The organism is Sulfitobacter aquimarinus (assembly GCF_040149565.1).
Lineage (GTDB): Bacteria > Pseudomonadota > Alphaproteobacteria > Rhodobacterales > Rhodobacteraceae > Sulfitobacter > Sulfitobacter aquimarinus.
This window is the reverse complement of record NZ_JBEFLO010000004.1, coordinates 56,954-171,739: the sequence shown is the minus strand read 5'-3', so window position 1 is coordinate 171,739 and position 114,786 is coordinate 56,954. Positions and strand designations below refer to the sequence as shown.

General features: G+C 58.5%; 104 protein-coding genes, 2 tRNA genes and 3 pseudogenes (2 of these 109 only partly in view). 51 read left to right on the top strand and 58 right to left on the bottom strand.

Going from position 1 to position 114,786, the window contains the following annotated elements; translation table 11 throughout:
• The 14 genes and pseudogenes from ABMC88_RS10245 to ABMC88_RS10180 all read right to left on the bottom strand — a co-directional run.
• Positions 1-534, bottom strand: partial view of an efflux RND transporter permease subunit gene (locus ABMC88_RS10245; RefSeq protein ID WP_349576783.1) — the beginning only. The gene continues 2,595 nt to the left of window position 1, outside the view; the window shows 534 of its 3,129 coding nt (coding positions 1-534); the start codon lies at positions 532-534; its stop codon lies beyond the left edge, outside the window.
• The gene (locus tag ABMC88_RS10240) at positions 531-1,727 is read right to left on the bottom strand and encodes an efflux RND transporter periplasmic adaptor subunit (protein ID WP_349576782.1); all 1,197 of its coding nucleotides are present in this window, start codon (positions 1,725-1,727) and stop codon (positions 531-533) included. The genes ABMC88_RS10245 and ABMC88_RS10240 overlap by 4 nt, the downstream gene beginning before the upstream one ends.
• A 355-nt stretch (positions 1,728-2,082) precedes the next feature.
• Entirely contained in the window at positions 2,083-2,280 is a 198-nt protein-coding gene (locus tag ABMC88_RS10235; RefSeq protein ID WP_349576781.1) for a hypothetical protein, read from the bottom strand.
• Positions 2,281-2,639: 359 nt separating this feature from the next.
• Positions 2,640-2,978 carry a MipA/OmpV family protein gene (locus ABMC88_RS18525; RefSeq protein ID WP_439655594.1) on the bottom strand — a complete coding sequence of 113 codons (339 nt, stop codon included), beginning with the start codon at positions 2,976-2,978 and terminating at the stop codon, positions 2,640-2,642.
• A 112-nt stretch (positions 2,979-3,090) separates the two neighbouring features.
• A pseudogene (locus tag ABMC88_RS10225) lies at positions 3,091-4,285 on the bottom strand (IS3 family transposase).
• Between the two features lie 247 nt (positions 4,286-4,532).
• Positions 4,533-4,667, bottom strand: coding sequence for a hypothetical protein (locus ABMC88_RS10220; protein WP_349576779.1), 135 nt, complete (start codon positions 4,665-4,667; stop codon positions 4,533-4,535).
• A 137-nt stretch (positions 4,668-4,804) separates the two neighbouring features.
• On the bottom strand, positions 4,805-5,533 hold the full coding sequence (locus ABMC88_RS10215) for a FadR/GntR family transcriptional regulator (RefSeq protein WP_349576778.1): 729 nt from the start codon (positions 5,531-5,533) through the stop codon (positions 4,805-4,807).
• Between the two features lie 2 nt (positions 5,534-5,535).
• Positions 5,536-6,279, bottom strand: coding sequence for a DUF1028 domain-containing protein (locus tag ABMC88_RS10210; protein ID WP_349576777.1), 744 nt, complete (start codon positions 6,277-6,279; stop codon positions 5,536-5,538).
• On the bottom strand, positions 6,276-8,057 hold the full coding sequence (locus tag ABMC88_RS10205; RefSeq protein WP_349576776.1) for a gamma-glutamyltransferase family protein: 1,782 nt from the start codon (positions 8,055-8,057) through the stop codon (positions 6,276-6,278). The genes ABMC88_RS10210 and ABMC88_RS10205 overlap by 4 nt, the downstream gene beginning before the upstream one ends.
• A gap of 14 nt (positions 8,058-8,071) precedes the next feature.
• Positions 8,072-8,941 carry an ABC transporter permease gene (locus ABMC88_RS10200; protein WP_349576775.1) on the bottom strand — a complete coding sequence of 290 codons (870 nt, stop codon included), beginning with the start codon at positions 8,939-8,941 and terminating at the stop codon, positions 8,072-8,074.
• 2 nt (positions 8,942-8,943) lie between these two features.
• Positions 8,944-9,888, bottom strand: coding sequence for an ABC transporter permease (locus tag ABMC88_RS10195; RefSeq protein ID WP_349576774.1), 945 nt, complete (start codon positions 9,886-9,888; stop codon positions 8,944-8,946).
• Positions 9,889-9,943: 55 nt separating this feature from the next.
• Positions 9,944-11,464: an ABC transporter substrate-binding protein gene (locus tag ABMC88_RS10190; RefSeq protein WP_349576773.1), complete on the bottom strand. Its 1,521-nt coding sequence runs from the start codon at positions 11,462-11,464 to the stop codon at positions 9,944-9,946.
• A gap of 28 nt (positions 11,465-11,492) precedes the next feature.
• Positions 11,493-12,578 (bottom strand): ABC transporter ATP-binding protein, encoded by a 1,086-nt coding sequence (locus tag ABMC88_RS10185; RefSeq protein WP_349576772.1) that lies wholly within the window; start codon positions 12,576-12,578, stop codon positions 11,493-11,495.
• Complete coding sequence (locus ABMC88_RS10180) at positions 12,575-13,588, bottom strand: ABC transporter ATP-binding protein (protein WP_349576771.1); 1,014 nt, start codon at positions 13,586-13,588, stop codon at positions 12,575-12,577. Before ABMC88_RS10180 ends, ABMC88_RS10185 begins: the two co-directional genes overlap by 4 nt.
• A gap of 219 nt (positions 13,589-13,807) precedes the next feature.
• Between ABMC88_RS10180 and ABMC88_RS10175 the strand changes: the two genes are divergently transcribed.
• Entirely contained in the window at positions 13,808-13,960 is a 153-nt protein-coding gene (locus ABMC88_RS10175) for a hypothetical protein (protein ID WP_349576770.1), read from the top strand.
• An 84-nt stretch (positions 13,961-14,044) separates the two neighbouring features.
• Here ABMC88_RS10175 and ABMC88_RS10170 read toward each other — a convergent pair whose 3' ends face one another.
• Together ABMC88_RS10170 and ABMC88_RS10165 are read right to left on the bottom strand one after the other, a co-directional pair.
• A complete protein-coding gene (locus ABMC88_RS10170; RefSeq protein WP_349576769.1) occupies positions 14,045-14,959 on the bottom strand; it encodes an alpha/beta hydrolase in 915 nt (304 codons plus the stop codon).
• On the bottom strand, positions 14,893-15,789 hold the full coding sequence (locus ABMC88_RS10165) for a LysR family transcriptional regulator (protein ID WP_349576768.1): 897 nt from the start codon (positions 15,787-15,789) through the stop codon (positions 14,893-14,895). Before ABMC88_RS10165 ends, ABMC88_RS10170 begins: the two co-directional genes overlap by 67 nt.
• Positions 15,790-15,960: 171 nt before the next feature.
• On the opposite strand from ABMC88_RS10165, the gene ABMC88_RS10160 reads away from it, so the two are divergent.
• The 4 genes from ABMC88_RS10160 (at position 15,961) to ABMC88_RS10145 (ending at position 20,476) form a co-directional block, all read left to right on the top strand.
• Positions 15,961-16,437 carry a TRAP transporter small permease subunit gene (locus ABMC88_RS10160; protein WP_349576767.1) on the top strand — a complete coding sequence of 159 codons (477 nt, stop codon included), beginning with the start codon at positions 15,961-15,963 and terminating at the stop codon, positions 16,435-16,437.
• Positions 16,434-17,744: a TRAP transporter large permease gene (locus ABMC88_RS10155; RefSeq protein ID WP_349576766.1), complete on the top strand. Its 1,311-nt coding sequence runs from the start codon at positions 16,434-16,436 to the stop codon at positions 17,742-17,744. The genes ABMC88_RS10160 and ABMC88_RS10155 overlap by 4 nt, the downstream gene beginning before the upstream one ends.
• A 29-nt stretch (positions 17,745-17,773) precedes the next feature.
• A complete protein-coding gene (locus ABMC88_RS10150) occupies positions 17,774-18,886 on the top strand; it encodes a C4-dicarboxylate TRAP transporter substrate-binding protein (RefSeq protein WP_349576765.1) in 1,113 nt (370 codons plus the stop codon).
• A 537-nt stretch (positions 18,887-19,423) separates the two neighbouring features.
• Positions 19,424-20,476 carry an FRG domain-containing protein gene (locus ABMC88_RS10145; RefSeq protein WP_349576764.1) on the top strand — a complete coding sequence of 351 codons (1,053 nt, stop codon included), beginning with the start codon at positions 19,424-19,426 and terminating at the stop codon, positions 20,474-20,476.
• Between the two features lie 55 nt (positions 20,477-20,531).
• Here ABMC88_RS10145 and ABMC88_RS10140 read toward each other — a convergent pair whose 3' ends face one another.
• On the bottom strand, positions 20,532-21,005 hold the full coding sequence (locus ABMC88_RS10140) for a hypothetical protein (RefSeq protein ID WP_349576763.1): 474 nt from the start codon (positions 21,003-21,005) through the stop codon (positions 20,532-20,534).
• Positions 21,006-21,211: 206 nt separating this feature from the next.
• Positions 21,212-21,302 (bottom strand) — tRNA-Ser (locus ABMC88_RS10135).
• Positions 21,303-21,457: 155 nt separating this feature from the next.
• Here ABMC88_RS10135 and ABMC88_RS10130 point away from each other — a divergent pair.
• The 9 genes from ABMC88_RS10130 to ABMC88_RS10090 all read left to right on the top strand — a co-directional run bounded on the left by ABMC88_RS10130 (position 21,458) and on the right by ABMC88_RS10090 (position 29,050).
• Entirely contained in the window at positions 21,458-22,300 is an 843-nt protein-coding gene (locus tag ABMC88_RS10130) for a DUF2059 domain-containing protein (protein WP_349576762.1), read from the top strand.
• Complete coding sequence (locus ABMC88_RS10125; RefSeq protein WP_349576761.1) at positions 22,300-23,109, top strand: DUF2059 domain-containing protein; 810 nt, start codon at positions 22,300-22,302, stop codon at positions 23,107-23,109. Before ABMC88_RS10130 ends, ABMC88_RS10125 begins: the two co-directional genes overlap by 1 nt.
• A gap of 210 nt (positions 23,110-23,319) precedes the next feature.
• Complete coding sequence (locus ABMC88_RS10120; protein WP_349576760.1) at positions 23,320-24,030, top strand: 50S ribosomal protein L21; 711 nt, start codon at positions 23,320-23,322, stop codon at positions 24,028-24,030.
• Positions 24,031-24,041: 11 nt separating this feature from the next.
• On the top strand, positions 24,042-24,311 hold the full coding sequence (gene rpmA, locus ABMC88_RS10115; protein WP_349576759.1) for a 50S ribosomal protein L27: 270 nt from the start codon (positions 24,042-24,044) through the stop codon (positions 24,309-24,311).
• Positions 24,312-24,485: 174 nt separating this feature from the next.
• Entirely contained in the window at positions 24,486-25,088 is a 603-nt protein-coding gene (locus ABMC88_RS10110) for a LysE family translocator (protein ID WP_349576758.1), read from the top strand.
• Positions 25,088-25,627: a GNAT family N-acetyltransferase gene (locus ABMC88_RS10105; protein WP_349576757.1), complete on the top strand. Its 540-nt coding sequence runs from the start codon at positions 25,088-25,090 to the stop codon at positions 25,625-25,627. Before ABMC88_RS10110 ends, ABMC88_RS10105 begins: the two co-directional genes overlap by 1 nt.
• A 16-nt stretch (positions 25,628-25,643) precedes the next feature.
• A complete protein-coding gene (gene obgE, locus ABMC88_RS10100) occupies positions 25,644-26,678 on the top strand; it encodes a GTPase ObgE (RefSeq protein WP_349576756.1) in 1,035 nt (344 codons plus the stop codon).
• Positions 26,666-27,772, top strand: a complete 1,107-nt coding sequence (gene proB, locus ABMC88_RS10095; RefSeq protein WP_349576755.1) for a glutamate 5-kinase — start codon at positions 26,666-26,668, stop codon at positions 27,770-27,772. The genes obgE and proB overlap by 13 nt, the downstream gene beginning before the upstream one ends.
• A gap of 12 nt (positions 27,773-27,784) precedes the next feature.
• Positions 27,785-29,050, top strand: a complete 1,266-nt coding sequence (locus tag ABMC88_RS10090) for a glutamate-5-semialdehyde dehydrogenase (RefSeq protein ID WP_349576754.1) — start codon at positions 27,785-27,787, stop codon at positions 29,048-29,050.
• Here ABMC88_RS10090 and ABMC88_RS10085 read toward each other — a convergent pair.
• Complete coding sequence (locus ABMC88_RS10085; RefSeq protein WP_349576753.1) at positions 29,047-29,643, bottom strand: histidine phosphotransferase family protein; 597 nt, start codon at positions 29,641-29,643, stop codon at positions 29,047-29,049. The two genes, ABMC88_RS10090 and ABMC88_RS10085, sit on opposite strands and share 4 nt — an antisense overlap.
• 30 nt (positions 29,644-29,673) lie before the next feature.
• On the opposite strand from ABMC88_RS10085, the gene ABMC88_RS10080 reads away from it, so the two are divergent.
• From ABMC88_RS10080 to tsf, 5 genes are all read left to right on the top strand, one after another.
• Entirely contained in the window at positions 29,674-29,859 is a 186-nt protein-coding gene (locus tag ABMC88_RS10080; RefSeq protein ID WP_349576752.1) for a DUF3553 domain-containing protein, read from the top strand.
• Positions 29,860-30,003: 144 nt separating this feature from the next.
• Positions 30,004-30,762: an L-ornithine N(alpha)-acyltransferase gene (olsB, locus tag ABMC88_RS10075; RefSeq protein WP_349576899.1), complete on the top strand. Its 759-nt coding sequence runs from the start codon at positions 30,004-30,006 to the stop codon at positions 30,760-30,762.
• Positions 30,759-31,595 (top strand): lyso-ornithine lipid O-acyltransferase, encoded by an 837-nt coding sequence (gene olsA, locus ABMC88_RS10070; protein ID WP_349576751.1) that lies wholly within the window; start codon positions 30,759-30,761, stop codon positions 31,593-31,595. Before olsB ends, olsA begins: the two co-directional genes overlap by 4 nt.
• A gap of 163 nt (positions 31,596-31,758) precedes the next feature.
• Positions 31,759-32,622, top strand: coding sequence for a 30S ribosomal protein S2 (gene rpsB / locus ABMC88_RS10065; protein ID WP_349576750.1), 864 nt, complete (start codon positions 31,759-31,761; stop codon positions 32,620-32,622).
• Between the two features lie 65 nt (positions 32,623-32,687).
• Complete coding sequence (tsf, locus tag ABMC88_RS10060) at positions 32,688-33,560, top strand: translation elongation factor Ts (protein WP_349576749.1); 873 nt, start codon at positions 32,688-32,690, stop codon at positions 33,558-33,560.
• Between the two features lie 377 nt (positions 33,561-33,937).
• On the opposite strand, the gene ABMC88_RS10055 is transcribed toward tsf, so the two are convergent.
• The 9 genes from ABMC88_RS10055 to ABMC88_RS10015 all read right to left on the bottom strand — a co-directional run bounded on the left by ABMC88_RS10055 (position 33,938) and on the right by ABMC88_RS10015 (position 42,841).
• A complete protein-coding gene (locus tag ABMC88_RS10055) occupies positions 33,938-34,693 on the bottom strand; it encodes a LuxR family transcriptional regulator (protein WP_349576748.1) in 756 nt (251 codons plus the stop codon).
• A complete protein-coding gene (gene aroQ, locus ABMC88_RS10050) occupies positions 34,690-35,130 on the bottom strand; it encodes a type II 3-dehydroquinate dehydratase (protein ID WP_349576747.1) in 441 nt (146 codons plus the stop codon). The genes ABMC88_RS10055 and aroQ overlap by 4 nt, the downstream gene beginning before the upstream one ends.
• Positions 35,131-35,233: 103 nt before the next feature.
• Complete coding sequence (locus ABMC88_RS10045) at positions 35,234-36,196, bottom strand: ABC transporter ATP-binding protein (protein WP_349576746.1); 963 nt, start codon at positions 36,194-36,196, stop codon at positions 35,234-35,236.
• The gene (locus tag ABMC88_RS10040) at positions 36,196-37,173 is read right to left on the bottom strand and encodes an ABC transporter ATP-binding protein (RefSeq protein ID WP_349576745.1); all 978 of its coding nucleotides are present in this window, start codon (positions 37,171-37,173) and stop codon (positions 36,196-36,198) included. Before ABMC88_RS10040 ends, ABMC88_RS10045 begins: the two co-directional genes overlap by 1 nt.
• Positions 37,170-37,583, bottom strand: coding sequence for a hypothetical protein (locus ABMC88_RS10035; RefSeq protein WP_349576744.1), 414 nt, complete (start codon positions 37,581-37,583; stop codon positions 37,170-37,172). Before ABMC88_RS10035 ends, ABMC88_RS10040 begins: the two co-directional genes overlap by 4 nt.
• Entirely contained in the window at positions 37,580-38,524 is a 945-nt protein-coding gene (locus ABMC88_RS10030; RefSeq protein ID WP_349576743.1) for an ABC transporter permease, read from the bottom strand. Before ABMC88_RS10030 ends, ABMC88_RS10035 begins: the two co-directional genes overlap by 4 nt.
• Before the next feature lies 1 nt (position 38,525).
• Positions 38,526-39,506: an ABC transporter permease gene (locus ABMC88_RS10025; RefSeq protein WP_349576898.1), complete on the bottom strand. Its 981-nt coding sequence runs from the start codon at positions 39,504-39,506 to the stop codon at positions 38,526-38,528.
• 124 nt (positions 39,507-39,630) lie between these two features.
• Positions 39,631-41,208 (bottom strand): ABC transporter substrate-binding protein, encoded by a 1,578-nt coding sequence (locus ABMC88_RS10020; RefSeq protein WP_349576742.1) that lies wholly within the window; start codon positions 41,206-41,208, stop codon positions 39,631-39,633.
• 304 nt (positions 41,209-41,512) lie between these two features.
• Complete coding sequence (locus tag ABMC88_RS10015) at positions 41,513-42,841, bottom strand: DUF8225 domain-containing protein (RefSeq protein WP_349576741.1); 1,329 nt, start codon at positions 42,839-42,841, stop codon at positions 41,513-41,515.
• Positions 42,842-43,563: 722 nt separating this feature from the next.
• Here ABMC88_RS10015 and ABMC88_RS10010 point away from each other — a divergent pair.
• The 3 genes from ABMC88_RS10010 (at position 43,564) to ABMC88_RS10000 (ending at position 52,637) form a co-directional block, all read left to right on the top strand.
• On the top strand, positions 43,564-45,279 hold the full coding sequence (locus ABMC88_RS10010) for a tetratricopeptide repeat protein (protein WP_349576739.1): 1,716 nt from the start codon (positions 43,564-43,566) through the stop codon (positions 45,277-45,279).
• Complete coding sequence (locus ABMC88_RS10005) at positions 45,276-50,372, top strand: cytochrome (RefSeq protein WP_349576738.1); 5,097 nt, start codon at positions 45,276-45,278, stop codon at positions 50,370-50,372. Before ABMC88_RS10010 ends, ABMC88_RS10005 begins: the two co-directional genes overlap by 4 nt.
• Positions 50,373-50,447: 75 nt before the next feature.
• Positions 50,448-52,637: a dehydrogenase E1 component subunit alpha/beta gene (locus ABMC88_RS10000; protein ID WP_349576737.1), complete on the top strand. Its 2,190-nt coding sequence runs from the start codon at positions 50,448-50,450 to the stop codon at positions 52,635-52,637.
• Positions 52,638-52,800: 163 nt separating this feature from the next.
• Here the strand turns inward: ABMC88_RS10000 and ABMC88_RS09995 are convergent, their stop codons facing one another.
• Genes ABMC88_RS09995 through ABMC88_RS09985 form a run of 3 tightly spaced genes read right to left on the bottom strand, consistent with a single transcriptional unit; the run spans position 52,801 to position 54,860 of the window.
• Positions 52,801-53,322: a gamma carbonic anhydrase family protein gene (locus ABMC88_RS09995; protein ID WP_349576736.1), complete on the bottom strand. Its 522-nt coding sequence runs from the start codon at positions 53,320-53,322 to the stop codon at positions 52,801-52,803.
• On the bottom strand, positions 53,322-53,963 hold the full coding sequence (gene gmk / locus ABMC88_RS09990) for a guanylate kinase (protein WP_349576735.1): 642 nt from the start codon (positions 53,961-53,963) through the stop codon (positions 53,322-53,324). The genes ABMC88_RS09995 and gmk overlap by 1 nt, the downstream gene beginning before the upstream one ends.
• 3 nt (positions 53,964-53,966) lie before the next feature.
• Positions 53,967-54,860, bottom strand: coding sequence for a YicC/YloC family endoribonuclease (locus ABMC88_RS09985; RefSeq protein ID WP_349576733.1), 894 nt, complete (start codon positions 54,858-54,860; stop codon positions 53,967-53,969).
• A gap of 308 nt (positions 54,861-55,168) precedes the next feature.
• Between ABMC88_RS09985 and ABMC88_RS09980 the strand changes: the two genes are divergently transcribed.
• On the top strand, positions 55,169-55,822 hold the full coding sequence (locus ABMC88_RS09980; protein ID WP_349576732.1) for a PAS domain-containing protein: 654 nt from the start codon (positions 55,169-55,171) through the stop codon (positions 55,820-55,822).
• 96 nt (positions 55,823-55,918) lie between these two features.
• Here the strand turns inward: ABMC88_RS09980 and ABMC88_RS09975 are convergent, their stop codons facing one another.
• Positions 55,919-57,289 (bottom strand): class II 3-deoxy-7-phosphoheptulonate synthase, encoded by a 1,371-nt coding sequence (locus tag ABMC88_RS09975; protein WP_349576731.1) that lies wholly within the window; start codon positions 57,287-57,289, stop codon positions 55,919-55,921.
• Positions 57,290-57,471: 182 nt separating this feature from the next.
• Here ABMC88_RS09975 and ABMC88_RS09970 point away from each other — a divergent pair, with 182 nt between their 5' ends.
• From ABMC88_RS09970 to ABMC88_RS09930, 9 genes are all read left to right on the top strand, one after another.
• Positions 57,472-58,476 carry a GlxA family transcriptional regulator gene (locus tag ABMC88_RS09970; RefSeq protein ID WP_349576730.1) on the top strand — a complete coding sequence of 335 codons (1,005 nt, stop codon included), beginning with the start codon at positions 57,472-57,474 and terminating at the stop codon, positions 58,474-58,476.
• Between the two features lie 11 nt (positions 58,477-58,487).
• Complete coding sequence (locus ABMC88_RS09965) at positions 58,488-59,576, top strand: hypothetical protein (protein WP_349576729.1); 1,089 nt, start codon at positions 58,488-58,490, stop codon at positions 59,574-59,576.
• 151 nt (positions 59,577-59,727) lie between these two features.
• Positions 59,728-60,918 (top strand): ABC transporter substrate-binding protein, encoded by a 1,191-nt coding sequence (locus ABMC88_RS09960; RefSeq protein WP_349576728.1) that lies wholly within the window; start codon positions 59,728-59,730, stop codon positions 60,916-60,918.
• 119 nt (positions 60,919-61,037) lie between these two features.
• A complete protein-coding gene (locus ABMC88_RS09955; protein ID WP_349576727.1) occupies positions 61,038-61,820 on the top strand; it encodes an ABC transporter ATP-binding protein in 783 nt (260 codons plus the stop codon).
• Complete coding sequence (locus ABMC88_RS09950) at positions 61,817-62,452, top strand: hypothetical protein (RefSeq protein WP_349576726.1); 636 nt, start codon at positions 61,817-61,819, stop codon at positions 62,450-62,452. Before ABMC88_RS09955 ends, ABMC88_RS09950 begins: the two co-directional genes overlap by 4 nt.
• Positions 62,449-63,267 (top strand): ABC transporter ATP-binding protein, encoded by an 819-nt coding sequence (locus ABMC88_RS09945; RefSeq protein WP_349576725.1) that lies wholly within the window; start codon positions 62,449-62,451, stop codon positions 63,265-63,267. Before ABMC88_RS09950 ends, ABMC88_RS09945 begins: the two co-directional genes overlap by 4 nt.
• Before the next feature lie 5 nt (positions 63,268-63,272).
• Complete coding sequence (locus tag ABMC88_RS09940; RefSeq protein WP_349576724.1) at positions 63,273-63,665, top strand: hypothetical protein; 393 nt, start codon at positions 63,273-63,275, stop codon at positions 63,663-63,665.
• Complete coding sequence (locus tag ABMC88_RS09935; protein WP_349576723.1) at positions 63,665-64,678, top strand: branched-chain amino acid ABC transporter permease; 1,014 nt, start codon at positions 63,665-63,667, stop codon at positions 64,676-64,678. Before ABMC88_RS09940 ends, ABMC88_RS09935 begins: the two co-directional genes overlap by 1 nt.
• On the top strand, positions 64,675-66,012 hold the full coding sequence (locus ABMC88_RS09930) for a branched-chain amino acid ABC transporter permease (RefSeq protein ID WP_349576722.1): 1,338 nt from the start codon (positions 64,675-64,677) through the stop codon (positions 66,010-66,012). The genes ABMC88_RS09935 and ABMC88_RS09930 overlap by 4 nt, the downstream gene beginning before the upstream one ends.
• Before the next feature lie 102 nt (positions 66,013-66,114).
• Here the strand turns inward: ABMC88_RS09930 and ABMC88_RS09925 are convergent, their stop codons facing one another.
• Positions 66,115-67,707, bottom strand: a complete 1,593-nt coding sequence (locus ABMC88_RS09925; RefSeq protein ID WP_349576721.1) for a helicase HerA-like domain-containing protein — start codon at positions 67,705-67,707, stop codon at positions 66,115-66,117.
• Between the two features lie 447 nt (positions 67,708-68,154).
• Between ABMC88_RS09925 and ABMC88_RS09920 the strand changes: the two genes are divergently transcribed.
• Complete coding sequence (locus ABMC88_RS09920; RefSeq protein WP_349576720.1) at positions 68,155-68,784, top strand: invasion associated locus B family protein; 630 nt, start codon at positions 68,155-68,157, stop codon at positions 68,782-68,784.
• An 81-nt stretch (positions 68,785-68,865) separates the two neighbouring features.
• On the opposite strand, the gene ABMC88_RS09915 is transcribed toward ABMC88_RS09920, so the two are convergent.
• The 4 genes from ABMC88_RS09915 to ABMC88_RS09900 are packed head-to-tail and all read right to left on the bottom strand — an operon-like array spanning position 68,866 to position 73,115.
• Positions 68,866-70,074: a beta-ketoacyl-[acyl-carrier-protein] synthase family protein gene (locus ABMC88_RS09915; RefSeq protein WP_349576719.1), complete on the bottom strand. Its 1,209-nt coding sequence runs from the start codon at positions 70,072-70,074 to the stop codon at positions 68,866-68,868.
• Entirely contained in the window at positions 70,071-70,334 is a 264-nt protein-coding gene (locus ABMC88_RS09910) for an acyl carrier protein (protein WP_349576718.1), read from the bottom strand. The genes ABMC88_RS09915 and ABMC88_RS09910 overlap by 4 nt, the downstream gene beginning before the upstream one ends.
• Positions 70,335-70,370: 36 nt before the next feature.
• Positions 70,371-71,462 carry a UDP-3-O-(3-hydroxymyristoyl)glucosamine N-acyltransferase gene (gene lpxD / locus ABMC88_RS09905; protein ID WP_349576717.1) on the bottom strand — a complete coding sequence of 364 codons (1,092 nt, stop codon included), beginning with the start codon at positions 71,460-71,462 and terminating at the stop codon, positions 70,371-70,373.
• A 36-nt stretch (positions 71,463-71,498) separates the two neighbouring features.
• Positions 71,499-73,115: a L,D-transpeptidase family protein gene (locus ABMC88_RS09900; protein WP_349576716.1), complete on the bottom strand. Its 1,617-nt coding sequence runs from the start codon at positions 73,113-73,115 to the stop codon at positions 71,499-71,501.
• A 335-nt stretch (positions 73,116-73,450) separates the two neighbouring features.
• On the opposite strand from ABMC88_RS09900, the gene mepK reads away from it, so the two are divergent.
• A complete protein-coding gene (mepK, locus tag ABMC88_RS09895) occupies positions 73,451-74,020 on the top strand; it encodes a peptidoglycan L,D-endopeptidase MepK (RefSeq protein WP_349576715.1) in 570 nt (189 codons plus the stop codon).
• A 139-nt stretch (positions 74,021-74,159) separates the two neighbouring features.
• Here the strand turns inward: mepK and ABMC88_RS09890 are convergent, their stop codons facing one another.
• Both ABMC88_RS09890 and ABMC88_RS09885 read right to left on the bottom strand, forming a co-directional pair.
• Positions 74,160-74,900, bottom strand: coding sequence for an RlmE family RNA methyltransferase (locus ABMC88_RS09890; protein ID WP_349576714.1), 741 nt, complete (start codon positions 74,898-74,900; stop codon positions 74,160-74,162).
• Positions 74,900-76,033: a Ppx/GppA phosphatase family protein gene (locus ABMC88_RS09885; protein WP_349576713.1), complete on the bottom strand. Its 1,134-nt coding sequence runs from the start codon at positions 76,031-76,033 to the stop codon at positions 74,900-74,902. The genes ABMC88_RS09890 and ABMC88_RS09885 overlap by 1 nt, the downstream gene beginning before the upstream one ends.
• Positions 76,034-76,297: 264 nt before the next feature.
• Between ABMC88_RS09885 and ABMC88_RS09880 the strand changes: the two genes are divergently transcribed.
• The 3 genes from ABMC88_RS09880 to ABMC88_RS09870 are packed head-to-tail and all read left to right on the top strand — an operon-like array spanning position 76,298 to position 78,649.
• The gene (locus tag ABMC88_RS09880) at positions 76,298-76,594 is read left to right on the top strand and encodes a virulence factor (RefSeq protein WP_349576712.1); all 297 of its coding nucleotides are present in this window, start codon (positions 76,298-76,300) and stop codon (positions 76,592-76,594) included.
• Between the two features lie 44 nt (positions 76,595-76,638).
• Positions 76,639-77,559 (top strand): methylenetetrahydrofolate reductase, encoded by a 921-nt coding sequence (locus tag ABMC88_RS09875; protein WP_349576711.1) that lies wholly within the window; start codon positions 76,639-76,641, stop codon positions 77,557-77,559.
• A 10-nt stretch (positions 77,560-77,569) separates the two neighbouring features.
• Positions 77,570-78,649 carry a methyltetrahydrofolate cobalamin methyltransferase gene (locus ABMC88_RS09870; RefSeq protein ID WP_349576710.1) on the top strand — a complete coding sequence of 360 codons (1,080 nt, stop codon included), beginning with the start codon at positions 77,570-77,572 and terminating at the stop codon, positions 78,647-78,649.
• Positions 78,650-79,880: 1,231 nt separating this feature from the next.
• On the opposite strand, the gene ABMC88_RS09865 is transcribed toward ABMC88_RS09870, so the two are convergent.
• Positions 79,881-80,279: a hypothetical protein gene (locus tag ABMC88_RS09865; protein WP_349576709.1), complete on the bottom strand. Its 399-nt coding sequence runs from the start codon at positions 80,277-80,279 to the stop codon at positions 79,881-79,883.
• Between the two features lie 566 nt (positions 80,280-80,845).
• Between ABMC88_RS09865 and ABMC88_RS09860 the strand changes: the two genes are divergently transcribed.
• From ABMC88_RS09860 to ABMC88_RS09800, 13 genes and pseudogenes are all read left to right on the top strand, one after another.
• A complete protein-coding gene (locus ABMC88_RS09860) occupies positions 80,846-81,907 on the top strand; it encodes a LacI family DNA-binding transcriptional regulator (protein ID WP_349576708.1) in 1,062 nt (353 codons plus the stop codon).
• Positions 81,904-83,199: a xylose isomerase gene (xylA, locus tag ABMC88_RS09855; RefSeq protein ID WP_349576707.1), complete on the top strand. Its 1,296-nt coding sequence runs from the start codon at positions 81,904-81,906 to the stop codon at positions 83,197-83,199. The genes ABMC88_RS09860 and xylA overlap by 4 nt, the downstream gene beginning before the upstream one ends.
• Positions 83,200-83,218: 19 nt before the next feature.
• Positions 83,219-84,274 carry a sugar phosphate isomerase/epimerase family protein gene (locus ABMC88_RS09850; RefSeq protein ID WP_349576706.1) on the top strand — a complete coding sequence of 352 codons (1,056 nt, stop codon included), beginning with the start codon at positions 83,219-83,221 and terminating at the stop codon, positions 84,272-84,274.
• A 280-nt stretch (positions 84,275-84,554) separates the two neighbouring features.
• Positions 84,555-85,691 (top strand): Gfo/Idh/MocA family protein, encoded by a 1,137-nt coding sequence (locus ABMC88_RS09845; RefSeq protein WP_349576705.1) that lies wholly within the window; start codon positions 84,555-84,557, stop codon positions 85,689-85,691.
• On the top strand, positions 85,688-87,205 hold the full coding sequence (locus ABMC88_RS09840; protein ID WP_349576704.1) for a sugar ABC transporter ATP-binding protein: 1,518 nt from the start codon (positions 85,688-85,690) through the stop codon (positions 87,203-87,205). The genes ABMC88_RS09845 and ABMC88_RS09840 overlap by 4 nt, the downstream gene beginning before the upstream one ends.
• An 11-nt stretch (positions 87,206-87,216) precedes the next feature.
• A complete protein-coding gene (locus ABMC88_RS09835; protein ID WP_349576703.1) occupies positions 87,217-88,215 on the top strand; it encodes an ABC transporter permease in 999 nt (332 codons plus the stop codon).
• Between the two features lie 31 nt (positions 88,216-88,246).
• Positions 88,247-89,200 (top strand): ABC transporter substrate-binding protein, encoded by a 954-nt coding sequence (locus ABMC88_RS09830; protein ID WP_349576702.1) that lies wholly within the window; start codon positions 88,247-88,249, stop codon positions 89,198-89,200.
• 69 nt (positions 89,201-89,269) lie between these two features.
• A pseudogene (locus ABMC88_RS09825) lies at positions 89,270-89,980 on the top strand (FGGY family carbohydrate kinase); the annotation flags it as partial.
• 15 nt (positions 89,981-89,995) lie between these two features.
• Positions 89,996-90,709, top strand: a complete 714-nt coding sequence (locus ABMC88_RS09820) for a xylulokinase (protein ID WP_349576897.1) — start codon at positions 89,996-89,998, stop codon at positions 90,707-90,709.
• A 385-nt stretch (positions 90,710-91,094) separates the two neighbouring features.
• Positions 91,095-91,728, top strand: a pseudogene (locus tag ABMC88_RS09815) (tyrosine-type recombinase/integrase).
• A gap of 243 nt (positions 91,729-91,971) precedes the next feature.
• Entirely contained in the window at positions 91,972-92,439 is a 468-nt protein-coding gene (locus ABMC88_RS09810) for a MarR family winged helix-turn-helix transcriptional regulator (RefSeq protein WP_349576701.1), read from the top strand.
• The gene (locus tag ABMC88_RS09805; RefSeq protein WP_349576700.1) at positions 92,390-93,319 is read left to right on the top strand and encodes an alpha/beta hydrolase family protein; all 930 of its coding nucleotides are present in this window, start codon (positions 92,390-92,392) and stop codon (positions 93,317-93,319) included. Before ABMC88_RS09810 ends, ABMC88_RS09805 begins: the two co-directional genes overlap by 50 nt.
• 33 nt (positions 93,320-93,352) lie before the next feature.
• Positions 93,353-94,111: an enoyl-CoA hydratase gene (locus ABMC88_RS09800; RefSeq protein ID WP_349576699.1), complete on the top strand. Its 759-nt coding sequence runs from the start codon at positions 93,353-93,355 to the stop codon at positions 94,109-94,111.
• A 444-nt stretch (positions 94,112-94,555) separates the two neighbouring features.
• Here ABMC88_RS09800 and ABMC88_RS09795 read toward each other — a convergent pair whose 3' ends face one another.
• Together ABMC88_RS09795 and ABMC88_RS09790 are read right to left on the bottom strand one after the other, a co-directional pair.
• Complete coding sequence (locus tag ABMC88_RS09795; RefSeq protein WP_349576698.1) at positions 94,556-95,776, bottom strand: AAA family ATPase; 1,221 nt, start codon at positions 95,774-95,776, stop codon at positions 94,556-94,558.
• Between the two features lie 204 nt (positions 95,777-95,980).
• Positions 95,981-97,324: a plasmid recombination protein gene (locus ABMC88_RS09790; RefSeq protein ID WP_349576697.1), complete on the bottom strand. Its 1,344-nt coding sequence runs from the start codon at positions 97,322-97,324 to the stop codon at positions 95,981-95,983.
• Positions 97,325-97,774: 450 nt separating this feature from the next.
• Between ABMC88_RS09790 and ABMC88_RS09785 the strand changes: the two genes are divergently transcribed.
• A complete protein-coding gene (locus ABMC88_RS09785) occupies positions 97,775-97,957 on the top strand; it encodes a hypothetical protein (RefSeq protein WP_349576696.1) in 183 nt (60 codons plus the stop codon).
• Here the strand turns inward: ABMC88_RS09785 and ABMC88_RS09780 are convergent.
• From ABMC88_RS09780 to ABMC88_RS09705, 16 genes are all read right to left on the bottom strand, one after another.
• Positions 97,939-99,036, bottom strand: a complete 1,098-nt coding sequence (locus ABMC88_RS09780) for a site-specific integrase (RefSeq protein ID WP_349576695.1) — start codon at positions 99,034-99,036, stop codon at positions 97,939-97,941. The genes ABMC88_RS09785 and ABMC88_RS09780 overlap by 19 nt on opposite strands.
• A 322-nt stretch (positions 99,037-99,358) precedes the next feature.
• Positions 99,359-99,448, bottom strand: a tRNA-Ser gene (locus ABMC88_RS09775).
• A gap of 69 nt (positions 99,449-99,517) precedes the next feature.
• Positions 99,518-100,237 carry an alanyl-tRNA editing protein gene (locus ABMC88_RS09770; protein ID WP_349576694.1) on the bottom strand — a complete coding sequence of 240 codons (720 nt, stop codon included), beginning with the start codon at positions 100,235-100,237 and terminating at the stop codon, positions 99,518-99,520.
• A gap of 6 nt (positions 100,238-100,243) precedes the next feature.
• Positions 100,244-102,580, bottom strand: a complete 2,337-nt coding sequence (locus ABMC88_RS09765) for a DUF3772 domain-containing protein (protein WP_349576693.1) — start codon at positions 102,578-102,580, stop codon at positions 100,244-100,246.
• Positions 102,577-103,605, bottom strand: a complete 1,029-nt coding sequence (locus ABMC88_RS09760; protein WP_349576692.1) for a cysteine synthase A — start codon at positions 103,603-103,605, stop codon at positions 102,577-102,579. The genes ABMC88_RS09765 and ABMC88_RS09760 overlap by 4 nt, the downstream gene beginning before the upstream one ends.
• 26 nt (positions 103,606-103,631) lie before the next feature.
• The gene (locus tag ABMC88_RS09755) at positions 103,632-104,759 is read right to left on the bottom strand and encodes an NUDIX domain-containing protein (protein ID WP_349576691.1); all 1,128 of its coding nucleotides are present in this window, start codon (positions 104,757-104,759) and stop codon (positions 103,632-103,634) included.
• Between the two features lie 4 nt (positions 104,760-104,763).
• On the bottom strand, positions 104,764-105,204 hold the full coding sequence (locus tag ABMC88_RS09750; protein WP_349576690.1) for a TrgA family protein: 441 nt from the start codon (positions 105,202-105,204) through the stop codon (positions 104,764-104,766).
• Positions 105,205-105,238: 34 nt separating this feature from the next.
• The gene (locus ABMC88_RS09745) at positions 105,239-106,447 is read right to left on the bottom strand and encodes a class I SAM-dependent methyltransferase (RefSeq protein WP_349576689.1); all 1,209 of its coding nucleotides are present in this window, start codon (positions 106,445-106,447) and stop codon (positions 105,239-105,241) included.
• Between the two features lie 62 nt (positions 106,448-106,509).
• Entirely contained in the window at positions 106,510-107,934 is a 1,425-nt protein-coding gene (locus ABMC88_RS09740; RefSeq protein WP_349576688.1) for a cryptochrome/photolyase family protein, read from the bottom strand.
• A gap of 70 nt (positions 107,935-108,004) precedes the next feature.
• Positions 108,005-109,228, bottom strand: a complete 1,224-nt coding sequence (locus ABMC88_RS09735) for an aminotransferase class V-fold PLP-dependent enzyme (protein ID WP_349576687.1) — start codon at positions 109,226-109,228, stop codon at positions 108,005-108,007.
• A gap of 91 nt (positions 109,229-109,319) precedes the next feature.
• Positions 109,320-110,999 (bottom strand): BCCT family transporter, encoded by a 1,680-nt coding sequence (locus ABMC88_RS09730; RefSeq protein WP_349576686.1) that lies wholly within the window; start codon positions 110,997-110,999, stop codon positions 109,320-109,322.
• A 376-nt stretch (positions 111,000-111,375) separates the two neighbouring features.
• Complete coding sequence (acuI, locus tag ABMC88_RS09725; RefSeq protein WP_349576685.1) at positions 111,376-112,362, bottom strand: acryloyl-CoA reductase; 987 nt, start codon at positions 112,360-112,362, stop codon at positions 111,376-111,378.
• 103 nt (positions 112,363-112,465) lie between these two features.
• On the bottom strand, positions 112,466-113,569 hold the full coding sequence (locus ABMC88_RS09720) for a dimethylsulfoniopropionate demethylase (protein WP_349576684.1): 1,104 nt from the start codon (positions 113,567-113,569) through the stop codon (positions 112,466-112,468).
• Positions 113,569-114,078 carry a DinB family protein gene (locus ABMC88_RS09715; protein ID WP_349576683.1) on the bottom strand — a complete coding sequence of 170 codons (510 nt, stop codon included), beginning with the start codon at positions 114,076-114,078 and terminating at the stop codon, positions 113,569-113,571. The genes ABMC88_RS09720 and ABMC88_RS09715 overlap by 1 nt, the downstream gene beginning before the upstream one ends.
• Entirely contained in the window at positions 114,075-114,707 is a 633-nt protein-coding gene (locus ABMC88_RS09710; RefSeq protein ID WP_349576682.1) for a DUF1326 domain-containing protein, read from the bottom strand. The genes ABMC88_RS09715 and ABMC88_RS09710 overlap by 4 nt, the downstream gene beginning before the upstream one ends.
• 19 nt (positions 114,708-114,726) lie before the next feature.
• A protein-coding gene (locus ABMC88_RS09705; protein ID WP_349576681.1) for a DUF2182 domain-containing protein crosses the window boundary here: on the bottom strand, positions 114,727-114,786 show its 3' portion. It continues 723 nt past the right edge of the window; only the last 60 of its 783 coding nucleotides appear in the window; its start codon lies beyond the right edge, outside the window; it ends in the stop codon at positions 114,727-114,729.

The window sequence follows — 114,786 nt, the reverse complement described above, 5'->3', positions numbered from 1 at the left end:
CTGCCCGCCGATGTCGACCTCCAACACACCGCTTAGGCCCTCGATCTCTTCCTGCATTTCGTTGGCAAGATCGTTCAAGGTCCGCTCCGGCACGGGGCCGGACAGGATTGCGGTGATGATCGGGAAAAGGGCTGTGTTGATTTCAGTGATGGTGATGTCGTTGGCGTCATCGGGCAGATCACTTTGCGCACGATCGGCGGCGTCGCGCACCTTGTCCAGCGCCTCTTGATTGTCACCGCCCGGGGTAAATTCAAGCTGGATGGACGCAAAGCCTTCGGTCGCATCAGAGTTCATCGACTCCAAGCCGGCGATGGACCCGAACTCGGTCTCCATCGGCTCCAACAACAGACGCTCCGCATCTGTCGGGCTGATCCCGTCAAGGCCCGTGGAGACGTAGAACAGCGGCAGCGGAATTTCCGGGTTCGCCTCTTTCGGGATCGAGACATAGGCATAGGCCCCCACGGACAGGATCATGACCAAAGCCATGACAACAACGCGCGACCGCGAGAATGCGAAATCAATGATGGCGTTCACTGGTTCTGCTCCTCCGTCATCGGCGCGACTGTCTCTGCTTCATTCACAAAGCCTTGGCCAACGGTGATGATGTCGACGCTTTCTGGCAGGCCCGTGACCCAAATCCCGTCGATCTGCGCTTTGACGACCTCGATTTCGTAGAACTCGACCACGTTGTCCGCGTTGACGGTCTTGATACCCAATGCCCCTTGGGCATCCAGCGAAACGATAGAGGGGGACACGAAATGGGCGGTAACTTCGCCCGTGGGAATGATCACTTCGGCAGAGATTCCCGCAGGAATGGCACCGTCTTCGTTCTCGACTTCGATCTCTGCCAGAAAGGTGCGGGTTTCCGAGGCAGCCGATGTGCCCATAAATGTCACGACGCCTGCGCGCTCTTCGCCCGTGATGAAACGCACCGTTGCAGTTTGCCCGACCGACAGGCGGGTCAGGGATTGCTGTGGCACCTGAATGGCAACCGTCAGTGGCGTAATGTCCACCAGACGACCGACCTCGGTGCCCGCTGACACGAACTCTCCCTCATCAAGGTTCAACGTCTCAATTCTGCCGTCGAACGTGGCTGTGATTGTCAGGGCTTCCGCGGCTTGCTCCGCGGCGGTGACCTGTGCCTGCGCCGATGCCAAGGCAGCCCGCGCCTGAACAACACGGTCCGTTGTGGCCACGCCGCGTTCAAGCAGTTGTTCCGCGTTGTCAAATTCACGTTGTGCCTGCGCCAGCGCCTCGGCTGCGCGGTTCGCGTCGGCCTTGTTGTTCGTGGGATCAAAGCGGGCAATGATATCGCCCGCCGATACATCGAGACCTTTGCGCACCAACACCTCGGCAATATTGCCAGAGGTTTCTGCCCGCATGGTGGTGTCCCGATCGGGCAGGGCTTGCCCCTCAGCCTGATAAAACTGGGTTACGGTTTCGGCGACGGAGGTGGCGACCGCGACGGCAACGGGCTTTGGCTCTTCGCGTTTGATGACGGGATCTGTTTCTTTTGACGGGATGATAAACCCGCTGCCCATCCAGCCGACGATCAGCACCACCAAAAGTGCCGCGACCCAAGTCGATCGCGATGCCCCCTTGTCGGATGTAAAGGTCAAACGCTGAGGTTCAGCTTTCGTTGTATCAGGCGCCTCAGTCGCGGGGGATTTTTCGACGCTGTCTTTTGCTGGGTCAGCCGCTTTGGCGATCTCGGGTTTGCTGGTCATCGTTCCGATCCTTTGATGCAGGGTTGTCTGCGTGTGTCATGAGGTGCTCAACCGCGCCAGCGTTATTCGGCAGCCCTTGGATCAGCAGTGACCCCAACAGTGTGGCAACAAGAAAGCGGGCTGACAACGCCCCTGTTTTATAAGCAAGACGTGCCGAAACACCTGCTTCATTCGAACTGGAAAATTTCACTGCAGGCGCGCGCGATAGGGATGTCGGCGTGATCCAACGCCAATAGCGGGTCCGGAATTTCATGTTGGCGCCTCCTTGTTGTAATGTCCGCTTATTCTGCGCTTGTTCAGTCAATGGGCAGCGATTTGCATCGCAGGCCGCGTGGCTAAGAGGCAAATTGAGGCTTCAATCGAGCGTGACAAGGTCAAACCAGAGATTATCCACAAATTCGGACGCACGATCACCACGCTGGACATAGTGGCCATCCTCGATTGTGGTGACGGTCGCATTGGCCATTTCTGCCGCCATACGTTGCCGACGCGGCACAACTATATTGTCGTGGCGCGCAATTTTCATCCAGACTTTAACTTTTTGGTCAGCCAACTCGCGATATTCATTTGTCAGATGGTCTTGGCAGTCAGGAGCAACACCGTCACCGGCAACCAGTCGTGGTTTTTCAGTCGATTAAGGCTGGTTGGCATATGCGTTAAACCAGTGACGCATCCTGCCTCGGATACGAATATGCCGCCAAAGAGACCATCAGCATCGTCATTTGTGCCTATGAACATCGGGGCAATCAACGGAAGGTGCGGCTTGGGTCTGGTGGCTTTAGAATAATTAGTTCAGCAGCATACCCACGGTTGTTTTATCTTTTTGGGCCGCGTTCTTGAACGATTGGTAAATGGCCGGCATTGCCTGCCAACTGGTCGTAGTTCACGACTCCGACCAATGGGTCTGCTCCCTTAGCGGCATGACCGCCGAGGCGTGTAGCCCGTAAGAAATGAGGCCCCACCTAAATCATGTTGGCTGATACCGGATGCTGCGGATTGCGCTACGCTAACTTTAAAAAAGGTGCTGTTGTAAGCGTCCTCGCCGAACGCGATGGATGGGCCGACGGCGAAGAAAACCCGCTTGCTAAAGGCATCAAATGCACCGTTGTACATAACCTCCGTTTCACCATAGAGGCCATCATGACAGCCATCCACACATTGTGGCAGCTCGAGCCTCGTTGAGAAACGCTGTGTCTCATATTCCAAAAAACCGCCCGATTTGGTTGTGCCGTCAATGTCACCAAGACCCACCAAGTCGGTGCTGTCGCCGCCGTCTACAACAAGTGGACTGTCGTCAGGGTTTTCATCGCGGCCAAAATGAGAGGCCTCGACAACGCCAGTGACCAGCCCCCCATTGGTTCAGCTAATTTGGGTCAGCTCTGTTCAGGTTTTGGTCTTCGTGTGACCGAGTAGCATATTCGACCGGCGTCAGGCCAGCGAGGCTGGTGTATGGTCGGTGGTGGTTGACACCGGTACGCCATGCAGCGATCAACTGGCGGACATGACGTAGGCTGTCGAACAGATGCCCGTTCAGACATCCATCCCGTATCCTTCCGTTGAAGCTTTGCGCAAACCCGTTTTGCATAAGCTTCGCCGGTGCGATGTAGTGCCAGTCAACCGCGCGGTCTTCTTGCCATTTCAGGATCGAAGTGGAAGTCAGTTCGGTTCCATTGTCGCATGACTACCATGCAGGGGTATCAACGCATCTCAGCAACGCGGTCCAGTTCACGCGCAACACGGTCACCAGACAGAGACGTATCGACCACAGCGGCCAGACATTCGCGGCTGATGCCGTCGCCCGGCAGGGTATTGCACAGCAATGCCCCGAAGGCGTTATCAATCACGTTCAGAATGCGGAACCGGCGACCGCAGAACAAGCTGTCAGACACAAAGTCGAGCGACCAGCGCTGGTTTGGTCCCTACGGAACCGCCATAGGTACTCTGGTCCCAACTGCGCGCTTGCGACGGCCCATTGCCCGGCAACACATGCAAGCCATGTGTGAGAGGGGCGTTTACGGACTGTTAACCCTTTTTCGCGGTACATCCGAAACAGCGTCTTCCAATTGAGCTGCCATCCTTCGCGTTTCAGCAAAATGTGCAGCCGACGATAGCCAACCCGCCGCCGCTCAGACGACAGATCCATCAACCGATCTCGCAGATCAGCATCCGCTGGACGCGTCGACGCACGCCGATAAACACGCGGATCGATCCCAGCCAAGGCGCACGCCCGCCTCTCATTGTATCGTTTCTCCGACATGGTCCAGCTCGCCGCTCTGCGTCGCGCACATGCGTCCATTGTCCTCGGACCAAGGGCGGAAATGGCCACATCCTCAAAGGTTTTTTTCCAACATCTCCGTGAGCGTTGAGACATCCATCATGTGCTCGGCCAGCAATTTCTTGAGTTTCGCATTCTCAACCTCAAGCGCCTTCAGCTTCTTCGCATCCGACACTTCCATACCGCCATACTTGGACCGCCATTTATAAAACGTCGCATCACTGACGCCGTGCTTGCGGCAAAGCTCTTTTGCACCAAACCCTGCCTGATACTCCTCCAACATCCCGATTATCCGCTCTTCGCTACAAACGGCTTATCTTCATCATCTGTCTTCTTGTTGGAGAACAGGCTTACATAAATCACCAGACTTTTCGGGGGAGCAGGTCACTGCCATAGTGCCGGCAAAGGGCAAGCTCTTGCCGAGCGTGCCTTGGTGGGTGGTTTTCATTTATAGAAGGGCTTGGCCGATTGTTGCACGCGCATTGATCTGGTGGTCAGGGGGGCATCTGAGTACATCGAGGCCATGGTCTTCATGGCAATAGCCGCCGCAGCCAATGCAGCGCATTTGCGTCGAACTGGATTGACGGCGCTACTCTGACTGCTTCGCTGACCGCGTAACCACGCTCGACACCCTGTGCCACAGCATCCTGTTTAAACTCGTCCATGAGCTGTTTTCCCTTATTCATGTCCGTCTTTGCCTGGTTCCTGAATTACCAAGCAAAGTGTCTACAAATGTTGGGGGCACCTCAAAGAGGGGCTGTTTGGGAGTTTCACTTCGTAGCGGGCTTAACGGTGGTGGATATCATCCTTCAGTTTCCTGATCCTCAATGCTGGCTTTGCCGTCCAATGCCGCATGCAAAGCCGCTGAGATCGTTTCTAGGTGGTCGCGCATGGCCACACGCGCAGCGTCGGGATGACCCAAGGCGATTGCATCGACGATGGCCATGTGCTCGCTGTGGCTCACTTGAATGGATGACGAACTGCGCACGCGTGCACGGATCGAGACCCAGTCAGCGTTCTTTCGAATTTGGTCGAGCAGCGCATAGGCTGTGAGCAACGGCGGGTTGCGCGCACATTGGGCGATCAAACGGTGGAGGGAGGCATCCCAAAGCTCGGTTGCCTGCGGGTCCTCGGCCTCAAACTGGCGCTGTGCCAGCTGGCGCAGACGCGCAACTTCGGCAGGCAACATACGCATTGCACACATCGCGGCCAACTCCGGCTCGATGCACAACCGTGCTTCCATAACTTCCAGAGCGTTGGTTTCTCCGGTAATTTTTGCGGCTAGATCGCCCATCGGACTATTTGGTTGCCCGATGAATGTTCCCTTGCCCTGGTGCCGCCAGACAAGGCCCTCCTCTTCGAGGCGGTCCAGCGCCGTGCGAATGTGCCGCCTGCTGACATTGAACCTTTCAGCCAAGGTACGCTCTGTCGGGAGCTTGCCATTTTGCGGCACTTCGCCCGAGCGGATAAGCTCCATTAACGAGACTTGTAACATAGCTTCACGGCCGGAAAGGTCTTTGACCATCGTCATTTCTATTCCTCGACGGCGCGCGATCTGCTGGCACGGCCCTGCTTGACGCGCAATGCTTGGGCCGCTGCAATACTGTTGTCAATCCCGCTGCGCGACGGGGTGCCCGAGAAGGCTGCCGCGGTGGGCAGGCCTTTGGCAAAATGCACATAGCGCTCCTGCGCTACGTCCCAAAGGCGGTCCAGCTCGGCGAGGGGATCGGCATCATCATCCGCGCGCAAATCAAGCCATGGATGTTCCTCTTTGCGGTGAATAACCAAAGCCGCAGCTTGGCGGCCGCGCTTGTCACCGCCTGCAGCTTCTCCCGCTTGCATTGCGCCAATCAAACGATCCGGAAACGGAAGGTCGCGGCCCGCGATGTAAGCCTTTGACGTTGCTTCCAACACCTGTAGTCCGGCCAGCATATTCCCGGCAACCGAATGATCATCAAGGATCAAATGACCCGCCCAATCGACGCAGTCTGCGCCCGTGTGAGCGGCGAAATCGCCAAAGCTGTCCATCATATGCGCTTGTCGGTGCGCTTCACCGGCGTCGCGTCCTACAAACTCTGTCATTAGCGGCGCGGCATGGCCGCCTTCTGCCAACCGCCTGCGGCCTTCTGTTCCCCAGACGGGGTTGCAGAAGGCCTGTGAGGCGACGGCAACCCGAGCACCCACATAGGGGACGATCGCGCCACAGGCAAAGAACTTACTGGCCACGATGAGGCCAATAGAGCCGTCTGTGTCACGCGCGATCAGCGACCATGTCATCGGCCTACCGCATAGGCTTGCATAAGGCGCGGCGTGGCGGCGGCGCGCATCATGCCTTCCGGCTCTCTCAATGCGGCGGTCAGGCGGCCGACGGTCCAAGGTTCTGCCACTGTGACGACATGGCCGCGTGCGCGCAAATCTGCGATGACCTCTTCGCCCACATTCGGCTCGATCATCATCTCGGCTGTCTTGACCTCCCGCGGGAAGAAGGAGCCCTGAAAGTGCATCGTGTGGAACAGGGGCGCATCCATGCAGGCTTGCAGCTCGTTTTCGAAATGCACAAACCGCAAGAACCAGATCAGCTGCCATTGGTCCTGTTGGTCGCCACCGGGCGTGCCAAAGACGACACGGGTGCCGTCTTTTTCGGCAAGGCTTGGGGTGAGTGTCGTGCGGGGGCGGCGTTTCGGCGCGAGGCTTGTTGGTAGGCCGTGTTCCAGCCAGAACATCTGGGCGCGGGAATTGAGCGGAAATCCAAGGCCCGGAATAACGGGATTGCTTTGCAGCCATCCGCCGGAAGGCGTGGCCGCGACCATGTTCCCCCAACGATCTATGATGTCGAGATGGACCGTATCCCCGCGTTTTTCCGTCAGGTGGGACATTGTCGGTTCCTGGTTTGCAACAGGGCCGATGTTGAAGTCACGGGCGGCGCGCTCGATGTATTTATCCGCCAAATGCTCGAATCCCGGCACGCGTCCAGGCCGCTGCTCATGCGAGGCCTCTTTGGAAATCAGCTTGCGGCGCTCATCGTTGTATGCGTCGCTCAGCAGGTATTCCATCGGGATGTCGCTGTGCGCGGGATCGCCGTAATAGGCTTCGCGGTCGGCATAGGCCAACTTCATCGCTTCGATAACGGTATGGGTAAACTCGGCGCCATTCGGGTCCATCGCGGCCAAATCAATACCCTTGAGGATTGCCAAGGCTTGCAAAAGGACGGGTCCCTGGCTCCATGCATGGGTCTTGTGAACAGTCCATCCGTGATAATCGTAGGTTAGTGTATCTTCGTATGTCGCTTCCCACTCGGCCATGTCGGACGGTGCAAGCACAGCACTATGCGCTTTGTCCGAAACATCCATGACTTTTGCCGTCTTGAGGTAGTCAAAGATAGCATCAGCGACAAAGCCTTCGCGCCACTCCTTACGCGCCGCATCAATCCGTGCCTCACGCGTGTCGCCCTTGGCATCCGCAAGACGGTCGTAGGTCGCAGCAAGGTCAGGGTTTTTGAACAGGGAATGGGGCAGGGGTGCGGTACTTTCCGGTGTCCAGACCTCGGCAGAGCTGGGCCAATGTTCTGCGAAATACTCCGCCAGTCCGGCGATGGTATTTGCCACGCGCGGCAAAATAGGGTGGCCATCGCGGGCATAGTCGATTGTCGGTTGCAGCACGTCGCGCAACTCCATTGTGCCGTGGTCGCGCAGCATGAGCAGCCAACCGTCAAAGGCACCCGGAACAACAGTGGCCAGAAGGCCGGAGCCCGGGATAAGGGTCAGGTCCTGATCGGTGTAATGCTCTACCGTAGCTGCGGCGGGGGCAACCCCTTGCGCACAAAGCACTTCGGTCTTGCCGGTTTTGACGGAATGGAAAATCGCAGGCATGTCGCCGGCGGGGCCGTTCAAATGCGGCTCTACGATCTGTAGGGTGAAGGCTGTGGCAACAGCGGCATCAAAGGCATTCCCGCCTTTTTCCAGAATTGACATGCCGACGGCAGAGGCGATCCAGTGGGTCGACGTTGCGACACCGAATGTGCCTCTGATTTCGGGTCTTGTGGTGAAGTTCGACATGAATGCTCCAGTGTTTAATGTTCGCGAGGGTCAAGCGCATCGCGCAAGCCGTCGCCCAGAAGGTTAAAGCCCAGCACCACAAGGAAGATCGAGATGCCCGGCCAAAGGGCCATCCAAGGGGCTTGGTTGAGAAAGTTTTTGGCCGTGTTCAGCATGGATCCCCAGCTGGGATCGGGGGGCTGCTGGCCAAGGCCAAGGAAAGAAAGGGATGCTTCGGCGATGATTGCAGTCGCGATCGTGAGCGTTGATTGCACAAGGATCGGGGGCAGCGCGTTGGGCAGTATATAGCGGCGCAGGATCAGGGGTGTGGAAAGGCCGATTGCGCGGGCACTATCGACGTAGTCCTCGGACTTGATGCTGATGACCTGACCACGGGTGAGGCGGATAAAGATCGGCGTGGCCGAGATGCCGATAGCGATCATCGCATTGGTGAGTGACGGGCCCAAAAATGCAGCAAGTGCGATGGCAAGGATGAGGAAGGGTGCCGCGAGCAGGGCTTCGGTACAGCGCGAGATAATCGCGTCCGTCCAGCCGCCGAAATACCCCGCAACAAGACCAAGCGGCACGCCCATGAGAACGGCGATCCCGACAGAGACAACTCCGGCCAGCAGGGAAGCCTGCGCGCCCCAGATCATGCGGGACAGGACATCGCGGCCAATCTCGTCCGTGCCCATCCAATGCGCCCAACTGGGGGCTTTGCGCACAGCGGACCAATCGGTAGCTGCCGGATCAGGGATGGGCAAAACAGGGGCCGCAATCGCAATGATAACGAAAAACGCAACCAGAATACCGCCGAAAAGTGCGCTGTTATGATTGCGGAACTTCTTCCAGACGCGGTTTTCAGGCTTGGCCGAAAGAACGGGATCGGTCGCTACATTTACCATGTTCAAGACACTCTCAGACGCGGGTTAAGGACAAAGTACAGCATGTCGGCGATCAGGTTCATCACGATGAAGCCCACAGCCGTGACAAGCACCACACCCTGCACCACGGCGTAATCACGGTTGAACACGGCGTCTACGACCAACTTGCCAAAACCGGGGATGGTGAAAATCTGCTCTGTCAATACAGCGCCCGCGACCAGTTCACCAAACAGCAGCGCCGTCAGCGTCACGATAGGCGTGAGCGCATTGCGAAAGCTGTGTTTGAGGATCACGGTGCGCTCGCTCAGACCTTTTGCGCGGGCGGTGCGGACGTAATCGGCGTTCAGCACGCCAAGCATCGAGGAGCGGGTGTGCCGCATCAACGTGGCGGCAAGCGCGGTCCCAAGGACGAAGGCAGGCATCAGCATGGTGCGGAGCGATAGCCAGACATCCTCGCTCAGCGGCACGTAACCCGATGCGGGCAAGAGTTGCCATTTCACCGAGACAAGCAGGATCAGCATGATACCCAGCCAGAAGTTTGGGATGGAAAGGCCGGAAAGCGCGATGACATTGGCGATATAATCGGTCACGGTGCCTTTTTTCACGGCAGACAGAATACCTGCGGGAACGCCGATCAATAGCGCAAATATCATAGACATTGTCGCCAGCTGGATCGTGACGGGCAGCTTTTGGAGCATAAGTTCTGTCACTGGTTGGTTTGTGCGTAACGAGATGCCCAGATCACCCTGTGCTGCATTTCCCAGCCATGTAAAATACTGGACGATGATTGGATCATTCAGGCGATATTTTTCCCGCAAGAATTCCATCATTTCGGGGTCACGCTCTTCGCCCGCCAAAACCAACAACGGGTCGCCGGGCAGTAGCTTTTGCAAGCTAAAGACAAAGACCGAAATCAATATAATGGTGGGCAGTGCGATCAGCAGCCGCCGTAGGAAAAAGACCAGCATAACAATCCTCTAGGCTTGGTGTCTGCGCCACACCGGGCGGCGCAGACGGGAAAGATCACTCTTCCCAGGTCACATTTTCCAAACGGATCATGCCATCGGGATAGGCGGTGTAACCCTTCATTTTGGAGTTGTAGGCCCAGATCCACTTTTGGTGGTACAAAAACAGGCGCGGCAACTCTTCGATCATGATCGCAGTGGCTTCGTCATAGGCCGCCTTGCGTTCTTCCTGATTGGAGGCCGAGCGTGCGGTGTTCAACAGCTCATCCATCTTGGGGTCAGAGAACTTGCTGTCGTTAATGCCGCCGTCAGTTGTCATGAACTGGTGGTTGTTGCCGTCAGGGTCGACGCGGCCGGACCAACCGATCTGGCTGGCTGTATAGTCGCCCGCAGACTGGTCGGCCAACAGGGTTGCAAACTCTTTTGACACGATCTTTAGATCAATCCCTGCCTCGGATGCCATTGCCTGTACAACCTGCATCAGTTGCAGCGGCACGGTTGTGTTCGGCACCTGAACCTCAAGCTCGATACCATCGGCAAATCCAGCCTCGGCAAGAAGTTCTTTTGCTTTTTCCAGATCCCGCGCCGGAACAGGGTAGTCAGCGTTGTACCAAGGGGATGTGGGCGGGAAGGATTGGTTGCCGGCAGCAAATGCGCCCTCAAAGACCACCTGGTTGATCGCTTCGCGGTCAATAGAATAGCTCAGCGCCTGACGAAGCCGCTTGTCATTGCCCCAAGGGTTATCACCCTTTTTACCGTTGTTGATGTTGAAGGTGATCCCCTGATAGCCAAGGGAAACAGCGCTATCGACGACAATGTTTGCATCGCCTTCGGCCTGGGCCAGATCGGTAGCGGCCAAACGCTCGATCATGTCAATGTCGCCGGATTGCAGGTTTGCCAGACGCACGGTCGTGTCCGGAATCGGCAAGAACGTTACGCTGTCGAATTTGATCGCATCCGCGTTCCAGTAATCGGCAAATCTAGTGAGGACAATCTTGTCTTGTGCCACACGCTCCGTGAAGCTGAACGCGCCCGAGCAGACGGGGTTCAGGCCGAAATCAGCGCCCGCAGCCGCGGCGGCTGTAGGGGAGACCATCATACCGGCGCGGTCCGCCAGTTGCGCAATCAGTGTCGCATCAGGGGCGGCAAGGTTCAGCACGATCTCATAAGGGCCGGTCACTTCGGTTGACGTGATCGAGCCCAGCTCGGACTTGCGGCGGCTTTCATCCATGGTCTGTGAGCGCTCGATATTGGCGGCAACAGCTTCGGCGTTGAAAGGCGTGCCATCGTGGAAAACAACGCCTTCCCGCAGCTTCATCGTAATGGCGAGACCATCGTCTGATGTCTCCCAAGAGGTGGCAAGCTGTGGGATGATCTCCAGATCAGGGGTAATATCGACCAGCTTGTCACACATGGAAGCGTAGACAATGCGGCCCACAAATGTGCGGGACTGATCCGGATCCAATACATCAGCGTCAGACTGCAAGCCGATGCGCAGATCTTTGGCAAAGGCAGGTGCGCCAGCAATAGCGGTGGCCCCCATCAGGGCGGTAATCATGGCAGTTCTAAAGATTTTCATGTGTCGTCCTCTCTGTTTATTTTTGGTATTACCGTTTCTCGTTTTTGTGTTTCACCGTGCCGCCGGTTGTGGCGGCGTGGTACAAGGCAATCCGTGCCTCGGCGGCGTCCGACTTTGGTTTGGGCAGCGGGGGTGGGGTGTCGTGGGCGATGGTTTCCCAAAAGTGGCAGGCAACACTGTGATCGGCAGTGCCCAAGGCGGGCGTGTCGGTTTTGCATTTTGCCTGCGCATAAGGGCAGCGTGTGTGAAAGCGGCATCCGCTTGGCGGGTTCGACGGGCTCGGCATTTCGCCCAGAACGACGGGTTTGTGGTCGGGCCCTATGCCATCCGTCGACGGGATTGATGCAAGTAGCGCTTGGGTATAGGGGTGGCGCGGCTCGGTGAACAATTCCTCGGCCGTACACATCTCTACGATACGACCCAAATACATGACGGCGACGCGGTCACTCATGTGGCGGATGACGCCCAGATCATGCGCGATTATCACCAGCGTTAACCCCAGATCCTTGCTCAGGTCGCCCAGCAGATTGATCACCTGCGCCTGAACCGAGACGTCAAGCGCTGAGACGGGTTCATCCCCGATGATCAGTTTGGGGCCTGACGCAAGTGCGCGCGCGATGCCGATACGCTGACGTTGGCCGCCGGAAAACTCATGCGGATAGCGGTCGGCATGTTCTGCGCGCAATCCAACCTTGCCCAGCAACTCCGCAACACGGATGCGGCGTTCTTGCGCGGTGAGATCGGGCGCGTGTACCTCAAGCGGCTCGCCCACCAACTTGCCAACCGACATGCGCGGGTTGAGCGAGGAAAATGGGTCCTGAAATATGAACTGCATGTCACGACGCAGGGTCTGGAGCGCGTCCCCTTCAGCATCCACAACTTCTTTGCCGTCAAACACGACACTGCCGGAGGTGGGGGAAAGCAAGCGCATCAACAGCCGCGCAAGCGTCGACTTCCCGCATCCGGACTCGCCCACGATGGCAAATGTCTCTCCTTGGCGCACGCGTAGCGAAACGCCATCGACCGCTTGCACGCGAGGGGATTTGGTCAGCCAGCTGTTTGACCCGCCAAAATGTTTGACCAGATCGGCGGCCTCCAGAATAATGTCGCTCATACCGCCACCTCGATGTGTGTTTCGAGCGGGGCATAGTGGCACGCCACACTATGGCGGGGGTGTCCTTCAACAAGTGCAGGGCGCATGGCGCATTTGTCACTGGCGAAAACGCAACGGGAGCGGAAGCGGCACCCCGATGGCATACTGTCAACGGTAGGCACGGTGCCGGGAACAATCGACAGCCGCTCGCCAGGGCGATCAAGACGGGGTACCGCGCTCATTAAACCGATCGTGTAGGGATGCTGCGGATCCGCAAACACCTGCGCAACAGGGCCTTGCTCGACCACTTGCCCGCCGTACATCACTGCAACCGTATCAGCAATTTCGGCCACGACACCCAGATCATGGGTGATCATAAGTGTGCCCATACCCGTCTCGTCACGCAGGTCACGGATCAGGTTCAGGATTTGCGCCTGAATCGTCACATCGAGCGCGGTTGTCGGTTCATCCGCGATCAAAATCTGAGGGTCATTGGCCAACGCAATCGCAATCATCACCCGTTGACGCATACCACCGGACAATTGGTGCGGATATTCCGACAGTCGTTTTTCAGGGTTTGCGATACCCACGCGCTCCAACATCAGCAGACTTCGCGCACGGGCATCGGCCTTACTGCCGCCTTGGTGGTGCAGCACTGCTTCGCTGATCTGATTGCCGATGGTGAAGGATGGATTGAGCGATGTCATCGGCTCTTGAAATATCATCGCCAGACGGTTGCCACGCAACGAGGAGGGTATGCTTTGCTCTGATAACGAGAGGTTTGTCCCATCAATCGTGAGATTTCCTGAGGAAATATTGGTTCCCTGCTTTGGGAGGAGACCCATGATGGCCATGGCTGTCACGCTTTTTCCGCAACCGGATTCGCCTACGACACACAGGACCTCTCCACGTTTCACCTCGAGGCTTACATCGTCGACAACGACATTTTTCTGACCTTTGAAGCCAAGGGATAAATGCGCCAACGACAGGAGTGGCGTGTCATCGTGTTTGGGTCGCGGCGGTAAGGTCACTCAATACTCCATGCAGACTTGAACCAATTTGGGATTGGTACGGTCAAGCTGATACGTAATGGCGAGTCGGTCAAGAGCCAAAAAGGGATAAGACTTCAATCAGCTTGATTTGCTTAAAAATTAGGCAGCCGTGCCAATGTCTGAAGGGCACCTGAAGACCTGATCCGGTTTGCAAGTAATGCGTTGGCCAGACGGCAACGTACGGGGCACCGAAGGATTTTGGCAAACATCCCGGTGGTTGAGGCTCTGGTCATTATGGCATGGCTGAACCAAGTTGTGATTGGTCAGGGCATCGCTACGGCGGTCTATGCTGCTTTTTCAAAAGGCCAGAAGGGCCAGCGTGTCGTCATGTGGCTTTTGGGCGGCGTCTAACACTGACGCATTGATTGCGTTGCGAAAAGTTGTGCGGGGAAATCGAATTCTAGCCGCCGATAGACGGCAAGCCTGTGCGCACCGTCAGTGCGCAAAAGCGTCGTTTTGCAAAAATGCGCTGATGGCATGAGCGATAAGCGCACGATCATGATCGAGCGTCGCCACGTGATAAGATCGTTCCAACCACCGCAGATGGATGTCGGCGGAGCCAACGCTGGTTGCGATCCGCAGAGCGTTTTGAGGATCGACAACGTGATCTGTTCGCGACTGTAAGATCAGCAGGGGTTGCCGTATCAACGGCAGGAGCGCGCCCGTGGCATTGGTCAGAAGAAACCGCTCTTTCAGTGTTTGGCGCGGGATACTCTCATAGCAGATTTCCCTAACGCCTGCCTCGGCAATATCCGAGCCTATGCCCTCCACAAACTCGGGGCCTTCTGGGCGGTAAAGCGGCGCAACAACCTCAGGACGGTAAAGACCGGTTGATCCATTGATGCTTATGACGCCATGCACACGGTCCGGCATCCGTGCAGCCAGATTTAGTGAAAGCGTCGCGCCTAACGAAAGCCCGCCCAATACAATACGCGAGCACCGCGAGGACAGTGTCTTCAATGCGGCTTCGGCTGATGCGACCCAATCGAGTTGTCCTGTCTTTGCCAAAGCGTCAGGTGTCGTCCCATGACCGCTTAGTAACGGGCAATAAACCGTCGCGCCGCTGGTTTCATGGACCTGAACCGCGACTTCACGAATGCTCTGCGGTGTGCTGGTGAACCCATGAAGAAAGAGAAAGCCCGTATCGCTGCCATCCAGCAGGAATGGTTTTGTCGCGGGCAGGGTAAAGGGATCGGCGTGCATCTGTTTCATGCGGCCATAAAACGGCGCATCAGGTCGGATATGCAAATAGTGACGCAGTATCGTGCGATAACGGTGCGCGATCAGTCGAGAGGCGGGAAGTGCCGACGGAACCTGCGCAACAAACCAGTATCTGCCTTGATGCTCCATGCCATGTTTATTGATGCCTCTGCCTCAAACCCGTCAACGGCGGTCAGCTCAAGTGCGGCCGGCAGGCTGTGGGCGACGGCCAATGGCAAAAGCGTTAGGCCGCGCTGGTCTGCGACCCGTTGCAGGATGACCTGAATGTCCCATGCCTCGTCTACGATGTTGGGTGCCAATCCGGCGTGTTGGCATGCGCTATCCAGCAAAGCACGCCATGACCGCCAGTTCTCGCGCACGCCCATCACGAATGGAAGCTGCTGCATCGTCTCGAGGGTCACAGCAGGGCTGCCACGCGGTGCGACCACCCCGATCCGTGATGACCATACCGGCACCTGTTCGATCCCCGGCGAACCCACGCTTTGATGGGAAAGTAGAAACCCGATATCGATTGTGCCGCTTTTGAGAGATTTCAGCATGTTATCAGTCGACATGACGTGCATTTCGACCTGCACCCCGGGTACGGCAACGTTAAAGGCATCAAGCGCTTCGGATATCTGGCGAGACGTCGCAAGAGCCGAGTATCCGACGATAATATGTCCGTGCGCACCTGCTGCATTCTGGCTGGAGGCACGGATTGTGCGTTCGAACTGTGCAACGGTCTGGCGCGCATCCTCCAGAAAGACCACGCCCTCCGGTGTGGGCACGACGCGCGGTCCGCTGCGATCAAAGATGCTAAATCCCAGATCGTCTTCCGCGTCTTTGACTGCTTTGGAGATCGCGGGTTGGGCAATGTTCAAAATGTCAGCTGCGGCGCGAAAGCCGGACGCATCACATACAGCAAGTGCATACCGCAAATGTCTGAGTTCCAGCCGTGATGGTTTCATGGGCAATGCCATTCTTGAACTCCGTAACCTGATCGCAGGTCGTTATCACTCGATCAACCATCGCTATTTGTCAACCAGCGCCATAGGGCAGAAGTTCATGCAAATTGACGGGCTAAATCCCCGTTTTGGTATAGGGAGGGAGGCCCAATGCTGTCGTTATTTAATAGGTTGTGCACGGTCTTGATGTTTATCGGTGGGGTCGGCGTGATCGCGATGATGTTGAACATCGTCGCCGATGTTGTCGCAAAACTGGTTTGGAATGCACCGATCCAGGGCACGGTTGAGATGTCTTCCTACTATTACATGGTCGCGCTGGTCATGTTGCCGATGGCTTTCGTCGAGATGCAGGACCAGCAGATCTCTGTGGACCTATTGTTCAATCATTTTCCTGTCTGGCTTCAACGCGCTGCGTTGTTTTTCAGCTGCCTTGCGGCCTGTGCGATTCTGGCCGTGATGGCGTGGCGCACGGGGCTGGATGCTGTTCGGGCCCTGCGCGTGGGCGAGGTGGTCATGGGCGGGCGCGAAGTCATTGTCTGGCCGTCTCGCATGGTGTTGCCCTTGGGGTTCGGGCTGGCGAGTTTTGCAGCCTTTTTGCGGGCCGTTCTAGTGCTGCGCGGCCTGCCTGTTACGCAATCCGAGCTTGAAGGAGGCCACTTGTGAGCAATCTGATGATCGGTTGGGTCGGGGTAGGGGCCTTGTTCGGCCTTCTCGCGTTCCGCATGTCTATTGGCACTGCGCTCATGGCTGTGTCCTTTGTGGGCATAACGGTGATGTTTAATCTATCCGCAGCTTTCGGGATCGTGAGCGCGATGCCCTTTAATCTGATCGGGGACTGGTCCCTGACGGCAATTCCAATGTTCCTTTTTATGGGGTTTGTCGCGGCGAATACGGGCCTTACAGCCGGAGCTTTCGACCTTTTGCGTGTGCTGTTGGCGCGTGTGCCGGGGGGGCTTGCCTCGGCCAGCGTGGGGGCATGCGGGTTGTTCGCAGCCGCTTCGGGTTCATCCATCGCAACCACTGCCGCTATGTCACGCATCGCCGTGCCCGAGATGCTGCGGGCGAATTACCACCCTTCATTGGCCACTGGCGTTGTTGCGGCTTCAGGCACGCTTGGGTCTTTGATACCGCCATCCATCTTGATGGTACTCTACGGAATATTTACCGAGCAATCGATCGGGCAGCTTTTTATCGCAGGGGTAATTCCCGGTGTCTTGTCTGCCTTCGTCTACATGGCGATGATTACGGTGCGTGCTACAATGACGCCCTCGCTTGCGCCTTCTGTCAAAGACCGGATCGACCCTGCGCAATTGGCCGGCTTGGTGTGGTCGGTCTGGCCTTTCCCTGTACTGGTGCTGGGGGTCTTGGGCGGAATATTCGGTGGTTTCTTTACCCCGACAGAAGCAGGGGCTGTTGGTGCTTTCCTTGCGCTGACGGTTGCGATTTTGCGCAGGTCATTGACGCGTGACGCGCTGGCGCAGGCGATCCGTCAGACGACCCTTGCGACGTCATCCATCTTTTTCCTCTCAATCGGCGCCGTGATGTTCACGCGTTTCATGGGGCTTTCTGGCGTACCTCGCTCTTTGACCGATGCCATGTTGGCGGTTTCGGACAATCAGATTGTCATCATCCTCATGATCGCGGTCCTGTTCATCATTCTTGGTATGGTGATTGATTCAATCGGCCTGATCTTGCTGACGCTGCCCATCTTGCTTCCGGTTTTGGAAGCGGCGGATATCAACCTGATCTGGTTTGGCATCATCTGCATCAAGCTGTTGGAGATCGGGCTGGTGACACCACCCGTGGGCCTGAACCTGTACGTTTTGCATAGCGCCTTGTCCGGAGAGGTCAGCCTGCGCGACATCATTTCAGGCACGACTTGGTTCATCGCGATGGACCTGCTGACCTTGCTTTTACTCATCGCGTTTCCCGCGATCAGCCTTTTCCTGCCCTCTCTCATGGCGCAGTGACCCATCTTTAAACTGGAGGAGACGACCCAATGAAACTGAACACAGCCCTTTTGGCGATGACAGCCTGTGCGATTGGCAGCGGTGCTGCCGCACAAAACGCAAACCACTTTTTTGCGGACCGCCACTCAATGGTGCGTGGCCCCTACGTTGAATTCGCCGAACGTGTAGCCGAGGAAACGAACGGCTCTGTCAACTTTACAGTATTCGCGGGTGGCTCATTGCTCCCGCCTGCGGCGTCGCTGCAAGGTGTGCGCGACGGCGTTGCGCAAGTGACCTACCACGCAGGAACCTATACTCCTGCCGAACTTCCTGTCGCAAACCTCATCGGGAACTTTGCATTCTACAACACTGATCCGATGGTGATGGCCTTTGCCTCGACCGAGTTTGGCCTGACCAACGACGCCGCACTGGCAGAGTGGAAAGCGAACGGCGTCGTCTTTGGCGGAGGGTATTCGACATCTGAGTACTTCATGATGTGCAATACGCCCGTTGCAACGCTGCAAGACGTCCAAGGCAAGCGCCTGCGCATGGCTGGTGGTGCTTGGTCACGTTTCGCAGAGCACGTCGGAGCCGTGCCTGTGTCGATCCCCTCAAGCGAGATGTACACTGGCCTGGACACTGGATCGTTGGATTGCGCCGTCGCCGCGGCTGATGCTCTGGATTCCTTTTCGCTATCCGATGTGGTCACACATATGAATACGCTGGCAGTCGGCAACTATTACGCAGGTTTCGAATGGGGCTATAACCCTGGCTTCTGGCAAGGGCTGTCCGAGCAAGAGCGGGGCGTTTTGTTCGATCAGATGGCGTACTATCTGGCGCAACACCGCGTTGAGTTCGACAAGGATGTCGAAAAAGCGCTCTCTGCTGCAAAGTCTAATGGCATGGAAATCTTCGAGCCCGATCAAGCCCTGACAGATGCATTGGCTGATTTCGTAAAAGCGGATGAAGCGGTGCTGATCGAGAACGCGCAGGGCAGGGGGATCGAAAACCCTCAAGCGTTGCTGGACGACTATAAACGTATTGTTGACCGTTGGGCTGAACTGCTGTCGGAAGTTGACCAGAGCGATACGGATGCACTGGCCGCGCTCGCGAAATCCGAGATTTACGACAAGCTGGACCGCGCAAGCTACGGAATGGACTGAAAGTTCGTGCGAGCTTTTCCAACACGGTCACTTTCATCAAATTGACCTGAAAGAACACCTTTTTAGGGCGTCTTGATGGATTAAGTCGACCATGGCCGCTGCTGAAAACTAGCGGCCATACCTCTTTCCGGAGGTGCTCACCCCGAACGACCCGCAATGTAACTGTTACAGTCCCATGCCAGCTGGCGGAAACCTGATCTGCGCAGTAGCCGAGACGGGTTCGTCCCAGAATTGCAAAAATTGCTATTCAAGCGGTGCCAGACCGAAATTCGCATTCCGTGCTGCGCCCGAGAAGCGCTAATTGCAAAGTTGCGCGAACGGCCCAAAGCGATCATTGGCACATCTCGTGGCGAAGGTCCGTTTCGAGCCCGATGTGGCGGATGCTGCGTTGGACGCGAATGGCAGCAAAGCGCAGAAAGTGTACTTTGCAAAATCTATCATTGCTTCGATTTAGCCGTACTCTGGCTCAATGCAACTAGTTAGGCTAATGCTCCAGCTATATTCTATTGTTGAGGGAATTGCGTTGAGGAGAAGACTTTGACGGAGCCGTTTTGTTTTAATTACGCAAGTGAACTATTCGAGAAGCTAACCTCTAGAGGTGGTACTGGAGAGGCAGTTTACCGAGGGCATGGGGATTCAATGTATCAATTGGTGCCCTCATTCCAGCGCGAAGGTTACGTGAATAAATTCTTGAGCTTGGATGATGCCAGTGTGCTTACTGCGTCGAGCTCGCCCTTCCGTGCCTTTTATCAGACGGCAAATCAAATGGGGCTGTCTTTGCCGTCAGTGTCCAACGAAAAACATCAGAACTATACCAGTGAAAGCCCCATTGACGCATTAATGGACGTCAGAGATGAATTTGATGGTGAATACGATGCCGATGATCTAGAAATTATGGCATTTGCACAGCATTATGGGATCCCAACGCCTCTACTTGACTGGTCGCGATCCCCGTTGGTCGCCATGTACTTTGCGGCGAGCGGAGCACTGGACGCTTTTACTGGTAAAGCGCGCGAATACTTGAGCATAGATCAAGTTTTGGATGACCAAGTTCCCGACAGTGTTCGGCAAAAGCTAAGTCAGTATGGAGAGAAAAAATACTTATCGGTTTGGCAAGCCAATAGCTTTGGTTTGAACGAGTTGTCACGCAAAAGGCTCCTCTTTGAAACGGATATAGACGACAAGTATTCTGTATGTTTTTTTACACCAAAAAATCAGGGAAATCAGAATATAATCGCGCAACAAGGATTGTTTTCGATCCACCGCCCAATAAAAATGACAGGTGAGTTTCGGTATGGGGAGACTCCGGCTAAAAGCCTATCGGAGGTATTGGATGAGCATCTCAAGTGGCTTGATGCACGTGAGGGCCAATCCCAATTTCTACGAGAGTCCCAACAGTGTGGGATGCTGAATGAATTTAAGCTACCGGTTTCACAAGCAGTGGAGCTACTGAACCTGCTCGGTTCGTGTGGAATCCACGCAGCTTCAGTTTATCCGGGTCACCAAGGTTGCGCCAAAAGAGTACGAGAAAGAGCCGATATCTCGTTGATCGATCGTTTATTTAATCCCCAAGCTTCTGAACAAGATTGATCAGAAATCTAGATTTTCAACTTCCGCTTTGGGCTGAGAGCGGTCATTGCGTCGGTCAGTTTAAGCGGCGGCTCCGTCCGCAAGGCCGACCTTTACGAAGAACGCAACGAAGGTCGATAACCTGCCCTTTGCACCCCATCAGGCGCAGCAGCATTGCCATGTTGGATAAGGGATAATTGTGTCTTTGAGCTTTGATACCAAAGTCGGATTTGAGCGCTTTCAGGGGGTCCAAGGTTTCGAGCATTTGAGCGGGACAAGGCGCTCTGCTTACTCTTTCCTGCGCTCGGCTGGGCGGGACCAGTGCCTCTTCAACCAAAGCCACGGGGTTTTCTCCCGACCGAAACCCTTTTGAGCGGGCCACGCCCGGCAAAACTTTGATACATTGGGCCGATCGTTTCGCTGTTTCATGCTTTTCTGTCCAGATCGGCGCAAGACAGATCATTACAGCTGGCATCTCCCACCACGCGTACAATTCAACGGCACGCACCAGAGAGATCGACGCCTGAATATAGACCACTACCGTCGCCATGCCGCCCAGTGCCGAGATTCTCGACCAACTTCCTTGTTGGTTTGCCGGACAGCGCAATCGAAAATACCGCAGTACATACCACGCAAGGACCGATAATGGGCATAATTCGAAGATGGCCTTGACGATCGGTGGCTGTCGATAAGATCCCGTATTAATTGAAAAATTTCAATCGAAGCGGCTTATTTAAATTCAATAAGGAGGTGTCGTGGCGGAGAGACAGGGATTCGAACCCTGGGAACCCTTTAGAGGCTCAACGGTTTTCGAAACCGTCCCGTTCGACCACTCCGGCACCTCTCCGCAATCTTGGGACCGCGTCTTTAGTCCGCATTTGTGCGGGTGGCAAGGGGGCGTGGGCAAAACGCTGGGCGTCTCTTTGCCGCCTCTCTGGGTTTTTCGTTGCAGTGGCGGGCAGAACCTCTACGCTCACCGCGATCTTGAGCCGAGGAGCGCCCATGCAACTGATACGAAACAAAGTGATCCCGATGCTGACAGCGCTTGCGCTTGTCTGCTCGGCGGTGGTGGCCAGTGCACAGCAACCCGCCCGCGCGGATGTCGAGGCGTTTTTAAAAGTGACGGGGTTTGATGTCGCGTTAGAAAGCATTCGGTTGTCGGCCGATTCCGCCCCGCGGATGCTGGGGCTTGAGGCGGATGATTTCGGGTCCGAATGGCAGCGGCTGGTGCGTGAGGTGTTCGACACACAAATCATGCACGACATGGCGATCAACATCCTTGAAAAAACGCTGACCCAGCCTTTGCTGACCCACGCGGCGGGGTTTTACGACTCCGATCTGGGCCAGCGGTTGGTCGCGGTCGAAAACAGCTCGCATATGGTGGAGGAAGAAGGGCTGAAGTCCGAAAGCGGCGGCCAGATCATCGAAGGGCTGACCCGCATCGGATCGCCGCGTGTGGCGTTGTTGAAGCGGTTAAACAGCGCCAGCGGCGGCGAGGATACCTCGCTGCGCTCTATCCAGGAGGTGCAGATCAGATTTTTGATGGCCGCCGCAGGCGCAGGCGTGGTTGAGCTGCAAATGGACGAGCCCGACCTGCGCGAGGCCATGCGCGCCCAAGAAGGCGAGCTGCGCGCACAGCTGCGCCAAGGGGCGTTGGAAGGGGCGGCCTATACCTATCAGGCGTTCTCGGACGACGAGGTGCTGGCCTATGCAAAAGCGCTGGAGCATCCTGATATGCAGCGGGTCTATGAGCTGATGAACGTTGTTCAATACGAGATTATGGCAAACCGGTTCGAGGCCGTCGCCGACCGTTTGCGGGTGATGCAGCCGAGTCAGGACCTGTGATGCGCCGTTTGATTGCAGCCGCTTTGGTGATCGTGCTTGCCTTGCCCGCGTGGGCGGGGGCAAGGCACACGGTCTTGATGGATGTGATGCGGATTTCCGAGCTGTCGCACATCCTGCACGACGAAGGCGTGATCTATGGCGCGGCCCTTGATGACAGCTGGCTTGAGGGGCAGGGCGGCGCCGCATGGGCGCAGCAGGTCGCCCGCATCTATGACGTTTCGCGGCTCAGCGAGGGCATCCGCGCAGGGATAGAACCCGCTTTGCAGGGTGACGCGCTGGAGCTTGCGATCACGTTTTTCGCCTCTGATCTGGGGCAGAGGATTATCACGCTCGAAAACTCGGCCCGCCGCGCCATGAGCGATCTGGCCATCGAAGAGCAAGCGCGCAAGCAATACACCGCCCGTCAGGGCACGGAAGATTCGCGGCTAAAGCAGATCAACCGGATGATCGACGCGGGCGATCTGATCAACCGCAACGTAACTTCGGCGCTCAACTCCAACTACCAGTTCCTGCGCGCCTTGGTGGACGCGGATGTCTATACCATGTCCGATGCAGAGATCCTGGAGGACGTTCTGGCCGAGCGTGCGGCCATCGAGGCCGACACCGCCAACTGGCTGGGTGCATTTCTGACGCTGGCCTATAGCCCGCTGACGCTGGAGGAGTTGACGCTGTACGCCGAGTTTGGCGAAACCGAAGCCGGCAAATCGCTTAACAACGGGCTGTTTGCAGGGTTTGATCCGCTTTACGAGGGCATTTCATATGCTTTGGGGCAGGCCATGGCCATGAACATGACCGCAGAAGAGCTTTAGCACGCGCACACCCCGTAAAACCTGCGCAATACGCTTGACTTGCGCGGCTAATGCCCGGATAAGCCGCGGACCTGCCCGCAGTGTTTGCGGGTGAGGTTTGTTATTAATGACGCTCAAACGAGCGCGCTGTTCGAGGTGGACGCGGGTGCAGCCCGGTCCGAAACGCCCCAGGCGGGGGACCACAGAACGCGAAAATGTGAAGGAAGACCTATGTTTGCGGTCCTGAAAACAGGCGGTAAGCAATATAAAGTACAAGCGGGCGATATGCTGCGCGTGGAACGTATTGCGGCATCTGCCGGTGAGACTGTTCAATTCAACGAAGTGCTGATGCTGGGTGGCGACTCGCCACAAGTTGGCGCGCCTACGATTGAAGGTGCCGGCGTGCAAGCCGAAGTCGTCGATCAGATCAAAGGCGAAAAGGTCATCCACTTCGTCAAGCGTCGTCGTAAGCACTCAAGCAAGCGCACCAAGGGTCACCGTCAAAAGCTGACGCTGGTCAAGATCACCGAGATCATGACATCGGGCGCAGATAAATCCGGCGTTATGGCCGCCATCGGTACAGGTTCGGTTTCGGCCGCAGCCGTTGCCGCGATCAGCGGTAAATCCGCAGACGCAGCGCCCGCGCCAAAGGCCAAGAAAGCTAAAGCAGCAAAGGCCGAAGCGCCCGCAGCAGAGGCCGCCGAAAAGAAAGCACCAGCCAAGGCCAAGAAGGCCGCAGCCGGTGGCGACGATCTGACCAACATCTCGGGTGTGGGTCCGGTTATCGTGAAGAAACTGCACGGTGAAGGCGTTACAACATTTGCACAAATCGCCGCTTGGACGGATGCAGATGTTGAAGCGATCGAAGAGAAACTGTCGTTCAAAGGTCGTGTGGGTCGTGAAGACTGGATCGCACAGGCCAAAGAGCTGGCAAAAGGTTAAGGAGAGACCAAATGGCACATAAAAAAGCAGGCGGCTCATCCCGCAACGGTCGCGACTCAGCTGGTCGTCGCCTTGGTGTGAAAAAATACGGTGGCGAAGCCGTCATCCCTGGCAACATTGTCGTGCGTCAGCGCGGCACGAAATTCTGGCCTGGCCAGAATGTTGGCATGGGCAAGGATCATACGATCTTTGCGACTGTTGAAGGCAATGTTCAGTTCCACAAGGGTCTGAAAAACCGCACATTCATTTCCATCGTACCAGTGGCCGAGGCCGCTGAATAAGCCGTACCTCACGGAATGAAACATTCAGGGGATCGGCGGAAACGCCGGTCCCTTTTTCTTTTTCCCAACACCCGTTCCAGAAAGGAGAGGTGCAATGACCGACACAAACGTACCTGTTCCGGAGGGTTCTGACCTGCGCCTTCCGCACTCTCGCGGCCAATTGGGGCAGGGGGTATGAGCATCGCACTTCTCCCGCTTGCGGTATTCGCCGCTAGTCAGATCGGCACGCCGGGGCCTGCGAATATGGCGCTGATGGCCACTGGTGCGCGGTTCGGCTTTCGCGCCGCTTTGCCGTTTGTGGCGGGTGTTGCCTTGGGCAAGCAATTCATCATCTGGCCCATGGGCTATGGGTTGATGGAGCTGGCACAGGCCGCGCCGATGATTTTTCTAGCGCTCAAATATATCTCGGCGGCCTATATCATCTGGCTTGCGTGGAAGGTCGCCAACTTGCGGCTGGGCGGGGGCGATACTGCGGCCCGCGCACCGGGTTTTCTGGCGGGGCTGGTTGTGCATCCGCTCAACCCCAAGGCTTGGGCGATGATTGTCGGCAGTTTCACCGCCTTTGTCGGGCCTGACGTGGCGACCTTTACCGCGACGGCCACGGTGGCCGCCGTGTTACTGGCGTGTCAGCTGCTGATGCATCCGCTGTGGACGCTGGGCGGGGCCGCCATTGCGCGCAGCGTTGCAGGCACCCGCGCCGAGCCCTATCTGATGTGGACACTCGCCGCGCTGACCGTCGCTTCTGTCCTGTTCGTTCTATTTGCCGGAGGCATCTGATGACCACCACCACCGCCACCCAAGTGACCCTGCACACCGAACGGTTTATCCTGCGCCCCGTGCGCATGTCCGACGTCACACGGATCGAGCATTACGCCGCCGACAAGCGGTTGGCCGTGCAAACCCCCAGCATTCCGCACCCGCTGCCGCCAGGTGTGGTCGCCAGCTTTATCGAACGCGCCCTCGCGCCCGAGCGCGACGAAGACATCTGGGTCGTGGACGGCGGCGGTGAAGAGGACGGGTCAGAGGTGATGGCTGTCATCCGCCTGCAACGTCTTGACCGCAACCAGTCCGAGATCGGCTACTGGGTGGCACCGCCATTCTGGAACACGCATGTGGCCTCGGACGCGGTGCAGGCGCTGATTGAGGGCAACCCACACAACAACGCGACGATGTTCGCATCGGTCTTCCATGACAACCCCGCCTCTGCCAAAGTGTTGACGAACGCGGGTTTTGCCTATTTGGGTGATGCTGAAACATTCTGCCTTGCGCGCGATGCCACTGTGCCCACATGGACCTACAGCCTGAAACTGCGCTAACCTACTAGGATACCACATGAAGTTCCTCGATCTCACCAAAGTCTACATTCGGTCCGGCGCGGGCGGGGGCGGCTGCGTTTCCTTTCGCCGCGAAAAATACATCGAATATGGCGGTCCTGATGGCGGCGACGGCGGCGGCGGCGGCTCGGTCTGGGCCGAGGCGGTGGACGGGCTGAACACGCTCATCGACTTTCGCTATCAGCAGCACTTCTTTGCCAAAAACGGCCAGCCCGGTATGGGCAAGCAGCGCACAGGCAAGGACGGTGACGACATTGTCTTGCGCGTGCCCGTGGGCACCGAAGTGCTGGACGAAGATCAGGAAACTGTCATCGCCGACATGACCGAGCTGGGCCAGCGCGTGCAACTGGCGCGGGGCGGCAATGGCGGCTGGGGCAACCTGCATTTCAAATCCGCGACCAATCAGGCCCCGCGCAAATCCAACCCCGGCCAAGACGGGGTAGAACGCACTCTTTGGCTGCGGCTGAAGCTCATTGCGGATGTGGGTCTGTTGGGCCTGCCGAATGCGGGCAAATCGACGTTTTTGGCGGCCACCTCCAATGCGCGACCCAAGATCGCAGATTATCCCTTTACCACGCTGCACCCAAATCTGGGCGTGGTGGGTGTGGATAACACTGAATTTGTCGTCGCCGACATCCCCGGCCTGATTGAGGGTGCGCATGAAGGGCGCGGCATTGGCCACCGTTTCCTTGGCCACGTAGAGCGTTGTGCAGTGCTGCTGCATCTGGTCGATGGCACCTCTGAAACGATCGCCGAGGACTATCATACCATCATTGGTGAGCTGGAAGCCTACGGCGGAGAGCTGGCGGACAAACCGCGTGTCACGGTGCTGAACAAAGTCGATGCATTGGATGAAGAAGAGCTGGCAAGTGCCCGTGCTGAATTGGAAAAAGCATGTGGTGGCTCCGTGATGCCCATGTCTGGCGTGGCGCGGACCAACACCGTCGAAGTGCTACGCGCCTTGCGGTCGCGGATCGACGCGGACCGCCTGCGCCAGAACGCCACCGGGGAGCAGGCGCCGTGGCAACCCTGACCGACGCTAAACGGGTCGTTGTAAAAATCGGCTCGGCCTTATTGGTGGACCGTGACACGGGCGCGTTGCGCAGTGAGTGGCTGGCCTCGGTTGCACAAGATGTGGCGATGCTGAAACAGGGCGGCACGGATGTGGTGCTTGTGTCGTCAGGCTCCATCGCGCTGGGGCGGGGTGTTTTGGCGCTGGGGCTTGGGCCATTGGCGTTAGAGCAATCGCAGGCCGCCGCCGCCGTCGGGCAGATCCGTCTGGCCCGCGCCTACGAAGAAGTCCTTGCCCCCCATGGCATCACCACCGCGCAAGTGCTGGTCACGCTGGAGGACAGCGCCAACCGCCGCCGCTACCTCAACAGTCGCGCCACGCTTGAGACGCTGCTGGGCCTCGGTGCGGTGCCGATTGTGAACGAGAATGACACCGTCGCCACGGATGAGATCAGATTTGGCGATAACGACCGATTGGCCGCCCAGATCGCGGTGACCGTGGGGGCGGATCAGCTGATCCTGCTGTCCGATGTTGATGGTTTCTACAGCGCAAATCCCGCCGATGACCCGACCGCCACGCGCTATGACGTGATCGACCGGATCACCCCGCAGATCGAAGCGATGGCGGGTGACGCGGGATCAGGGCTCAGCAAGGGTGGCATGAAAACCAAGGTGATGGCCGCAAAAACCGCCGTGTCGGCGGGCTGTGCGATGGCGATCACCGAAGGATCGGTGTTGCGGCCATTGACGGCGCTGGTCCAAGGCGCGAACGCCACATGGTTCACCGCCCAGACCGACCCCCAAGCGGCCCGCAAGGGCTGGATCGGGGCGATGAAACCTGCGGGGCAGGTGACACTGGACAGCGGCGCAGTGGCGGCTTTGGGACGCGGCAACAGCCTGCTGCCTGCAGGCATCACGCAGGTAAGCGGTGATTTCGGGCGCGGGGATGCGGTGGCGATTGCAGGGCCGGACGGCGCGGTGATCGGCACGGGCCTGACGCGCTATTCCGCCGATGAGACGGCATTGATCAAAGGCCACCAAAGCGCCGAGATTGAAACCATACTTGGTTATCCGGGCCGTGCTGCCCTGATCCACCGCGACGACATGGCCCTTTGAAGGAGACCTCTTATGACCCAAGAAACCGATATTTCCGCGCTGATGCAGGACATGGGCACACGGGCGAAATCTGCGGCCAGCGCCCTTGCCGTCGCCACGGCCGAGCGTAAGCACGCGGCCCTTATCTCGGCGGCGGAAACGATCTGGAAGCGCCGTGAGGAGATCTATGAAGCCAACGCGCAAGACATGGCCTATGGCACCGACAAGGGGCTGAGTGCGGCGATGCTGGACCGGCTCAAGCTGGACGAGGCAGGCGTGCAGGGCATCATCGACGGGCTGCGCGCGATTGCCGAACAGGCCGATCCCGTGGGCGAGGTCATGGCCGAGTGGGAGCAACCAAGCGGCCTCAACATCCGCCGCGTGCGCACGCCCTTGGGCGTCATCGGCGTCATCTATGAATCGCGGCCCAATGTGACCACCGATGCGGGCGCGCTGTGCCTGAAGGCGGGCAATGCGGTGATCCTGCGCGGCGGCTCGGAGAGTTTTCATTCGTCAAAGCTTCTGCATGACTGTCTGCAACAAGGGCTGCGCGACGCGGGCCTGCCCGCAGACGCGATACAGTTGGTGCCAACCCGTGACCGCGCCGCTGTGCAGCAGATGCTGACCATGACCGATACGATTGACGTGATTGTGCCCCGCGGCGGCAAAGGATTGGTCGGGTTGGTGCAACGCGAGGCGCGGGTGCCCGTTTTTGCCCACCTCGAGGGGATCGTGCATATCTATATCGACAAGGCAGCGGATGCGGAAAAAGTGTTGAAAGTCGTGTTGAACGCAAAAACGCGGCGCACGGGCATCTGCGGGTCAGCCGAGTGTCTTTTGATCCACCGTGATGTTGCGGCCACCATCGGGCAGGGCGTGTTGCGGGCGTTAATCGACGCAGGCGTCGAGGTGCGCACGGATGAAACGCTGTCACAGGTGGCAGGGACAACCCCGGCAACCCAGGACGATTGGGGGCGCGAATATCTGGATATGATCATCGCCGCCAGAACCGTCGATAGCGTCGAAGACGCGGTGGCGCATATCCGTCAGTACGGCTCTAACCACACTGACTGTATTCTGACCGAGAACGCAGGGACCGCAACACAGTTCATGAACACCCTCGACAGTGCGATCGTGATGCACAATGCCTCGACCCAGTTTGCGGATGGCGGCGAGTTCGGGATGGGGGCAGAGATCGGGATCGCCACAGGCAAGATGCACGCCCGCGGTCCTGTGGGCGCGGTGCAGCTGACCAGCTTCAAATACCTTGTGACGGGTGACGGGACAGTGCGTGCCTAAAGGGTGATCGAGAGCATGGTTTGGGTATAGGCGGTCTTGATCGCCTTACCTTCATCGTTGGCAATCATCGGCAACAGGCCGAATTGCACATGGGCGGGGCGCAGATCACTTGAGCCAGGTTTGCCGTCCAACCGCTCCCACAGGCTGTCATCAAGGATGAATTTATCTGCATGGCCTTTCAGCACAATCGCATTGCCGTTTTGCTCAACCTCGATCCGGCCACCGAAGGGCATTGCTGTTTCCAGACATAACAGCCCCAGGAACGACAGCCGCAAGTCGCCGCGCATCTGCCCGTCCAGCGGCCCCCAGGCAACGGTGAGCCGCCCGCCGCTATAGACATCTTCGACAATCGACATGATCTCGGGGCGGCCAACCATCTGGTCACCTGCCGCGCCAAACGCGATGCGGAAAAAGCGGATGCGTGCGCTCGCACTCGACACGCTTTCCGAAATCAGGGACATTTCGGGGCTCGGCGCGGGTTTGCTCATCTCCAACAGCTCAATCCCGTTGTTGATCGCGCCGATTGGCGATATGAGATCGTGACAAATCCGGCTGCCGATCAGGGCGGCGAAATCGGTATTCTTTTGGATCATAGTGCGCCCCCCGTGACAGGAGTTAGAGTGATGGAAGATCTTAACGCGATGGCGACACCGGGCATGTTGGTCCGGCATCCAGACAAGCCGAATTGGGGGGTGGGGCAGGTGCAAAGTAACATCAACGGAAAACTCACAGTAAATTTCAGGGATGCCGGGAAAGTCGTAATCGACAGCGCCCGGATCGGCGTGCTGCCCGTCTACCAAGATGATTAAAACTACAACTTGGTTAACAAACTGTAACTGGTTTAAGGAAATAGTGAATGCACCAACCGCAGGTTGTGTTTTGTTAGACGGAAAAGTGTTGCCAATCCGCACCACCAAAGCGGCTGTCCCGCTGGCTGGGGGGCAGCCATGCTGATGCCCGCCGTGGACGGCGGATTTTGCGTCAAACTTGCCACCACGCAGGAGGAGCTGCACGCGGCCCAACGCCTGCGCTATGACGTGTTCATCAAAGAGCTGGGCGGCACTGGCCCCATGGTTGACCACGCCGCACGCCGCGAGCAGGACCGGTTTGACCCGTTCTTCCACCACTTGATCCTGACGAAGACCGACAGCACCGATGTGCTGGGCGTTTACCGGATTTTGACAGAGGAAGGCGCGCAGGCCGCGGGGGGCTACTACTCGGAAAGCGAATATGACCTGACGCCGCTGAAGACCAGCGGCAAACGGTTGTTAGAGCTGGGGCGGTCTTGTGTGCATCGCGACTATCGCGGTGGCGCGGCGTTGCGGTATCTGTGGGGCGGGCTTGCCCGTTATGTCACGGCGCAGGGGATCGAGGTGCTGTTCGGTGTTGCAAGCTTTCGCGGCACGGATCCGCAGGCATTAGCGGCACCGCTATCCTTGCTACACCACCGCCATCTGGCGCCTGCGCATCTTCGGGTGCGCGCCCATGCGCCCGCAACGTCACTTGACATGATCGCCCCTGATGCGCTGGACCGCCGCGCCGCGATGGTGCAGGTTCCGGGCTTGATAAAGGCCTATCTGCGGATGGGCGGGTGCGTCGGTGAGGGGGCGTTTGTGGACCACAGCTTTAACACAACCGATGTCTGTCTGGTGATGGAGACGGCGCAGATGACCGCCCGCAGGGCCGCTCTTTTTGGGGGGCAGGGCGGATGAACACACCTTGGGACGCAAGCGCACACCCTGCACGCGGGCAGTTTGGCGTGATGGGCTGGCTGCGGGTTATTCTGCGCGGTGCTGTTCTGGCGGTGCTGGTGTTCGGCGGCTTGGCCGTTTTGCTGCTGTGCCGCCTGATCGAGCGGCCCTTGTTCGGGATGCGCCGCCCCGTCACGCCCTATATTACGCAATTCGTGTGCCGCACGGCCTTTGCCGTGCTTGGCATTACGCTGCGGGTGACGGGCACGCCCATGCAGGGACGCGGGGCGGTTGTGGCGAACCACTCCAGCTGGCTGGATATTTTCACGCTCAACGCGTCCAAGCGGATCTATTTTGTCTCCAAATCCGAGGTCGCCCGCTGGCCCGGTATCGGCTGGCTGGCCCGCGCCACTGGCACCGTCTTTATTGAACGCAACCCCGCACGCGCAAAGCTACAGACAGAGCTGTTTCAGCAGCGGCTTCTGGCGGGCCACAAGCTGCTGTTTTTTCCCGAAGGCACCAGCACGGACGGTCAACAAGTTCTGCCGTTCAAAACCACGCTGTTCCAGTCGTTCTTTGCCGAAGGGCTGCGCGATCAGATCGCGGTACAGCCCGTGGCCGTGCGCTATCTTGCGCCTGAGGGGGCCGATCCGCGGTTTTATGGCTGGTGGGGGGACATGGATTTTGGCCCGCATCTGCTGGCCACTTTGGCGCCTGCACGCCAAGGTCGGATCGACGTGATCTATGGCACACCGCTGAAGGTGTCGGACTATCCCAACCGCAAAGCACTGGCGCTGGCGTGTGAGCATGCCGTGCGGGATGCGCATATGCGGCTTTTGGCACCTCAAACATAGCAAAAAACACTTGCGCCTGTTGGGGCGGTGGGGTACGGCACGCGTACTTAAATCCCGCAATCGGGGATGGGGTAGATGGGGAGAAATCCCAAATGCTCCGCCGGTTGGCCCGCATCCCGTGGGTCATGCCCCCGATGAGGTTAAACCGGAAAGGTATAAAGACATGGCTCTTCCAGAGTTCTCCATGCGCCAACTGCTTGAAGCAGGCGTACACTTCGGCCACCAAACGCAGCGTTGGAACCCACGTATGGGTCCGTACATCTACGGCGCGCGTAACGGCATCCACATCATGGATCTGACACAGACCGTCCCAATGCTGGACGAAGCGCTGAAAGTCATCCGTGACACCGTCGCCAAGGGCGGCAGCGTTCTTTTTGTTGGTACAAAGCGTCAGGCCGCACAGCCCATCGCAGACGCCGCAGAAAAATGCGCTCAGTATTACATGAACCACCGCTGGCTCGGCGGCACGCTGACCAACTGGCAGACCGTGTCCAAATCCATCCAGCGCCTCAAGCACATCGACGAGCAATCCGAGATCGGCTTCTCCGGCATGACGAAAAAAGAGCGTCTGGGCATGGAACGTGACCAAGGCAAGCTTCAGGCATCCCTTGGCGGTATCCGCGAAATGGGCGGCCGTCCTGACCTGATCTTTGTCATCGACGTGCGCAAAGAGCAGCTGGCCATTGCCGAAGCCAACAAGCTGGGTATTCCGGTTGTAGCCGTGGTTGACACCAACTGCTCGCCAGATGGCATCGACTACATCATTCCGGGCAACGATGACGCGGCACGCGCAATCGCGCTCTACACAGACCTCGCAGCACGTGCGGCTCTTGACGGCATGTCCGCCCAACTGGGCGCAGCAGGTGTTGATCTGGGCGCGATGGAGGAAGCTCCTGAAGAAGAAGCCGTGGCCGACATGCCTTTGGGCGGCGCATCACAGGAAGCAGCTTCAAATGACGCAATGTCGAAAGATGCACCTTTGGACATTGAATCCAAAGCGGACACGGTTGCTGACGCAAAGTCGTAAGCCGCCAACACGGGGCAGGGATCACCTGCCCCGAATGCACACCCCATAATAGGAGATCCATAGCGATGGCAATTACAGCATCTATGGTTAAAGAGCTGCGCGAAGCGACAGGCGCAGGCATGATGGACGCCAAGAAGGCGTTGACTGAAAACAACGGTGACATGGAAGCCTCGGTTGACTGGCTGCGCACCAAGGGCCTCGCAAAAGCGGCCAAGAAATCCGGCCGTACCGCGGCAGAGGGTCTTGTGGCAGTTAGCGTTGAAGGCGGCCGCGGTGTTGCGGTTGAAGTCAACTCCGAGACCGACTTCGTTGGCAAGAACGCCGACTTCCAGAAAATGGTTGCAGGCATTGCAACTGTCGCGACCGGTGTCGCAGACATCGACGCGCTGAAAGCGGCTGACATGGATGGCAAATCCGTCGAGCAGACCGTGACAGACGCAGTTGCCGTAATCGGTGAGAACATGTCCGTGCGCCGTATGGCAGCACTTGAGGGCGACACAGTCGTTTCTTACGTGCACAACGCAGCGGCACCCGGCATGGGTAAAATCGGCGTTCTGGTTGCAATGACCGGTGGCGACGATGCGTTCGGCAAACAGGTTGCGATGCACATCGCTGCTGTGAACCCCGCGTCCTTGTCCGAGGATGATCTGGACGCAGCCGTCGTCGAGAAAGAAAAGCAGGTCCAGATGGACATCGCCCGCGAAAGCGGCAAGCCAGAAGCCGTGATCGAAAAGATGATCGTTGGCCGTATGAAAAAATACATGGCCGAAGTCACGCTGGTGAACCAGTCTTTCGTTGTGAACCCTGACCTGACTGTCGGTGCCGCCGCAGCCGAGGCCGGTGCGACCATCACGGGTTTTGTGCGTCTTGAAGTGGGCGAAGGCATCGAAGTTGTGAAAGAAGATTTCGCAGCCGAAGTGGCCAAAATGAACACCTGATCCAACGGATCAATCAGCTTAAGAAGGGCGGCGCTTTGGTGCTGCCCTTTTTTCTTGTGCCGGTACTGCAATCGCGGCAAACTTGTCAGCAGAACAAGAACAACGGCGCGGCCTTCATTGCTGAAAACCGCGCCGTGCAATGAGCCCCCTCAAAAGATCTAAGCTCTGGGGAGAGCAGAGGCCATTTTGTTCCGGCCAGTCAGACCTGAAAACGGTCTGTCTGGTGCCGGGAACCCGATAGAGCTTTGTAATACCAAAGATATTCGGGCCTCTCACCAAACCAGCTTAGCCTTAATGGTCTGGTAATGGTAATATCGCTTAACCGTTCCCCTTTGCATAGTATGGTATACCTTACCTAGGGTAATAGTCCTGTTGTTTCAGGCGTCTACAATGAACATTTGATTTGCAAATGCGGCTTTCATCACAGCTTGGGCTGTGGTTTCAACCGCCAGAGCGTCGCGGGCAAGGCGCAGGTGTTTTTCGACGGTGGCAGACGTTAGCCCCATCAGCAATGCGATGTCTTGCGTTGTCTTCCCATCGCCTACCCATTCCAGAACTTCGCGTTGCCGCACGGTCAGCGTACGGTTGGGCGCAGTATAGGGCAGGGTCATGATTTTCAGGTGAACGATGTTGTTCATCAACGTAATATCGCGGCCATGCACGGCCCAGATCGCGTCAGTCGCCGCTTGGTCCATGCCCGCCCGTGCGGTCAGCGCGATGGCCCCCTTTGCACGGGCGGAGATTGATTTGAAGCTGATCGAATAGCCAGCGGTCACGCCCATGTCGCGGTTGAACTCCAGCACCCGCCGCTCTGCGGGGCTGAGCGTTTTGCTCTGCTCCATATCGGCCAGCAACTTCCAGCTTTTGGCGCCCTCATTGGCGAGCGCCCAGCGGACCATGGGCGCGTGGAAATAGTGGCCCTCGTCCAGAAAGACGTCCGTGTAGGCGCGGCTGTGGTTTGTCAGGATGATAAAATCACTGGGATCGCCCAGCGACGTTGACGTGCGGTAGCGGGTGAACCCATAAAGTAGCCGGTCAAAGCCGAACTCGGCCATCTTCTCCACATGCGCTTCCCAAAGCTCTTCGATGCTTTGGCTGTCTGCGACGGTCAGAAGATAGTCTCGCAAGTTCATGATATGGTGAACCTATGCGCCAGCGCGTCCAGCGCCATCAGATAGCTCTGCGCCCCAAAGCCGCAGATTTGCCCGACGGCGACTTTCGACAGATAGGACACGTGCCGAAACTCCTCGCGGGCGTGGATATTGCTTAGATGCACCTCAACCGCGGGCAGCTCAACCGAGGCAACCGCATCCATCAGCGCGATCGAGGTGTGCGTATAGGCGCCTGCGTTGATAACCAACCCGCCATGCACGCCCTTGGCGGCATGGATCGCATCGATCAGCGCGCCTTCGTGATTGGACTGCGTACACACCACATCAAGGCCCAGCTTTTCCGCATGGGCCGCGCAGGACGCCTCCACATCGGCCAGCGTTGTGCGGCCGTACACTTCGGGCTGGCGGGTGCCCAGAAGGTTAAGATTAGGACCGTTGAGGATAAGGACCGAGGTCATGAGACTACCACCGTTAAAACTTGTCTAAATTTTGGCAGCCTTGCGCAGCTCTGTCTAGGTGACGGCTGCGCTCTATGGTTGAACTACCGTGAATAATCCGCGTTTACTGTGCCAGATGGCACGCAACCTTGGCCCCGCGCAACATCCGCATCGGCGGGCGGGTGGTTTTGCAGACATCCGTCGCCAACGGGCAACGCGGGTGATAGGCGCATCCGGAGGGCGGGTTAATCGGGTCCGGAATCTCGCCCGTGGGGGGGGGCACATCGCGCCCGAACTCGTCCAGTTTGGGGGCCGCGGCCAGCAACATCTGTGTGTAGGGGTGTTTGGGATCGTCGAACAGGTCTTCGGGGGTGGCTTCTTCGACCAGACGCCCTAGATACAAGACCCCGACACGGTCCGCCATATGCTGCACTACAGTCAGGTCGTGACTGATAAACAGATAGGTCAGGCCCAGCTGGTCCTTGAGGTCGCTCATCAGGTTGAGCACCTGCGCCTGCACCGAAACATCGAGCGCGCTGGTCGGCTCGTCGCAGACAATCAGGCGCGGCTCACTGGCGAGCGCGCGGGCGATGCAGATACGCTGGCGCTGCCCGCCGGAAAACTCGTGCGGGAACTTGCCCGCATCACGCGCCGACAGGCCGACCTGCTCCAACAAACGCTCGGACAGGCCCGTGGTGTCGCCACCGCGTGCGGCAACAGGCTCGGCGATAATATCGCGCACCCGCCAGCGCGGGTTGAGCGAGGCGAACGGGTCTTGGAAGATCATCTGGATGTCGGCCCGCACGGCGTCGACCTTTGCGCGGTCTTGCTCTCGGGCCAGATCGACACCGCGGATTTCCACCGCCCCTTCGGAGGGGCCCAGAAGCCCCACCAGCATTTTGCCAATGGTGGATTTGCCCGATCCGCTTTCGCCCACCAGCGCGTAAACGCTGCGCTCCTCGATCTCAAAACTGACATCGCTGACAGCGGTCAGGAAGGCCTTCTTGCGCTGCTCGACCACGCGGTTGAGCCATGGTTTCGAGACATCAAAGATGCGGGTCAGGCCAGAGACTGAAACAAGCGCCATTATGCGGTCTCCTGTGCGGGGGTGCCAAGCGGGCGAAGACAGGCGACGCCGTTTTGCAGGGCAGGGCTGTCGCCCACCGTACAGCCGTCTTGGGCATAGGGGCATCGGGGGTGGAATGCGCAGCCTTGGGGCAGGGCATCAAGACGGGGCATGGCACCAGGGATCTGGTGCAGCCGCGCCTTGCCGCGCGACGCCAGCGGGGTCGAGCCCATAAGCCCGTGGGTATAAGGGTGGCGCGGGCTGCCCAGTACATCGCGCACGGGCCCCAACTCGGCCAGTTTGCCCGCATACATCACCGCCACGCGGTCGGTGGCTTCGGCAATCACGCCCATGTCGTGGGTGATCAGCATGACGGCAGTGCCACGGTTGCGGCACAGCTTTTTCAGCAGCGCAATGATCTGCGCCTGCACCGAGACATCGAGCGCGGTTGTCGGCTCGTCCGCGATGATCAGGCTCGGCTCGGCACATAGCGCCAGCGCAATCACCACCCGCTGACGCATCCCGCCCGAGAATTCATGCGGATAGCTGTCGACACGCTCGGCCGCCCCCGGAATACCGACCTCCTCCAAGGCAGCCACCGCGCGGCGCTGCGCCTCGTCGCGGCTGACGTCCAGATGCGCCATGATCGTCTCGCTCAGCTGGTCGCCGATGCGCAGCAGCGGGTTGAGCGAGGTGAGCGGGTCCTGAAAGATCATCCCGATCTCTTTGCCGCGCAAGCGCCGCATCGCATCGCCCTTCAGCTGATCAATCCGCGCCCCGTTCACGTAAATCTCACCCTTGGTGATGCGGGCAGGCGGGTTCAGGAGGCCAATCACGGCGTTGCCCGCCATAGACTTCCCCGCACCGGATTCGCCCACGATGCCAAGGATTTCCCCCGCAGCGATGTCATAGGATATGCCGTCCACAGGCCGCAGGATGCCGTGGCGCGTGGGGATTTCAACGGTGAGGTTGCGGATGGAGAGGATGGGGTTTGTCATAGGCACGGATTCCAGACTGGCTTTCGATCTACGCTAAAGCTCTTCGCGATTTCAGCTCGAAAGCTATCTTTGTTTTTCACGATGTTTTCGAAAAACCCTTTTGTCCCTGGATCACTGCACAGCTTCTGTTCTGAGACATCTGGAAGATTATTTGCTTCAAATGCATCCAATTCCAACTGCGACGCAGGGCCATTCCTTCCTACAAAATCTCGGTGATTGTCCAAAACATTCAAAAGCCATGCAGATGCTTGTGCGTCATCTGAACATTTTGAAGCATAGTTTTGAACCATCAGAGTGATCGCATAACTGCATAGAACAGCTCCACGCTGATCGAAAGCAGGTGCCTTATTGTCCTCCGCTAAGCCCAAACTGGGTATGCACAGAGCGGCGATATAGATAGTATTTTTCATCGCAACCTCGGATTAAGCGCGTCGCGCAGCCAGTCGCCCAGCAAGTTTACCGCCAGTGCCAGTGCCAGCAGTGTTATGGCGGGGAAGAGCAGGATCCACCACTCGCCCGAGAACAGGAAGCCTTGGCCGATGCGGATGAGCGTGCCAAGCGAGGGCTGTGTGGGCGGGGCGCCTACGCCGAGGAAAGACAGTGTCGCTTCGGCGATGATAGCGAGCGCCAGCGAGATGGTGGCGATCACGAGGACGGGCGACAGCACGTTGGGCAGGATGTGGCGCAGCATGATTGCGGGCGATGTGCGCCCGATCAGGCGGGCGGCGGCGACGTATTCTTTGTTCTTTTCGACCAACGTCGCACCGCGCACAACGCGGGCAAATTGCACCCAGTCAGACAAACCAATCGCGATAATCAGCACCCAGATCGCCATCTGGTCGCGGTACTCGACCGGAGTGATGCCCTTGGCGATGCCAAAGATCAGCATCGCTACAAGGATCGCCGGAAAGGTCAGCTGCACATCCGCAATGCGCATGATGATTGTCTCGGTCCAGCCGCCGACATAGCCCGCAAGCAAGCCCAGCGTGATGCCCAGCACCATCGCAAAAGCCACCGCCGCAGCCCCCACAAACAGCGATATGCGCATGCCGTAGAGGATGGTCGAGAACACATCACGGCCCTGATCATCGGTGCCCAGCCAGAAGACATCGCCAGTAAACGCATTCGGCTGCATCGGCGCGGAGAACCCGTTCATCAGGTTCAATGTGGCAGGATCAAACGGGTTATGCGGCGCAATCAGCGGGGCAAAGACCGCGCCCAGCACCATAATCAACACCACCACAAAGCTGACCACCGCCACCGGCGAGCGTTTGAAGGCGTAGAAAAAGTCGCTTTGCAGCGCGAGTGACAGGCGTGAGGGGTCTTTGACGGGGGTAGGGGTGTCGGTCATCTTAATGCCCTCCGCTTCGGTCGGCGCGCAGGCGCGGGTCAATCCAGAAATACAGCAGGTCCACGATCAGGTTGATGCCCACAAACATGACCGAGATCATCATCAGATAGGCCGCCATGACAGGAATATCGACAAACTGGATCGCGTTGATAAACAGCAATCCCACGCCGGGCCATTGGAACACCGTCTCGGTGATAATCGCAAACGCGATGATCGAGCCAAGCTGCAACCCCGTCACGGTAATCACCGGCACCAGCGTGTTTTTGAGCGCGTGGCGAAAATTCACCGCCCGCTCGCGCAGGCCCCGTGCGCGGGCAAAGCGAATATAATCCTGCCGCAAAACCTCCAGCATTTCAGAGCGGACAAGCCGCATGATCAAGGTCATCTGGAACAGGCTGAGGGTGATGGCGGGCAGGATGATCGCCTGAAGGCCAGATTTGGTCAGGAACCCCGTGCTCCACCACCCGATCTGCACCACGTCACCGCGCCCGAAACTGGGCAGCCAGCCCAGCTCGACCGAGAAGAGGTAGATCAGAAGTATCCCGATGAGGAAGGTCGGCAGCGACACCCCGATCAGCGACAGTGACATAATCATATTGGCGGCAAATCCGTCGCGCCTGATGGCGGTAAAGACGCCCAGACCGATGCCCACCACAATCGCCAGAAACCCCGAGACGGCGGCCAGCTCCAGCGTGGCGGGGGCGCGTTCAATCAGGATTTCGGAAACAGGGCGGCCCTGGCGATAGCTGACGCCGAAGTTGCCGTTGGCGGCGTTGCTGAGGAATTTGAAATATTGCACGGGAAACGGCTGATCAAGGCCCAGCTGCGTGCGCAGCCGCTCGACATCTGCCATCGTGCGCTCCTGCCCCAGCATGTTTTCCACCGGATCACCGACGAAGCGGAACATAGAAAACGCGACCAGCCCTACGACCAGCAGGACAAGGGCGGATTGCACGATGCGTTGAATGATAAAGGCAAGCATGGGCCAAACAGACAGATTGAGGGCCACGGGGTCAAGGGACACAGCGGCCGATTGTAAGGGGGAGGGCGTATTAAAAAGGGCGGCACGCGTGGCACCGCCCTTGATGGTGTCATGGATCAGTCGCTTACTTCATCTTGAAGTATTTGAACTGTGCCGTGTCATCGGCCGCAACGACGGTATCCACACGCGATGTCATGCCCCAGTTCAGGACCTGGTGGTGGATCGGCACATAAAGCGCCTCGGATTGCACAACCTCCCAAATCTCGGAGATCATCGCGTTGCGCTTGTCCAGATCGGTTTCAGAGGCAAGACCTTTGATCTTTGCATCAAGTTCGGCATCGCCGAAGCGCGTGCCGTTCCATGCGCCGTATTTGTCGTCACGGCTGTGCACGAGGAAGTTAAAGATATACTCGGAATCGTAGGTCGGCACGCCCCAGCCCAGCATGTAGAAATCTGTCGCCAGCGTGTTGATCAGCGGGAAGTGCTGCGCCTTGGGTTGCGCATCAAGGTTCACTTTCACACCGATTTGGGCATACATGCCCACGGCCGCCTGACAGATCGCCTCGTCGTTGATGTAGCGGTCGTTGGGGCAGTTCAGCGTGATCGAGAAGCCGTCGCTGTAACCTGCCTCGGACATCAGCGCCTTGGCGGCGTCCAGATCGGTCTTGGAGGAGGCATCCATATCCGCGTCCCAGCCGTTTACAAAGGGTGGGGCGATCATGCCCGCAGGCTCTGACTGGCCGCGCATCACGACCTGTTTGATCGCATCGCGGTTGATGGCCATGTTCATCGCCTGACGCACGCGCACATCGGCAAACGGGTTTTTGCCGTCGACGTTATCGGTGGTCAGATCCGCATCGCCCGAGTTCATGCCAAAGAAGATAACGCGGTTTTGCGGCGTGGTGCGCACATCCAACCCGTCGGTGCCCGACACGCGGGCAAGGTCCTGGACCGGCACGTCCTGAATGAAGTCAACTTCACCCGACAGCAAGGCGGCAACACGGGTCGCGGCGTTCTGGATCGGGGTATAGACGATCTCGGTCACGTCCATGGCAAACTCGTCTTTGCCCCAGTAATTTTCGTTGATGGCCATGACGGTCTTCACGTCAGGCTCACGGCTGACCAGCTTGTAGGCGCCGGTGCCGTTCACGTTCTTGGCGGCAAAAGTGTCTTCGCCACCCTCGACATCCTGTACTTTGACAGCGTTATTCGCCTCGGCCCAACCTTTGTCCATCATCATGATGTTGGTCAGGTTGTTGGGCATGATCGGGTTCGGACCATCGGTCACGATTTCGACCGTCATGGCATCAGGTGCGCGGATTTCCGTGACAGAGGCCAGCAGCGCCTTGTGGTCGCTGTTTTCTGACATCGCACGCTCAAGGCTGAACTTCGCATCCTCGGAATCAAACGCGGCACCGTCGTGGAAGGTCACGCCGCTGCGCAGCTTGAACACCCAGACGTTAGGATCATCGGACGAGGGTGCCCATTCGGTGGCAAGCGCCGGCACCATCGTGCCCGCCATGTCGCGCATAACCAACGGCTCGCTCATCTGGTGGGCCAAGGCGTTTGTCGGGCCTTCGTTCTGGGCGTGGGGGTCTAGCGTCAGCGCATCGCCGGCACGGGCCCATCGCAGCGTCTCGGCGCTGGCAAGTGCGGTGGATGACAGCAATACGGCCATCGACAAAAGCGTGAGGTTCTTCATTTGTTATCTCCCTAATCGGTGGATCCGTCACAGGTGTCTGCGCGAATACCTTGGTGGGAACTCTACGGCTAATTGGTCCGGTGGCAATAACTTTGGTTCACTATTTTGCGCTGAGGGCCACGTGATCGCGTCAAACTGTGGCTGAGCGGCTGTTTTTGTCGCGCAGTGGCGCAAAGCAGATGTGTGTACATCCTTAGCTTAACATAATACTGATTATAAGCAATATGGAGTGCAGTATGCGGACCTGTGTGCCGGCACCTATTCCCGCGCACGATCAGCGGTTTGGCACGGTTGCCTCATGTCGCTACCCGCCGCGCATTGCCCGTGACGATAAACTTAGGCCTTGGGCGCTCTGATCCTCCAGAAACGCGCCATAGACCGCATGCACGTCGCGGTACGCGCGGCCTTTGGGATTGTCGCGGTTGGCTGTGCGCGCTGGTGCCAAAGCCACTTTTTCAAAGTCGCTCGACACATTGGCCTTGGAGGTTTTCATATAGAGCGCGATCGTCACCAGCCGTGCGATGTCCACGCCGCTTGTCACGGGCTGCCCCGTCTGCGCGACAATCAAGTCCCCCAGAACCAGCCCGCTGTCTGGATCAGGCTCGACGACGAGGCGCTGGAAGAATGAGAAATCTATCCCGTTTTGAACGACTTGCGTGCCGCGGCTAAACTTGATCCAGTGCGCTGGCACAGGTGTGATTTTGTCAGGCAGCAACAGGTCACCCGTGCGGCCTGCGTTTTTGATGTAGATGCCCGCCGGATTGGCAAGCGCCAACTTGCGGCCGTCCCAAGCGTGCGAAATGGCGGTGCCGAATATATTGGGATCCGAGTTGCGGCAGTCGGCGGCGGCCCCGAACGGCATGGTCGCAATCAGCTCTGGCCCCGTCAGCGCCCGGCTGCCATCGGTTGTGCCAAACGGGTAAGCACCATGGGCAAACAAGTTGATCGTGGCCGCAAGGCTATTCGCTGAATTTGACATAAAAGCAATGGCTTGTGATCCGTTGTTGAAGTCTCCTCGGACCGGTTGATTATAGGCGCTGCGGGCCATTTCAGTTAGGAAAGCGCATTTGCGCAGCGCAGGCGTGCTGTCAATGCCGAACGGATCATGCGTGCCAAAGACATCCCGCGGATCAATCGTGTCGACCCGTGCAAAATCAGCCAGCAGTTGCAGGGTTTGCTCTGGATCGACGGATGCAAGGAAGGCCCAGTAATCGCGTGTCTCTGTGGTCATCTCGACCCGCAGCAGCCGCCCGTCCGCGTCATGCACATCGCGCCATTCAAGGTATTCTTCCTGCCCCAATCGCCCTTGCACGCCAACATCGGAGCGGTGGCACAAAAACTCGTCCGTGTTTTGGGTGCCCAAGGCCGTGGCATAGCGTTGTGGATAGGCCGGCCAGGTTTGCTGGATCAGCCCTGCGTTCAGATCGCTGTCCCCGTCGGCGACAATCTGGACTGGCAGGTCAAACCCCTGCCCTGCGTAATTTTCATGTGCGTCGCGCACAGCCTTGTCCAGTAACCCGTTGACAATACCATTCCAAAGAACAGCGTGCTGGGGAGCTACGTCATTCAGGTATCCGGGCAAGGCCATGCGCGGCTCTTGGTGATCAAAAAGTACTTTAGAATATTCAATCATGCTTAAATACCTTCTTGTCGCAGTGCCCTCAGGTCTTTCTGAGGCAAGCCAGCGGGACACCGACAAAATGCACGACCAGAACCACCAGACACTGCCACCACACTTACAAGGCCGCTCCGAAATTGAAGGGTACAACGGCGAAGACCTGCGCGCTGGGGAAAGCACTTTCGATCCATTGTTTCGTTGCCGTCTTTGGCCCCTGCCCGAATTCCCGGGCAAGGTAGATATGGTAACAGGGCCGGTATGTTGGCTCTGGTCGCGACTTTAGGTCACAAAGGCCGGCGGTAACTGCCGTGGGTGCGTGCTGTAGACGTACGAGGTCTACACCCTGCCTGCCCGATGGGGCGTTTGACTGAAAAAACTGCATCGTGACCCCCACCGTTGCGCGTGACGTAATACGGGCATTATAGATCACACGTTTTGGTTGTTTCGAGGGGCCTGCGTGAATCTACCGTGAATTATGCGCGAATAATGTGGTAAACGGCGCGTTTTATTGCCTGCTCACCTATTATTTTGTGCCGTGATGCGGCTAGTCTTTGACCTTATCCCAAAGGGATGTGCGGCGGCGCTTGCGCTGCGATATTCCCGCGCAACGTGACGTGACAAGAAAGCGGCCACCGATTGACGAAATCGTGAATAGCCAACTAAAGTTAACTATCGACCAACGTATTGGAGTATTTGAGATTCCGTCCGATGAAACAGCTTGCACGCATGGGTTGAAGTTGGACCTGCTGGGACCGTTCACGCTTTGCAGTGGTGATGGTACGGTCATCAAGATTCCCGGCCTGAAGACCCGCGCCGTTCTGGCGCTTCTGGCGGTGTCTCCTCAGGGGGAGCGGGGCCGCAAATGGCTGCAATACAAACTTTGGAGCGACCGCGGCCAGGCCGAGGGTGCGGCCAGCCTGCGCCAAAGCCTGCGCGATCTTCGGGCGCGGTTGGATGGCTACGGTGTTATCACAGCCAGCCGACAGGCCATCACACTGGATCTGGACAAGATCACCGTAGACGTGCGCCAAATAGAAAGCGCGGGTCTGGATACAACTCTGGGGCCCACGGGGACGTTTCTGGAAGATCTCGAAATACCCGACCGTGAATTCAAAAGCTGGCTGCGCGAACAGCGGAGCTATTGGGCAGAGCAGATTGAAAAGGCCGATGCCCCTGCCCTTGCTGCCGTCTCCGCAATTGCGCCGCAGCCCGCGCAGCCCATTCCAGCGGATTACACGCCGATCATCGCGCTCAAACCGCTTAGCTTTCGGGGCCGTGGCAAGCCGTCTCCCTATCTGTGGGAGGGGCTGAGCGAGGCCATTCTCGAGCAGCTTTCGCGTCAGCATTCTTTGTCGATCATCTCGCGCAACTCTTCGCAGGAGGCGAACCAGCGGACCCAAACCATTGAAGAATTCGGTCAGGCGGTCGATGCCGACTATGTCGTTACGGGCAGTCTGGAGGGGGGCGAAGACGCGTATCTGCTGCGGCTAGAGCTGTTGCGCTGTCCTGAGCAGACGATTGTATGGTCGGGGAATTTTCCGATCAACCTGCCCGAAGGGACAGATGTTCTGGTGCAGGTCGCCAGCGAAATCGCCGGTAATCTGGGCGCCCAAGTGAGCGTGTTTCACGAACGCCAGACCCCGGTGATAAACCCAAGCAACCCGCAAACCGCACATCTGGTCTGGCGCGGGCGTTGGCATTTGAACCGTTTGACAAAACACGACAGCGCCGAGGCGCAAAAGCTGTTCGAGCAGGCCATCGCACTGGACGAACGCTCGGTTGATGCGCATGTGCATCTGGCGTGGAGCCTGCTGTGGCAGTCGTGGGCGTCACGCAGTGCGCGCGACGACATTCTCAAGGGGCGTGCAGTGGCGCAACGGGCCATCCGTCTGGATAACACCGACGGGCGGGCCTACTGGATTGTGGGCACGGCCAATTGCTGGCTTCTGGATCACAAATCCGCCTATCAGTTCACCGCCCGCGCAATCGAGCTGTGCCCCTCTCTGGCGATTGCCCACGCGCAGCAAGGCAGTAATTGTATTCTCAGTGGCAAGCCCGAAGAGGCGCTCAAGCATCTGCAACGCGCCCTGATCCTGTCGCCCCATGACCAGCAAAAGTTCTACTTTCTGGGGGAACTGGCGATGGCGGCCTATTTGATCGGCAACTACGACGAGGCTTTGGCCTTTGCGGACGAGGCGCTGATGCTGCGGCCTGCCTATTGGTACGCGCATCTGGTGCGGTTCTTGTCCAACACAGGTCAAGGCATGGCAGGCGCGGCCGAGCGGTCGCTCACGGCATTGCGCGACAGCCGCAGCGGCCTCAACGAGACGGACATCGAATGGCTGCCCTTCGAGGACAGGGGCGTGAACGCCGACATGCTCGAGAAGTTGCGCGCAGCGGGGGCGTTTGTCGGCAACCCCAAACGGGCCAAAGCGACGGGTACAAGTCTATGAAATTCAAATTTGCCGATAATTATCAGAAAATCCGTCAGGCCATGCGCATTGATACGTCCCGCACCGACCTGCGCGAGACCGAGTTTTCGCTGGACAAGCTCAACCCCTCGTTTGTGGGGCGTGTCACGGGGGCGGCAACGCAATGGGGGCTGAAATCGGTGCTGTTGCCTTTGGGGCAGCGGTTCTTCCCGCGGCTCAATGTGTTTGGCATTTTCACCGCCGTCACCCGCTATGATGACGTGTCGATGGTGCTGCGCAACCACGCGGCGTTCGAGGTTCCCTTTGGCCTCGAGATGACCGAGATGACGGGCGGTGTGAATTTCGCTTTGGGTGATGACGGCGCACTGCATGACGACCAACTGGCGCGGATGTTGGCAGCCTTCAAAGACGTCGATGTCGAGCGCGACCTGCGCCAACCCAGCGCCACCATCACCGATGCCCTGCTGCATGACGCAGGCGGAGAGATCAACGCAGCCGGTGATCTGGTCACCCGTGTCGCCGCCGAGGTCTGCCTGTCCGTCTACGGGATTGAGACAGAGGACGCGGACCAGTTCGCGGCCTACTCCATGGCGGGCACAGCGCTGTTGTTTGCCGACCCCACAGGCAGCGCCGTCACCCGTGCGCAAGCCTCCATCGCGGCGCGGCGTTTGCGTGAAATCCTTGATGCCAATATCGCCGCCTATGTGCGCCACCTCAAAACGCCCGATCTGAAAGACGCCCCGCGCAAACCCGTGCGGATTGGCGTGCTGCAACGGCTTGTCGATGGTTATGCCGCCGATAACCGTGATGATGCCGATGCGTGGCCGCTGACCCCCGAGAATGCCGCATCGGTGCGGGCGATGATGTTTGGCCTGATTACAGGATTTGTGCCGACCAACACCATGTCGGCGGGCGGCATATTGCTGCAACTCAACAAACGCCGCGACTGGTTCAGCCACGCGGTTTATCTGGCATTGGCTGCGCGAAGCGCCGAAGGCACGGACGCCGCCGTTACCGCCCGCGATGCCTTTACCGATTATATATTCGAGGTCGCCCGCTTTAATCCCGCCTTGGCACCGGGGCAGTTTCGGGTGCGCACCACGGCCCCCCTGCCCGACGATGCAAAAGACACCGCCCTTGCGGGCATTGCGCCCGGCACGGTCGTGATCGCCGCCACGGCCATCGCCATGCGCGACCCGCGCAAATTCCGCGCGCCCAACGCCTTTTCCCCCAATAAAACCCAAGACGTGCACGCGCCGCCCGCTGCCCGCGATCTGATGTTTGGCGCAGGTATCCACGAATGCATCGGCGAATATTGGGCCAAGGCCGTCATCTCGGAAACGCTGCGCCGACTGCTGGCCCAGCCCGAGATCGCGATTGCCTCCAAACGCCGCCAGATCAAGCGATCCGGCCCGTTTTTGTCGTCGATGAGGTTCAGCTATGCGCCTCGCGAAGGGCACCGCAACCAGACGATGATCACGGCAGGCATTGCGCTGCGCGAGGGTGCAGATGCCGAAGCCGTGCGCGCCGCGCTGCGCGATCTGAACGATACAGAACAGGGCGTTATCCCCGTGGATGGGCGGCTGAAACACGCGCTGTGCGACACAGGCATCGTGCACTTCGCCAGCCTCAACCTGATTGATCTGGGCGAGGAAGACGCGCCCGAATTTGCGATCCTTGTGGATTTTGCCGTGGACGGTCCTGCCGAACAGGCGCTGGCGCGTATCAACGACCACGCCCATGCCCTTCTTGATCCGCTGGTCGTGCATTTAGAGACGAAGGACGCGGCCCGCAGCAAAGCCATCAAGAGCTTCGGCGAAACCCCCAGCTTTGCCGCCCTTGTCCTTGGCAACATGGAGGTTTTCCAGACGCGGCCCTATGGCTCGATCGGGTTGAACTTTGTCGGCACGGGCGAATTCTCGGTCGCGCAGATCGCGCAAGAGCACGCCCTTTATGAATGGCTCTCGTCCCGCGAAGAGGTAAAGGACACGCCCGCAGACAAGCTTTATGAAACACCGGTGAGCGATCTGGCCGGAATGCGCAACGTGATCTTGAATGATCCTGATCTGAATGCGCGGTTCGGGCATTTGCTCTATCGCCCGTCCGACCGTTTCCCGCGCTTTTCGCGGATGCAGACGCGCAGTTTCCGCTCCTTCATCATCAGCCTCTTTACCAACCAGACCCAGCTGATCGGCTATGCGGTGTTTGTGCTGGCAGCGCTGATCCTGCCTGCGTTCTTTGCGCTGATCTTTGGCGTTTGGTGGGTGCCGCCTGTGGGCTATGTCACGGTGTGGTGGCTGCCGCCGCTGCTGATCATGTCGGGCGCGCTGATCTTTGCTGCGGTGCTGTGGTATCACGAGAACCGCCGCGACCAGCCTGACACCCGTTATGCCAGCCACGACCATCTGGCCGCCATTCAAGAGATGGAAGACCTGCCCGGCCACATGCAAAACCACCTGACCAGTGTCAGTACGCTCAAACCTGGGTTCTTTCGCAAGCTCACCTTTGCCGTGTCGTTGTTTGCGGTCAAAAAGATGGGGCAACTGTGGTTCCGCCCCGGTTTTGTGACTGACTTTGCCACGATCCACTATGCAAAATGGTTCCGCCTGAAAGGCACTGAAAAGCTGATCTTTCAGGCACATTATGACGGCAGCTGGGAAAGCTATCTTGAGGATTTTATTACCAAAGTCCACGGTGGCCAAACGGCGGCGTGGAACAACGCGGTGGGTTTTCCCAAAACCAACTGGTGGATCTTGGACGGTGCCGAGGACGGCGATAACTTTAAACGCTGGGTGCGCCGCCAGCAGGTGCCGACGCTGTTCTGGTTTGCGCGCTTTCCCAAGCTGACGACAGATGTGATCCGCACCAATTCGCTGGTGCGGGACGGGCTGGCACGGGCGCGCACGGCCTCGCAACAAACCACTTGGGAGCGGCTGTTCAGCGCCCCTGCCCGCCCTGCCCACGCCATCGAGACAGAGCAGGTGCAGACGCTGCTGTTCAACGGGCTGGGCCGTCACCGCATGATGACTGCGCGGATGGTCGCCTTTGACGATGCAAAACTGGCCAAGGCGTGGATTTCCGAGATGGTCAAAGGGGCGGGCAACGCGGAAGAGCCGAACCTGCGTGTCGCGGGCAGCCTGTCGTTTGGCGACGAACATCCCAATAACGCGGTGCGCTTTCTTGCATTCTCGGCCGAAGGGTTACGAAAGCTGGGGATGCCCGATGCGGTCGAGGACGGGTTGGCGACAATGCCCCACGCCTTTGTCGACGCAATGGCCAAACGCGACCGTTTGGTGGGCGATCATCTGTCAGACACCACAAACCCCGACATCTGGCGCTGGCGCGACGCGCTGCCCCACGCACGCGGCCGCAAAAGCGATCCATTGCCCGAAGATACCGCCATGACCGTACATGCCGTGGTGCTGGAATATGCCCTTAGCGATGATCACGTGGACAAGATGAACGGATCATTCAAGGAATGGACCACGCAATACAAGTTGCGCGAAGTCGACCACATATTCTCGGACACGCGGCCCGAAGGGACAGGCGGCGACAGCAAACAACCCCGCGCCACCGACGGCTTTGGTTTCCGCGACGGGATTTCACAGCCCATCATGCGCGGCACGCTGGCCTTTGCAAAAGGCCAAAGCGAGGAAGACAACATCGTCGACCCCGGAGAGTTCATTCTGGGCTATCCCGACAGCCGCGGGTATCTACCGCTCAGCCCGCGTGTCTCGTTGCGCCATGGCGGCGCGCAGGCGCTGCCCTCGATCAACCCGACGGTCATCGACAATGTGCCGCAATTCATGCGCCACGACGAGGACGAGTACCGCGACTTTGGCCGCAACGGCAGCTTTTTGGTCATTCGCCAGCTCAAGCATGACGAAAAGAAGTTCGATGATTTCGTCAACTATCAAGCCAGCAGGCTGGCCCCGCCGCCGTCCCCCGATACGCCCAGCAGGTTCCCCATTACGGTCAAGGAACCTCCGCAGGCCTACAAAGCCCTCACGCCGCAAATGGTCAGCGGCGCCACCTTTTCGGTTCTGGACGAAGACAGCGCTATCTCGTCCAACATGCCGGAGGTTCCTTTTCTAAGGTCGGCCAATGTGAACGAGCTGTGGTGGCGCGAATGGGTCGCCGCCAAGATGATTGGCCGCTGGAAAGACGGCAGCTCGCTCACCCGTAATCCCAGTATTTCGGTCACGACGCGCAACCGCGCCAGCTATCATACCAATATCCGCAGGCTTTTGATGCAGCTCAAGGACTTGCCCGACGTGGGCGATCTGGTTGCAGGTTTTCTTAAAAAGATGGGCGTGGCGGATTTCGACCCTGTGCCTGGAAAACTGCAAAACAGCGGTTACGGCCACGGAAACGCGGCCCTCAACGTTGTGCAAGAAGTCCTGAATGTGCAGGAAAACCCCGCAAGCCGTTTTGCTCAGGGCAAAGTCTTGTGGTCGCAGGCCAATTGGGATGCCTTCATCAAGGAGATCACGGCCCTTGGTACGCAGTTGCAGGCCGCAGCCCCCGCCCTTGCGCCGCTGCCGCGTTTTGATAACGCGCCGATCGAGCCGGACAATGACTTCCGCCACGGGCGCGACGATCCCGAAGGGCTGTATTGCCCGTTCAGCTCGCATATCCGCCGCACCAACCCGCGCGACAGCCTGCGCCCCGAAAGCGATCTGCAGCTGCGCATCAACAACCGCCACCGCCTGTTGCGGCGCGGGCGTACCTACGCGCAGCGCGATCAGGCTGCGGTGGAGAAAGGCACGCTGTTCATGTGCTTTAACGCCAATATCGAACGCCAGTTCGAGTTTGTGCAGCAAACCTGGATGAACTCTGCCTCGTTCCACGGCGGGCGGCATGGGCCTGACCCGTTGGTCAGCACAAAAACCGAAGGGGACGAATATATCATCGCAGGCTCCGAGACATCGTGGCTGTTGGACCTGCACCCTCCAAAAGCCACCCCCGAAGAGCAAGCCCAAGAGCAGCTTCAAGGCCCGCAAGCGGTCAAACGCCCCTCGGGGCCACAGGACTTTAGCTGCGTAGTCGGCGGCGGGTATTTCTTTATGCCCAGCCTGCAGGCGCTCAAGTTTCTGGCCCATTCCGAGGACTAGGGCAAATCGCCATTGACCTTGGGTGCAGGGCCGTGAAACGTGGCGCTGAATATTCGCCACTTCGGAGCCCGCCCCATGGACCGCGTCGCCATCGTACACGAGAATTTTCTGCGCAAACTGGCGCAGGATGATCTGCCAGAGGGGGCCGCCCCCGATCCGTCCTTGGATGCCGCCACGCTCGAGCAGGTCTTCCATTCGCAGGTGCTCAGCCGTCAGTTGGACCGCACCAGCCGCGTGATGCAGGCGCAGGGTAAAGGGTTCTATACCATCGGTTCTTCGGGTCACGAAGGCATGGCGGCCGTGGCTCAGGCGTTGCGGCCGACCGACATGGCCTTCTTGCACTACCGCGATGCCGCGTTTCAGATCCAGCGCAGCACCCAAGTACCCGAGCAAACCCCGATGCGCGATATGCTGCTCAGCTTTCGGGCGGCTTCGGCTGATCCTATCTCGGGCGGGCGACACAAGGTGCTGGGGTCAAAGGCGCTCAACATCCCGCCGCAGACATCAACCATCGCCAGCCACCTGCCCAAAGCGGTGGGCGCCGCCTATAGCCTTGGCCTTGCGCGGCGCAGCACGCCCGAGCACGCCCACCTGCCCCACGACAGCATCGTGATGTGCAGCTTTGGCGACGCCTCGTCGAACCATTCCACCGCACAAGGGGCGATCAACACGGCCTGCTGGACCAGCTTCCAATCCGCGCCTCTGCCCCTTCTGTTTGTCTGCGAAGACAACGGCATCGGCATCTCGACGCCGACCCCACGCGGCTGGGTTGCGGCGAATTTTGCCAACCGTCCAGGACTGCGGTATTTTGCCTGCAACGGCGTTGATATGGCCGAAACCCTGCGCATCAGCGCCGAGGCTGCCGCCTATGTGCGCCAGACCCGCAAGCCCGCGTTTTTGCACATCACTACCGTGCGGCTCTATGGCCACGCTGGATCGGACGTTGAGGCGACCTACCGCGACAAAGCCACGATCGAAGCGGCAGAGGCGAACGACCCGCTGCTGCACTCTGCCCGTATCCTGCGCGACGCTGGCATCAAGACACCCGCGCAATCAATTGAAATATATGAACGTATCGGCGCTGACTGCGCGGCCATGTCCGCCGACATCATGCAAGAGCCGACCCTCACCACCGCGGATGAGGTTCTGCACAGCCTCATCCCGCCAGCCCGAAGCTGCGCCCCCACTAACGGCCCCAGCGCCGCACTGCGCGATCAGACCTTCGGCTCTGACGCGAAACAGCACACTCAACCCCAACCTATGAACCGCCTCATCGGCTGGGCGCTGACCGATCTGATGCTGGCCCACCCAGAGGTGATCGTCGCGGGCGAAGATGTGGGCCGCAAAGGCGGCGTCTACGGTGTCACGCAAAAGCTGCAATCGCGCTTTGGCCCCGACCGCGTGATCGACACGCTGCTGGACGAACAGTCCATCCTCGGCCTTGCCATCGGAATGGCCCACAACGGGTTTGTCCCCGTTCCCGAAATCCAGTTCCTCGCCTATCTGCACAACGCCGAAGACCAGCTGCGCGGCGAGGCAGCCACCCTCAGCTTCTTCTCGGACGGCCAATATACCAACCCGATGGTGTTGCGCATTGCGGGGCTGGGCTATCAAAAAGGCTTTGGCGGGCATTTCCATAACGACAACTCGCTGGCCGTGCTGCGTGACATCCCCGGCCTGATCATCGCCTGCCCGTCCAATGGTGCGGACGCCGCGATGATGCTGCGCGAATCCGTACGCCTCGCGCGTGAAGAACAGCGCATCGTCGCCTTTATCGAGCCCATCGCCCTCTACCCCATGCGCGACCTGCTTGAGGACGGCGACGGCGCGTGGATGCACACCTATCCGACACCGGACCGCCGCATCGCTCTGGATGAAATCAATGTCCAGGGCGACGGCACCGACCTTGCCATCGTCAGCTACGCCAACGGCTATTACCTCTCGACCAAAGCGGCCAAACAACTGCAAGACCAAGGTATCAAAACCCGCGTCATCGACATGCGCTGGCTTGCGCCGCTGCCGAAAGACGCGCTGCTGGCGGCCACAAAAGACTGCAAAAACATCCTCATCGTCGATGAATGCCGCACCACGGGCAGCCAATCCGAAGCGCTCATGGCCCTCTTCACCGAGGCCAACCGCACAGGCACCGCCCGCCTCGCCGCCCAAGACAGCTTTATCGCCACAGGTCCCGCCTACGCCGCCACGCTTCCGTCAGTCAACGCCATCGTAGATGCGGCCCAATCGCTGGTAAAACACAACGCTTAACTTCTTTATTTTGCCCTTAAACTCAATCCCGAACCCACCACAGATTCAGGTGGTGCAAATCACTCACCCAAGGCCCATCCCGCTTACGGTTCGCACAGGAGAGTATTTGCCCTCATCTGCACGCACCACCTGACCCACACGGATCAGCCTCGCGCGGCCCCGATCAGAGCGCCGCTAGATCGGTGGCAAAGCGGGCGGCGTTTTGCTGGTAATGCTCGGCGCTCAGGGTCAGACCCTTGATCGCGGCAGCGTCCATTTCGCGCACCACTTTGCCCGGCGCCCCCATGACAAGGGAGCCATCGGGGATCACCTTGTTTTCCGTAATCAACGCCCCTGCCCCGATCAGACAGTTCTTGCCGATTACAGCGCCGTTCAGCACCGTGGCCCCCATCCCGATCAAAGAGTTATCGCCGATGGTGCAGCCGTGCAGCATGACCTTGTGACCGATGGTGCAATTCACGCCAATGGTCAGCGGGCAACCGGGGTCGGTATGAAACACACAATTTTCCTGCACGTTGGATCCCTCCCCTACGGAAATCAACTCATTATCGCCGCGAAGGGTACAACCAAACCAGACCGAGGATTTCGCCGCCAGCCGCACATTGCCGATTACATTGGCGTCTGGGGCAACCCATGCGGTTGCGTCTACGTCAGGGCGGATGTCGGCCAAAGCATATAGGGGCATTATTTCAAATCCTCGAATTGGGCCTGCAAACGGCGGGCAATATCGCTCAGCTGGGGTTGCTGTGTGCGTTTGAGCCGCTCTGCGGCGATGATGGTCTTGAGCTTGTCTTCGGTGGCATCCAGATCGTCGTTGACGATTACATAGTCGTAGCCGTCCCAATGGCTGATCTCGTCCCAGCTTTTCTGCATGCGTTTGGCGATTGTTGTCTCGTCGTCCTGGCCACGGCTGACCAGACGGCGGTGCAGCTCGGAAATCGAGGGCGGCAGGATGAAGATCGACAAAGTATACAGACCCAGCGGCGAGTTGCGGATTTGCTGCGCGCCCTGCCAGTCGATGTCGAACAGCACATCGCGGCCCGCGTTGATCGCCTTTTCCACCGGCCCTTTGGGCGAGCCGTAGAAGTTGCCAAAGACGTGGGCGTGCTCCAGCATCTCGCCATCGCCGACCCATTTGCGGAATGTCTCTTCGGTGGTGAACATATAGTCGGTGCCGTCCACCTCGCCCGTGCGGGGCGGGCGGGTGGTGGCCGAGACCGAGAACGACAGCGTGTCGTCCCACACCATCAACCGTTTGGCCAGCGTGGATTTACCCGCGCCCGAGGGCGAGGAAAGGATAATTAATAGGCCGCGGCGGTCGGTCATGACTTACTCCACATTCTGTACTTGTTCGCGCAATTGGTCGATCACGGCTTTCATCTCCAGCCCCACGCGGGTCAGTTCGCTGTTCTGGGCTTTGCTGCACAGGGTGTTGGCCTCGCGGTTGAACTCTTGCATCAGGAAATCCAGCTTGCGCCCGATGGGGCCGTTCGCATCCAGCAGATCGCGGGCGGCGGCGACATGCACGCGCAGGCGGTCGATCTCTTCCGTAATGTCGGCTTTGACCGCGATCAACGCCAGCTCGGCCGCGATGCGGTCGGGGGCGATGTCATCGACGTTGTCCATGACCCGCGCCAAATTGCGCTTTAGTGTCTCGGCGGCTTGCGCGCTGCGGGCTTCGGCCAAAGTGGCGGCCTCTTCGGTGAGGGTTGCGATCTGGGCCAGCTGTTCGCGCATCACGGCGTCAAGCGCCGCACCCTCGGTGGTGCGCATGGCGTTAAAATCTGCCAGAACCCCTGCGAATTCAGCCAACAAGGTTTTGGCCAGCGCGTCATTGTCGTCCTCGATCACCGCTTGTTCCAGCACGCCGCGCATGGTAACGATGTCGGTCGCCTTTGACGGCGCAAGCGAGACGCCCGCATCCATCGCTGCCGTCTCGATCTGGCCTAATGCGTCCAGCACGGTAGCCAGCTGCGTTGCATTCACGGCCAATCCGCCACCCGATGCATCGTCGCGCACAACCCGCAGGCCAAGGGTGACGTTGCCGCGTGCGATCCCTGCCCCCAAACCGGTGCGCAGCCCCGCCTCCAGCCCCGGTATCCAGTCCGGGACACGAATGCGCAGGTCCAGCCCTTTGCCATTCACGGCCCGCAACTCCCACCCCCAACTGTGGGGCGGCAATGCGCCCGAGCGCGCGGCGAAACCTGTCATAGAGCGGATCATGCTTAATACCTTATCATCATTACTGAGGGTGAACTACGGGCTTTTCCCCATGATCTGCAAGCCCTCTCGCCCTATGTAAGGGAGACAGTCGGGGTGGCCTATTAACCTATATGACTCAAATATGACCAACTTGAGGCAAACTTTGTTATAAACGTGACAGAAGACGGCACAGCGCAGAATGCGCAACCCAGCAGAGTAGCGAAACTGTCGCTGCATTATGCGGAAAATCGCCCGTTTTACCCCTTATCTTCAATATTGCGAGACCTTTCATGGACAACTCAGTAAAAACGCCGCAAAATGTCGTTTCTATGTCTGATTTTCAGCCTCATAGCGGATACGCCCCCATATCGCTTGTCGAAGCCTATTGGGATGCCCTGCGTGAAGGTCGCGAAATGCCCAAGCGGGCGGACATTGATCCGCGCGGTATCGAGAGCGCGCTTGAGTATGCCTTTATCCTTGAACGTGTGGCGCCTGGTGTGGCGCGGTTGCGTATTGCGGGCACTCATCTGCACGATTTGATGGGCATGGAAGCACGCGGTATGCCGCTGACCTCTTTCTTCGAACATGAAACCCGCACCCGTGTTGCCGGCCTTCTGGAGGAAGTATTCCAGACCCCCGCCACGGCCGAGATCAATATGTTTTCAACCGCCAGTCTGGGCCAGCCCGCGCTGGAAGCGCGCATGATCCTTCTGCCGCTGAAAAGCGATCTGGGTGACGTGAGCCGTATTCTGGGGTGTTTTGTTGCCGTGGGCGATATTGGCACCATCCCGCGCCGCTTTGATCTGCGCAGCGTTGAGATGAACCGCATCGGCGATGGCGTGGCCCCTGCCCCCGCCGACGATACGTCAAAGCCCGCGCCCACAGGTTTTGCCGAACCGCAAAGCGGGTTTGAAGGACCTGCGGGACCGTCGGAAAACGTAAAATACCCGCCCTATCTGCGTTTGGTGAAATCTGACGACTGATCTGGCGGCGGCCTGTCGATTGGCAGTGATGACATGAAAAAAGGCAGGGCGCGATGGCCCTGCCTTTTATGTTTGTAGCGTCGCCTGCGGGCGGAATTATCCCGCCGCAGAAACCGCCGTTTGGGTGCGCCGCGCCGACAGCTCTTCTGCCACAAGGAAGGCAAGCTCCAGCGACTGGCTGGCGTTCAGGCGCGGATCGCACGCCGTGTGATAGCGGCTGGACAGGTCCTCGTCGGTGACGGCACGCACACCGCCTGTGCATTCGGTGACATCTGCGCCAGTCATCTCGAAATGCACGCCACCGGGTACGGTGCCTTCGGCTGCATGGACGCTAAAGAATTCGCGCACTTCGCGCAGCACGCTTTCAAAGGGTCGTGTTTTATAGCCCGAGGAGGATTTGATCGTGTTGCCGTGCATGGCGTCACAGGTCCAGACGACATTGGCGCCCTCTTCCTTTACCGCCTGAATAAGGCGCGGCAGGTGGTCGCCCACAGCGCCCGCGCCGAAACGTGCAATCAGCGTCAGGCGACCTTCTTCGTTGTCGGGGTTCAGCTTGGCCATCAGCTTTTTCAGATCATCCACTTCCATCGTGGGCCCACATTTGAGGCCGATGGGGTTTTGCACACCAGAGGCGAATTCGACATGGGCACCGTCGGGCTGGCGCGTGCGGTCGCCGATCCAGATCATGTGGCCAGAGCCCGCCAGCCATTTACCCGTCTCGGCCTCTTGGCGGCACAGCGCTTCTTCATATTCCAGCAGCAGGGATTCGTGGCTGGTGTAGAATTCAACCGATTGCAGCGTGTGCGCCGTGTCCGAGTTGACGCCGGCGGCCGACATGAAATCAAGCGTGTCTGAAATCCGCTCGGCAATCTCGCGGTATTTGGCGGCCCTTTCACCATCGGTGAAGCCCAGCGTCCAGCCGTGCACCTTATGCACATCGGCATAACCACCCGTCGAGAATGCGCGCAGCAGGTTCAGCGTTGCAGCCGCTTGCGTGTAGGCACGCATCATGTTGTCGGGGTTGGGGATACGGGCCTCAGGCGTGAAGGCCAGATCGTTGATGATGTCACCACGGTAGCTGGGCAGCTCGACCCCGTCGATGGTTTCGGTATTGGCGCTGCGTGGCTTGGCGAATTGGCCGGCCATGCGGCCCACTTTGATCACGGGCACTTTGGCGCCGTAGGTCAGCACCACGGCCATCTGCAACATCACTTTGAAGGTGTCGCGGATCATATCGCTGCTGAACTGCTCGAAGCTTTCGGCGCAATCGCCGCCTTGCAGCAGGAACGCTTCACCACGGCCTGCGGCGGCCAGGTGCTTGCGCAAGCGGCGTGCCTCACCTGCAAAGACCAACAATGGATAACGGGCCAACTGCGCCTCGACAGCGTTCAAAGCGGCCTGATCAGGATAGTCAGGCATTTGGATCCGAGGGGCTGCGCGCCAGCTTGATTTGGTCCAGGTGGTCATTGTGTAGGCTCCGGTCTTTGTCGATTGCGCAAAATGTTGGCGCAAACGGTGGTTAAGATGCTATCTATACAAAACCAAAGCCGCGCTGACCATAACCCATTTGTGCGCTTGACGCGGCTTTTGTCCTCATGTCCTAGTGCGTCACTTGGTATTGATACTGCATGTTTGTGAAAGTCCGCGAAATGGTAACAACCCCGCCTGCTCAACGCATCCCGCAAAATCCTGATAAGCCGCGCCGTTTCGTGTTTGTGTTGCTCAATAATTTCAGCCTTTTGTGCTTTTCCACGGCGGTGGAAAGCCTGCGGATCGCCAACCGAATGGCGGGGCGTGACCTGTATGAATGGACACTGGTTGGCGAGGGCGGAGAGCATATGGCCTGTTCCGCTGGCACCATATTCCAGCTGGATGCTGATCTGGGCGATATGGGGCGCGATGATACGGTACTGGTGTGTTCGGGCATCGACGTGCAATCGGCGACCACAAAGAAGGTGCTGTCATGGCTGCGCCGCGAGGCCCGCAAGGGGCTGGTCATCGGCGGGCTTTGCACGGGCGCGTATAGTCTGGCCAAGGCGGGGCTGCTGGACGGCAAGCGTGCGACGATCCATTGGGAAAATCAGGACAGCTTTGGCGAGGAATTTGACGAGGTGACGCTTACAAAGTCCGTCTTTGTCGTCGATAACAACCGCATGACCACGGCGGGCGGTACGTCCTCGATTGATCTGATGCTCAAGATCATTGCGGATGATCAGGGTGAGGATCTGGCCAATGCCGTCGCCGACCAGCTTATCTATAGCTCGATCCGAACGGATCAGGACACGCAGCGGCTGTCGGTGCCGACGCGCATCGGCGTGCGGCACCCGAAACTGTCGTCTGTGATCCAGATCATGGAGGCCAATATCGAAGAGCCGATCAGCCCCTCGATCCTTGCGCAAGATGTCGGTATGTCCACCCGCCAGCTTGAGCGGCTGTTCCGCCGCTACCTCAACCGCTCGCCCAAGCGCTATTATATGGAGCTGCGCCTGCAAAAAGCGCGCAACCTGCTGATGCAGACGGATATGAGCGTGATCAACGTGGCCCTCGCCTGTGGCTTTGCCTCGCCCTCGCATTTCTCGAAATGCTACCGCGCGCATTACGACACCACGCCCTACCGCGAACGGGGCAGCCACGCGGCACGCCTGTCGATTTGAAGGCGCGCGCCATGCGGCGGGTGACGCAGGCGGGGCTTGTTCTGTTGGCGCTTTTGTTGGGATTGTGCCTTGCGGGGATGGTGTTTTTTGCAACGCCCACCCTCTATGGATTGCGCCCACATGCGGTTGATGATGATCTGCCCCGGCGTTCCATCGCCGAGCTGTTGGCCTTGGCCGAACATGGCCCCGTTACGGGCATCCTGACCTATGATGCGTGGTACAAGGGGCGTGACGGCCGGACGGGCTGGTTCTTGTTGCCTGTGTCTGACGCGGCGGAGGGGCATTTTGCCGTGAAGGGCCCGTTGGAGCCTGCCCTGTCCAAAGCCTTTGGTGTTGGCCCGCGTCGATGCGGAGGCACGGGCCTGCCCGCTAAAATGGTCCGCGCGGTAGAACCTGACCGACAGCGGGCGGGGTTTCTGGGCCGCTCGACCTGCGGGCGGCACCGCTTGGATGTGTCCGACCTGATCGCCCGCTCTGTCCCTGCCCGTCGCACGGAGATGACGATGACACACGCCGCGCTGCGCGGATTTGATGCCACGCCCGATCCGTTGTTGCTGCGCGATGCGGTTGATTTCTGGCCCACGCCATATGCCTATCACCGAACCCTCGTATTGCCCGTGGTTTGGGAGCGTGTCGACGAGGCACATCCGACCCCCTTGACCCTGCTTATTCAACGCGCCCGCGATACCGCCGCCGATCTGCACCAAAAAGGTGTCGTTGGCGTGCAGATGCACGTCACCCGCTTCACGCCGACCCTCGTTGAGGGGCTGAACGGTGAATATATGCCCTACCAATCCGCAGAGGGGCTTGTCCTTTTGACGGGTGTCACAGCCGCGCAGATCGCTTTTGAGGTGCAGTGCGCGCCTGATCAACGGGCCGCTTGTAACGCAGTGGATGTATCCGGATTGATGGCGGGGGTGGATCCCTTGCGGGACGCGGCGCTTTGGGCCGGTGCGCTGCAGACTGCTGCCGCCCCGCCCGAAAACACCATTTGGCGCGATGTGCTAAATGCACCGCGACAGCAGCGCGACGTCCTGTCTGCACCTTTGGCCAAACCGCGCATGTTTGATGTCACCCTATTTGACGCTAGGGCACCCTAACACCCGCTGTTCGGGCGACGGGTTGCTGTGGTCGTTCGGCCCTCTAAGCCGCTAAAAATAAGCCGATCGGCCTGCAAAAATCCGCTTCTCTTTTTGCTGGACCATGCTTAGGCTACTTCGGGAACATTACGTTCCAACAAGGGAGATTAACATGAAAAAGATGCTTATGGCCACAACGGCTGCAGCACTTGTCGCTACCAGCGCAATCGCGGGCGGCCACGCAAAAGAAGTTAAACTGGGCGTTCTCATCGGCTTTACCGGCCCGATTGAATCGCTGACAGGCCCCATGGCCTCTGGCGCCGAACTGGCGATGAAAGAAGTCACAGACAGCGGTATGCTGCTCGATTCCGCGAAAGTGATCCCCATGCGCGCCGACACAGGCTGCATCGACAACGGCCTGTCCACCTCCAACGCGGAACGCCTGATCGCAGACGGCATCCACGGTCTGATCGGCGGCGATTGCTCGGGTGTGACGGGTGCGATCCTGCAAAACGTGGCGATTCCGAACGGTATGGTGATGATCTCACCCTCCGCCACATCCCCTGGCCTGTCGACTGTCGAAGACAACGGCCTGTTCTTCCGCACCGCCCCGTCGGATGCACGCGAAGGTCAGGTTATGGCAGAGGTCCTGATGGACCGTGGCGTTAAATCCATCGCGCTGACCTATACCAACAACGACTATGGTAAGGGTCTGGCTGACGCGATTGAAAGCAACTTCAAAGCGGCTGGTGGTGAAGTGACCATGGTTGCCGCACACGAAGACGGCAAAGCCGACTATTCTGCCGAAGTGGGCGCACTGGCGTCTGCTGGCGGTGATCTGCTGGTTGTTGCGGGTTATCTGGACCAGGGCGGTCTGGGCATCATCAACGCGGCGCTTGATGCAGGTGCGTGGGATACATTCGGTCTGCCGGGTGGCATGATCGGTGACAGCCTGCCGACAAATGTAGGTCCTGACCTTAACGGCTCATACGGCCAGATTGCAGGTTCGGGCGGCGAAGGCATTGAAAAGCTGACGGCAATGGCCGGTGACGCGTTTGACGCAACATCGCCCTACACGCCCGAAAGCTATGACGCGGCAGCGCTGTTTATGCTGGCGATGCAAGCCGCCAACTCGACCGATGCGGCCGAGTACAGCAAGCACATCATGGATGTGGCCAACGCGCCCGGCGAAAAAATCTATCCTGGTGAACTGGGCAAGGCTCTGGAAATCATCAAAAGCGGCGGCGACGTCGACTATGTCGGTGCTTCCGCGGTTGAGCTGATCGGACCTGGCGAATCTGCGGGCACATACCGTCTGATTGAAGTCAAAGACGGCAAAAACGAAACGGTCGGCTTCAAGTAAGCCACGCCCCTTCGGGGGAGAAGAAACGGGACAGCCCGAAGGTGAAACCCTTCGGGCTGTTTTTACAAGCGGCTCGGGTTCGCACGCAGAGGCGACCGACGCACACGGGGGACAGATTTATGATCGTCGTTGACGATTTGCACAAACATTTCGGCGGATTTCATGCCGTCGACGGCGCCAGCCTGACCATCGAGGAAGGATCAATCACCGGATTGATCGGACCCAATGGCGCGGGAAAGACAACTCTTTTCAACGTGATCGCGGGCGTTCTTCAACCAACGTCGGGACGCGTGACCATGGCGGGGGAAGACATCACCGGCCTGCCGCCGCATACGCTGTTTCACAAGGGGCTGCTGCGCACTTTCCAGATCGCGCATGAGTTCCATTCGATGACCTGCCGCGAGAACCTGATGATGGTGCCGGGTGGCCAATCGGGTGAGACGCTGTGGAACACGTGGTTTGGCCGCAAGCGCATCGCCAATGAAGAACGCGCCCTGCGTGCCAAGGCCGACGAGGTGCTGGAGTTCCTCACGGTTGAGCATCTGGCCGATCAAAAAGCGGGCCAGATCAGCGGCGGGCAGAAAAAGCTGTTGGAGCTGGGCCGCACGATGATGGTGGACGCCAAGATTGTCTTCTTGGACGAGGTCGGCGCGGGCGTGAACCGCACCCTGCTCAATACCATCGGCGACGCGATCCTGCGCCTGAACGAGGAGCGCGGCTATACTTTTGTTGTGATCGAGCATGACATGGATTTTATCGGCCGCTTGTGCGATCCGGTGATCTGCATGGCCGAGGGCCGCGTGCTGGCCACGGGCACCCTGCCCGAGATCAAGGCAAACGAACAGGTGATCGAGGCCTATCTGGGCACGGGTCTGAAGAACAAAGAACAGGTAGGCGCATGATAAAACACTCATTTATGCAACGCGCCGGCCTGCCCGCTCTGCTGGCGGCACTTTGGCTGAGCGCACCGCACAGTGCCGTGGCGCAGCAGGTTGTTGCCACAACCATCGTGGATGGCCAGAAGGTTGAATTGCTCGACAATAACTCGTGGCGGTTTGTGCAGTCGCAGGATGCGAATAGCGATTGCAGCGTTATCGCGGGGGATGTGACCTTTTGCGGCAATCGCAAAGTCTGGCGGGTCGTTGCCCCCCCGAACCCTCAGATCGCAGCCGCATTTATGCGCACCGAAGTGTTGTTTGGCCTTGTCGTCTCCGAAGGGGTTGGCAGCGATGTGGGTATCTCGATCGAAGCATTGCGCAAGGTTGCGATCCAAAACGCAGCAAATGGCGCGGGTGTTCTGCCCGAAAATGTCACTGTCAGCGACAGCTTCACCTCCGAATCCAATGGCATGACCTACGAGACGATCGCCTATTCGGTCAAAGTAAACGGTGTGCCGCTGGTGTTCCTGAACTCTCTGTTTGTGGGGCCAAAACGGTCGCTACAGTTGATCACATATGAATTGGACCCGAATTTGACCGACTACCACAAAGGTATTCATCAAGAGTTCCTAGACGAGACGAAGGTGGCCCAATGACAGATGCATATAGTGATCGCGGCAACAAAGACCTCTCTGTTGGAAATGCAAAAGGCCAAGGGTCTGTGATGCCCAAGGGCAGCGGGAAGGCGTTCGCGTCCGCAGGTGGCCCGTTCCTGATCGGGGATACGATGACGGGCGGTTATGGCAAGGGGCCTGACATCTTGCATGGCTGTACCATTGCCGTAGACAAGGGCGAAATCGCTGTGATTGTGGGGCCGAACGGGGCTGGCAAATCGACGGCGATGAAGGCGGTGTTCGGGATGCTTGATGTACGCTCGGGGCACGTCAAGCTGGACGGTGAGGACATCACGGGCCTTAGCCCGCAGGCGCGGGTGAGCAAGGGCATGGGATTTGTGCCGCAGACCTCGAACATCTTCACCTCGATGACGGTTGAGGAAAATCTGGAGATGGGCGCGTTCATCCGCCGCGATGATTATCGTGATACCATCGCGCAGATTTATGACCTGTTTCCGATCCTCAAGGACAAGCGCAATCAGGCGGCGGGTGAGCTGTCTGGCGGGCAGCGCCAGCAGGTGGCTGTGGGGCGTGCGTTGATGACGCAGCCCAAGGTTCTGATGCTGGATGAGCCGACGGCGGGTGTGTCGCCCATTGTGATGGACGAGCTGTTTGACCGTATTATCGAAGTGGCGCGCACGGGTATTCCGATCTTGATGGTGGAGCAGAACGCACGCCAAGCGCTTGAGATTGCTGACAAAGGCTATGTTCTGGTGCAAGGGCGCAATGCCTATACGGGGACGGGCAAGGAATTGCTTGCCGATCCGGAAGTGCGCAAATCGTTTTTGGGGGGCTGAGGGACATGAAATCTCTTTCTTCAATCTGGGCAGCGCTGCTGCTCTGGACCGCTGGCCAAGCCGTCGCAGATCAGCAGATTCTGTGTTCCTTCAAAACCGAATGCATCGAAACAGAATCCTGTGCCGAGACCGGCTATGATATCACGATTACGCACAAGCCCTTTGCTGTCGCTCAAGACGGTATGGATGCATCTGCCAGTTGGAGCGATGATGCCGCAACCAGAACTGTTTTTGTGCGCCAACGGCCCGACATCCTTTTTGCAATGTGGGCGGAAAATGACGGTCGACAGTTTGGACGTTTAATGGCCGATGCAACAGGGGATGCCCGCTATGTCGTCATGGACGTATCGATTCCGATGATGCTCAGCTATTATGGTACTTGTAAGGGAACCAACTAATGGATTTTCTAAACGCAATCGTCGCTTTGGCGAATTATGTGCTGATCCCCGGGATTGCCTACGGCAGCCAGCTTGCTATTGGCGCTTTGGGCGTGACGCTGGTGTACGGCATCTTGCGGTTCTCGAATTTTGCCCATGGCGATACGATGGCCTTTGGCACGATGGTCACCATTCTGGTGACTTGGGGGCTGCAATCGGCAGGCATCAGCTTTGGGCCCCTGCCCACCGCCCTGCTCGCCCTGCCCTTTGGCATCTTGGGGTGTATCGCGCTGGTGCTGATAACGGACCGGACCGTGTACAAGTTCTACCGCGAGCAGAAGGCAAAGCCGGTGATCCTCGTGATCGTGTCGATGGGCGTGATGTTTGTGATGAACGGCATTGTGCGGTTCATCATCGGGCCGGATGACCAGCGGTTTTCGGACGGGCCGCGGTTCATCATTTCGGCGCGGGATTTCAAGACGTTGACGGGGCTGGACGAAGGCTTGGGCATCCGCACCACGCAAGCGATTACCGTGATCACGGCGATTGTTGTTGTAGCGCTGTTGTTCTGGTTCCTGAACCGCACGCGGGCGGGTAAATCCATGCGCGCCTATTCGGATAACGAAGACCTCGCCCTGCTGTCGGGCATCAACCCCGAGCGGGTGGTGATGATGACATGGATCATCGTCGCGGCCCTCGCGACCATCGCAGGGACGCTTTATGGTTTGGATAAATCGTTCAAGCCCTTCACCTACTTCCAGCTCTTGCTGCCGATCTTTGCTTCGGCTGTGGTGGGCGGCATTGGCAGCCCGTTGGGTGCGATCGCGGGGGGCTTTGTCATCGCGTTTTCCGAGGTGACAATCACCTATGCGTGGAAAAAGGTGTTGGTCTATCTGATGCCCGAACCGCTGGAGCCATCTGGCCTCGTGCAGCTGTTGTCCACCGATTATAAATTCGCGGTGAGCTTTGTAATCTTGCTTATCGTGCTGCTGTTCAAGCCTACGGGCCTGTTTAAAGGGCAATCTACAACATGACCGATACAACGAAAAATACGCTGCTGTTTGCAGTGGTCTTTGGGCTGATCATCGGGTCGGGCTTTATCCAAGGGTGGAACAACGCGATGTTCATCCTGAATATGGGGCTGATCTCGGCTGTGATGGCTTTGGGGGTGAACCTGCAATGGGGATTTGCGGGGCTGTTTAACGTGGGCGTTATGGGGTTTGTTGCCCTTGGCGGTTTGGCGGCGGTGCTGGTTGGGATGCCCGCCACGCCGGGGGCCTTTTCGGCAGGCGGCACGGGCGTTGTGCTGGCCCTGTTGCTGGGGGCTGCGACGGTCATTGGCGCGGTGATGGCTTATACCCGCCTGCCCGCCGGGCGCGGTCGAAGCCTTGCGGTGACGGCCATTTTGATTTTTGGCTTTTTTGTCTTTCGCGGGTTTCTGGATCCGAGTGTCGAACTGATTGAAGACATTAACCCCGCTTCCACAGGATACCTTGGCGGGATCAACCCCGGCTCGGAAGAAACCTACCGCGACAATGGCCTGATCATGCTGCTGGCATGGCCTGTGGGCGGGTTGTTCGCGGCGGGGGCTGCGTGGCTTATCGGGAAAGTGGCGCTTGGGCTACGCTCGGACTATCTGGCGATTGCGACGCTGGGAATTGCCGAGATTATTATCGCTGTGCTGAAGAACGAAGACTGGCTGACGCGGGGCGTCAAGAACGTGGTCGGCATTCCGCGGCCTGTTCCCTACGAGACGGATTTGCAGGCCTCGGCAGCATTTGTCGAGCGCGCTGCGTCATTGGGGTTTGATCCCGTCGAAGGCTCAACGCTTTGGGTGAAGCTGCTTTATGCAGTTCTGTTTGCGCTGGTGCTGGGGTTGATTTTCTGGCTGAGCCAGCGTGCGCTGAACTCCCCTTGGGGTCGGATGCTGCGGGCGATCCGCGACAATGAAGTCGCGGCCGAAGCCATGGGCAAAGACGTCACAGCGCGGCATTTGCAGGTGTTCATTCTGGGCTCGGCTGTCTGCGGGATTGCAGGGGCGATGATGACCACGCTGGACAGCCAGCTGACGCCCGGCACCTACCAGCCGCTGCGGTTCACCTTCCTGATCTGGGTCATGGTAATTGTCGGAGGGTCGGGCAGTAATCTGGGCGCTATTCTGGGCGGGTTCCTGATCTGGTTCTTGTGGGTTCAGGTGGAGCCGATGGGCCTGTTTTTGATGGACCTTGTCACCTCTGGCATGGCCGAGGACAACTGGCTGCGGGCGCATCTGATCGAGAGTGCGGCGCAGATGCGGTTGATGACCATGGGGATTATCATGATTGTCGTGCTGCGGTTCAGCCCGCGTGGGTTGATACCGGAGAAGTAAACTCGGGCGGGATCATTTGAGGGTCCTGCGGGATTGAGTTTAAGGGCAAAATAAAGAAATAGGGCGCGCGCGGGTTGTGAGACTTGCGCGCGCCTTGTTGGTTTAGCGTCCTTTGAAGAGACCGCCCAGGATGCCGCGGACGATGCGGCGGCCTGTGGTACCTTTGAGTTCTTTGATGACCACATTCGCAATGGCGCCGCCGATGCCGTCGCCGACGGGGCTGCGGCGGGACGTGGTGCGGCGGGTGGCGGACTCGGTCGCTTTTCCGGCGTAGCGGCGGGCCTTTTTGAACTCGCGCAGGCTGGGGGTTTCCGAGGCGGCTTTCTTGGCGGCTTTTGCCTCTTCTTCGGCTTTTTCGAGCGCTGCCTCTGCGGCTTCTGCCTCGGCTGCGGCTTTTTCAGCGCGGCCGCGCAGCATCTCGAAGGCGCTCTCGCGGTCCAGGGTGGTGTCGTATTTGCCGGCCATGTCGGAGGCGGCCATCATTGTGGCACGCTCGGCGTTCGTGATAGGGCCGAGTTGCGAGGACGGCGGGCGGATCAGCGTGCGTTCGACCACGCCGGGGACGCCTTTGGGTTGCAGCATGGAGGTCACGGCCTCGCCCACGCCGACTTCGCGGATCGCTTCTTCGGTGCTGAAGGCGGGGTTGTCACGGTAGGTTTGCGCGGCCATGCGCAGTTCTTTCTGGTCCTTGGCCGTAAAGGCGCGCAGGGCGTGTTGCACGCGGTTGCCAAGCTGGCCCAAGATGTCTTCGGGAACGTCGGCGGGGTTTTGGGTAATGAAGTAGACGCCCACGCCTTTGGAGCGGATCAGGCGGGCGACCTGTTCGACCTTGTCGACCAGTGCTTTGGGCGCGTCGTCGAACAAAAGGTGCGCCTCATCAAAGAAGAAGACCAGTTTGGGTTTGTCGGCATCGCCCACTTCGGGAAGTTCTTCGAAAAGCTCGGACAGCAGCCACAGCAGGAAGGTGGCATAGAGTTTCGGCGCGCCCATCAGCTGGTCGGAGGCGAGGATATTGATCATGCCGCGCCCGTCTGCATCGGTGCGCATCAGGTCCGAGAGCGCGAGCGCCGGCTCGCCAAAGAGCTTGGCGCCGCCCTGATTTTCAAGCACCAGAAGGCGGCGCTGGATGGCCCCGATGGAGGAGCTGGAGACGTTGCCGTAACGCAGCGACAGATCCTTTGCGTTCTCACCGATCCAGACCAGCAGCGCTTGCAGGTCTTTGAGGTCCAGCAGCGGCATGCCGTCTTCATCCGCCACACGGAAGGCGATGTTGAGGATGCCTTCCTGCGCTTCGGTCAGGCCCAGAAGCTGGCCCAGCAACAGCGGCCCCATTTCAGAGATCGTGGTGCGGACGGGGTGTCCCTGTTCGCCGAACAGATCCCAGAACGTGACGGGGAATGCTTCATATTTGAAGCCAGCAAACCCGATCTTGTCGGCGCGTTCCATGAAGGGCGTGTGCAGTTTATGGGCGGGGTCGCCTGCAACGGCCAGCCCGCTCAGGTCGCCTTTGACGTCTGACAGGAACACCGGCACGCCCGCATTGGCAAAGCCTTCGGCCATGATCTGGAGCGTGACCGTCTTACCTGTGCCTGTGGCCCCCGCGACCAATCCATGCCGGTTCGCGTATTTCAGCGACAAATATTGCTGCGTGCCATAGTCCGGCCCGCCGCCGCCGATAAATAGATCAGAACTCACAATCACAGTCTCCTTGGGTGAAATCAGGCGCGGTAAAAACCGCTCTGGCCAAGCATACTTACTTAACCTTTATGCGCCATAGTGAATTTGTCGGGGCCTGATATGTCCTTGATGGCCCCGACACTTCCTCCCTGTCAGACTTGCCGTGCCTTCGGGTACGGCCTTTTTTTTCGCAAGACAGGGTGTTGAGGTAAAAAGAAATTTGTATTTCTGGTTGACCCTTTGATCGGGCTTGCATAACGTGACGGCAATAAGTCGGCACAGTCCGACAGGGAGTACGAAATAAGGAAAAGAGAGCACTTTGTGCTCTCTTTTTTTATGCGTTGGGGCGTGTGACCCGATCAGCAAAAAAGCGCTAGTTCGGGGCGTTTCACCCGCATGATCCCCCTGACATCCGCTGTGGGGGGTGGTAGACGAAGTTAACTGAAAACAAGCGACGGACTTCACATGACCCATTTCACCAAGATTTTCCCGTTTTGCGCTGCTTTGGCGCTGCTGGCTCCGACGGCCGTATTTGCCCAATCCACAACCGAGACTGTTGTCACCACCACCACCGAAGAAACCGATGACGCCACGGTTTCAGATCAGCTGAGCCTTGGCGAAGAGGCGCAGGACGCTGTTGTTGTCGGCCAGCCCTACACGCGCGAGACGATCGGCGCATGGGAAATGCGTTGCATCCGTGAGGAAAGCAATGACGAGACATGCCAGATGTACCAGCTGATGGAAGATGGCGAAGGCGCACCCGTCGCCGAAGTGTCGCTGTTCCGTCTGCCCGGTGGCGGCAAGGCCGTGGCGGGTGCGACTGTGATCGTGCCGCTTGAGACATCGCTGAACCAGCAGCTGACCATTTCGATTGATGGCGGCAAGGCCCGCCGCTATCCGTTCGCTTTCTGTAACCCTGTCGGCTGCTATGTGCGTCTGGGCCTTGTGGCGCAGGACGTGACGGCGTTCAAACGCGGGAACAAAGCGACCTTCACGATTTATCCAGCCCTTGCACCGGATCAAAAAGTCGATCTGACCCTGTCCCTCGAAGGGTTCACCGCCTCTTATGACAAAGTGTCTGTTATCAAACAGTAATCACCAGGCAGTTGGTGTTCGAAGGCCGCTCCCTTTATCGGGGGCGGCTTTTTTGTGGTCAAAGCTCGGTTCGGTCGCCGCCTAAAGCCTGCGCAGGGCGATCACGGCGTTCATGCCACCAAAGGCAAACGCGTTGCTGAGTGCGACATCGACTTTCGCATCGCGGGCGGTGTTGGGAACAACATCCAATGCGCAGTCGGGGTCGGGTGTGGTGTGGTTGATTGTGGGGGCAACCACCCCGTCCCGCAGCGCCATGATACAGGCCAGCAGCTCGACCGCGCCGGTGCCACCGATCAGATGCCCGTGCATGGATTTGGTTGAGCTGACCATCAACCGCTCCGCCTGCGCGCCAAAGACCTCGTGGATCGCGGCGCATTCGGTTTTGTCGTTGGCCGCCGTGCCTGTGCCATGCGCGTTGATATAACCGACATCGTCAGCCGCAACGCCTGCATCACGCAAAGCGCCCTTCATGGCGCGGGCAGCGCCGTCTTGCGAGGGCATGACAATGTCTGACGCGTCCGAGGTCATGGCGCAGCCAGCTACTTCGCACAGGATGTCAGCCCCGCGGGCGCGGGCGTGCTCGTATTCCTCAAAGACAAAGATGCCCGCCCCCTCGCCCTGTACCATGCCATTGCGGGTGGCGCAGAACGGGCGGCAGGCGTCTTTGGACATCACGCGAAGCCCTTCCCACGCTTTGATCCCGCCAAAGCACAGCATGGATTCCGATCCGCCCGTTACCATTGCAGGCGCCATTCCTGAACGTACCAGCGCAAAGGCCTGCGCCATCGCGTGATTGGACGAGGCGCAGGCCGTCGAGACGGTAAAGGACGGACCTTGGAGGTTATGCGCCATGCTCACATGCGCGGCGGCGGCGTTGTTCATCAGGCGCGGCACGACAAAGGGGTGGACGCGGTTCTTCCCCTCTGCATAAACCGAGCGGTAGTTATCGTCGGTGGTGTTCAACCCGCCACCACCAGTGCCCAGCACCACACCGCAACGCGCTGCCAGATCACCGTCAAAGGTCAGGCCCGACTGGGCCACCGCCTCGGACGCGGCCACAAGGGTCAGCTGGGTGAAACGGTCATAGAGGGTCAGTTCCTGACGGGTGAATATGTCTTGGGGGGCAAAGCCGCGCACCTGTCCGCCGATCGTGATCTGCAACCGCGCGACATCGCGGATGTCGAGCGGGCGGATCCCACTGGTGCCTTCGCGCATGGCGGTTTGGGTCGCGGCCACCGAATGGCCCAGCGGGTTGACCGTGCCCGCCCCCGTGATCACCACCCGTTTCATGTGGTGGCGGCATCCTTGCGCAGCCGCTCGATCCCGTCGATGATCGTGGCGACGGTGCTGATGTCAAAGTCGGACGAGGACGGGTCGTTGGCGTTGAACGGCACTGTGATGTCAAAGGCTTCCTCGATGGCAAAGATGCTCTCGACCAGGCCGAGGCTGTCAATGCCGAGGGTCTGCGGCGTATCGTCGAGTTTTACATCCGCAGGTTCAAGCAAAGCTTGCTCGGCGATGATGGCGATGACCTGCTCTTTAACGCTCATGTCTCGGGGTTCCTTTGGCGGCTTTTGCCGCGTGATTTACGCGTCCGGAGTGGTTTTGAAAACCATCCTTTTCAATTCCGCAACGTCGCGCATGAGGCGGGGCAGACGGCGCAGCGCCTTGTAGCCTTCGACCTGTTTGTCCATCTGTGTGGCGGGATAGCCCAGCATGGTGCGCCCCGCAGGCACATTCGACATCAATTTCGTCCCGCCGCCCGCAATCACGCCGTCGCCCACAAAGATGTTGTCATTGACCCCGCATTGCCCCGCCAGCACCACGTTGTCGCCAATCGTGGCCGAGCCTGCGATGCCCACCTGCCCGCAAATCAGGCAGTTTCGCCCGATCACGACGTTGTGGCCCATGTGCACCTGATTATCGAGCTTGGTGCCGTCGCCGATCACCGTGTCGCGGATGGTGCCGCAATCAATTGTGGCACCCATGCCGATTTCGACATCGTCGCCGATGGTGACCGCGCCAAGGCTGTGGATGCGCGCCCAGTCTTGGGCCTGTGTTTCGCCCTGATCGCCAAGCGTTTTGCGTACGCTCTCGACGCTGGATGGTTCCGGCGTGACAAAAGAGAACCCGTCCCCGCCGATCCGTGCGCCCGGCTGCGCGATGAAACGTGCGCCAATGGTGACACGGGCGCCGATGCTGACTGCTTCGCGCAGATAGGCGCCTTCGCCCAGTCGCGCATGCCAGCCGATGAAGCACTGCGGGCCAATCACACTGCCCGCGCCAATGATTGCCCCTTTCGAGATGACGGCCAAGGGGCCTACGCTGACCCCCTCGCCCAATTGCGCGTCGGGATCGACAAAGGCGGTGGGATGGATCCCGTCCGTGTACCCCTGCCCCGCATCCAGCAGCCGCGTCAGGCTGGCCATGGCAAAGCGCGGGCGTGGCGCGATGATCGCAGCCTCCAGCCCCAGCGCCTGCCAGTCGGCACCTTCCCACAGCATCGCCACACGGGCGGCCCCTTGGGGCAGGCTTTCGGCGTATTTCGGCGATGTGGCAAGCGCCAGATGATCCGCCTGCGCTTGCGCGGGCTCGGCGGCGCGGGTGACCAAAATATCTGTGGCGCCGAAAGCTTCCGCCCCCAACGCCACTGCAATCTCTTTAACGGTATGGCTCATCTTGCGCGGGTCCCTTTCACAGGTTTGCGCGCAGAATTACCCTTGAACGGTGCCAAGTTCCACCCCTGCCTTTTGCAAGGCTTTCCATATCTGCGCGTCGCGGCCGTAAATGTCGCGGCGGAAATTCAGGTTCCCCCGCGCATCGGTATAGGCCGTACGGTAGATGATATGCACTGGAACGGGCGTTTCAAGGTTCACGCGGCTTTCACGGCCCGTGCGCAGTTGCGATTTGAAAAAGCCCATCGGGTCGGCCTCTTGTTTGGCCAGCAGCGCCTCGGCGAAATCGAACGGGTCACGCAGGCGCACACAGCCGTGGCTGTAGGCGCGCACTTCGCGGCTGAACAGGTTTTTCGCAGGCGTATCATGCAGATAGATGTTGTACTTGTTCGGGAACATGAACTTGACCAGCCCCAGTGCATTGCGGCTGCTGGGCGGTTGGCGCATGGAATACGGGAAGTTACGCGCCGAGTATTGGGCGAAGTTCGCAGCCGAGCGGTTGACCCTGCGGCCGCGGCGGTCGGTAATCTCGATATGGCCCACGGCGTTCGGGTTGCGTTTGAGCGCGGGCAGGTATTCGTTCACGATGATCGAGCGCGGCACATACCAGCTGGGGTTAATGACCATATGGGTCATCGTGTCCGAGAATTCCGGCGTCGGGCGATCAGACTTGTTTGCCCCCACAACCGAGCGTGTCTCGAATGTGACGCGGCCATCATCAACGATTTTTGCGGTGAAATCAGGGATATTCACCAGAATATGACGCGTCCCGCGGTCTTTGTTCAGCCACCGCTCCCGCTCCATCGCGACAAGAACCGAGCGCAGGCGCGCATCGATGGTCTTGTTAATCTCTTTAATAGTGCTGCTGCCCGCATTGCCATCCACGTTCAGGCCGTGCGCCTTCTGGAACGCCTTGACGGCCGCAGTCATCGCCTTGTCATATGTTTTTGCGTTCGAACGGTGCAGATAGCCCATCGCCATCAGGCGGTTGCGCAGGGTCAGTACAGACGCACCCGATGCACCGGGTTTCAACGATGACGCCTTTACCGCAGGGCCCCAGCCGCCGTTGCGGGCCTGTTCTTGCAGCAACATCTTTTGCTTCATCAACGCGCTGTATTCCATCGTGCGCGGTGCGAGGCTGCGCAGGTAGGCGGCGGGCTGTGACGACAAGAACCCCGCCATCAGCGCGGTCCGGTCGGTATAGGCGACTTCGCGTTTGATGGCACTGACGACCTTTGACGGGATCAGCGCCCCGCTTTGAATATCGCGGGCATAGCTGAGAAAGACGCGTGTCATCTCGACCTCAAGCACCCCGAGGTCGCGGGCGGAGCGGGCATTGCGCATCTGACGCTCCAGCGCGTCCGCGTCATAGCGGTTGGTGGGCAATCCGTGGTCCCCGGCGTGGCGCAACGCGTTCAGCAAGGCACTGCGGCGGGCGCTGTGGATGTCACTGGTTCCGGTCCAGACGCCCTCAAAGTTCTGGTTGCGGTAGAATTTTGCGATGCCTTCGTCGCGCGATCCGGTTTCTGCAACCGCCTGCTTGAAAGCGGTGACCTGCGCGTCAGCCGATTGCGGTGCGCCGCAAAAGACAACCCCGACCGCCAAGGCGATGGCAACTGTTTTGGGTGCGTTGAAGCGCTTGAAATATGACCGCATCTGAATCTATCCCTGAAAATGCCCGTATGTGGGAAGTAATCCTGAATTCGGGAGACCAAGTCTATTCACAATTAGGACATTTGGGCCGAAATCTTTGAAAAGAGGCCAAAAAACCTCCGACTTTTGGGCGGCAGCCATGCGGCAACCTTCATATGCGCAAAAAGTTGCCTAAAATTCCCAGTAAATTTGTCGAAAAGGATTCATCACTTGGTTCCGAATCTACCCTATGCAATACAGATGGTGCATCTGGGGAGATGGAAAACGCACCTGTAACATCAGGGCAACTTGGCACATCCACAGGCAAGCCAACGATTGGCAGAAACGGGACGAAGAATATGACGCTTAACACACCTTCGGGCATGACACGCCGCGGCCTTCTGGGCGCATTCGCAGCAACGGCAGTCACAGCCGCCCCAACTTATGCAAACGCAGCTGGTTTCCTGCGCGGTGGTGGCGACATTCGCCGCATCCAGATGTATTCGGGCCGCACAGGTGAGCGGATCGATATGATCTACTGGATCGAAGGCAAATACATTCGCGACGCGGTGAAGGAAGTGAACTACTTCATGCGCGACTGGCGCACCAATGACGCCTATAAAATGGACCTGCGGACGGTTGATATTATGGCCGCAGCGCAAAACCTGCTCGACACCGATGAACCTTACATGCTGCTGTCGGGCTACCGTAGCCCGAAAACAAACGCGATGCTGCGCTCGCGCTCGCGCGGGGTGGCAAAGAATTCGCTGCACATGCGCGGTCAGGCTGCGGACCTGAGCATGAAGTCACGCTCGGTCAGCCAGATTTCCAAAGCGGCGGCTGCATGTCGCGGTGGCGGTGTGGGCCGCTACTCCGGCTCCAACTTTGTGCATATGGATTGCGGCACTGTCCGCACTTGGGGCCGCTAAGGCGCGACCCTCCAGGCTGGCAAACGCAAAACGCCCCGTCGGGGCGTTTTTTGATTCTGGTATTTTGATTCTGGTATTTTAATTCTGGCACAGGCTGTTTCTGCGGACAGCTGATTCTCGCTATCCGCGTTTGTATGCGTCAGGCCTCAGCCGCGTCTTCTTCCGGCCCTTTAAAGCCGATCGCGACCACGAACTTCTCCGAGCTGTCAGCGCGGCTTGACGGGGGTTTATAGTTGGCCACCTTTTTGAATCGCCGCTTCAGCAGCTTTTGCAGATCCCCTTCGGCGCCGCCTGCCAGAACTTTGGCGACAAATGTGCCGCCTTCTTCCAGCACATCAAACGCGAAATAGGCTGCCGCCTCGCACAGGGCGATGATGCGCATGTGGTCGGTCTGTTTATGGCCCGAAGACGCCGCCGCCATGTCGGACATGACCACATCGGCGTTACCGCCCAGCCATTCCTTGACCTGAAGGTCCGCGTCATCTTCCATGAAATCAAGCTGGTGGATTTCGCAGCCCGCAATCGGCTCCATCTCTTGCAGGTCGACGGCAAGGATCGTGCCTTTGGCCTTGCCCGACTTTTCACCCAGAATATTCGATCGTTTCACCGCCACCTGACACCAGCCCCCCGGTGCCGCGCCCAGATCAACGATCCGCGCCCCCGGCACCAAAAAGCGGTACTTGTCGTCCAGCTCCATAATCTTGAACGCGGCGCGCCCGCGGTAACCTTCGGCCTTGGCGCGTTTGACATAAGGGTCGTTCAACTGCCGCTGCAACCAGCGCGTCGAACTGAGCTTGCGGCCCCGCGCCGACTTTACCTTGACCTTCAGGTCACGCTGTCCGCGTCCCGATGTGTTCTTTCCTGTCGGCGTTTTGCCCATCAGAATGTCCCTTCTTCAAGCACGCCATCCGCGCTCATTTGTGCATAAAGCAGGCCTTCGCGCAGACCACGGTCCGCCACGCTGAGCCTGTCTGTCGGCCAGCAGCGCATCAGCGCCTGCAAAATCGCGGCCCCCGACATGATCAGCGCCGAGCGGTCGTGCCCGATACACGGATCAACCCGCCTGCCCTCTGGCCCCATGGCCAGATAATTGTGGATCACCTTGTCGATCTGTTGGCTGGTCATATGCATGCCGTCCACTTTGGTCCGGTCATAACGGTTCAGCCCCAGATGGCTGGCCGCGACGGTCGTCACCGTGCCGGATGTGCCCACGATCTGGAACCGCTCTTGCGGCTGCGCCGATTGATAGGGCGTGAAATCGGTCAGGTTTTCTTCGAAAAACCAGCTCATCAATGCGAAACGCGCGGCGTCGTCTTCGACGTCCGAGAATTGGTCGCGCAGCGTTGCCACACCCAGCGGAACGCTGATCCAATCCACCACGCGGGCGGCGGGGATATCGGTCTTGGCCTGCACAAACCCGCCATGCAGTCGCATGATGCTTTGCGCACGGTCGCGCTTTGGCACGCCTGAAATGTCGATCCAGACCAGCTCGGTCGAGCCGCCGCCGATGTCCACCACCAACAGGTTTTCGGTCTTTTTACTGACCAGCGGCGCACATGAAATCACGGCCAGCTGGGCCTCTTGCTCGGGCGCGATAATATCCAGCGTCAGGCCCGTCTCCCGCGTGATGCGGCGCATGAAGTCCGCCCCGTTGAGCGCACGACGGCACGCTTCGGTCGCGACCAAACGCATCCGCTTGACCTTGTTACGGCGGAGTTTTTGCTGACAAATGCGAAGTGCCTGAATGGTGCGCGACATGGATCCGCGCGACAAGCGCCCGGTTTTCTCGAGCCCCGCGCCAAGTTGCACGGACTTCGAGAAACTATCTACCACATGAAACCCCCCGCCTTCGGGGCGGGCGATCAACATGCGACAGCTATTTGTGCCCAGATCTAGGGCCGCGTATAGGTCGTTCGATCTGGACGAAACTGGCGCGGGGCTCAGAACCGTCTTATGGTTGACTTCCGTCTTCTGTTCGAGCGCGCCCGCACCTTTGGAGCGCTTTGGCGCCATGGGATGCGCCTTTCATTACGAGTTGCCCTAATGATATGCCGTGTCCCGCCCCTGCGCAAGCGCAGAGCGCTGTGTCAGCACGTAGTTTTATTCAACTTCACAATCATCATGCGCCGAATGGGGCTGCGGCCCTCTCGCGGTGGTATGCGGGTTGGTGTAGCCATAGGTCGCGGATGGGTGCGTTATTGTCGAAAACGGCAATCGGGGCGCGGGTGCTATCCGTTACTGAAGAAACAGGTGCTACTCCGTGGGAGGGATTCGCAGATGGCCAGTGTTGTAATTGTGTATTGGCGGGACATCCCCGCGCAAGTCATTGTTGGCAAAGGCCGACGCGGCGAAAAGCGTATCCTGCCCGAGCGGTTCGAACAGGCGATTGACCGCGCTGCGATGAAGGTCGGCGCCGAGGATACCGATGCCTATCTTGCGGAATGGCGCAAGGCCGATCCAGTCGTGATTGACGGCGATGATGCGGCTGTGGCCGATGCCGAAGTGGCCCGCATAGACGCCGAATACGACCGCGAGCGCATCAAAGCACTGATCGCAAATGACGGCTGGGCATAACGCCTGATCCGCCCCCTCAAGACCGCCCTTAAAGGAGCAGCACAATGGCCCTGTTGAACTTCCGCAAGAAAGAAGAAGCGCCCACCGAGGTGAACCCCAAAGTCGAGAGCTTTTTGCAGGATTTCTCGATCGAGGTGATGCCGCGCACGGCCGAGAAGGTCGAAGATTTCCGCGCTCTGCTGCCCGCAGGCACACGCGTCTACATCGCCCATATTGAGGGCACCCCGATCGAGGATATGGTCGCCACGGCAAAACGTCTGGCAGAAGACGGCTTTGCGGTCATGCCGCATTTTCCCGCCCGCATCATCAAGGATGCCGCGACCCTGCAAGACTGGATTGCCCGCTATCAGGGCGAGGCGGATGTGCGTCAGGCGCTGCTGCTGGCTGGCGGGGTAAGCACGCCTCACGGTGACTATAGCGATTCTATGCAACTTGCGGAATCGGGCCTGTTTGACAAGGCGGGCTTTACCCATCTGCACGTTGCAGGCCACCCCGAAGGCAACCGCGACATCGACGCGACAGGCACCGCCAATGTCGACGCGGCTCTGCGGTGGAAGAACGATTTCCAGACCCGCACGGACGCGCAAATGGCCATCGCCACGCAATTCGCCTTTGAGGCAAAGCCCATCATCGACTGGGCCGACAGCCTTGTGACGGATGGCATCACTCTGCCTGTCCACATCGGCATCGCGGGGCCAGCCAAGCTGCAAACCCTGATCAAATTCGCTATTGCCTGCGGTGTTGGTCCCTCCCTCAAAGTGCTGCAAAAGCGCGCGATGGATGTGACCAAACTGCTGCTGCCCTACGAGCCGACAGAAGTGTTGGTCGAACTGGCCGCGCACAAGGCCGCCAACCCTGATTTCAACATTACCCATGTGCATTTCTTCCCGCTGGGAGGGATCAAGACCAACGCCACATGGGCGCAAAACAACGGTGGCTCTGCCGCTGTTCCAGCTTCCGCCTGAAGGACCAAACATGACCCGTACAATTGTCGAATCCAAAACAAAAACCGCCATCATCGGTTTTGACCAACCGTTCTGTGTGATCGGAGAACGGATCAACCCCACGGGGCGCAAGATCCTTGCGGAAGAGCTGGAGCGTGGTGATTTTTCCCGCGTTGAGGCGGACGCCGTGGCGCAGGTAAATGCAGGTGCGACGATCCTCGATGTGAACTCGGGCGCGGTGTTTTCCAACAAAATGGCCGAAGACCCGCGCTATGCCGACAACAACTTTGTCGAGCCGATGCTGATGCCCGAAATGATCAAACGCGTGCAGGCCGTGACCGATTGCCCGATCTGCATCGACAGTTCGGTCCCCGGCGCGCTTGAGAATGGCTTGGAGGCTGCCGAGGGTCGCCCGCTGCTGAACTCGGTCACTGGTGAGGAAGAGCGGCTGGAGCTGGTGCTGCCGTTGGTCAAAAAATACAATGTGCCTGTGGTCGCGATTTCAAACGACGATACGGGCATTTCCGAAGACCCCGACGTGCGTTTTGCCGTGGCCAAAAAGATCGTCGAGCGGGCAGCAGACTTTGGCATCCCCGCCTATGACATCGTGGTCGACCCGTTGGTCATGCCCATCGGCGCCATGGCCACAGCGGGACACCAGGTCTTCACCCTCGTGCGCCGCCTGCGCGAAGAGCTGGGCGTGAACACCACTTGCGGAGCCTCCAACATCAGCTTTGGCCTGCCCAACCGTCACGGCATCAACAACGCTTTCCTGCCGATGGCTATGGGTGCGGGCATGACCTCTGCGATCATGAATCCTGTCGCCCTTCCCGTGAATGCCAAGAAAATCGCCGAGAAAAAGGCCGAGTTGGAGGCCCTTGGCGTGGTTCTTCCCGAGGGGATGGACGACGAGGCATTTGTGCAGTTGTTCGGCATGGGCTCGACCCTGCCGAGGGCGGGCAAAGAGATGGAGGCGATCCGTGCCGCCAACTTCCTGTTCGACCGTGACCCCCATGGTGGTGACTGGATCAAATTCAACAAAGTGGCGCCCAAGGCAGGCCAAGAAGGCCGCGGGCGTGCGGGCCGCAAGGGCGGTCGCCGCCGGGGTTAATTTGGTAGATGAAGATTGGCGGCCAACCGCCTGACTTCATTGGTTTCCTAGGACGCAAACTTGCATCAATCGGAGTGTCGCGGCAGCGTGGAGCATTTCCGCCCTGTCACGCATCACAGTCGTCAAGCTGCCCACGGCTCGGCCACCGCGACGATGTGCTCGCATTTGCGTAGAACTGCGATGGCACAGTTCTTTTCGGCCAGCGTTGGGATCAGCGTTGCCCGTGGCCGCACCCCTCAGAATCAGCGATGAGGGCAGCCCTCCCCCAGCCAGAACATCTGTGCGCGGGAATTGAGCGTGCAGCCAAGGCCGAGGATCACCAGAGTCCTCTGTGGCCAGCCGCCCCATGGTGTCGCGCTCACTATATTGCCCAAGCGGTCGATCGCATCCTGATGCACCGTGTCGCCGCGGTTTTCCGTCAGATTGGACGTGGTCGGCTTTCCGGCTACGACTTCGCCCAAGCCAAAGTTGCGCGCTGCGTTGCCTTGCGTAGCTCTGTCGTGCCGTGATCGCGCAGCATCGGCATCTAGCCGTCAACAGCCGCGGCACCAGTGCCAGCCCTTGTTCTTTGGAATCGCCGGTCGTTGCGGCCTATGGCGTAGAGTGTCAGTGATGCGCCAGCTGTCGCCGACAGGAAGATCGCAAGCATGTCGCATGCGGTGTCTGCGTCTATGTGGTTGGGGGTAGTGGCGGACAGACAGTCCTTTAGGTTGAAGTGAGAACTCAGAAATAAGTTATAATTAACAGTAGGTTGTGCATATTTAGCATTTGCGACTGGGGCGCAGTTTGTGTGGCAAATTCTTGCATATTCTAAGCTTACTAAACCCTCGAAAATTCAACAACCTGCCAATGGTCTTTGACAATTCCGGGCTGAGCTTTCACCAACGACGTCGAGGTGGATGCAAGCGGCCCATAACGGACATTGAGCGCGAACGATGTCCCCCGCAATACAGCTTCCCGAAAGCGGTCATTGGCGCATCCGCAGCATCTTAAGGCTGCGGATGACCACAATGCAGGACATTGCCACCATTGATCAAATTGCCAGCTTGCATCACAACACTCCGTCCACCTTACAGCGTGGATACTTTAAAGCTTTCGAGCAGGTCCGGTGCCGATGCCAACAAACCAGAAATGTCACTTGGAAAAAGTTTAGCCTCGCCAGAAACCATGAATACCGAATTTCCGCGCTGCCATTGGCATCTGAAATTGTAATTATCCACCAACACATTTCTTATGGGGCCCCACCGCCAGCTCCATGATTGAAGTCAACAGCCATTCCTATAATGATTGTATCCTCTTGAGTTTCATGTTTGGGCACCAAGTTTGCGACAGACACTTTAGCAAGAAAAAACTGGCCTCCGCGTTCTGGGTTACCGTTATAGGGGCCATACTGCCAAGGGATCTCATACTTGTCATCGCCAAGAAAATAGGTCTGCCGATAGCCACTGTCGAAGGACGGCAAGCGTGGAATTAGAGAAATGATCCCAGTGACAAGCAGGCCAATTGCATAAATATGCGGGGCGAGTGGGTGCCGATACAACCATAGGCCAAACATCACAATTGCTGTTAGAATTGTTGCGGCTACTGCCCATTGGCGCAAAAGATGAAATAGGTCGCCCTGTGCGGCCATCGGGTGGTAGAATTCACTAACGCCCACGACTACGAAAACCCATCCGCACCAAGCGGTCGACACAACTGCTGCAATCCAAAATCGAATGGGCCATGAAAACATACGATGGTTTAGGACGTAGGCAGGAAGTTTACTATACAGGAAGGGCTACCAAGTGAGGTCGAAATGGGCTCCAAGTTGCCATTCGCTGCGGTTGCAAACGAAATCACTGCCACATCGGAAGGCGAGAGGCGGCTATGCGGACGAAGCCGACATTGACGTTTGAGAGCCCTTTTTCCATGTTTTTGAATTGGAAGATTTGCAACAGAATACTTTCTGATCAAAAACAGAAACGCGCAATATTTTGGCGCGCGTCAAATGGGTCTCAGCTGAGTTCGAATATGCGCATCCCTTGCCAGATGCCCGTCCACCACGATTGATGCAAAATTTGATCCTCTCAATCAGGTCGCTTAAATACAAACTCAAAATGATAGACGTATATCAGAAAATGATTGACGTCTTGCAGTTTTCTTTTCTACGCTCGTCTTACGGCGATGAAATAGGGAGAATCGCCACTGGGAGGAAACATGTCAGGACCGACATTAAGCGATGTCGCGGATGCCGCTGGTGTAAGCTATGCAACCGCGGATCGTGTATTGAATAATCGCGGGAACGTTGCCCAAAAATCGATTGCAAAGGTGCGTGAAGCCGTTGATCGGCTGGGCTATGTGCGCAACGTTGCGGCTGCGAACCTGTCGCGCAAGCGGGTTTATCGTTTGGCATTCCTGATCCCTTCTGGGCCCAACGCATTCTTTAATCGCCTGCGCGCGCACATCACGGCGTTGGCGCAACACCTGAGCGTGGACAATGTCACTGTTGAGATCGTTGATGTATCTGCCTTCTCGGTCGAAGCACTGCACGATAGTATTGGTCAGCTGACAGGATATGACTTCGACGGAGTCGCTATTGTTGGCTTGCAAAATGATCAATTAGAGCAACCCCTTGCTGATTTGCGTGCCCATGGCGTGCCGATTATCGGCTTGGTGTCTGACCTGCCTGTGGCGCTCCGCTCGGCCTACATTGGTATTGATAACATGGTCGCAGGTCGCACAGCTGCGCGTCTGACGGGGATGGCTCACGCAAACCGCACTGGGGCGATCCAGACCTTTGCAGGCGCACTGGATGCGCGCGACCATGCAGAGCGCTTGCAGGGGTTTCGCGATGTCATCGCTGCAGATTTTCCAAAACTCAGCGTCCTTGATCCGATCCTTACCAAGGATGATCCTGCTGTCTTGTATGATGCGGCCTGCACCGCGCTGCAAACGAACCCGTCTATCAGCGCGATCTATAATGTTGGCGCGGGCAATGTGGGGCTGATTAAAGCCATTAGCGAGATTAAGGACACCCGACCGTTCAGTGTGATCCACGAACTGGTAGAGCATTCGAAGCAAGCCCTGATCACGGGTCACGTCGACTTGGTAATCGACCAGCGCCCAGATGTCGAAGTCTCGCGGGCTTTTGCCCTGTTGCGCGCCCTTATCGACCAGCGGGACATGCCGCCGATGCCCGCCCTAATGCCAACGATCTTTGTGCAAGATAATTTGCCTGCCGACACTCTCAATGACCCGATGGAAGCCCAAGTAAAATGACTGATTTTTTCAAAGACATCTCGCCCTTGGCCTATGGGCCCGAAGGTTCTGATCTGGGGTTTCGCCACTACAATCCTGACGAGGTGTTTGCGGGTAAGCGGATGGAAGATCATCTGCGGTTCGCCGTCGCCTATTGGCATTCCTTTGCTTGGCCTGGTGGTGACCCCTTTGGTGCCGAGACATTTGAGCGGCCATGGTTCGGGTCCACGATGGATCTGGCGAAGATGAAGGCAGATGTCGCGTTCGAGATGTTCGATCTGCTGAACGTGCCGTTCTTTTGCTGGCACGATGCTGATATCCGCCCCGAGGGCGACACGTTCGCGCAAAGCCTGCGTAATTTCCAAGAGATCATCGACTATTTTGGCGAGAAGATGGAAACCTCGAACACCAGGTTGCTTTGGGGTACGGCCAACCTCTTCAGCCACCGCCGGTTTATGTCAGGGGCCGCCACAAACCCCGACCCAGAGATTTTCGCGTGGTCGGCAGCGACGGTCAAAAACTGCATGGATGCGACGCACAAACTGGGCGGTGAAAACTATGTTCTGTGGGGGGGGCGCGAAGGCTATGAAACGCTGCTCAACACCGACCTGAAACGCGAACGCCAACAGGCGGGGCGGTTTTTGCAGATGGCTGTGGAGTACAAGCACAAGATCGGTTTCAAAGGCGCGATTTTGGTTGAGCCCAAGCCGCAAGAGCCTTCCAAACACCAGTATGATTTCGACGTCGCCACAGTGTTTGGATTCCTCAAGGAATTTGGGCTGGAGGGTGAGGTCCAGATGAACATCGAACAGGGCCACGCGATTTTGGCGGGTCATTCGTTTGAACACGAACTGGCGCTGGCGTCATCGCTGGGCATCTTTGGCTCAATCGACATGAACCGCAACGACTATCAGTCTGGGTGGGACACGGATCAATTCCCCAACAATGTCCCCGAAGTAGCACTGGCCTATTATGAGGTGCTCAAAGCTGGCGGCTTCACCAAAGGCGGCACCAATTTCGACGCCAAACTGCGCCGCCAATCTCTTGATCCAATTGACCTGATCGCGTCGCACGCGGGTGCGATGGATGTCTGCGCACGCGGGTTCAAAGCCGCCCACGCGATGCTGGAAGACGGCACGCTAGAGGCGATGCGCGCAGAGCGTTACAGCGGGTGGGACAGCTCTGGCGGCAAGGCCCTGCTGGACAGCGATTTCGCCACCATCGCGGCGGACGTGGAAAAAGGCGGGATCGACCCGCAGCCACGCTCGGGCCGTCAGGAAATTCTGGAAAATATCGTCAACCGCTTCGTCTAAGCGGATAGGGAGGAAGACCATGAAAAACATCAAAGGCCCTGCGCTGTTCTTGGCACAATTTGCCACCGACGAAGCGCCGTTCAACTCTTGGGATAGCATTACAAAATGGGCGGCCGATTGTGGCTATAAAGGCGTGCAAGTACCCAGCTGGGACGCGCGCCTGATTGATCTGGACAAGGCGGCAAACAGCAAAGACTACTGCGACGAATTCAAAGGCAAGGCCCTTGAGAATGGCGTCGAAGTGACGGAATTGTCGACCCACCTGCAAGGCCAGCTTGTCGCGGTGCATCCCGCCTATGATTCCGCTTTTGACGGCTTTGCGGACCCGTCCGTGCATGGCAATCCCAAGGCGCGGCAGGAATGGGCCGTGGATCAGGTGAAAAAGGCGATTTCGGCCTCTCATAACATGGGCATCAAGAACCACGTGTCGTTTTCTGGCGCATTGGCTTGGCCTTACGTCTACCCTTGGCCCCAGCGCCCTGCTGGCCTGATCGAGACCGCGTTTGACGAACTCGCCCGCCGCTGGCGTCCCATTCTGGACCACGCCGAAGACAACGACGTCAACATCTGCTACGAAATCCACCCTGGCGAAGACCTGCACGACGGCGTCACATTCGAGATGTTTTTGGAACGTGTCGACAATCATGCGCGCTGCAACATGCTCTATGATCCCAGCCACTATGTGCTGCAATGCCTTGACTACCTCGATAACATCGACATCTACAAAGACCGCATCAAGATGTTTCACGTCAAAGACGCGGAGTTTAACCCCACAGGGCGTCAGGGCGTCTATTCCGGCTACCAGCCGTGGGTGGATCGCGCGGGGCGCTTCCGCAGCTTGGGCGATGGTCAGGTCGATTTTGGGGCCATCTTTTCGAAAATGGCGGCCAATGATTTCGACGGCTGGGCAGTGGTCGAATGGGAATGTTGCCTGAAACACCCCGAAGACGGGGCACGCGAAGGCGCGCAATTTGTTTCTGATCATATCATCCGCGTAACAGAACGCGCCTTTGACGATTTTGCCGATGGTGGCACGGACGAGGCCGCAAACCGCAAAATGCTGGGGATCGACTGATGGCACGTACCTATGTTCGTGATCAGGGCGGCGATAGACTACTGCCCCACTACTACACTCAAAGCAATCGGACCAAACCAGATATGTTTGGAAAACGGGAAGGGTATAGATGCGCTCCGTCCGGGGTCCAAAGTAATTGGTCAGAAAACGGGCTCCTTTATCGTTCAATTGATGACCTTGCTGATCACCAAAAAGCAAATCCTGACTGGGGCGTCCGAGTTACAAAGGAACCGTCTCAATCTTTGAGGTTTAAAAACATCTTTATTGATGGAGTCCAACAATGACACGAATTCGTCTTGGCATGGTCGGCGGCGGCAATGACGCATTTATCGGCGGCGTGCACCGCATCGCATCGCGCATTGATGACCGGTTTGAACTGGTCGCCGGCGCGCTGTCATCGACGCCAGAAAAATCAGCGGCCAGTGCACAGGCGCTTGGTATCGCGCGCAGTTACGGCAGTTTTGAGGAGATGGCCAAAGCAGAGGCGGCGCGCGAAGATGGCATTGAGGCGGTGTCGATCGTCACGCCCAACCATGTCCATGCGGCAGCCGCCAAAGCGTTTCTGGCGCAGGGCATTCACGTGATTTGCGACAAGCCGATGACGTCAACGATGGAAGATGCCCTGTCGTTAGAGCAAGCCGTGGCAAAAGCTGACGCCCTGTTCGTCCTGACCCATAACTACACGGGTTATCCGATGATCCGGCAGGCCCGCGACATGGTGGCCAAGGGTGATCTTGGCACGATCCGCATCGTGCAGGCTGAATACCCCCAAGACTGGCTGACCTCGCCCATGGAAAACGAAGGCCTCAAGCAGGCCGAATGGCGCACCGACCCGACACGCTCTGGTGCGGGCGGGTCTATCGGCGATATCGGCACCCATGCCCATAATCTTGCGTGCTTTGTCAGCGGTTTGCAGGTCGAAAGCCTTGCTGCTGATTTGCAAGCCTTTGGTGCAGGGCGCACGCTGGATGACAACGCCCACATGATGCTGCGTTTTGCGGGTGGCGCGCGGGGTATGCTGTGGTCCAGCCAAGTGGCTCCGGGTAATGAGAACGCCTTGAAACTACGGATTTACGGCGAAAAAGGCGGGCTTGAGTGGTGTCAGGAAGACCCCAACTATCTGTGGTTTACGCCGCACGGTGAACCCAAGCGCCTTCTCACGCGCAATGGTGCAGGCGCAAGCGAGGCCTCCCAGGCGGTCAGCCGCATTCCGGGCGGGCATCCCGAAGGCTATCTTGAGGGGTTCGCCACGATCTACAACGAGGCAGCAGATGCGATCCGCGCTGTTCAAGGTGGCGCTGATCGGGCGTCTGCCATGGCCGTCTTGCCCGGCATCACCGCAGGGATGGACGGGATGCGGTTTATCAACGCTTGTGTCACGTCATCCAGCAACAACGCGGCGTGGACAAACCTATGACAACCAGCCCCGTCGCAGCCCTTTTCAATGTCTCCAAAAGCTTCGGCCCTGTCGAGGTTTTGCATGGCGTGAACCTTGCGCTGCATGCAGGCAGTGTTCACGCGTTGATTGGAGAAAACGGGGCAGGAAAATCCACCACGATGAAGATTCTCGCGGGGTATCAACCCCCAACTCTTGGCGCCGTAGAACTGAACGATACACCGGTGCAGTTTACCAGCCTACAAGACGGTGAGGCCGCCGGGATTGTCATGATCCACCAAGAGTTCAACCTTGCCGAGCAGCTGACCGTCGAGCAAAATATTTTCTTGGGCCGTGAGCTCAAGCGCGGGCCGATGTTGGACAAGGCCGAGATGCGCCGTTTGACCCGTGAATATGTATCACGAGTGGCCTGTGACGTTTCACCTGATGCCTTGGTGTCGGGACTGTCTAATTCTGAAAAGCAAATGGTCGAGATCGCCAAAGCCCTGTCGCGCAATGCGCGCGTTTTGATCATGGACGAACCAACCGCCGTGCTGACCAACCGCGAAACCGACGTGTTGTTCGCCCAGGTTGCAGCCCTGCGCGACGCGGGCACAGCGATTTTGTTCACCTCGCATAAATTGGACGAGGTTGCTAAGATATCCGACCAAGTGACGATCATGCGCGACGGCGATGTTGTTCATGCGGGGCCGACATCCGAAATGAGCGAAGACGCGATGGCCACCGCAATGGTTGGCCGCGATGTATCTGATTTATATCCAGATAAACCGGGCGTTCCGCGCGATGCACCTGTGGTGCTCAAGGTTGATAACCTCAGCGTGCCGGGCTTTGCAAGTGACGTCTCTTTTGATCTGCGCAAGGGCGAAATTCTGGGCATTGGCGGGTTGATCGGATCGGGGCGTACCGAACTGATGGAGGGACTTGCCGCTCTGCGCCCTGCATCAAGCACCAAAGTTACCCTGTTTGACAAGGCCGTTAACTTCAAGCGGCCAGGCGATGCCCAGCAGGCAGGTCTTTGCTATCTGACAGAAGACCGCAAGCTGCGCGGGTTGTTGTTGGAACGTGGCATGCGCGAAAACCTGACACTGGCCAATCTGCACAAATTCGGCGGCTTTGTGATCAATCGTAAATGCGAGGAAAACGCCCTGACCGATGCAATCGCGGAATTTGATATCCGTTCTGGGACGCGCGATGTGCAGGTCGGCAATATGTCCGGAGGAAACCAGCAAAAGCTGTTGCTCGCCAAGGTCATGCTGTCCGAGCCGCGGGTTCTGATCATTGACGAGCCGACGCGCGGTATCGACATTGGCACAAAGCAGCAGATCTACACCTTTTTGCGCGGCTTGGCGGATGCGGGTCATGCGATTGTTGTGATCACCTCCGAGATGCCCGAGCTGATTGGCCTTGCCGACCGTGTGATGGTGATGCGCGACGGCCGTATCGCGGGCGCGCTGGATCCTAATGAAATAACCGAAGATGCAATCGTGCGCCTGTCCATGGGGCTGCGCACGGATCAACCGCCCAAAGTGGTGTGAAGGAACGGAAAATGACTGATACGACAACCGCTCGATCCAGTGGGCTACACATGCCTTCAATGTCCGTGCTTGGGCCGATTATCGCCTTGGTGGTCCTGCTGGTCATCGGCGCTATGATGAACTCGAATTTCCTGAGTGCGGCAAACATCACCAATGTTTTGGCGCGGTCGGCCTTTATCGGGATCATTGCGGTGGGCATGACCTTTGTCATCACCGCAGGCGGGCTCGATCTGTCGGTGGGGTCAATGGCGGCGTTTATCGCGGGACTTATGATCTTGGTAATGAATGCGGCCTTGCCCAGTATGGGGATTGGCATTCCCATCATCCTTCTGGGGATGATGACGGCCATTGTCGCAGGCATGCTCGCGGGGCTTTTGAACGGGTTCTTAATCACCACGCTCGGGATTGAGGCTTTCATCGTGACACTTGGGTCCATGGGCATCTACCGCAGCCTCGTGACGTGGCTGGCGGACGGGGGCACATTGTCGCTCGATTTCGGGCTGCGCACATTCTACCGCCCTGTCTACTTTGACGGCATTCTTGGCATCAGTTGGCCTATCATCGTCTTTGCTGTGGTCGTGATCATCGGCGAGATCATCATGTCGCGCACCGTCTACGGCCGCCACTGCGCCGCCACCGGATCGAATGAACATGTCGCGCATTATTCCAATGTGAACGTGCGGCGCACGCGCCTGATTTCTTATGCCGCACTTGGCATCTTGGTTGGCATTGCCACCATCATGTATGTGCCGCGCCTTGGGTCTGCATCCGCCTCAACAGGTGTGCTTTGGGAGCTTGAGGCCATCGCCGCCGTCATCATCGGCGGCACCGTTCTAAAAGGCGGGTTTGGCAGGGTTTGGGGCACCGTCATCGGTGTGCTGATCCTGAGCCTGATCGGCAACATTCTTAATCTGACTGACTTTGTATCGCCCTATCTGAACGGGGCAATCCAAGGCGTCATCATTATTCTCGCTGTCATCCTACAGCGCGAAGGCAAGGCGGCCACTTAAGCCGCACAGACGCTTCATGGGAGGAGTAAACATGAAATTTACGAAAACATTTATCGCAGCCGCGATTGCCACAGCCGTCAGCACAGCTGCATTTGCAGACGGGCACAGCGTCAAGGTGATCGGTGTATCCATTCCAGCTGCCACACACGGCTGGGCCGGTGGCATGAACTTCCACGCCGCCGAAACTGTTAAGCGCTTGGAAGAGGTATATCCAAGCCTGGATTTCGTCCTTGCAACGGCCTCTGATGCCGGCAAGCAAGTCAACGACATCGAAGACATGGTTGCCACCCGCAACATCGACGCGCTGGTTGTTCTACCGTTCGAATCCGATCCGCTGACACCACCGATACAAGCTGTTGCAGACAGCGGCGCATGGGTGACAGTTGTTGACCGTGGCCTGTCCGTTGAGGGCATCGAGGATTTGTATGTTGCTGGCGACAACACCGGCTTTGGTACGGTATCTGGTGACTATATGGCTTCCAAAATGCCTGATGGCGGCGACATCGTTGTGTTCCGCGGCATCCCCACAACCATCGACAACGAGCGTGTGGATGCGTTCACAGCCGCAATCGACGGCTCTGGCATCAATGTTCTGGCCATGGAGCATGGTAACTGGAACCGTGACGACAGCTTCAATGTGATGCAGGATTTCTTGTCCAAGTATGACAACATTGATGCGGTTTGGGCGTCAGACGATGACATGGCTATCGGTGTTCTAGCCGCAATCGAGGCCGCTGGTCGTGAGGATGTACAATTCGTTCTTGGTGGTGCTGGCATGAAGGAAATGATCAAGCGGACCGCCGATGGCGATGCGATGATGCCTGCCAACGTCACATATCCACCGTCAATGATCGCAACCGCGATTGAATTGACAGCCGTGGGTCTGACATCAAACGCGCCTGTGTCCGGCGATTTCGTGATCGGTTCGGTTCTCGTCACACAAGAGAACGCAATGGACTTCTACTACCCTGACAGCCCGTTCTAAGGCTCTGTCATTGCCACCGGCGCATCAGGTGCCGGTGGCGTTACTTGCCTATTTGAAGACGAGGTCTCGATGACATTTCTTGGTTTGGATTTGGGGACTTCGGGCGTCAAGGCTCTCCTGATTGATGACGCACAAAGAACCATCGCCGTAGGGCATGGCGCGCTGAGCGTGCAGCGCCCCCGCGCTATGTGGAGCGAACAGGACCCGAAATCTTGGATCACGGCCTGCGAAGTCGCCATTGATCAGCTGCGCGCACAAGCCCCCAAAGCATTCGCAGCCCTGCGTGGCATCGGCGTGTCCGGCCAAATGCATGGTGCCACGTTGCTGGATGAAAACGACGCCCCCCTGCGGCCTGCTATTTTGTGGAACGATGGGCGTGCCGACGCGGAGTGTGGCGAACTGGAACAGCGCGCCGATTTTTGCGGCATTGGCGGCAATATCGTCATGGCAGGATTTACGGCGCCAAAACTGCGCTGGGTCCAGAAAAACTAACCCGACATCTTTGCGCGCACGCAAAAGGTCTTGCTCCCGAAAGACTATGTGAACCTCTGGCTGACGGGGGAACACGTCTCAGAGATGTCCGATGCGGCAGGCACACTCTGGCTTGATGTGGCCGGTCGCGATTGGTCGGACGCACTTTTGGCAGCCACCGATCTGACCCGAGACCACATGCCCCGCCTTGTCGAGGGCAGCAGCCGCGCCGGCGATCTACGCCCCGAACTTCGGGCATCATGGGGCACTGGACCCGTTACAGTCGCTGGCGGTGCGGGCGATAATGCGGCCACAGCCAGCGGTTTGGGGGCTGTTAATCCGGGCGAAGGGTTCTTGTCGCTTGGAACCTCGGGCGTGTTGTTTTCCGTGGCGGATAAGTTTGCGACAAACACCGATCGCGCGGTGCACAGCTTTTGCCACGCTGTGCCGAAAACGTGGCACCATATGGGTGTTATCCTGTCCGCGACAGACGCGTTGGCGTGGTTCGGGCAGATCACGGGTCAGTCACCCGCCGCGTTGACGGGCATGGTCAACGATGTCACAGTACCCTCTCCGATCACGTTCCTGCCGTATCTGTCAGGTGAACGCACCCCTCACAACGCCCCCGACGCAACGGGATCGTTTCAGGGTTTGCGGCGCGATCACACGCTACCCGACATGGTGCAGGCCATCATGGAAGGCGTCGGCTTTGCGTTTGCAGATTGCTGCGACGCATTGGACACCGCAGGCTCGCGCCCTCAAACAGTCAGCGTCGCGGGCGGGGGCAGCCAATCCCAAACACGGTTTCAAATGATTGCCAATATTACCGGACTTGTTCTGACGGCCCCTGAAAGCGGATCACAAGGTGCCGCACTCGGCGCGGCACGGCTGGCCATTTTGGCAAGCGACGCAGGTGCGGCTGGGGACGTCTTGACCACAGCCCGCATTGACAGAACCGTTGAACCGACGCCTGCGATAACCGCACTCTACGCTGAACGGCTGGAAGACTATCGGAGCGAAGGTCCGCATTCTTCTTAAGATTATTTGATTTATCAAAAGCCCGTGGCATTCCTAATCGCGGACTTTTTACCCCCGATGCGAAGCGAGGTCGGGCGCAACGAAGCGGGCTTGCCCGGTTAACAATAGTTGAGACTTCAAAGGACGGCTTTGTCCACACCTCGCTTCCAAGAACGCTTTCTCTTTTCGCCCGCATGTTGGAACGCCCGCTCTTGATGCCGCGCTACAGAGCTAAAATATACGCCATCGTAACAAACTTCTCGCCGCGAGCGCACGCAGAGAAGATTTGACACTTCTGCAATGGGCTCATTGCGGACTTTCGCGGTTTTTGCACATCTTGTGATATACAGGGCTGTCAACGTCTGGTTGCCGCTGTGGGAGGGAATGGTGGATCGGAGGAGTTATCATGCAAACACCAAGCTTACCGGCCATTCGCGCGCTTCGGCCCGCTTGGAACAAAGGGCGCATCGTCGGTCAAAAACTCCCGCTGAAGCCCAAGCACGTCTGGGCAATCCGCGTACGGCTCGAGCTGGCGGAGAACCAACGCGAGCTTGCCCTGTTTAATTTGGCTATCGACAGCAAACTGCATGGCTGTGATCATCTTCCGGATGAAAGTCGTTGATGTAAGGGCGTCAGGGCAGATCAAAGCGCGGGCATCCGTACTACAAAGCAAAACCCAAAAACCGGTTCAGTTTGGAATTTCGGAAGGCCCGCGGGTATCGGTCGCGAAATGGATGGAAGCCCCCCTGATGGTCGGGTCCGAATTTCTTTGGCCAGGACGTTTCCACGAGCGCCTGCACATCTCGACGCGTCAATATGCGCGGATCGTGCGGGACTGGGTTGGGTCCATTTGTTTGGAGGTTACAGCTTATGGTACGCATTCAATGCGACGGACGAAGGTCACACAAATCTATAAGAAAACGGGCAATTTGCGTGCGGTTCAGCTTTTACTGGGTCACACCGAGATGGACAGTACAGTACGATATCTTGGCGTTGAACTCGAAGATGCCTTGGCAATCTCGGAGGCCATTGAAATCTAAACCTTTGGGCCGTTCGAAAAGGACGGCCCTAACCCGACATTGGGCGGCAGCTCATCTAACGTCTGCTATCGGGCGAGCGCATATGACCGCGCGCCCAAGCGCAAAAAGAACGCGCAGAAGCTGATGACCCAGAAAAGGGGGATGCCAGGTGCCGCCACGTCCCCACGCACAGATCGCTGTTTCCTGTTGCCTGGATAAGTTAGTTCGCATATGAATTAAATTAGTTCACGTGCGAATGAAGATATGTCCAAAACGCTCAGGATCTTTCAAAAACTCCAGATAGCGCACTCGGCGCTTTTCCGAGCTGCGGATCACCGCACACGCGATCAGATCGGTCTAAGCACAACACAGCTTGCTGTTCTGTTCATTCTGTCTCGAACGGATGGTCAGCCTATCAGTGAGATCTCCAAAACACTTGCGATGGGCAAGTCCAGCCTCACAGGGCTAATTGACCGGATGTGTGCAAAGGGGCTGGTGCGACGCTCTCCCTCACAAGCAGACGGCCGTGTCACCAACATATACCTCGAACAATTGGGGCGAAGCGCGCTGGAGCAAGGTGCGCGTGAGACCAACCAGTTCAACACAGCGCTTCTGGCGCCGTTTTCAAGCGCCGAACAGGACATCATCGGACGGTTTTTGACCCATTTGGCGGAGAATGCAGATGACATTATCAACGGCGCAGCCCCAACAGACGATGCCAGCAATGACTGAGGGTGTCTCGACAAAAACCGTACGCATCAGGGCCAGTGACGGATGGAAACTGGAAGCTGACGTTCACGCCTCATCCGAGCCGAAAGTCGCTATCCTGATCTCGGCAGGCACGGGATTTCCACGCCAATTCTACAACGCAGTTGCCCGCTATTTAGCGGATCGCGGTGCGATCGTTCTTACCTATGATTATAGGGGCATTGGCGGGTCGGCTGGCGATGATTTGGCCAATTCCGGCATCGACTATTCTGATTGGGGCCGCTTTGATGCAGCAGCCGCGCTTGACGCCTTGGAAGACGCGGCACCTGGTCTGCCCCTTACCCATCTGTGCCACAGTGTCGGCGGGCATTTCATCGGTCTGATGTCGAACCATTCAAAGATCACGCGACACGCATTTGTTTCTGTGGGCACTGGCTTTTTCGGCGGCCACCATTTGCGCAACATCCCATCCGAACTCTATTTCTGGTGGGGGCTTGGTCCGTATTCGCTTCTGCGCTACGGCTATATCAAAGCTGTAGGCGGCTGGCAGGGAGAGCCGCTGCCGCCCAAACTCTTCAAGACGTGGCGCCGTTGGAGCCATCGCCGAAGCTATTTCCGACCCGATCTGGCAAGATCGCTGGCCCCGCACGAGTATAACAAGGTAACAGCACCGATACGTTCATGGATTTTTCCCGATGACCCTATCGCCACGCCTTCGACTGCCGCGGATCTGCTAAAGTGCTACCCCTCTGCCCCGCATGAAGTGATTGTTCGCAATCCATCGGATGTCGGCGTCGCGCGGATCGGGCATGAAGGCGCTTTGCGTAAAGGGCGCGAAGCCCTATGGGGCGAGTTCTGGGATTGGCTTGCTGCCGGTCCACAGACGAAGTCTGCCACAAATTGACAATTCCCCATCTCACACAACACAGGACCGAAAATGTCTGAAAATATCACCATACGTACCGCTGATCGGGTCACAACAATGACCATTTCACGCCCGGCAAAGCGCAACGCAATCACACAAGATATGTATGCGTCTATGGCAGACGCGCTGGAGGAGTATGCGCGCTCCGACGATAGCCGCACGTTTGTCATTACCGGTGCTGAAGACTACTTCACATCCGGCAATGACCTGCAGGACTTTGTTATGGGTGCGCGCAGTGACGGGGTTCCGCCTGTCATACGGTTTTTGACAGCCGTTTCTACCTGCCCAAAACCGCTGATCGCTGCCGTGAATGGCCCCGCAATTGGCGTCGGAGTAACGATGCTACTGCATTGCGATCTGATCATCGCCTCTGACACTGCCACGTTCAGCACGCCCTTTGTGCAACTGGGGCTGGTGCCAGAGGCCGCTTCATCCCTGCTTTTGCCTGCGACAGTCGGTATGGCGGTGGCGAACGACATGTTTCTGGCAAACCGTGTTCTCGACGCAGATGAAGCGGTTCGCTTCGGGTTGGTTTCACGCCTGTACTCGTTCGAAGACCTTATCGTTGAGACGTCCAAGATCGCCAAGCAACTGGCGGATGCGGCACCGACTGCGATGCGCAAGACAAAATCGCTGATCCGGCATGGACAGGAGCAAATGACAGCTCAGATGGAGAAGGAATCCGTTCTGTTTGCCGAGCAGTTAAAGTCGCCTGAATTTGCAGAAGTTGTCGCGGCCAAGATGCAGAAACGGGTGCCGATTTTTAAATAATCCACATAGCTTAACCGCTCTTTTCTGGGGAGCTAAGTCTGAGGTCGGTTTAATGAGAGGAGAAATGGCGCACCTCAGGACCGCCCTTGCTGCAAGGGCTTACCCGAGAGCGCGTGAAGGCCATCTAATGCGTGCTGGCAATGAAATTCGATCGACTATCTGCTCTCGCCCAGCAAAACCTCTACATGGGCCGAACAGAACTCAAAGATACGTTGGTCGAGTTGACATCTAGAGCAAAAGTTTCCGCCGACTTGAAGGTTGGTCGAAAGCAAAAGTTCGATGATCCCGACATTATCAGACGCGCTTAGTGAGGCCTCAATGGCAGCTTTTGGGCTTACCAATCCTTGCATTGCGAACGCAGTGAAAGTCAGGTTTCCGCCCCTATCAACTGCAGGACGGGCCATTGTTTTACGTGCGTTTCTGTCTTTCCGCCAAAGAGCACTCTCAATGCAGCACGGGTTCTTGCGCTGCAGCTGCGGCCTCATCAATCAACTGCTGGATGCGCCGCAGCGATGGCGACTGGCCATTTGTTATAGCGATCGCCACGCGTGTGATCAGGCAGTCCACGACTTCATCGTAAAGCCGACCCGCTGATTGTTTGCGGATCAGATCAGCGAGGTCCTTGATCCCTGGATAGCCGATCTGGAACACGCGACAGCGATCGAGGAGCGGTGCTGGGATGCCCTCCCGCTCATTGGCAGTCATGATCCAGCTGATCTGGCCCATGTTGTAAGTGCGGCGCGTGTAGGGGCATTCCCAAGACGTGGAAGAAGAAGGCTCGAGCAGGCCAAGCAAGGCTTCCGGCAGGGATACGCGCGAGCCTCCACTGGCCGTCATAGTGCCAGCTTTCTCGATTTCATCGACAATCATGATCGGGTTGGCGATGCCAGTCTTTGCGATTTCCTGCAGCGGAATGCCTGCTTGAGCTTTGCTCCAGGTCGGGTCAGATCCAGCGACGGTGAAGCTTGCATTCGACGCGGCTGCGTCAAGCGTTCTGACAGGCAGACCGGACAGAGCTGCCAGCTTTCGCGCATATGTTGATTTCCCACTGCCCGGGGGACCAATCAGGATCACGGGCGGCAGGTTCAGCCACATGTTTCCAGCGCTGTATCGCGCCCGTAGGGCCTTATAGGCCCATGTTGAGACGTCGGACATCCATGGCGCTGAAGCATGGAGCGCAGCGATCATTTCATCAAGGGCGTGCATTGTTGATGGGCCCGCCAAGGCGGGATGCGAAGTGGCGAGGCTTGCGACCAAGCGCTGCACCTCCTCGCGCTGGCCGTTCTTCTTTTGCGCCCGCTCATATTGGCGCGCTTGGTCTTTGAACACGTACTGTGCCGCATCGTAGACAAAGCTGACCTGCACGGCATCTCGGACCGCCGCGATAAACGCGTCATTAGGATCTTCATGGACAAAGCCCAAGAAATCCATCTGATCTGGATCGAGTAAACCTCGCTCTTCGATGATAGAAGCTACGTTCGCTGTCATAATGCTGTTGAGCTCCTCTTCGACACGTTGCTCGACCATCTCTTTGGAGACAGCTCTGGACCATAGGAAGTCGGTCATGCCTTGGGTCTCTGCCATGCGCAGCAGCTCTGCTTTCAGGTCATCAAGGTCGGGTCCTTTGAGGAGCAGTTCGGTAAAGTCTTTGAGATAATGTGTCATCAGTCCATGCCTATTGAGGGCCATCTTTTGTGGCGTCATCGGCAGAGCGGATCTGGGAATGTTTGGTAGGGACACACGTTGATCGGCCAGGCCGATCAGCCTGGTTTACAGCTTGGGCGCTGCGGTAATCTCTAGTGTGTGTATCAATGTCATGACTTTAATATCCGCGCTCAGCAGTTTGGTTTCAAGCCCATTTCATATCCATCAGGGCACTTTCCCCAAATCTGGCTCCTCTTCTGCAGCATCGTCTATGATCTCCAAGGCCTCGTTCTTTGCCTCCGGCGCGAGATCATTGCGCGTCAGGAACGCTCTGATCCGATTGATCTGTTCGTCCAAGCGGAAGATACGCGCGAACAGATTGCTTTCCACGAAGGCGAGGCGTTTGGCGAGCTTCACAATTTGTGTTCGCAGCTTTGCGGGCGTGTCCTTCAATGGCGTGGGGTCCTGCATCGTCGTCTTGCCCGTGTCCGGATCATAAACAAGCGTTTCATTCTCTGCCTCGACCAAGACTGCTTCAATTGCGTTCACACTCTGATCATATGTCTCTTTGGCAGCCCGCGCCGCAGCCATCTGCTCCTGCACCTTTTGCCGCTCCGCCCTCACAGCCTGTTTCTCAACCTCAATGGCCTCTGCCTCCTGAGCCATAGTCGCTTCCAACGCGACACGTCGCGCCTCCAGCCGCTCCATGTCCGCGGCCATCTCCAACTGTTTCTTTTCCAGCCTTCGGCTATAGGTCTCTTTTCGATTGATCTCTTTTTCCGTCAACACAGCCTTCGCTTCCAACGTCTGCAGATGTCTTTGTGTCTTCGCCACTGATGCCTTCTGTTCATTGATGTCTTGGGACATCGCGGCGATCTCAACCTCCAGCGCCGCCTTCTCCTGCGGCAGATCCTGATGCAGCTGCTTCACCGTGCGATGGAGCGAGTCCGAATACTTCGCCCCCGCTTTCAGCCGCGCTTGCTTCTTGTTGCCCCGTTCGATTTGCGGCGCGTAGCGCTGCATCACCTCCGCCGCCAGATCTTGCAGCGCCGACATATCGCCGCGGCGCATGGCGTTGCTGATCGGCTCTCCGTCGTCGTTATAAGAACGCATGGTAAAATGGGCGTGGATCGCGGTTTCATCGAGGTGAACCACCAGTGCCTCCAGCGACGTCTTCAGCTGCGCTGCGATCTCTTGAGCCAGCTCCCGGAACGCGCGATCCTGCATCTCTTCGGGCAACTGGTTGAACACCTCCTGCGCGGTGTGGCCGAAGGTGATGATGCCCGCTGTGGTGACCGCCGCATTGGATTTCATCTTGCGGGTGCGGCCTGCACGTTTCCGCAAGGTCTCGTTCTCGCGTTGGATGTCCGGTAATGGCCGCAGCTCCATCAGGTGCCGGTTCAGCTCGGTACGGTCTTCGTCGACATAGGCAGGCTGCTTGCCAATCCGAAAGTCGTGACGCCGTTGGAACTTCGCCTTGGCCATGGCCTTCGGTTTAATGCGCACAGAGACGGCATTGGGGTTGGCTGCGGCAGCATCTTCGGGGGTATTTTGTTTGGTGTTTGTCATCGGGCAAGCATCCGTGCCCTTTACGAAAGTTCAAAACCTTTCCTGAATAAGGTATGTTTGTCATATACTTATTGAAGGATAATCTGATCACACAACCTACTCGGCATAACTTGCGTTATCCCAATCCGGTGAAGAGGCTTCGCCCCTTTCAAAACCCCACCAAGGGACGCGCTGCTCCCTTTGGAAACCCTGAACCAAGGGCACCGAGGAGCCGTTTTCGCTGACCTGAACCCACCAGTTTTCCACAATTATCGGCATGCGTGCCCGAGTTTGTCCGAGATCGGGACAGGCTGTCTGTGCTATAAATAGGCCATCCCGCGGGCCCTTTCGGCTTCATCCATCATCACCCATTGCACCGCGTTTGCGCGACCGGAGACCTATTGCTTGCAGCACGCCTCGCTTCATATCCCACCGCCAGCAAGACGCGCTTCCGCGCCTTGTGCTGCTGAGATGTTGGAGGCGCGGATCGTTAAAGCGTTGGGAACCGTTGCGCTGCTTGTCGTCGAGGACCCCGTTTACGTTCCGGTGTTCGAGCGGCTGGAGCAGGAACTGGCGGACATCCGATCAAGGGACGACGCGGTTGAACGGGCCCGTCAATTTCTTCCTGCCGAGTATCAAAACGCGATGCGCTGAACCATCTCCGCTTTGAATGCCAATCCACCGCCCTGACCGTAGCGCTCGCGGTTCAGGCTGTGGCCCATCAAATCGCGGCGCACGCGGTCATCCACACCCGCCCGCAACAGGCGGTTCTCGAAACTGTGGCGCAGCGAGTACACTACATGGTCGTCGCTCTCCATGAGGCCGTTGGCGCGTAGGTATTTGTTCACTGTGGAGGATAAGCCTGCATCGTTGTCACGGTATGTCGGAAAGCCATTCGGGAAAGCGCGCATCGCCTCAAGGCTGACCCCGACCAGCGGGATCACATGCTTCGAGTTCTTATTTTTAATCGCCCGACCAAGCCGCGATCTCACAATCAAATGCGGGATATCTGCATCCAAACAGAACTGATCAGGTGCCGCGCAAGCCGCCTCAGAGGGGCGGTACCCTGTGTTGATCATGCCGAGGAAGATGGTCCGCGCCTCTGCGTCTAACCCCATCAAGGCGTTTGGAGCCAAGAGCTTTGTTCGGATCCACTCATCACTGAACGGCGGACGCTCCGGTTTCTCGCCCTCTTTGAACGCCAAGCCATCCAGCGGAAGATCCAGCCCCATCCGCTTCATGCTGTTCACGGTCTTTAGGATTTCGCCGAGGAGGATCAGATCTTTGTTGGCGCTGTTCGCGGTGAGACCGCCAATCTCAATCCGCTCCTGCCAATATGAACGGAACTCCAGCATGTCATCGGCAGTGATGTGGTTCATCGGCTTGTCGCCAACAACGCTCACAAAATTCCGGACAGCCTTCTTGCGCGGGTTCTCCCACCGGCGTTTCTGGTCCTCGCTTTTGCCAAAGGTCTTGTCTTTCGCCAGCGCCCAATAGGTCTCCAGCGCTTGCGTGACAGTCAACGCCGGTGGCTGCTTTGTCCCCAGAACGGCTGCTGCCCCTACCGGGTCCGGCCTCTGGTCACGATTGGCGAGCGTCTCAATCCGGTCCAGCAACGTGTCGATCGGTAACTGCACCACCTGATCCAGCGGCATGTAACGCACGCCCTTGGCCGACGCTAAATCCTGAACGGACTCAAAGTGTTTCACCGCATCGTCATCATGACCGGACAACCGCGCTTTCCACGCCGCAACCTGTTCGTTCCAAACGGCGGGTGCTTTCTCACAGGCAAGCCGCCGAGAATCCGTTTTCAGACTGATCCAGATCTCAGAACGGGATTCGACCTATTGAAATTCCACAGGCACACGGCGGCGCAGGCACCACTGGTTCCCTCTTTTAATCACAGACATAACACACCCCGCGACGAACCTGCTGTGTAGCAGATTGTGTAGCAATTTCGGGGTGTTCGATTGGCCCATACAGCACGCGATACACCCTTTGAAGGGGTAAGTACTCGTAAAATATGAGGTTTCAAGGTTTCTTGAAAAATGGTCATGGCGGACAGACAGGGATTCGAACCCTGGAGACGGTCTCCCGCCTACACACTTTCCAGGCGTGCGCCTTCGACCACTCGGCCACCTGTCCGTGGTCGCTCTTTAACAAGGGTCGGCGCGTATGTGCAACCCCGAAATGAGCCACCTGCCCCGCAAAATATCATGTGTCGAGATGCAGGTAGATGCGGCGGTTCATCCGGCCCTTTTTCTCGATCTTGCCCAGACGCAATGCGCCGATCTCTCCCGTGCGGGCCACGTGGGTGCCGCCGCAGGGTTGCAGGTCGATCCAGTCGTCCTCTTCGCCGATGCGCACAAGGCGGATGTCGCCCTGCCCGCGGGGTGGTTTGACGGCCATTGTCTTGACCAGTTCGGGCGCGGCGTCTAGCTCTGCTTCGGAAATCCAGCCGTCACTGACGCGGGCGTCCTGTTCGACAAAGCTGTTGAGCGCCTCCTCCAGCGCCTCGCGGTCGTCCGGCGCGTCGGGCATGTCGAAATCCAACCGCCCGTGGGTGGCCGAGATTGCCCCACCCGTCACGCCAAAGGGCACTGCAACAGACAGCAGATGCAGGGCCGTGTGCACGCGCATGTGTTTGTGGCGGCGGTCCCAGTCCAGCTCTTGCTCAAGGTGGGTGCCGACGGCGGGAAGGGCCACAGGCTCGGACGGGACCAGCGCGATCTGCGCGCCCTCGCCTTTGACGGCGGTGGCGATGTTCATGCGGCTGTTGTCCCACGCCAGCCAGCCGCTGTCGCCGGGTTGGCCGCCGCCTGTGGGATAGAACAGCGTCTGATCCAGCACCACGCCCCCTTCGGCGGTATGAGCGATGACACGGGCGCGGGCATCGCGGGCGTATGGATCATCACGAAAGAGCATGTGGGTCATGGCGGGCTACTCTTTTTCAGAGGGCTTGGTCAGGGCTTCGGGGTTGCGCAGCCAGACGTCCTGTTGCGGATAGGGGATTTCGATGCCTTCTTTGACGAAACGGGCTGCGATGGCGTGGTTCACATCGTTCTTCACGCTCATCATCCAGTTTACATCGCGCAGGAACATGCGAATCTCGAAATCCAGCGATGAGGCCCCGAAGTTCACAAACAACACCGAGGGCGCGGGCGTGGCCAGCACCATCGGTTGATCCTCGGCAATCTCGCGCAGGATGCCTTCGACCATTTTGGTATCGGTGCCGTAGGCGACGCCGACACTAACGATCAGACGGCCCAGCGTGTTGCCACGGGTGTAATTGGTGACTGTCCCGCTGACCAGATCGGCGTTGGGCACGATGACGTCTGTGCGGTCGAACGTCTCGATCCGCGTCGAGCGCACAGAGATGTCGCGCACATAGCCCATCTGCCCGCCGCTCACCTCGATCCAGTCGCCCTCGGAAATCGGGCGCTCGATCAGCAGGATAATCCCCGAAACAAAGTTCGACACGATATTTTGCAGACCAAAGCCGATGCCGACCGACAGCGCCCCCGCGACAATCGCAAGCGAGCTGAGGTCGATCCCCGCGCCCGTTATCGCGGCAAGGGCTGCAAGGAATATCCCGACATAGCCAAGCCCCGAGACGATCGCGTTCTGCCCGCCTTTGTCGATCTTGGTCTTGGGCAGAACATTGGTTTTCAACGCCCCTTGGGCCAGACGGGTGGCCAGATACCCGATGGTGAAAATCAGCGCGAAGGTCAGGAAATCTGTGGGCGAAATTCTGCTGTCTCCGATGGCGAAACCACGGCGGAACGCGGCCCAGATCTCGGCCAGATCGGACAGGCGTGCGCCCCAGATCAGGGCAAGCACGGGGATCGAGGCAAGGATCAGCAGCAGGCCGATGAAGGTGGGGATCAGGTCCTCACCGGCTTGGGCGCCCCTCCCTGTGATGGCACCGTATACCGTGGCCGCAAAGCTGTGCAGCGCCAGCACCAGCCCCAGAACGACCAGCGTCAGGATCGTGGGTTGCAACAGATAGCTGGCCGCATTGTAATAGCCTGCCGCCTGTAGCAGCGGAGCGATGAACGCAACGATAATGGCAATCAGGCCAAACCCGCGCACGATCCGGACCAGCGTACTGGCGCGGGTTGTTTCGGCCTCCGGGTCGGCGTTGTCGCCCTCATAGTGGCGCAACAACCGACCAATACGGAAAAGCGCATAGGCCAACAGCACAGTGAACGGAAAGCTGGCAACCGTGATCGCGGTTGTGGTGGCTTCATCCAGTTCCAGAACCTTGAGCACCAGCGCGTTTGCAATCACCAGCAGCGTGATCGCACTGACCAGAAAACGTGCTTGGGTTCGGTCGGCGGCGGGCAGCGCCAGCAGCGCCTCGTCGTCATCGCGGGCAAAGACCTGTTCCGCCACCCAGCGAAAGCCCAGCATCACCCCGCCAAGGGCAGGTATCAATCCAAGCAGCTCGTCGCCACGTTCGTCCAGATACCCCGTACTGCGTACCGCATAGACCAGCAGCGTCAGCCCGATCAGCGGCAGGATAATCCGCAACAGGGAGACGACAAAGCCCCACACGCCCATGCCGCGTGCGCCCATCTTGCGCATCTGCCCAACGATCTGTTTTGACCAGTGGCGCCCGCGAAAGATCAGCACCAGTCCCGCAAGGATCGCAAACAAGATCACGGGCGCTTTGCGGCGCAATTCGGCGGTGCGCGTCTCGGCCTGCTCTGACGCGGTAGTGTTCCACAGCTTTGTAGTTGCCTGCCCCAGCGCCGCCAGCGCAATGGGCCAGTTCACCGGATTAACGGGGGATGCAACGACCTCCAGCAGGGCTTCGGCCTGCCTGTTGCGCAAAATGGCGTCGATCTCTGCAACAAGGTTGTCGGCGCGGGTAAAGGCGGCCTCTGCCGCAAGGACGGGCGCGTTGAGCAAAGCCAACTGGGTTTCCAGCTCTTCGCGGGTGGACTGCACGCTGGCGGCTTGTTGCGACGGCTCGGTGTCGGAGGCGGGCTCCAACAGGGCAAGTTGATCGCGCAGGCTGGCGATGCGGGTGGCATTGGTGCCGCGTGCATCGTCAAACTGTTCCCGAAAGGCGACGATCTGATGGCGCAACAGATCCAACGTCTCATCCGAGGTGTCGGGGGTGTCCACGGCCGTCTCTGCACGCTCGGCCAGACCGGTCCAGCGTTCGAAATTTACACCGGGGATGTCTTGGGCCACAGCGGCGCAGGTCCACAGCAGGGTGGCGATCAGGGCAAAGACCAACCGCAAGGGTCGGATACTGGCGCGGCTCATACTGGTTCGATCACTGACGGCATTGCGACCGCGTCGCGGTTGAGCCAATCCGGCACGGGCAGGTTTTTCGAACGCAGGAAGTCAGGGTTGAACAGTTTGGACTGATACCGCGTGCCATAGTCGCACAGGATCGTCACAATGGTTGATCCCGGCCCCATTTCGCGGGCCATGCGGATTGCCCCTGCAACATTCACGCCACTTGATCCACCAAGGCACAGCCCCTCGTTGGCAAGCAGGTCAAACACCACGGGCAAGGCTTCGTCGTCGGGTATGCGGTAGACCATATCGGGGGTGAACCCCTCAAGGTTGGCCGTCACGCGGCCCTGCCCGATGCCCTCGGTGATGGAATCGCCGCCATGGTCTTCGCCTGTGTAGATTTTGGTCATGCCCGACCCGCCCGGATCAGACAGCGCGACCTTCACGCCTTTAGGCTGCAAATACATGCCCATCCCCGCCAGAGTGCCGCCCGTGCCGATGGCACAGGTGAAGCCATCAATTTTGCCCTCGGTCTGGGCCCAGACTTCGGGGCCTGTTGTCTCGATATGGGCCTGACGGTTGGCGGTATTGTCGAACTGGTTGGCCCAGATGACGCCCTCGTTGGTTTCGCGGGCGAGCTTTTGCGCCAGCCGCTCGGAATAGCGGATGTAGTTGTTGGGGTTGCTATAGGGCGCGGCGGGCACTTGAACCAGCTCGGCCCCTGCAAGGCGCAACATCTGCTTTTTCTCGTCTGATTGTGTCTCGGGGATGACGATCACGGTCTTGAACCCCATAGACGCGCCGACCAGCGCAAGGCCGATGCCTGTGTTGCCTGCCGTGCCCTCGACAATCGTGCCGCCGGGTTTCAGATCGCCGCGGGCAATGGCATCGCGGATGATGAACAGTGCGGCGCGGTCCTTGACCGATTGGCCGGGGTTCATGAACTCGGCCTTGCCGTAGATGTCACATCCCGTCAGCGCGCTGGCGGCGCGTAATTTGATCAGGGGCGTATTGCCCACCGCATGTTCCAGATCGCGTGCTACGTGCATGGGGAAACCTCACTTTAAAACTTGGCCTAAAGTGTAGCTGCGCTGCCCTGTAACCTCAACCTGCTTCGGTGATGCGCCAGCCAATAGGCCAGCAACGCCAGAGGCGTGTTGGCGATGCGCTGATCCTCCGCCATCGCCATGAAATCGTTGAATGAAATAAGCCTTGCGCGGATATTCTCGGCCTCGTCTTCCAGCCCGCCAATGCCTGCGGCGTCATCGGGCAGATCGGTGACGCCCACAAAGATGTGATAATACCCTGTTGAGTCGCCGGGACTGGAGTAGCCGCGTGCAACCGTTTCAAGCTGGCTGATCTGTAGGCCCGCTTCCTCGACCGCTTCGCGCAGAGCGGCGGTTTCGGGGTCCTCGCCGGGGTCGATACGGCCCGCAATCGGCTCCAGATGCCAGACCTCGGGGTCGCCGCGGCCCAAGGGCCCCATGCGCATCTGCTCAACCACCAGCACGACGTCGCGCACAGGATCGTAGGGAAGTACCAGCGCGGCATCGCCCGCAATGAAATACGACCGGTCAATGTCGGGCGAAAGCGTGCCGTCAAAACGGCTGTGGCGCAGAGTAACCTCGTTCACGGCAAAGTAGCCCGTGTAGGCGCGGCGCTGCTGCGTAATCTGGATGTCGCCCGCATAGACACCCTGCCCCGCAGCTGTGCGGTTGCCCAAGGTCCGCGACCATGCGCGGGCGCGGATCTGGCTGAACATGGCGGCGACCTCGTCACGGGTCGCGGTGCCTTGGTGGCCCATGACTTCGGTGGCGGCGTGACAAGACATGACGGCCCACCGGGCGCACCACGCGTCAAAATCCCACGCGCCATCCGTCTGCCAACGGTCGGGCGCGCAGACATAGACCTGCGTTTGTGTTCCATCCTGTAAAGCCACGTCGATCAGGTCATAGTCAAAGCCGCCCTCATAAAAGTTCAGATTTTCAATGTCTTGATGCGTCAATCCGCTGACGTGCAGCCCCTGCGCCTGCGCACCCTTTTCGGCGATCAACGCGGGAAACGGCGCATCCACAACCGAGCGTACGCTATAGCCCTCAAGCACGGCGTCTTGCAGCGCAATGGTGTCCAGCGGGCGGCCCAAGACGATCTCGAGCAAGGGCGCGTGGCGCAATGTGCCGTAAAAGAACAGTGCGGATGTCATCGCCTTAGCGCCACATCTTTGCGGCCAGATCGGTTGCAGGCCCGATTATAAGGGCACCGATCACTGCGGTGATCAGGACGGGGGCTGTTGCAATCATCAACCCGTACTCGGACGCGATCAGAAAGATAGCCGTTATGGCCTCCATCGGGCCATCATAACGGTTGCGCATGGCAAGGCGGAACATCTCGGCGCACGAATGAACGCCCAGCCCGTAAATGAACAAAACGGCGGTGCCTGTCAGGCCGTTGTTGATGCCCGGTACAAACCCGCGCCCTGCACGGCTGCCGATGACGGTCCAGCCGACAAACAGCCCAAGGAAGGCGTTGACGTAGTTAAACCAGCCAAAGTCTGTGCCTTCGGGCATCAGCGGCCTGATCAAATCGGACAGGATGTAACCCAAAGCGCAAAGCAATAGGGCGGCAACAAGGCGTGCTGCGGTGGGCATGGAAGTGGTCCTTTCGGTCGCTAACGGCCCAAGGTCAGGCCGGTTTGCGCACCGTAATCTGCGTCACGTCACAATTTCCACTGTCAAATGTAGCCGCGCAGGAAGTGAGGTAAAAATTCCACATGCGTTTGAACCTCTCGTCAAAGCCCATAGCCGCGATCTGGTCCCATTTGTCGTTGAATGTCTCGTGCCAGCGGCGCAGCGTGATGTCATAGCTTTTGCCGAACTCGATGGATTTCTCGACGGCAAGGCCCGCCTTTTCGATCTGTTCCCGCAAAACAACGGGGCTGGGCAACATCCCGCCTGGAAAGATGTATTTCTGGATGAAATCCACGCCGCGTTTGTAGACCTGCCAGCGGCGGTGGGCCACTGTGATGATCTGGAAGGTCGCGGTTTTACCGGGTTTCAGACGCTCGCGGACGGTTTCGAAGTAGACGGGCCAATACTGCTCTCCTACCGCTTCAAACATCTCGATGCTGGCGATGCCGTCGTAGTGGCCCTTCTCATCGCGGTAGTCTTGCAGCTTGAAGGTGACTTTGTCGGAAAGACCTGCTTTTTCAATGCGCTCGACGGCGTAGTTAAACTGTTCTTCGCTGATGGTCAGGCAGGTCACATGCAACCCCCGTTCGGCGGCAGCATATTCAGCAAAGCCGCCCCAGCCGCAGCCGATCTCAAGCACGTGATCGCCCGCGACCACGCCCATCTCGTCGACCATGCTTTTGTATTTGGCGATTTGTGCGGATTCCATGCTTTGCTGCGGATCGTCAAAGATCGCGCTGGAATAGCTCATCGTGTCGTCCAGCCACAGGCCGTAGAAATCATTGCCCAGATCATAGTGATACGAGATGTTCTTGCGCGCCTGCCCCTTGGAGTTGCGTTGCAGCCAAAAGCGCAACTGCTCGAACTTTCGGACCAGCCCCATACCGGGAAAGCCGTCATAGATGTCTTCGTTATCGGCGTGGATGAAATCCATAAAGGCTTGGAGGTCCGGTGTGCTCCACCAGCCGTCCAGATAGGCATCACAAAAACCCAGATCGCCTTCGCGGATCAGGCGGGCGAACAGATCGACGTTGTGGATGTCAAGCTCGGCCACGGGACCGGGGTTTTTGCCTTCGGCACGGAAGCGGCGGCCATCAGGCAGCACAAAATCAATACGGCCAAAGCTGAGTTGCGAGGCCATCCCCATGACCTGCGCAAAATAGCGCGGCAGGTTTTTTTGCCCGGTTGTGGAGGTGAGGATCATAGCGTGCCCTGACTGTGTAACATTTGATTGACCGTAGGTGTAATCGTTAACTTTTGGAACACTTAAAATCCCCTGTTTTCATAGGCATGCAACGCACGGTTGCGTCCTTCTGAAGGATCCACAATTGCCGCAGGGTAAGGCGCTTGGGGGGACAGATCCCAGCTGCGCGGGACCGCGTCAAAGTATGACAACGCCGTGTCGCTGGGGTCTGTCTTCCCTTCGGCGATCCAGCGGCCCGTGTAGTCGCGGTTCTTGTCGAATTTATCCAGTTGGGTCACGGGGTTGAACACCCGAAAATAGGGTGAGGCATCAGGGCCAGAGCCTGCGGACCATTGCCACCCCATCGCATTCGAGGCGGGGTCCCAATCAATCAGGCAGTCCTCGAACCACTTTTGCCCGATCCGCCAGTGACACAGCAAATGTTTGGTCAGGTAGCTGGCGACGATCATGCGGCCACGGTTGTGCATACGGCCCGTCACATACATCTCGCGCATGGCGGCATCGACAAAGGGGATGCCCGTGCGGCCTTGCTTCCATGCGATAACGTGGGGGTGGCTCTCATCCTCGTTCCAGTTGAATTGGTCCCAATCCTCGCGCCAGTTGTCGGTCAGGATGCGCGGGGTGTGGTGCATCAGGTGATAGGCAAACTCGCGCCAGACCAGCTCTTTCAGGAAAATCTCGGCGTCGGATTTGCCGTCGTGCAGCGCCCGCATCCCCGCATGCCAGCACTGGTGCGGGCTGATTTCGCCCAAGGCCAAATTTTCACTCAGGCACGAGGTGCCGTCCACGCCGGGCAGATCGCGGGTGGTACTGTAACGGTCAACCTTGCTGTCCAGAAACACGGCAAGCCTGTCTTGGGCGGCCTTTGCGCCCAGCTGCACATACGGGCGCAGCACATCCGCCCCGCGCCGCATCGCGGCCGCCATTTGCCAATCGTCCAACGTATCAGAGGCGGGCCAGTTGTCGGGATGCGGCAGTGTTTCGGGGGAGCCAAGCGGGGCTTCGACATCACGGTCTTTTACCGAGCGCCAGAACGGCGTGTAGACTTTGTAATAGCCGCCTGTCTTTGTCTCGACGGACCATGGCTCAAACATCAGATGGCCGCCGAACGATTTGGCATCGGTGCCTGCCTCTTTCAGGGCGGATTTCACAGCGGAGTCGCGGGCCACGGCGTCGGGTTCGTACATGCGCGACCAATAGACGGTCCCTGCCCCCGTTTGCGCGATCAGCTCTTGCAAGACCTCCAGCGCATCGTCTCCACGCCGCAGGATCAGGCGGCTGCCCGCGTCCTCCAGCGTCTTGGCAAAATGCGCAATTCCCAGACCCAAACGGTATTTCGGCGCCGCACCTAAGCGCGCGACCGCGCTGTCATAAATGAACACAGGGATCACAGGACGTCCCGTGGCACAGGCGGCATGAAGGGCGGGATGGTCGGCCAGCCGCAGGTCGCGGCGCAGCCAGATCAGAATGGGGGACGTATCGCTCAACTCTTACTGCCTCTTTGGTCACTGTTCCTTAATGAATTAGACCAGTCTGCGCAGGATCAAGGTGCCGCATTCATAAAACATCGTCCAAAGCGGTCAGAAGCTGGTCCATTTCGGCCTGCGAGGTGTAATGCGTAAAGCTGAGGCGCAGCACGCCTTTGTCCGTGTCCACGCCCATCGCTTGCAAAGCGCGCAAGGCGTAGAAGTCACCGCCCCCCGCCATAATGCCGGCGCGGGCCAGATCGGCGGCAACCTCTTCGCCTGCACGGTTTAGCGCCAGCGCCACGGTCGGCGCGCGCCCCGCCGCGCTGTCAGAACCGATAAGCCGGACCGAATTGCGCGTCTTCACCGCATCCAGAAGCTGTTGCAACAGCCCGCTTTCATGATCGCGCATCATGTCATGAACCGCAGCACCGCGTGCGACGGGGTCGGCATCGCCGCCAACGTGATGGGCATAAAGCGCGTCGATATAATCGGCCATGCCCGCACAGGCGGCAATCTGCGCGTGATCCGGCCCTGCGGGGGTAAAGCGCTTATAGAGCGACCCTGCGTTGAAGTAGTGGCCCTGATTTGGCAGCAACTCCCCCAAGGCGCGGCGGATCACCATCAGTCCCTGATGGGGCCCGTAGGTTTTATAGGCCGAGAAGAGGTAGATGTCGGGGCCCAGATGATCCACATCGACAAACCCGTGCGGCGCATAGGAAACACCGTCCACGCAGACAAAAGCACCAGCGGCATGGGCCAATGCGGTGATCTCGCTCACAGGGTTGATCTCTCCCACCACGTTGGAGCAATGGGGAAAGCAAACAAGGCGGACCTTGTCATCAAGCAAGTCTTCAAGTTTGGCAGGATCCAGATGGCCTGTGTCGGGGTCGATGGTCCATTCGCGCACCTCGATCCCGCGATCGGCCAGCCTGCGCCACGGGCCTGTGTTCGCCTCATGGTCCTGATTGGTGACGATGATCGCCTCACCCTTCTGCATCATCTGGCCAAAGGCATTCGCCAGAACATAGGTGTTTGCAGTGGTCGAGGGGCCAAAGGACAGCTCGTCCGGTGCGACCCCCAGAATGGCGGACATGCGGGTGCGGGCCTCGTCCATCTCATCGCCGCCAAGGGTGCTGGCGGTATAGGGCGCATAGGGTTGCACCTTGCGCTGGGTGTAGAACCGCGTGAGCCGGTCAATCACCGCGCCACATGTATACGACCCGCCCGCATTCTCGAAAAAGGCCTGACCTTGCAGCGACGGCTCCGCAAAGGCGGGGAACTGGCTGCGCACAAATTCTGTATCAAGTTTCATGGCGCTAGGATGTTGCAACACCGCCCTGTCGTCAAATGCAAAACGCCCCGAAGCGGACTTCGGGGCGTTTCGGTTTCATGTGGTGTGGCGGTTATTCCGCGGGGTCTGCGACTTGGACCGCGGTGGCGGCCACGCCCGCTTTTTCGCGGCGCCCGTCACGCCAGATCGCCTTGAGCACAGACACGCCCATCAGCGCCATGACGATGCTGAACGGCAGCGCACCGATCACCATCGCCGTCTGGATCGCGCCCAGACCGCCCGCGATTATCAGACCGCCCACAACCAGCGCCAAAGCCACACCCCAAAAGATGATGTGCGGCCGCGCTTTTGGCCCTTCGTCGCCTGCGGCATTGATGGTGTTGATGATCAACACAGCCGAATCCGCCGACGTCACCAGATAGGTCAGCAGCAAGATCACCACGATCAGTGACATCGCCCACGCCAGTGTCGGATCAAGGATCACGGCCAGCATGGCAAACAACTGGTCGGACTGGCCCGCACCGGTGATTGCCCCGTTTGCATCGCCGTTCAGCTCCAGATCAATGGCCGTGCCGCCCACGATGGCGAACCAGACAAAACACATCACCGCAGGAATGATGATCGCGCCCAGCACGTATTCGCGCACTGTCCGCCCGCGTGAGATCCGCGCAAGGAAGACGCCCACAAAAGGTGCAAAAGCAATCCACCACGCCCAGTAGAAGATGGTCCAACCCCCCTGCCAGCCGTTCAGCTGTGTCGCGACCGAGCCTTCGACCCCGTCCGACGACCAGACGGTCAGGATGTTACCGGGGATCGAGATCAGGTAGTCCCAGATGCCCACAACCAGCGCCTGCAACCCAAAGAAGGTCGAGCCGAAGATCAAGAAGAACGCGAGGATGAAAAAGCTAAGCCCCATATTGATGTTCGATAGCCACTTGATGCCCTTGCCCACGCCCGACAGTGCCGACAGGGTCGACGCGCCCATGATCACAGCCAAAGCCACGACAATCGCGGTGATCGACATGGATTTGGAGCCATCCTCGGCCACGGTATAAAGCCAGTCACCAAATCCGATGCGGCTTAGCCCCGAGATGAACTGCTCAACCCCGAAGCCCAACGTCTGCGCCACCCCCAGCACGGTCGCCACCACGGCCACCACGTCAATGACATGGCCCAAAGGCCCCGACAGGGCGCGCCCGAAGATCGGCGTCAGCGCCGAGCGGATCGTCAGCGGCAGATCACGGCGATAGGAGAAATAGGCAAGGCTGAGCCCCACAATCGCATAGGCCGCCCAGGCCGCGATTCCCCAATGGGTGAAGGACCAGATATAGGCGTCGCGCACGTTGCCTGCGGTGCTGCCCTCGGTCAGGCCCTGAATGGTCGACGGGTTCTTGGCCCAGTGGTACAGCGGCTCGGCAGTGGCAAAGGTCAACATACCAATGCCGATGCCCGCGCCGAACATCATCGAAAACCACGAGAAATTCGTGAACTCCGGCGTGTCATCAGGGTGCCCCAGCTTCAGCTTGCCCGAGGCAGGCCAGACCGCAAGCACCAGACAAACAACGACAAAGAATGCCATCACAAAGACGTACCAGTAGTTAAATGTCGCTAGAATGAGCGCGTTGATGCCGGATAAAACGCCTGCGGCCTGCTCTGGAAAAGCGACGGCCCAGATGATCAATGCACCGACCAGTACTTTGGCCGATACCGTTACCGATCTTGTGAAGCCTTTGTAAAATCCTGAATCCGCCGTTGAAATCGGCAAATCCATAAGTGGTGGTTCAAGTGCCATTGTTGGTCCCTCCCAAATGGTCTGCCCCCACTCTAATTGTCTCAACCCGTTAAGCTACCTAAAAGTTTAAATAAATTTCTTTGCCCTCGAAATGCGTAGTCTGAAAATCAGGCCCTGTCAGCGACAAATGCGTGAAGCCGCTGGATGAGCCAGCCCCCGCTATAGGCGCGTTGGTCGTCGCAATCCCAAATAAATCCAGCGCGCAACGCTCGCCGATAGCACCATCAGCACGGCTAAAATCAGGCGCATGGTAAAAGCCGCTGTCGCACAGTCAGACAGGAATCCGCCCGCTGCACCCTCAGCCGCAAATGCGATCCCTATGGATGTCGCCCTGCCCCACATGGCGCGTCATGCGGGACAAGGCGGCGTGTCGCCATTACGCGTTTACGTCAACCACAACACGGCCCTTTACCTGACCGTTCAGAATATCCGCCGTCAGCTTGGGCAGATCGGACATTTTGGCAGGCACAACCATGGCCTCCAACTTGTCCATCGGCAGGTCTTTTGCAACACGTTCCCAAGCACGCAGACGGTTGTCATAGGGCTGCATGACGGAATCGATCCCCAACAGGTTCACACCGCGCAGCAGGAACGGGATCACAGTGGCAGGCAATCCCGCACCACCCGCCAAACCAACCGCCGCAACCGAAGCACCGTATTGCATCTGGCCCAGAACACGCGCCAGCATGGCACCGCCCACTGCATCGACACAACCACCCCAAGTTTCGCCTTCCAGTGGACGCTTAACAGTCTCGTTAATCTCTTCGCGCGCCACAATCCGCGTCGCCCCCAGCGATGTCAGATAATCTGCGGTCTCGGGCCGCCCTGTAACGCCGGCAACCTCATGCCCCAGATGCGCCAAAATCGCCACCGCAACCGAGCCGACTCCACCAGCCGCACCCGTCACCAAAACCGGACCGTCCTTGATACCGTGGTCTTCCAAAGCCATCACCGACAACATCGACGTGAACCCGGCCGTGCCCACAGCCATCGCTTGCCGTGCATCCAGACCCTGCGGCAAAGGAACCAGCCAATCCGCCTTGACCCGCGCCTTTTGCGCATAGCCACCCCAATGGGCCTCGCCCACACGCCAACCGGTCAGAACAACCTTGTCACCCGCTTTGTACCGCGGGTCCGAGGACTCCTCGACAGTCCCCGCAAAATCAATCCCAGGCACATGCGGATAGTTGCGCACCAACCCGCCGCCACCCGGGCTCATGCACAAACCATCCTTGTAGTTCACAGTGGTGTATTCCACCGCGACCAACACCTCACCCGCAGGCAAGTCATCCACGGAAATCTGCGTAATCGCAGCCGAGGTCTTCCCCTCGTCATTCTTATTCACAACCAACGCATCAAACATATCGTTCTCCTTTGGGGGCAGCCCCCTTTAATTTTTGCCTATTTTTCTGGCCTTGTATCCGCCGGGGTCGGGGGCTGGCCCCAGTCCGGCATTCACATCTTACTCAGACCCAGAATTCTTCATGCACCGTTGCATCGCGCAGCCCTTCGGGCGTTTGCACCTGCAGTTCCGTCGCGTCGTCCCAATGCGTCATCCGCACCATACCAATGGCCACGTTGGTGTTAAAGTCCGGCGACCACGCCGCCGAAGTTACCTGCCCCACGCGCTTTGTCCCCGCCATCAACGGCCAGACACGGTCACAGCCGGGCACTTTGTCCCCCGCGATCGAGATTGCGCGGATCTGCTGCACCGGACCTTCCTTGGCCACCCGCAACAAGGCATCGCGCCCGATACAACCGATGGCCGTCTGCGTGTCGCAAAACCTGCCCAAGCCGCATTCGTGCGGTGTGTTGTCGTCGGTCATGTCGTTGCCGTAACTCAGCAACCCGCCCTCGATCCGTTCGATCCCGTTGGGACAGCCTGCATGCACATCGTGTTCCTTGCCCGCCTCCATCAGCGCGTTCCACAAGGGCATCCCCATCTCGTGCCCGTCGCAATAGATCTCGAACCCGCCCTGTTTCGAGTAGCCCGAGCGCGCCACCACCATCGAGCGGCCCTCGAAGTCGAACATCCCGAAACGGAAAAAACGGATGTCGCGCACTGCGTCACCAAAGACATTGGCCATCAGATCGTCGGCCTTGGGCCCTTGGACCGCCAGCGGGCTGATGTCAGGCTCGTCAATCAGCACGTCCAGACGCCAGCCATTGGCGATGCCCTTGACCCAAAGCAGCAGGTCACTGTCGGCGATGGAAATCCACCAGCGGTCTTCGGCCAGTTTCAAACAAACCGGATCGTTAAGCATCCCGCCCGTCTCATCCACGATCGGCACATAGAAACACCGTCCCGGCATCATGGCACGCAGGTCACGCGGAGTGAGCATTTGCATCAGCTTGGCGGCATCGGGGCCGCGCAGCTCGACCTGCCGTTCGGCGGCGACGTCCCATATTTGCACCGCGTCCTTGAGGTGGCGGTAATCCTCCTCAACGCTGCGGAAAACCGTGGGCAGCAACATGCGGTTATAGACGGTATAGGCCGACACGCCCGCCGCCTCTACGCCCTCTGAAAACGGGGTCCGCCGCAAGCGGCGTGTCTGTGAAATCATCGCCATCAGGCGTCCTCCGGCATCAAGACCAGATCACTCACCGGAGGGGCAATGCCAGCGGCGCTCAGCATCTGGCTGATTTGCCCGCGGTGGTGGGTCTGGTGGTTGAACATATGGGTCACGCATAGACCCACGGGTTTGGTAAAGTGCTGCTCTGCGGCGACCGAATACCAGCTAAGGCTTTCGCGCAGATCCATGTTGGAGATCGTCTGCGCCCAGATGCGGATACGGCCGTCCATGCGAAACCGCTCTGCATCCCAAACGCCTGCAGTCTCGGTGAAACGCGGGCTGTCTTCCAGGGTCGTGTCGGGCTGCGGCACATCGCTGCAAAAGCGGCTCATCCACAGGGTGTCGGCCCATAGGATATGATTGAGCGTGCCCATGATCGAGCCGAAGAACGCGCCGCGCTCTTCGCTCAGCTCAGCTGCGCTCATCGCTTGAACTTTTCTTTTCAACTGACTGTTTTGCCACGCATTATGGCGGGCCAATAGCAGCAGATAATCCTTCTGGATCACGCAGCGCCCTTCCAGTCGATAGGGCAAATCTCGGCTGATTTGCCGCCAAAGTCCCACACGCGGCCATAGTCGCGGACCTTTGACTTCACGCCCACAGCTGCAATAATGTCGGGACCCATCCAGTATTTGGAGTTCGAGATCATCACCGGATGATCGGGGCTGGCCCCGTCGATCATCTCGATCTCGCCGCTGATCTTGCGGCCGATCTTGATCGCGCGTTTCTTGCCGTCGCGGATGATCTCGACGGGCGCGCGCTCGGCTCCGATGATCTCGGACACCAGCATGGTGAACAGACCGGTGGTCCCGCCCGCGGCCCCCGAGAAGATTTGCAGCAAGCCATCATAAGCCGCCTCGGTCGCCCGCTCGTCCACATAAGCGCCGACGCGCCAGTTGCCCTCGCCCATGCGGCCAGGGATGTCGACCAGAAGGCCCACGTTCAGACCGCTCAGGTCTTCGCCTTCAAAGTTGCCCTCGTCGATGGCGATGGCCATCCACGCGTGGCAGTGCCCTTCGGTGGGCGGGTGCGCGCCAAGGCTGACCACGCAGGGGCAAAACAATTCGCACGAGCAATTCAAAAACAGCTCTCCCTTCAGCGCCCAGTTGGCGGGTGTCATCGCTCTGTTTCCCATGGTCTTCCTCCCGTTTGTGTTATGTCAAATGCGGCCACGCGGCCACGATAGCAGCGCCCGCGATCAGCAAAGCGCCCAT

What these genes read in the sequence shown, in the direction of transcription:
- ABMC88_RS10240 (WP_349576782.1), bottom strand. Translation starts at nt 1,727, where the DNA reads ATGACCAGCAAACCCGAGATCGCCAAAGCGGCTGACCCAGCAAAAGAC.
- ABMC88_RS10220 (WP_349576779.1), bottom strand. Translation starts at nt 4,667, where the DNA reads ATGGACGAGTTTAAACAGGATGCTGTGGCACAGGGTGTCGAGCGTGGT.
- ABMC88_RS10215 (WP_349576778.1), bottom strand. Translation starts at nt 5,533, where the DNA reads ATGACGATGGTCAAAGACCTTTCCGGCCGTGAAGCTATGTTACAAGTC.
- ABMC88_RS10210 (WP_349576777.1), bottom strand. Translation starts at nt 6,279, where the DNA reads ATGACATGGTCGCTGATCGCGCGTGACACAGACGGCTCTATTGGCCTC.
- ABMC88_RS10205 (WP_349576776.1), bottom strand. Translation starts at nt 8,057, where the DNA reads ATGTCGAACTTCACCACAAGACCCGAAATCAGAGGCACATTCGGTGTC.
- ABMC88_RS10200 (WP_349576775.1), bottom strand. Translation starts at nt 8,941, where the DNA reads ATGGTAAATGTAGCGACCGATCCCGTTCTTTCGGCCAAGCCTGAAAAC.
- ABMC88_RS10195 (WP_349576774.1), bottom strand. Translation starts at nt 9,888, where the DNA reads ATGCTGGTCTTTTTCCTACGGCGGCTGCTGATCGCACTGCCCACCATT.
- ABMC88_RS10190 (WP_349576773.1), bottom strand. Translation starts at nt 11,464, where the DNA reads ATGAAAATCTTTAGAACTGCCATGATTACCGCCCTGATGGGGGCCACC.
- ABMC88_RS10185 (WP_349576772.1), bottom strand. Translation starts at nt 12,578, where the DNA reads ATGAGCGACATTATTCTGGAGGCCGCCGATCTGGTCAAACATTTTGGC.
- ABMC88_RS10170 (WP_349576769.1), bottom strand. Translation starts at nt 14,959, where the DNA reads ATGGAGCATCAAGGCAGATACTGGTTTGTTGCGCAGGTTCCGTCGGCA.
- ABMC88_RS10165 (WP_349576768.1), bottom strand. Translation starts at nt 15,789, where the DNA reads ATGGCATTGCCCATGAAACCATCACGGCTGGAACTCAGACATTTGCGG.
- ABMC88_RS10160 (WP_349576767.1), top strand. Translation starts at nt 15,961, where the DNA reads ATGTTTATCGGTGGGGTCGGCGTGATCGCGATGATGTTGAACATCGTC.
- ABMC88_RS10150 (WP_349576765.1), top strand. Translation starts at nt 17,774, where the DNA reads ATGAAACTGAACACAGCCCTTTTGGCGATGACAGCCTGTGCGATTGGC.
- ABMC88_RS10140 (WP_349576763.1), bottom strand. Translation starts at nt 21,005, where the DNA reads ATGGCGACGGTAGTGGTCTATATTCAGGCGTCGATCTCTCTGGTGCGT.
- ABMC88_RS10130 (WP_349576762.1), top strand. Translation starts at nt 21,458, where the DNA reads ATGCAACTGATACGAAACAAAGTGATCCCGATGCTGACAGCGCTTGCG.
- ABMC88_RS10125 (WP_349576761.1), top strand. Translation starts at nt 22,300, where the DNA reads ATGCGCCGTTTGATTGCAGCCGCTTTGGTGATCGTGCTTGCCTTGCCC.
- ABMC88_RS10120 (WP_349576760.1), top strand. Translation starts at nt 23,320, where the DNA reads ATGTTTGCGGTCCTGAAAACAGGCGGTAAGCAATATAAAGTACAAGCG.
- rpmA (WP_349576759.1), top strand. Translation starts at nt 24,042, where the DNA reads ATGGCACATAAAAAAGCAGGCGGCTCATCCCGCAACGGTCGCGACTCA.
- ABMC88_RS10110 (WP_349576758.1), top strand. Translation starts at nt 24,486, where the DNA reads ATGAGCATCGCACTTCTCCCGCTTGCGGTATTCGCCGCTAGTCAGATC.
- ABMC88_RS10105 (WP_349576757.1), top strand. Translation starts at nt 25,088, where the DNA reads ATGACCACCACCACCGCCACCCAAGTGACCCTGCACACCGAACGGTTT.
- obgE (WP_349576756.1), top strand. Translation starts at nt 25,644, where the DNA reads ATGAAGTTCCTCGATCTCACCAAAGTCTACATTCGGTCCGGCGCGGGC.
- ABMC88_RS10090 (WP_349576754.1), top strand. Translation starts at nt 27,785, where the DNA reads ATGACCCAAGAAACCGATATTTCCGCGCTGATGCAGGACATGGGCACA.
- ABMC88_RS10085 (WP_349576753.1), bottom strand. Translation starts at nt 29,643, where the DNA reads ATGATCCAAAAGAATACCGATTTCGCCGCCCTGATCGGCAGCCGGATT.
- ABMC88_RS10080 (WP_349576752.1), top strand. Translation starts at nt 29,674, where the DNA reads ATGGAAGATCTTAACGCGATGGCGACACCGGGCATGTTGGTCCGGCAT.
- olsB (WP_349576899.1), top strand. Translation starts at nt 30,004, where the DNA reads ATGCCCGCCGTGGACGGCGGATTTTGCGTCAAACTTGCCACCACGCAG.
- olsA (WP_349576751.1), top strand. Translation starts at nt 30,759, where the DNA reads ATGAACACACCTTGGGACGCAAGCGCACACCCTGCACGCGGGCAGTTT.
- rpsB (WP_349576750.1), top strand. Translation starts at nt 31,759, where the DNA reads ATGGCTCTTCCAGAGTTCTCCATGCGCCAACTGCTTGAAGCAGGCGTA.
- tsf (WP_349576749.1), top strand. Translation starts at nt 32,688, where the DNA reads ATGGCAATTACAGCATCTATGGTTAAAGAGCTGCGCGAAGCGACAGGC.
- ABMC88_RS10055 (WP_349576748.1), bottom strand. Translation starts at nt 34,693, where the DNA reads ATGAACTTGCGAGACTATCTTCTGACCGTCGCAGACAGCCAAAGCATC.
- aroQ (WP_349576747.1), bottom strand. Translation starts at nt 35,130, where the DNA reads ATGACCTCGGTCCTTATCCTCAACGGTCCTAATCTTAACCTTCTGGGC.
- ABMC88_RS10045 (WP_349576746.1), bottom strand. Translation starts at nt 36,196, where the DNA reads ATGGCGCTTGTTTCAGTCTCTGGCCTGACCCGCATCTTTGATGTCTCG.
- ABMC88_RS10040 (WP_349576745.1), bottom strand. Translation starts at nt 37,173, where the DNA reads ATGACAAACCCCATCCTCTCCATCCGCAACCTCACCGTTGAAATCCCC.
- ABMC88_RS10035 (WP_349576744.1), bottom strand. Translation starts at nt 37,583, where the DNA reads ATGAAAAATACTATCTATATCGCCGCTCTGTGCATACCCAGTTTGGGC.
- ABMC88_RS10030 (WP_349576743.1), bottom strand. Translation starts at nt 38,524, where the DNA reads ATGACCGACACCCCTACCCCCGTCAAAGACCCCTCACGCCTGTCACTC.
- ABMC88_RS10025 (WP_349576898.1), bottom strand. Translation starts at nt 39,506, where the DNA reads ATGCTTGCCTTTATCATTCAACGCATCGTGCAATCCGCCCTTGTCCTG.
- ABMC88_RS10020 (WP_349576742.1), bottom strand. Translation starts at nt 41,208, where the DNA reads ATGAAGAACCTCACGCTTTTGTCGATGGCCGTATTGCTGTCATCCACC.
- ABMC88_RS10015 (WP_349576741.1), bottom strand. Translation starts at nt 42,841, where the DNA reads ATGATTGAATATTCTAAAGTACTTTTTGATCACCAAGAGCCGCGCATG.
- ABMC88_RS10005 (WP_349576738.1), top strand. Translation starts at nt 45,276, where the DNA reads ATGAAATTCAAATTTGCCGATAATTATCAGAAAATCCGTCAGGCCATG.
- ABMC88_RS10000 (WP_349576737.1), top strand. Translation starts at nt 50,448, where the DNA reads ATGGACCGCGTCGCCATCGTACACGAGAATTTTCTGCGCAAACTGGCG.
- ABMC88_RS09995 (WP_349576736.1), bottom strand. Translation starts at nt 53,322, where the DNA reads ATGCCCCTATATGCTTTGGCCGACATCCGCCCTGACGTAGACGCAACC.
- gmk (WP_349576735.1), bottom strand. Translation starts at nt 53,963, where the DNA reads ATGACCGACCGCCGCGGCCTATTAATTATCCTTTCCTCGCCCTCGGGC.
- ABMC88_RS09985 (WP_349576733.1), bottom strand. Translation starts at nt 54,860, where the DNA reads ATGATCCGCTCTATGACAGGTTTCGCCGCGCGCTCGGGCGCATTGCCG.
- ABMC88_RS09980 (WP_349576732.1), top strand. Translation starts at nt 55,169, where the DNA reads ATGTCTGATTTTCAGCCTCATAGCGGATACGCCCCCATATCGCTTGTC.
- ABMC88_RS09975 (WP_349576731.1), bottom strand. Translation starts at nt 57,289, where the DNA reads ATGACCACCTGGACCAAATCAAGCTGGCGCGCAGCCCCTCGGATCCAA.
- ABMC88_RS09970 (WP_349576730.1), top strand. Translation starts at nt 57,472, where the DNA reads ATGGTAACAACCCCGCCTGCTCAACGCATCCCGCAAAATCCTGATAAG.
- ABMC88_RS09965 (WP_349576729.1), top strand. Translation starts at nt 58,488, where the DNA reads ATGCGGCGGGTGACGCAGGCGGGGCTTGTTCTGTTGGCGCTTTTGTTG.
- ABMC88_RS09960 (WP_349576728.1), top strand. Translation starts at nt 59,728, where the DNA reads ATGAAAAAGATGCTTATGGCCACAACGGCTGCAGCACTTGTCGCTACC.
- ABMC88_RS09955 (WP_349576727.1), top strand. Translation starts at nt 61,038, where the DNA reads ATGATCGTCGTTGACGATTTGCACAAACATTTCGGCGGATTTCATGCC.
- ABMC88_RS09950 (WP_349576726.1), top strand. Translation starts at nt 61,817, where the DNA reads ATGATAAAACACTCATTTATGCAACGCGCCGGCCTGCCCGCTCTGCTG.
- ABMC88_RS09945 (WP_349576725.1), top strand. Translation starts at nt 62,449, where the DNA reads ATGACAGATGCATATAGTGATCGCGGCAACAAAGACCTCTCTGTTGGA.
- ABMC88_RS09940 (WP_349576724.1), top strand. Translation starts at nt 63,273, where the DNA reads ATGAAATCTCTTTCTTCAATCTGGGCAGCGCTGCTGCTCTGGACCGCT.
- ABMC88_RS09935 (WP_349576723.1), top strand. Translation starts at nt 63,665, where the DNA reads ATGGATTTTCTAAACGCAATCGTCGCTTTGGCGAATTATGTGCTGATC.
- ABMC88_RS09930 (WP_349576722.1), top strand. Translation starts at nt 64,675, where the DNA reads ATGACCGATACAACGAAAAATACGCTGCTGTTTGCAGTGGTCTTTGGG.
- ABMC88_RS09920 (WP_349576720.1), top strand. Translation starts at nt 68,155, where the DNA reads ATGACCCATTTCACCAAGATTTTCCCGTTTTGCGCTGCTTTGGCGCTG.
- ABMC88_RS09915 (WP_349576719.1), bottom strand. Translation starts at nt 70,074, where the DNA reads ATGAAACGGGTGGTGATCACGGGGGCGGGCACGGTCAACCCGCTGGGC.
- ABMC88_RS09910 (WP_349576718.1), bottom strand. Translation starts at nt 70,334, where the DNA reads ATGAGCGTTAAAGAGCAGGTCATCGCCATCATCGCCGAGCAAGCTTTG.
- lpxD (WP_349576717.1), bottom strand. Translation starts at nt 71,462, where the DNA reads ATGAGCCATACCGTTAAAGAGATTGCAGTGGCGTTGGGGGCGGAAGCT.
- ABMC88_RS09900 (WP_349576716.1), bottom strand. Translation starts at nt 73,115, where the DNA reads ATGCGGTCATATTTCAAGCGCTTCAACGCACCCAAAACAGTTGCCATC.
- mepK (WP_349576715.1), top strand. Translation starts at nt 73,451, where the DNA reads ATGACGCTTAACACACCTTCGGGCATGACACGCCGCGGCCTTCTGGGC.
- ABMC88_RS09890 (WP_349576714.1), bottom strand. Translation starts at nt 74,900, where the DNA reads ATGGGCAAAACGCCGACAGGAAAGAACACATCGGGACGCGGACAGCGT.
- ABMC88_RS09885 (WP_349576713.1), bottom strand. Translation starts at nt 76,033, where the DNA reads ATGGCGCCAAAGCGCTCCAAAGGTGCGGGCGCGCTCGAACAGAAGACG.
- ABMC88_RS09880 (WP_349576712.1), top strand. Translation starts at nt 76,298, where the DNA reads ATGGCCAGTGTTGTAATTGTGTATTGGCGGGACATCCCCGCGCAAGTC.
- ABMC88_RS09875 (WP_349576711.1), top strand. Translation starts at nt 76,639, where the DNA reads ATGGCCCTGTTGAACTTCCGCAAGAAAGAAGAAGCGCCCACCGAGGTG.
- ABMC88_RS09870 (WP_349576710.1), top strand. Translation starts at nt 77,570, where the DNA reads ATGACCCGTACAATTGTCGAATCCAAAACAAAAACCGCCATCATCGGT.
- ABMC88_RS09865 (WP_349576709.1), bottom strand. Translation starts at nt 80,279, where the DNA reads ATGGCCGCACAGGGCGACCTATTTCATCTTTTGCGCCAATGGGCAGTA.
- ABMC88_RS09860 (WP_349576708.1), top strand. Translation starts at nt 80,846, where the DNA reads ATGTCAGGACCGACATTAAGCGATGTCGCGGATGCCGCTGGTGTAAGC.
- xylA (WP_349576707.1), top strand. Translation starts at nt 81,904, where the DNA reads ATGACTGATTTTTTCAAAGACATCTCGCCCTTGGCCTATGGGCCCGAA.
- ABMC88_RS09850 (WP_349576706.1), top strand. Translation starts at nt 83,219, where the DNA reads ATGAAAAACATCAAAGGCCCTGCGCTGTTCTTGGCACAATTTGCCACC.
- ABMC88_RS09845 (WP_349576705.1), top strand. Translation starts at nt 84,555, where the DNA reads ATGACACGAATTCGTCTTGGCATGGTCGGCGGCGGCAATGACGCATTT.
- ABMC88_RS09840 (WP_349576704.1), top strand. Translation starts at nt 85,688, where the DNA reads ATGACAACCAGCCCCGTCGCAGCCCTTTTCAATGTCTCCAAAAGCTTC.
- ABMC88_RS09835 (WP_349576703.1), top strand. Translation starts at nt 87,217, where the DNA reads ATGACTGATACGACAACCGCTCGATCCAGTGGGCTACACATGCCTTCA.
- ABMC88_RS09830 (WP_349576702.1), top strand. Translation starts at nt 88,247, where the DNA reads ATGAAATTTACGAAAACATTTATCGCAGCCGCGATTGCCACAGCCGTC.
- ABMC88_RS09810 (WP_349576701.1), top strand. Translation starts at nt 91,972, where the DNA reads ATGTCCAAAACGCTCAGGATCTTTCAAAAACTCCAGATAGCGCACTCG.
- ABMC88_RS09805 (WP_349576700.1), top strand. Translation starts at nt 92,390, where the DNA reads ATGACATTATCAACGGCGCAGCCCCAACAGACGATGCCAGCAATGACT.
- ABMC88_RS09800 (WP_349576699.1), top strand. Translation starts at nt 93,353, where the DNA reads ATGTCTGAAAATATCACCATACGTACCGCTGATCGGGTCACAACAATG.
- ABMC88_RS09795 (WP_349576698.1), bottom strand. Translation starts at nt 95,776, where the DNA reads ATGACACATTATCTCAAAGACTTTACCGAACTGCTCCTCAAAGGACCC.
- ABMC88_RS09790 (WP_349576697.1), bottom strand. Translation starts at nt 97,324, where the DNA reads ATGACAAACACCAAACAAAATACCCCCGAAGATGCTGCCGCAGCCAAC.
- ABMC88_RS09785 (WP_349576696.1), top strand. Translation starts at nt 97,775, where the DNA reads ATGTTGGAGGCGCGGATCGTTAAAGCGTTGGGAACCGTTGCGCTGCTT.
- ABMC88_RS09770 (WP_349576694.1), bottom strand. Translation starts at nt 100,237, where the DNA reads ATGACCCACATGCTCTTTCGTGATGATCCATACGCCCGCGATGCCCGC.
- ABMC88_RS09765 (WP_349576693.1), bottom strand. Translation starts at nt 102,580, where the DNA reads ATGAGCCGCGCCAGTATCCGACCCTTGCGGTTGGTCTTTGCCCTGATC.
- ABMC88_RS09760 (WP_349576692.1), bottom strand. Translation starts at nt 103,605, where the DNA reads ATGCACGTAGCACGCGATCTGGAACATGCGGTGGGCAATACGCCCCTG.
- ABMC88_RS09755 (WP_349576691.1), bottom strand. Translation starts at nt 104,759, where the DNA reads ATGACATCCGCACTGTTCTTTTACGGCACATTGCGCCACGCGCCCTTG.
- ABMC88_RS09750 (WP_349576690.1), bottom strand. Translation starts at nt 105,204, where the DNA reads ATGCCCACCGCAGCACGCCTTGTTGCCGCCCTATTGCTTTGCGCTTTG.
- ABMC88_RS09745 (WP_349576689.1), bottom strand. Translation starts at nt 106,447, where the DNA reads ATGATCCTCACCTCCACAACCGGGCAAAAAAACCTGCCGCGCTATTTT.
- ABMC88_RS09735 (WP_349576687.1), bottom strand. Translation starts at nt 109,228, where the DNA reads ATGAAACTTGATACAGAATTTGTGCGCAGCCAGTTCCCCGCCTTTGCG.
- ABMC88_RS09730 (WP_349576686.1), bottom strand. Translation starts at nt 110,999, where the DNA reads ATGGCACTTGAACCACCACTTATGGATTTGCCGATTTCAACGGCGGAT.
- acuI (WP_349576685.1), bottom strand. Translation starts at nt 112,362, where the DNA reads ATGTTTGATGCGTTGGTTGTGAATAAGAATGACGAGGGGAAGACCTCG.
- ABMC88_RS09720 (WP_349576684.1), bottom strand. Translation starts at nt 113,569, where the DNA reads ATGGCGATGATTTCACAGACACGCCGCTTGCGGCGGACCCCGTTTTCA.
- ABMC88_RS09710 (WP_349576682.1), bottom strand. Translation starts at nt 114,707, where the DNA reads ATGGGAAACAGAGCGATGACACCCGCCAACTGGGCGCTGAAGGGAGAG.